Genomic DNA, 112,004 nt, shown 5'->3' with positions numbered 1-112,004 from the left:
GAACCGGGTGACCTTGAGCTCGGTGACCCACTTGGTGGCCGACACGTACCCGTACAGGCCGGGCACCACGAGGCGCGCGGGGAAGCCGTGCTCGGTGGGCAGGGGCTCGCCGTTCATGCCGACCGCCACGAGGCAGGCGCGGTCGGGCTCCTGCAGCACCTCCAGCGGCGTGCCCGCCGTGAAGCCGTCGGTGCTGCGCGAGAGCACCATGTCCGCGCCGGCCTGCGGCTTCGCCCGGGCCAGCAGCTCCCGCACGGGGTAGCCGAGCCACAGCGCGTTGCCGATGAGGCTCCCGCCCACCTCGTTGGAGACGCACGCCAGCGTGACGTGGTGCTCCTCGAGCGGCAGCGCGAGCAGGTCGTCCCACGTGATCGTGAACGGCTCGTCCACGAGGCCGGTCACGGTGAGCGACCAGTCGTCGGGGTCCACCTGCGGCACGACCAGGGCCGTGTCGATGCGGTAGAACTCCGGGTTCGGCGTGACGTACGGAGCGGCACCCTCGACGCCGAGGTCGGCGCCCGCGGGCACCGGCGGCGCCGACGTCGCGGGCCGGGGCAGCCGGATCGCCTCCCGCGCGGCCGTCACCGCGCGACCGCCGGCGGAGACCACGCGCGAGACGCCGAGCACGACCACGGCGCCCGCCGCCGTGACGCCGGTCCACTGCAGGAAGCGGCGCCGGTCGATCGCGGACCGCCAGTCGGCCCCGGGCCGCTCGTCCTCGGCGAACCACGTCTCGACCCGCCGCAGCAGGGCGCTGAGCAGGGCGATCGCGGCCACCACCCCGAGCAGGCTCGGCAGCGCCCAGGCGATGTTCGCCCCCGGACGTCCGGCGGCCACGACGGCCGCCACCGCGCCCACGGCGCCCAGCAGGACGGCGCCCCACGGCGGACGACGCCGCTCCAGGAACCCCACGAGCGCCGCCCCGGCGAGGGAGACGGCGCCCATCGTCGCGAGCAGCACGGCCTTGTCGGCCGTGCCGAACCACGACACCGCCAGGTCCTTCAGCCAGCCGGGGACGCCGTCCACCACCGCCCCGCCGACCGCCACGACCGGGCTCGACGACGGGTCGACGAACGCCGCGACCAGCTCCGCGACCGCCAGGCCCGCCGCCGTCGTCACCACGCCCGCGAGCGCCGCCCACCAGCCGTCGCGCCGCTTCGGCTCGGGCGGGACCCACGACTCGGCGTCCCAGCCCCCGGCGTCTCCCGGTGAGCTGCTCATGACCTCAGCGTCCCACCGCGGGGCTGCCGGGGGCACCGGGGTCCGGCCAGCCGGCGAGGTGCCCGAGCCACGCGAGGGCGAGCCACGACCCCTCGAGGTCCAGCTCCGTCCCCGGACCCGTGACGCGCGCGGAGCAGAGTGCGTCCAGCGTCCACGGTCCCTGCTCCGCCGGCGCGAGCGTCAGCGACCGGAGCGTGAGCGTCGTGCGGTCCAGCTCGACGTCGGCGGGCGCCGCACCGGACGTCGCCGGCAGCGCGGCCCAGGTCCGCCGGCGCGAGGTCCACAGGGTCGGGCGCTCGCCGTCGACCTCGGCGAGCCGGTCCGCGGTGCCGCCGACGACGGCGCACGGCAGCTCGGCGACGGGCTCTGCCGGGTCGCGCGGCACCCGCGGCGGCTCGTCCCCGAGGCTCGCCACGTCGCCCGTCGGCGCGTTCCCGTTCGCGATCGACAGCGCGAGGTCCACGGCGGCGCGCACGAGGCCCGACGCCGCGCCCGCGCTCTCGCGCACCCCGCGCCGCTGCCGGCGCGGGCGTCGCCACGAGATCACGTCCTGGACCCGGGGACTCGTCATGGCGTCGACCGTAACGCCACCACGGTCGACGCCACGCCCGGCGATGTCACGCCCCGGCGACCGCCGGGTCCGGCCGGGGCACGTGCGCGAAGACCGACTGCCCCAGCCAGCGGGGCACCTGGCGCCGTGCCACCTCGGGGCCCACGAGGTCCACCTCGCGCGAGCGCAGCGCGTTCGCCCAGGTCACGTCACCCCGCCACAGGCGGGTGAGGGCCCGCAGCGGCGTCGTCACGACCACCGCCGCGTCGTAGCCGGGGTCGTAGTCGCACACCTCGACCTGCCCGTCGCGCACGACGATCCACCACCGGGACACCCGGGGGGCCACGTCGGTGAGCACGATCCCGAGGACGGTCCGCTCCCGGGGCCAGGCGGCGACGTCGATCGTGCGGCGCATGTCCCACAGCAGCAGGTGCGGGTCGAGGTCCTCCTCACCGAGCCCGCCGACCCACCGCGTGCCCCAGGCGCCGAGCGCCTCGACCACCGGCCGCAGCTCCTCGCCCGCGGGCGTGAGCACGTAGCGGACGTGGCCCTCGTCACCGGCGCGTCGCACGACGCCCGCACGTTCCAGGGTCCGCAGCCGCTTCGACAGCAGCGTGGGCGACATCTTCGGGTTGCCGCGCCGCAGCTCGTTGAACCGCGAGCTGCCGAGCAGCAGCTCGCGCACGACGAGCAGCGTCCACCGCTCGTCGAGCACCTCCATCGCCTTGGCGACGGGGCAGAACTGCCCGTAGCCCGCCATCCCCCCAGTGAACGCCCGCGACGCGCGGCGGGCCAGTACAGATCCAGGACTTCGCCCGGTCCAGATCCGGCACTGGATCGCGGCCGGCGCCGGGCGCACCGTGAAGGGGTCGGCACGGTCCCGTGCCGGTCACCGTGGAGCGAAGGAGCCCCTCATGAGCGTCACCGATCCCCGGACCGTCCCCGCCGACCTGCTCGAGACGGTCCGCACCAAGCACCGCGCCGTCTGGGAGTCGGGCGACTATCCAGCCGTCGCGGACCAGGTCATCCCCTCGTTGGGGGCCGTCCTCGTGGAGGCGTGCGACGTCGGCCCGGGCGACCGGGTGCTCGACGTCGGCGCCGGCTCGGGCAACGCGTCGATCCCGGCCGCGCTGGCGGGGGCCGACGTCGTCGCCTCCGACCTGTCCCCCGAGCTCCTCGAGGCGGGCCGACGACGCGCCGAGGCCACGGGCGCCACCCTGCGCTGGGAGCCGGCCGACGCGCACGCGCTCCCGTTCGACGACGGCGCGTTCGACGTCACCCTGTCGTGCGTGGGCGTGATGTTCGCGCCGTTCCACCAGCTCGCGGCCACCGAGCTCGCACGGGTGACCCGCCCCGGCGGCACGATCGGGAACGTCGCGTGGACGCCGGACGGGTTCATCGGCCAGATGTTCGCGACCCTCAAGCCCTACGCGCCCCCGCCGCCGCCCGGGGCCCTCCCGCCGCCGCTGTGGGGCACCGAGGAGCACGTGCTCGCGCTCTTCGGCGACCGCGTCACCGACGTCCGGGCCGAGGTGCACGGGCTCGTCGTCGACCGCTTCTCCGACGGCGCCGCGTTCCGCGACTTCTTCAAGGCCACCTACGGGCCGACCATCGCGACGTACCGGCACCTCGGGGACGACGACGCCAGGGCGGCCGAGCTCGACGACACGCTGGCCGCGCTCGGCGACCGGCACCTGCGGGACGACGGCACGATGGTCTGGGACTACCTGCTGGTGCGCGCGACCCGGGCGTGAGCCCGCGCCCTCACCCCGCGGCGATGAGGCGGTGACGGACCCGGTCGAGCTCCGGGTCCGTCACGCCGTGCGCGCGCAGGTAGTCCGCCGGGTCCACGCCGTCGAGGAAGTCCCCGAGCGCCGCGGCGACGGTGTCGCACCAGGCCGCCAGCGCGTCGGGCGCGCGGTGCGGCTCGCTCCATCCCGGCTCGGTGACGGCCCGGTCGTTGTTCGCGCGCACGGCCCGCAGGTAGTCGTCGACGACGACCGGGCGGGGGACGCCGACGAGGGTCAGCAGCAGGGCGGTGACCATGCCGGTCCGGTCGCGCCCGCCTGCACAGTGGTAGACGACGGCGCCGTCGGGCGCGTCGGCGATCGTGCGGAACACGTCGGCGACGAGCCCGGGCCAGCGCTCCAGCACGGTCGCGTAGTAGCGCGGGGTGTCGAGGTGCGGCGCCCAGGCGCGCATGAACTCCTCGTCGTCCGGGTCCTCGACGGGGCGGTGGTGCCGCGTCACGGTCGGCGGCAGCTCCAGCGGCTCGATCTCGGCCGCGTTGCGCAGGTCGACGACGGTGCGCACGCCCGCGGCGGCCATCGCCGCGAGACCCTCGGGGCCGGCGTCGTCGAGCCGCGACGTCCGGTAGAGGCTCCCGGTCCGGGTGCGCCCGCCGTCGGCGGTGGGCAGCCCGCCCAGGTCGCGGGCGTTCGGCAGCGCGCCCCAGTGCACCTCGCGGGCGTCGGGGCCGGTCGAGGCGGGGGCCGCCCCCGCGGGCGAGGTGTCGGTCGGGATGCTCACGGGCGTCAGGCAACCACACGTCGTCGGCGGGGCGTACTAGGCTCGACGCCGGATCACGGGCACGACTCTGGCCCGTCGGCGCGACCCGGGCTGTGGGCCGCGGTTCCACCGGCGCGAGATGGCGCGCCGTCGGACGACACCACCGACGACGACCCCTGGAGCTTCCGCGTGCCCCGACTCCCCCGTACCGCCGTGCCCGGCGTTGCCCTGCTCGCCCTGTCCCTCGCCGCCCTCACCGGCTGCGGCCAGGACCCTGCCGACGCCGCGCCCTCGGCCGCCCCGACGGACGGGTCCGCCGGGGGGACCACCTACCCGCTGACGCTCGACAACTGCGGTGTCGAGACGACGGTCGACGGCGCACCGCAGCGCGTGGTGACGATCAAGTCGAGCACCACGGAGATGCTGCTCGCCCTCGGGCTCGGCGACCGCATCGTCGGGTCGGCGTTCCTCGACGGCCCCGTGCCGGACTCGCTGGCCGACGCCGCCGCCGACGTGCCCGCCGTCGCCGAGCCGATGGCGGAGCAGGTGCCCGGCGCGGAGGCCGTGCTCGGCCTGGAGCCCGACCTCGTCTACGCCGGCTGGGAGTCCAACCTCACCGCCGACGGCGCGGGCGACCGTGCCACGCTGGCGAAGCTCGGCGTGGCGACCTACGTCTCCCCCGCCGCCTGCAAGGCGCCGGAGTACATGCCGGACCCGCTGACCTTCGACGACGTCTTCGCCGAGATCGACGAGGTGGGCGAGGTCTTCGACGCCTCCGACGCCGCCGACGACCTCGTCGCGACGCAGCAGGACGCGCTCGCGTCCGTCGCCCCCGACGACCGAGGCCTCACCGCGCTCTGGTACTCCTCGGGCGACGACATCCCCTACGTCGGGGCGGGCATCGGCGCGCCGCAGATGATCATGGACGCCGTCGGCCTGGAGAACGTCGCGGGCGACGTGGACGACACCTGGACGTCGTTCTCCTGGGAGCAGGCGATCGAGGCGGACCCGGACGTCGTCGTGCTCGTCGACGCGACGTGGAACAGCGCGGAGCAGAAGATCGAGCGGCTCGAGTCGAACCCCGCCACCGCCCGGATGACGGCCGTGCGCGAGGGGCGCTACCTCATCGTGCCGTTCCCCGCGTCCGAGGCCGGCGTGCGCAACGTCGACGCCGTCGTCGACCTCGCCGACCAGCTGGCGGGCCTCGACCTGTGACCACCGTCGCCGAGCCGGTCCGCACCCCGCCGTCGACGTCGTCGACGGCGCGGCGGGGCGCGGCCTGGTGGCTGCCCGCGTCGGTGGTCGTGCTCGTCGCGACCGTCCTCGTGACCGTGACGGTCGGCCCGGCGGACCTGTCCGTCGCGGACGTGTGGCGTTCGATCGCGACGCACGTCGGCCTCGGCGGCGCGCTGAGCCTCGAGCCGCTCGACGCGCTGCCGGACGGCATGGTCTGGGAGCTGCGGCTGCCCCGTGTGCTCACCGCCGCGGCGGTGGGGGCGGGTCTCGCGGTGTGCGGCGTCGTCATGCAGTCCCTCACGCGCAACCCGCTCGCGGACCCCTACCTGCTGGGGCTGTCGTCCGGGGCGTCGCTGGGAGCGGTGCTCGTGCTGGTCGCCGGGCTGACGGTGCTGCTGCCGGTCGCCGCGTTCGGCGGCGCGGTCGCGGCGCTCGCCGCCGCCCTCGGGCTGGCCGGCGCGATCGGCACGATCACGCCGACCCGCACCGTGCTGGCCGGGCTGGCGGTGAGTCAGCTCGCCGCGGCCGCGACGAGCTTCGTCATCTTCTGGTCCGCCACCGGCGACTCGTACCGCGAGATCCTGTCGTGGCTCATGGGGTCGGTCGCGGGCGCGACCTGGACCTCGGTCGCGATCACCGGCGTGGCCGTGCTGGTGCTGGGCACCCTGCTCGCCTCGACCGGCTCGATCCTCGACGCGTTCACCTTCGGCGACACCGCGGCCGCCACGCTCGGCGTGCCCGTCGCGCGGGTGCGGTGGCTGCTGCTGGTGGGCGTCGCGCTGCTCACGGGCGCCCTGGTGTCCCAGAGCGGGTCGATCGGGTTCGTCGGCCTGATCCTGCCGCACGCCGTACGGCTGCTCACCGGTGCGCGGCACCGGCTGCTCCTGCCGCTGTCCGCGCTGTGCGGGGCGTCGTTCCTCGTCTGGGCCGACACGCTCGCCCGCACGGTCTTCGCCCCCCGCGAGGTGCCCGTGGGCATCGTGACCGCCGCGATCGGCGCGCCCGTGTTCGCCCTGCTGCTGTGGCGCGGCCGGAGGATCGCATGACCACCGAGACCCGCTCCCAGGCTCGCACCGAGACCCGCACCGGCGCCCCCGCCCGGGACGCCGCGGCTCCGGCCGCCGACGGCCTGGACGCCGCCCGGGTCTCGTGGTCGACGAGCGGCCGCCTGATCCTCGACGGCGTGGACGTCACCGCACCCGCGGGCGCGGTGACCGGGCTGCTCGGCCCGAACGGCTCGGGCAAGTCCACGCTGCTGCGCGTGCTCGCCGGAGTGCAGGCGCCGACGGACGACGGGCCCTCGGGCGGCGCACGCGTCGTCTTCGGTGGCGCCGACCTCCTCGCCCTGCCGCGGCGTCGTCGCGCACGGACGCTCGCGTTCGTCGAGCAGGAGGCGTCCACCGACCTGCCGGTGACGGTGCTCGACGCCGTCCTGCTCGGCCGCATCCCCCACCGCTCCCTGCTGGCCGGCGACTCCGCGGACGACCGCGCCGCCGCCCGGCGCGCCCTCGACGACGTCGGGGCGGCGCACCTTGCCGACCGCGAGGTCACGACCCTCTCCGGCGGCGAGCGCCAGCGCGTGCACATGGCGCGCGCCCTGGCGCAGGAGCCCGCGCTCGTCCTGCTGGACGAGCCGACCAACCACCTCGACATCGCCGCCCAGCTCGACGCGCTGCGCATCCTGCGCGACCTCGCCGACCGGGGCGTCACCGTGCTCGCCGCCCTGCACGACCTCCAGCTCGCCGCCCAGCACTGCGACCACGTGGTGCTGCTGTCCGGAGGCCGCGTCGTCGTCGCCGGCGACGTGCGCGACGTCCTCGTGCCCGACGTCCTCGACCCCGTCTACGGCGTGCGCACCGAGGTGCTCACCCACCCGCGCACCGGTCGCCCGGTGCTGACGTTCGAGCCGGCCGACTGATCCGCTGCATCAGGCCCGCGGACGCCGCCCCAGCTCGATGGCCGGGCAGCGGTCCATCACCATGTCGAGTCCGGCGGCGCGGACGCGGGCCGCGGCGGCCTCGTCGACGACGTCGAGCTGGAACCACACCGCCTTGGCGCCGATCGCGATCGCCTCGTCGGCGACGGCCCCGGCCAGCTCGGAGCGGACGAAGACGTCCACGACGTCGACCGGGAACGGGATGTCCGCCAGGCTCGCGTAGCCCTGCTCGCCGTGCACGGTCTCGGCGCGCGGGTGCACGGGCACGATCCGCTTGCCCGCGCGCTGCAGCACCCCCGCGACGCCGTACGCGGCGCGCTCCGTGTTCGTGGACAGCCCGACGACGGCCCAGGTGGTGGTCTCGTCGAGGACGCGGTCGATGGTCGCGTCGACGTCGGTGGTGGTCTCGCTGACCTCTGAGCTGCTCATGCCTCGTGCAACCGGCACCTCGATCGGCCTGTTCCAGTCGCGCGGGTCCCTGATCCTCATGCGTGCCCCCTCGTCGTCCGTTCCGTCCGAGCCCTCGTCCGAGCCGTCATGCGACCGCCAGCGCCACGCCCGCGAGCGCGCACGACGCGGCGCAGGCGACGGTCCGCACGTGGTTGAGCCGGCTCCAGGGCCGGTCGAACGCGGCCCACCCGGCGGCGTCCCGGTGCGCCATGACGTGGTTGTTCAGCGGCACGTTGCCCACCGCCGTCACCCCGAGCATGCCCACGACCACCAGCACGGCGCTCGCCACGACCAGCCACGCGCCGTCATACCCGCCGACGAGGCCGACCACCGCCGAGCCCGCGGGCACGACCACGGCCGCGCCGAACAGGGTCATGAACGGTGGCCGGACGGCATCCTCGTTGATCGCCGCGATCGCGGCGGCCGCCGCCGCGGGGTCGAGCCTGCGCAGCCCCGGCATGACGAAGGTCGAGAACGCCGCGAACACCCCGCCCGCCAGACCGGTGGTCAGCACGGTCAGCACGAGGAGCACGCCCCAGAGGTCCATGGGCCCATCCAACCAGCGGGACGGCCCCGGCCGCAGCAGGATGGACCGCATGCCCGTGCCTCCGGCCGTCTCCAAGGCCACCAAGCGCTTCAACCCGTACGCCCTCAAGGTGAGCTCGCGCGTGCCGCCGTGGGTCACGCTGCACCACACGGGCCGCAAGAGCGGCCGCGAGTACCGCACCCCCGTGGTGGCGTTCGCCGCCCGGGCGCCGATCGACACGCGGGTCGCTCGGCCCGGCGACCCGGTCGAGATCGGGGAGTACCGCGACATCCTCGTGCTGACACCGCTGCCCTGGGGCCCGGACGTGGACTGGTGCCGCAACGTGCGCGCCGCGGGCTCGTACCGGCTCACCCGCAAGGGGGTCGACTACCGCGCGGACCAGCTCCGCGTCGTGGACGCCGACGACGCCCGCGGGCTGCTCGGCGGGTTCGTCGGCGCGGCGTCGGGGCTGATCGGCATCGAGTCGTTCCTCGTCGGGCGGCTGCACCGCTGGCCGGTCGACGAGCCAGGGCAGGGCTGAGGACCCGACGGCGTCGGCGGCGCGGGGCGCTGGCGGACCGGGCGAGGGCAGCGGCCTAGGTGAACCCCCTGGGCGCCGGGCGCGGCACCAGGGCCGGTTTCAGGGACCTCCCGGTTCTGTGACGCCGGTCATCTTCCGTACGTTCGACGGCATGATCGAGGCACAGGGTCTGTCCAAGCACTACGGGAGCACGACCGCCGTCGACCGCGTCACCTTCGCGGTGCGGCCCGGCGTCGTCACCGGCTTCCTCGGCCCCAACGGGGCGGGCAAGTCCACCACCATGCGCATGATCATGGGGCTCGACCGGCCCTCCGCGGGCTCGGTCACCGTCAACGGCCGCGCGTACACGCGGCACCGGTCCCCGCTCACCGAGGTGGGCGCACTGCTCGAGGCCCGTGCCGTGCACCCCGGCCGGACGGCGCGGTCGCACCTGCGCGCGCTGGCCGCCACGCACGGCATCCCCGACCGGCGGGTCGACGAGGTCATCGACATGACCGGCCTGGCCTCCGTGGCCCGCAAGCGGGTCGGCGGGTTCTCGCTCGGCATGGGCCAGCGGCTCGGCATCGCGTCGGCGCTGCTGGGCGACCCGCGCACGCTCATCCTCGACGAGCCCGTCAACGGCCTCGACCCCGAGGGCGTGCTGTGGGTGCGCCGCCTCGCGCGGAGCCTCGCGGCCGACGGCCGCACCGTCTTCCTGTCCAGCCACCTCATGAGCGAGATGGCGCTCACCGCCGACCACGTCATCGTCATCGGGCGCGGCCGCATCCTCGCCGACGCTCCGGTCAGCGACGTCGTCGAGGCCGCGTCGCGGCGCGCGGTCACCGTCCGCACCCCCGGCCCGTCGACCCTGCGCACCGCGCTGGAGCGCGCGGGCGCCGCCGTCGTCGTGCCCGACGTCGCCCACGAGGGCTCGCTGGAGGTCACGGGCCTGGACGCCGCGGCGATCGGCGAGATCGCCCTCACCGCCGGCGTCGCGCTGCACGAGCTGACCCCGGTCGCCTCGACCCTCGAGGACGCCTACCTGGAGCTCACGGCGGACGCCGTCGAGTACCGCACCGACGACACCTCCGACCAGCTGGCGGCCGCCGGCACGACGAGCACGGGAGACCCGTCATGAGCGCCACCACCACCCTCGTCGCGGGCCGCGCGCCGGCCGCCGACGCCCACGTGACCTTCGCGCGCGTGCTGCGCTCGGAGCGGCTCAAGCTCTGGTCGCTGCGCTCCACCTGGTGGGGCGTGGCGCTGACGGTGCTGCTCATGGCGGGGCTCGCGGCGCTCATGGCCGCGACGCTCGGGTCGGCCGCGAGCTCGCCCGGCATCCAGGAGACCATGAGCGCCGACCCCCGGCTGGCGTCCCCGAGCGGTGCGGTCGCGGTCACGTTCGGGTACGGGTTCGCGCAGCTCACCGTGGCGGTGCTCGCCGTCCTGGCCATCACCGGCGAGCACTCGACCGGCATGATCCGCGCGACGTACGCCGCCGTGCCCCGGCGGCTGCCCGTCCTGTGGGCCAAGCTCCTGGTCGTCGCGGCGACGACGGCGCTGCTGGCCGTCGTCGGCCTGGCCGCGGCCTGGCTCGCGACGGCGTCCTCGCTGTCCGCCGACGGACTCGCGCTGGACCTCTCCGACAGCGAGCATCTCCGCGCCCTGGGCGGCACGGTCGCGTACCTGGTGACCGTCGCCGCGCTGTCGCTGGGCATCGGCGCCCTCTGGCGGAGCACCGCGGCCGGGATCGCCACCACCCTGGGCCTGCTGATGGTGCTGCCGCTGCTGTTCCAGGTGCTCGCCGGCTCGGCCGCCTGGGCGCAGGACGTCTACGCCTACCTCCCGACCGTGGCCGGCGAGCGCCTCGTCGCCACCGGGCCCACCCCGGACGGGCTCCTCTCCCCCGGTGCCGGGTTCGCGGTGCTGGCGGCCTACGCGACGGCGGTGCTCGCCGCGGCCGCCGTCGCCGTCCGGCGTCGCGACGCGTGACCGCGCTCGCGGCCGGGCTCAGTCGTCGCGCGCCTCCTTCACCTGGGCGACCAGCTGGGTCGGGTTCACGAACCTCAGGGCGGCGACGAGCATGACGAGCATCGTCGCCGTGTACATGACGGCCATGGCGGAGACGAGCTGGCGGGCCTCGCCGCCGCCCGCCGACGTCATGGCGCGGTAGATCGCCACGACGAGGGTGTCGGACTGCGGCCCGGACACGAGGAACGTCAGCTCGAACATGCCGACGGTGCGCACGAGCACGAGGATCGACGCCGCGAGGATGCCGGGCACGAGCAGCGGGGCCAGGATGCGCGTGAACACCTGCCGCATCCCGGCGCCGCACATGCGCGCCGCGGACTCGATCGCCGGGTTGATCTGCTCGATGAACGGCGTCATGGTCAGGATCACGAACGGCACCGAGGGCACCAGGTTGACGAGGATCACCGCGATCACCGACCGGCCCAGTCCGAACGCGTACATCACGGTGGCGAGCGGGATGCCGAACGTGATCGGCGGCATGAGGATCGGCAGCAGGAAGAGCAGGTTCACCAGACGCTTGCCGGGGAAGCTCCGCCGTGCCAGCAGGTACGCCGCCGGCACGCCGATCAGCACGGACAGCACGACGACGGCGAGCGCCACCCCGACCGTCACGCCCACCACGTGCGTGAGGTCGAACCGGTCCCACGAGCTCGCGTACCACTCGGTGGTCCACTCGGCCGGCAGCCACGTGTCGAACCACGACCGCCCGAACGAGTCCGCGACCACGGCCGTGATGATGCCGAGCAGGAACACCAGGAACGCGGCCATGCCCGCCCAGACGAACCACGTCGACGGCGACGCCGCCAACGACCGCTCGCCCGGGGGCCTGCCCGCCGCGCCCCGCGCGCGGGCCGGAGCGTCCTGCGGCGCGCCCGACGTCGTCGTCGGGCTCTCGAGCGTGCTCATCCCTTGCCTCCCGTCGATCCCTTGTAGAGCAACGACCGCCAGGCGAGCACGACCGCGATGACGATCAGCTCGACGACGCCCATCATGAGCGCGATGGTCGAGGCCATCGCGTAGTCGTTCTGCTCGCCGAAGGCGCGGAACGCCATGAGCGACATCACGCGCGTGGAGCCCATCGCGTCACCGACGAGGCGGGCGGACGGGAACACCGAGAACGCCAGCACGAACGTGAGGATGAACGTGGTAGCCAGCCCGGGCGCGAGCAGCGGCAGGGTGATCCGCCGGAACCGCTGCCACCAGCCTGCGCCGAGCGTGCGCGCCGCCGAGTCGAGCGACGAGTCGATGCCCGACAGGTAGCTCGACACCAGCAGGAACGCGAACGGGAACCCGGTGATGATCAGCGAGAACATCACGCCGGTGTAGTTGTTCACGAGCTGCACCGGCTCGTCGACGAGACCCGTCGCCAGCAGGAACCGGTTGAGCCACCCCTGGCGCCCGGCGAAGATGAGCAGCCCCTGCGCCGTGAGCACCGTGCCGAGCGTGATCGGCAGCACCAGCACCGACGTCATGAACCGCTTGAAGCGGAACTTGCGGCGCAGCACCATCGCCACGGGGATCGACGCGAGCACGTTGAACAGCGCCGCCGGCAGGGCGAGGCGCATCGTGATCCAGATCGAGTCGAAGACGAACGGGTCGCGGAAGAACGCCACGTAGTTCGCCAGGATCCCGCCGCCCCACTGCTCCTGGGTGGCGGCGCTCGGCTGGAAGGTGAGCCCGATCCCGTACGAGAACGGGTACACGAACAGCGCGAGCGCGAAGACCAGCGCGGGCACCATGAGCCACAGCGACGAGTCGATGCCGCGCTCTGCGAGCCGGTGCCGCAGGCTCGCGGTGCTGCGCGCGGGGTGGTCGGCGACGGCGGTCATGCCACCGTCACCGCCTCCGCCCGGTCGGCGGCCGCCGGCGCCGCCGAGAGCTCCGCCGGGAAGACGAGCACCCGGTCGGAGGCCGCGGTGAGGCGCACGGCGTCGCCCACCGCGGGCGCCGTCGGTGTGCGCACGTGCAGCGTGGCGCCGTCCGCCGTCTGCACCACCACGGCGAACTCCCGACCGTGGTACTCGACGACGGCGACCACGCCCTCGACGACGTTGCCGTCGCGCGGCGCGTGGCCGTCGGCCAGCACCGTGAGGTCGTCCGGCCGCACCGCCACCCGGACCTCGTCCCCCGCCGCGACGTCGCCCACCGTGCGTCCGTGCAGCGTCAGCCCGCCGACGCGGACGGTGCCCCCGCCGCCCAGGGTCCCGGCGAGGATGTTGCGGTAGCCCATGAAGTCCGCGACGTGCCAGTTGCGCGGGTGGTCGTAGAGGTCGTCCGGCGCACCGATCTGCTGCACCCTGCCCTCGCGCAGCACGACGAGGCGGTCGGCCAGGGACAGCGCCTCCTCCTGGTCGTGCGTCACGTAGATCGTCGTGAGCCCCAGCTCCTGGTGCAGCCGCCGGATCTCCGTGCGCATGTCGAGCCGCAGCTTCGCGTCGAGGTTCGACAGCGGCTCGTCCATGAGCACCAGCGACGGCTCCAGCACCACCGCGCGCGCGATCGCGACGCGCTGCTGCTGCCCGCCGGAGAGCTGGCCCGGCAGCTTCTTGGCGTGCTGCTCCAGCTTCACCAGCGCGATGGCCTCGGCGACCCGCCGCGTGACGTCCGCGCGCGGCAGGCCCCGCATCTGCAGCCCGAACGCGACGTTCTTCTCCACGGTGAGGTGCGGGAAGAGCGCGTAGCTCTGGAACACCATCCCGAAGCCGCGCTTCTCGCTGGGCACCGTGTCCACCCGTCGCCCGTCGAGCAGGATCTGTCCGTGGGTCAGCGGGAGCAGGCCCGCGAGGCAGTTGAGCGCCGTCGACTTGCCGCAGCCCGACGGGCCGAGCAGGGCGATGAACTCGCCCGCCCGGACCGTCAGGTCGAGGCCCGCCAGGGCCTGGTGGCCGCCGAAGCTGCGGCCGACGTCGCGCAGCTCCAACGACTCGAACGTGCCGGCCGTGATCGCCATGGAGACCTCACTCCTCCGTGTACTTGCCGGCGCCGACCTCGCGGTCCCAGATGTCGAAGGCCTTGACCATCGCGTCCGGGGCGAGCGGCGTCGTCGACGGGGCCGACTCGATGAGGTCGTCGTACCAGTCGCGGCCGTACTTCTCGATGGTCTCCTGCGACTCCTGCGGGGCCTTGTCGAGCGTGGCGCCCTCGACCGCGGGGCCGGGGTAGAAGTAGCCGTGGTCGTAGGCCTTGGCGTTCTGCTCGGGCGTGAGGACGTCCTGCAGCAGCAGGAGGATCGCCGAGATCTTGTCCGCCGACTGCCCCTTCGGGATCGCGGCGTAGTGCGCGTCGGTCACCCAGGTGAAGTCGTCGAACGGGGCCGCCTCTAGCGTGTTCGGCAGCCGACCGTCGGTGCGCGGCTCGATCTCCCAGCCCGTCGTCGTGGGGATCATGCTCCAGGTGCCGTCACCGACGTTGGTGACGACCTGCCCGGTGCCGGTCGGGTAGTTGTCGACGTACTGGCCCAGCTCCTTGAGGTAGGCCCACGTCTTGTCCCAGCCGTTCTCCGGGTCCTTCGGGTCCTTGTCGCCCAGGATGTACGGCAGGCCCATGAGGAACGTGCGGCCGGGGCCGGAGTTCGCGGGTCGCGCGTACCCGAACTTGCCCGGGTTGGCCTTCGCCCAGTCGAGCAGCTCCTGGGGTGTCGACGGCACGTCCGTCACGACCTCCGGGTCGTACTGGAGCAGCGGCCCGGACGGGTAGTACGTGACGACGACGCCGTACCCCTCGGCGAGGTCCTGCATGGCCGCCGCCGGCTCGAGGTAGTTCTCCTGGTTCGACAGGCGGTCGCCGAAGTCGTCGACGACGGGCACCCACAGGTCCTGCGCGATGCCGGCGGACAGGCCGTCGTTGCCGGTCAGCACGAGGTCCACCGAGAGGTTCCCGGAGTCCACCTGGGGCTTCACGATGCCCGTGACGTCCGGCGCGCCGCCGGTCTCCCAGGTGACGGACGAGACGACGTCGGGGTTCGCCTCGACGAACGCGTCGACCATCGGCTCGGTGAGCTTCTGGTTCCCCGCGACGTCGAGGATGTGCAGCTCGACGGGCTCCGACGGGGCGTCGGGGACGTCGGCCGCGTCGGTCACGGCGGGACCGCTGCCGTCGCCCTCGGCCGCCGGTGGGGCGCAGCCCGCCACGGTGACGACGCCGAGACCGGCGAGGCAGAGGAGTGCGGCAGTACGGGACACGCTGGATGACCGCATGACGGAGGTACGCATGAGACCTGCTTCCTTCTGATTCGGGGCGACGTTGGCCCGGGGACGTCAGGAGCCCTCGTCGACGTCGGCGAGGGGGTGGTGCTACTCGAGGGGTACAGGGGGGCCGGCGGACGTCCTCGTGGGGGCGCCCGTCCGGCGGTCCACGACCTCGTGGACGGCGCCCGTGGAGCCACGGACCACGAGCTCGACGGGCAGGCGGTCCACGGCCGGACCGGGACGCGCCCCGGCGTCGACCCGGGCCGGGGGGTCCTCGGAGCCGAGCTCCCCGACCAGCAGGTCCACCGCGCGGCGGCCCAGTCTCGTGCGGGGAACGCGGATGGTGGTCAGCGCGGGGGACACGAGCGTGGCGACCGCGACGTCGTCGAACCCGACCACCGACACGTCGTCCGGCACCTTCACCCCGCGTTCCCGGAAGCGGCCGAGCATCCCGAGCGCCATGAGGTCGTTGAAGGCGACGACGGCCGTCACGTCCTGCGCGAGCACGTGGTCCGCCGCGGCGAAGCCCCCCGAGAAGTAGGGGCTGAAGGCGCCGAGCTCGACGAGCGACAGACCGTCCAGGCTCTCGGCGGCGCGCCGCAGACCGTCCGAGCGGCGTTCGCTCGACCAGGAGCTGACCGGGCCCGCCGCCACCGCGACCCGGCGGTGGCCGAGGACGTAGAGGTGGCGCAGCGCCTGCGAGACGCCGTCACGGTCGTCGACGGCGACCGACGGCAGGGCACCGACCTCCCGGCTCACGAGCACCGTCGGGACGTCGCCCGCGAGGCCGAGCACGTCGTGGTCGCTCGAGCGGGGCGACGCGAGGAGCACGCCGTCGACCCGGCGCGCGAGCTCGCGGACGAGCGCGGTCTCCGAGGTCGCGTCCTCCTCCGAGTCGACGATGAAGACGGCGTAGCCGAGCGCCCTCGCGCGCGCCTGGACGCCCTTCGTCACCGAGGCGAAGTAGGGGTTCTCCAGGTCGGGGACCAGCAGCCCGATGGCGTGGGTCCGTCCCATCCGCAGCCCGCGGGCCGTCGGGTCGGGCTGGTACCCCAGTCGGGCTGCCGCGGCGACGACCCGGTCGCGCGTGGCAGGAGAGACCCGGCCCGTCGATGCCAGGGCACGGGAGACGGTCGACACGGAGACCCCCGCCGACTCGGCCACGTCACGCGCGCTCGCCATGACACCCCTTCAGGTCGGACCGGTGCGCCGTCGCACCCGCCGTGCCGCAACAGTGGCAAACGATTGCAGGCGGGTCAACCCCCTGGTCGTCCTCCTTGGGGTCGACGTGGGCCTGCGCGCAGCGCCGAGCGCAGCGCGTCGGTGCGCAATCGATCCCGCCCACGGGCGACCGTCGAGGGGCCACGGCGGACGGGGGCGCGGCACAATGGCCCCATGACGGCACAGCTCTGGATCACCGGCGACCCCGAGACGGACGCACTGCTGAGCGACGACATGTTCGCGCTGCTCGTGGGCATGCTCCTCGACCAGCAGTACCCGATGGAGCACGCGTTCGCGGGGCCGCGCAAGATCCGCGACCGGCTGGGCAGCATCGACCCGCACGCGGTGGCGGACGCCGACCCGGACGAGTTCGTCACCCTCGCCACCACTCCCCCGGCCATCCACCGGTACGGCCGGTCCATGGCGGGCCGCGTGCAGGCGCTGGCGCGGGTGATCGTGGACGACTACGACGGCGACGTCGCGAAGCTCTGGACGACGCCCGGGGCCGAGGGGCCGGCCACCGGCGCGGAGGTGCTGGCCCGCCTGCGCGCGCTACCGGGCTTCGGCGAGCAGAAGGCCAAGATCTTCCTCGCCATGCTCGGCAAGCAGCGCGACGTCCGGCCCGTGGGCTGGCAGGAGGCCGCCGGGCACTACGGCGACGACGGCGCGCGCCGCTCGATCGCCGACGTGACCAGCGCGGAGTCCCTCGCCGAGGTGCGGACCTTCAAGAAGGCGCAGAAGGCGGCGGCGAAGGCGGCCAAGCAGGGCTGAGGCCCCGCTCGGCCGCCGCGGGACGCCGGTTCAGCGGCCGTGGTGCCCGTGCGGGAGCGGCACCTTCCACACCTCGCCGTCGAGGGTGACGACGTAGGCCGTGCGCCCGACGATCTCGAACGACGTCGGCCGGTCGAGGCCGGTCGCCACGGCTCGCAGGACGCCGTGCCGCCCGGCCTTCATCACCTGGCCGGTGTCCGGGTCGGCGGGCGACCCCTCGGGGTTGCCCGGGGTGAAGTGGCCCTGTGCGAGCGCATACAGCCCGCCCCGTCCGCGCTCGACGTCGACGAGCAGGCGGCCGCCGGAGGCGACCTCGTGGACGCCGTGCCTCCAGGGGGTGAAGGCGACGACCCGGCCGTCGCGCGGCAGGTGGGGCACCGGACCCGCCTGGGCGACCAGGACGGTCCGGCCGATGGTCTCCAGGCCCGTCGGCACGACGTTGCCGAACGCGCGGACCTGCGTGATCGAGCCGTCGGGCGTCACGTACAGCACCCGGTTGTGGTGGCCGTCGGTGACGAGGAACCCCCTGCGGTACGGCTCCATGGCGTACTGCAGGCCGGAGGGCACGAAGAAGTCGGTCGTCGGCGGGTGGGCGATCGACCAGGCGCCGATGTCGGCGACGGGACGCGCGACGCCGTCCCGGCCGACCCGGTACAGACCGGAGACCTGCGGGTCCGCGAGCGACACGAGGACGTACGCGGTGCGGCCGCGGAACGCGACGTCGAGGGCGCCGCCGGGCGTCCCCGGCTGCTGCACGGGCAGCCCCGAGACGAAGGTCGAGGCGGCGCCGGTGCGGCGGTCGATCCGGGAGACCTCCCCGGACACCGGTTCGGTGACGTAGAGGGCCCCGTCGGGACCGACGGTGGAGCCGGCACCGCCGGACAGCCCGGTGGTCAAGAGCGACGGGTCGGCGTGATGGTGGCCGTGGTCGTGGCCGTGGTGCGACGGAGTCGCGGCAGCGGTCGCGACCGTGGTCGCGGCGAGCATGGTGGACAGCAGGACGGCGATGATGCGTGGGGTGCGCATGGGGACCCCTCCCGAGGTGCGTCGTTGCACGGACGGTGAGGCTCGGCGCGGTGGCCGGGTCGGGACGTGGCGCTCCCCTCGCCGTGATCGACGCTACGCCCGATGCCCCTCGCCGTCACGGGCCGTTCGCCCCGGCGACCACCCGGCGGCGCGCAGCCGTCCGAGCGCGCGGTCGTGGGGCAGCGCGTGCCGGGTCCCGCGGTGCCCGACGGTCGTCGTGGCGGTGAAGACCGACGCGAGCAGCGCCTCCTCGACGGCGTCCGTCGCGGCCGCGAACAGCGGGTCCAGCGCGTCGTCGGGCACGAGCGGCTCGGCGGGGTCCGCCGTCGTGAACGCGAGGCCGTAGTCACCGCTGCCGTGCGCGAAGTCGGAGCCCACCCGGCCCATGGCGAACACCGCACGGCGGGCGACCCGTTCGAGCCGCCTGGCGTCGAGCGGGGCGTCGGTGGCCACGACGATCATGCACGAGTTGCCCTCCGCCGGACCGGATCTCTTCGGCACCGCGTCGATCTCTTCGGCACGGGGAACTGCCGAAAAGATCGACTCCGTGCCGAGCAGATCTGCCGCGGGCAGCGGCACGCCCTGCACGGTGAGGGTGCCGGAGAAGTTGGACTGCACCAGCACGCCCACCGTGCGCGGCCGGCCCGCGACGTCGACCCGGCGCGACGACGTCCCGATCCCGCCCTTGTACCCGAGCGTGGCGGTCCCCGCCCCCGCACCGACGCAGCCCTGCTCCACCGGGCCGGACGTCGCGCCGTCGAGCGCGGCGAGCACGTGCGCCTCGGTGATCGGCCGGGCGCGGATGTCCGAGAGGTACCCGTCGTTCGTCTCCCCCACCACCGGGTTGAGGGTGCGCACGTCCTCGTAGCCGGGCCAGGCGAGCACGTGGGTGACGAGCGCGTCGGCGGCGCGGAACGCGGAGAGCGTCGCGGTGAGGAGGATCGGCGTCTCGATCGCGCCGAGCTGCTCGAGCTGCGTCGCGCCCACGAGCTTGCCGTACCCGTTGCCCACGAACAGCCCGCACGGCAGCGCTCGCCGCTGCCCGGGCCCGGCGCCGAGCGCGTCGGGGACGACGGCGGTGACGCCCGTGTGCAGGTGCTCGCCCTCGTGCAGGGTGGTGTGCCCGACGCGCACCCCCGGGACGTCGGTGATCGCGTTCGCCGGGCCCGTGGGCAGACCGCCGACGACGACGCCGAGCTCGCGGGGCCCCGGCCGCGCGCCGCTCATGCCCGCCCCGTGGGGACGAGCCGAGCCGGGTGGACGTCGCGCCAGGTGCGGGAGCCGTCGACCAGGTCCTGCACGTGCTCGCGGAACCGCGGGCACGTGGCGATGTCGTGCGCCCGGCACGACAGGGCGTGCTCCGTCATGTGCCGGGAGCGGTCGATCTCCTCCTGGCGCCGGTCGAGCTCGGCCAGGTGCGCGGTGAGCACCTCGTGGCGGTCACGGGCGCCGCGCCCCGTGGACCCGGCGTCGAGCAGCACCTGGATCTGCTCGAGGCTCATGCCCGCGACCTTGGAGCTGAGGATCGTCGCCACCCGCACGACGTCGTCGGGCCCGTAGCGCCGCCGCCCCGCGCCGTCGCGGACCGGGTCCAGCAGACCGACGTCCTCCCAGTAGCGCAGCACGTGCGTCTCCAGGCCGAAGCGCTCGGCCAGCTCCCCCACGCTCCACGTCTGCTGGGCCGCACCGCTCGACGCCATCCCGCTTGACTTCATGTCGACATGAAGTCACAGCCTGGGGTCAGCACGCAACCCGACCCGAAGGAGACGCCATGAGCGACACCACCCGCCACGACCTGCACGACGCCGTGATCATCGGCGGCGGACCGGCCGGCCTCGCGGCCGCTCTGATGCTCGGCCGCACCCACCGCGACGTCGTTGTGCTCGACTCCGGCACCTACCGCAACGACCCCACCGACGCGATGCACAACGTGCTCGGCTTCGACGGCGTGGCGCCGGCGGAGTTCCGCGGCGCCGCGCACCGCACGCTGGCCGCGTACGACACGGTCGAACTGCGCCGCGCCACCGCCCACGACGTCGCCCCGCTCGACCCCGCGTCGCCGGCCGACGGGTTCGTCGTGCGCACCGACGACGGCGACGTCGCCGCCCGCCGCCTGCTGCTCGCCACCGGCGTGCGCGACGAGCTGCCCCCGACGCCCGGGCTGGAGCGGCTGTTCGGCACCGTCGCCGCACACTGCCCGTACTGCCACGGTCACGAGTTCTCCGGCACCCCGGTCGCGATCCTCGGCGCCGGGCCGCACGCCCCGCGCGTCGCCGGCCTGGTCGAGCGGATCGCGACCCGCGTCGTCGTCCTGGCCGACGGCGGCGACGTCGACCCGCAGGTCCGCGCGGCGCTCGACGCCCGCGGCGTCGCCGTCCGGCCGGAGAAGGTGCTCCGCCTGGAGCCGCTGACGCTGCCCGGCGGGCACCCGGGCGCACGGGCCGTGCTGGACGGCGCCGCGGCGGAGGAGCTCGGCGGGATCATGGTCGCCCCGACGCTGCACCAGGCGGCGCCGTTCGCCGCCCGCCTCGGGCTCGAGCTGCGCGAGTCCGGCTGCGTGGCCGTCGACGCCATGGCCCGCACCAGCATGCCCGGGGTCCTCGCGGCCGGCGACCTCGCCCACACCGCCGACTTCCCCATGCCCGTGAGCTCCGTGACCGCGGCGATGGCGGCCGGACAGCTCGCCGCGGCGTCGATCGACGCCGACCTGCTGGCCGCCCCGCGCTGACCGTCTCGCACGCTCGGGACGACGGGCAGGATGGCGGCATGATCCGCCACCACCTGTTCGTCGTCGCCCATCCGCAGGCCGAGCACACCGCCGCCGACCTCGCCCGTGCGGCGGAGACCGCGGACGTCGTCGGCGCGGCGCTCGGGGTCGCGGTCGCGCGCGACCGGCGACTGCGGGAGATCAGCTTCGGCACCGCCGAGGGCCGACCGAACGCATGGCTCGCCGCGCGGCGGGTCCACGCGCCCGACGACGACAGGCTCGACCACCGCGGCCCCGTGCCCGGCGCGGAGACGCGACGCGAGGTGGCCGACCGGGTCCACGCGTGCGTCGCCGGGCTGATGCCGGACACGGACCACGACCACGTGGTGGTGACGCACGGTTTCGCGCACACGTTCGTCGTGACGGCGTGGCTGCACGTCCCCGTCGAGGCGGCGGGCTTCGCCGCCTTCGCCACGTCACCGGGCGCGATCACCCACCTCACCCACGACGACGGGTGGGGCAACCGGACGCTCGTGGAGCTCGGCGCGACGTCCCACCTCGCGGCCGCCCACTAGGCTCGCCGCATGACCTCAGCGCACCCCCTGCCGCTCGGCCCTGCCCCGCGACCCACCACGGGAGACGACCTCGCCGACCGGCTCCGCGCCCTCGCGACGCGGGCGGCCGGCGCCGGCGTCGCCGGCCTCGACCGGGCGCGCGTCACCGCCACCCTGGAGGGCGCGGACGTCGCGACGCTCGAGGCGGACCTCACCGGCGTGGCGTTCGGCGGCGCGCAGCAGAAGGCCCCGGGCGTCGGGTGGCAGCCCGGCACGATCACCGCGCGCGAGGACGGCACGGTGCGCCGCCTGCGCGTCGACGCCCACCCGCTCACCGCCGTCGACCTGCCCGTGGACGTCACCGCCGAGGCCGAGGGGCTGCGGTTCACGTGGGTCGAGGGCGCCGACGGCCAGGTCGGGTTCGAGCCGGTCGAGCCCGACGACACGCACCCGGTGACCGGTCACGCCCGCGTCGCGGTCTCCCGCGCCGGCCTGGTCGCGACCGTGCACGGCCTGCTCGCCGTCTCGCTGCAGTCCCAGGGCATCACGCTGAGCGACCTGGACGTGCAGCTCGACTCCCACGGCCCGCGCGCGGCAGGCCTGCGCATCGAGGCGAAGATCCGCAAGGGGTTCCTCTCCGCGGGCGTCTCCGCCACGGCGTCGGCCTCGGTCGACGCGGCGATGGTGCTGACCGTCGGCGACGTGCGCATCTCCAGCGGCAACCCGCTCGTCGCCGCGATGCTCGGCGCCGTCCGGGGCCGCGTCGAGGCCGCGGCGAACCGCCGCATCGACCTCGCGGCCGCGCTGCCGCCCGGGGTCCGGCTCGCGGACGTGCGCCTCGACGTCGGCGAGGAGCTCGTGCTCACGGCCCGGCTGGGCTGACCCCCGGGGCGCTTCCGCCCGTCGGAAGCGGTCTCTGGTCCTCGCACGGCTCGACCTGGCGCTGTCGGTGGGCCGTGCGAGATTCGGGGCATGCCCGACCGCCCCGCCGTCCCGCCCGCCCTCGTCGCGCGCCTGCGCGGGCTGCTCGAGTTCCCGGAGTGCGCCGAGGAGGACGCCTGGACCGGCGTCCGCTGGCGGGTGCGCAGGGCCACGGTGGCGCACGTCTTCGGTGGCGAGGACCAGCACTTCCGCGTGACGTTCCGCGCCGAGCCGCAGGAGGTCCGGGCGTTCGAGCACCTCGGCCACCCTTACTTCCGCGCCGGCTGGGGCGCCAACGTCGTCGGCGTCGTCCTCGACGACGCCACCGACTGGGGCGAGATGGCCGAGCTGCTCACCGACTCCTACTGCCTCCAGGCGCCGCGCGCGCTGGCCGACGCCGTCGACCGGCCCGCACAATCTGGCGTTAGCAACGCCGACGGAGGTACCGTCCCGACCTCATCGCGCGATTAAGACTATTCACCCCTGCCTCGCCTAGCCCGGGCAGCGCCAGATCAGTATATTCTCGAAGCGAGATTCGAAATCAACGATACGTCGAGTTCACCTGAGGGCCCATGAGCAGCCGACCAATTGTCAACATTCAACGCCTCAACGATACGGCGGCGACAAATCGGCTGATTCGCGCTTGGAAAAGCCGGGGCGACAGCACCGTTTTGGTCGATCTCCGCGAGGCTGAACAGATCTACCCAAACGGCACAGTCCCTTTGGCCGCGTCCATTGCGCTCTTCAATTCGATCTCACCCAGGTCAGTCAGGGTCGCACTACCTAATGGCCATAATTTGGCACATATTGCGGCACCGCAGACGCTGGGTACGTTCGACCGGAGCGCCGGGCACACCATCACAAATTCCGTCTGGCGATACGACAACGAGGAGGCAGCTCAGCGACTTGCCAGCATGTTCACCGAGTTCCTCTCGGATCACGTCGCATGCGAGGAAGGCGTCATCGACACTCTGAACTGGTGCCTGTACGAAGTTATGGACAACGTCTTCCAGCATAGCCAGGCAGCCAGCGGGTTTGTGATGATGCAACTCCACGTCCGGGCCCGGAGATGCGTGATCGGCGTGGCCGACACTGGCATCGGAATTCAGAAGTCTCTCTTTACTTCTGGCCACTTTGACCTCCCGACTATCGCAGACGCAGGTTCCGCCATCAACAAGGCCCTCCAGCAGGGGGTTACAAGCAAAATTCGGATCAATCAAGGAAACGGACTCTTTGGGCTTCGTCGGGCTGTCGAGGTTAACGGCGGATCACTCTCGGTGCGCTCCGGGCGAGGAAGTTGGCAGTTGGACGAGGGGGGAATCTCTTGGAATGCCGACCCGACCACGCCGATTCCCGATGCAATCAACCATCAAGCGACACTAGTCGACTGGCGCCTCGACTGCGCAAAGAAAGTTCGCATTGAGGAAGCGCTCGGCGGCGGCCACTCCCCCGTTAACGACTTTATCGAGAACATAGAGGACGAAGAGGGGGCCCACCGCGTTTCCGTTAGCGAGATCGAGGCGGCCCTTGGGTCGAGGAAGCTTGGCACCGAGATTCGCACTCGGCTTGAGAACTACCTACGTGCAGGTGCACGGCATGTAGTACTCGACTTTCGAGGCGTTGGCGTTATCTCCTCTAGCTTCGCGGACGAGGTCATGGCGAAACTTGCGGAGCAGATGGGTGAATTAGAGTTCCGTAGGAGAATCTTCGTTGACGGAGCATCGATGACGAATCGCAGGCTAATTGACCGAGCAATAGCGCTCCGACTTCAGGCGGAGGCTAATGGCTCCTTTGAGCCACAATGACGATACTGCGCTGTCAGAGGGAGACGGACGTCCCGACCAGCACCAGCTCGGACGTGTGCGACCCGGCCACGCCGACGTCGGCGGGCCGCGGGCGGAACCCGGGCAGATCCTCCAGCCCGCCGCCGGCGGCGACCACCCGCAGGTCCAGCGGCTGCCCGGCGGGCACGACGAGCCGCACCTCGAAGCCGTCGTCGCCGGGGGCGTAGAAGCGGGTGTCGAGGGCGCCGCCCTCGACCGGCACCGTCCGGCCGGCGACCTTCGCGCTCTCCACGCTCGAGGCGTTCAGCTGCACGTACCGCAGGGCTCCCGCGGTGCCGATCGGCGCCCCCGCACCGGGGGTCACGCGCAGGGTGAGGACGCGGGCGTCGCCCGCCGGCTCGGCGTCCAGCACGTCGACGACGGGGGCGGGCAGGTCGGCCGCCTCGGCGTCGCCGGCGTGCACCTCGCCCGCGAACATCGGGAACGGCTCGGACAGGTCGGTCTCGGTGTCCACGAACTGCGCGGTCCACCTGCTCGGGGTGCCCTCGTCGGAGACCCAGTGCGCCGAGCCGGTGTCGGCGTCCAGCGCGTACGCGAGGCGGGTGGGCTCGGGGTGCTCGGCGTCGAACGGGTCGGCGACGAAGCCGACGACGAGCGCGACGACGCCCACCGCGGCGCACGCGCCCACCAGGCCGAGCGCACGTCGTCGGCCGCGGGGCCACAGCGCGGCGAGGACGGGCGTGAGCGCCAGCCCGAGCAGCGCGGCGACGACCGCGGGCGCGGCGCCCGTCGCGAGACCCAGCGCCGGGAAGAACAGCAGCACGATCGGTACGAGGACCACGACCCCCACGGCCGCGCCCAGGGTCACGGCCACCCGCCGGCCGACGACGCCGCGCGCCACCCGCAGGGTCAGCAGCCCGGCGACGGCGCCCGCGAGCGCCGGCAGCGCGGCGAGGTACGAGCCGCCGGGGGTGACGGCGGCGAGGACGACGCCGAGGACGGCGAGCCAGCCGAGCGCCCCGAACGCGAGCGCGGCCCCGCCGAGCGACCGGCGCAGCCCGAGGAACCAGGCGGTCCACACGGTCGCCACGATGCCGAGCAGGGCGACGCGGAAGCCCCAGGGGCGCCACGGGTCGAGCATCTCGCCATAGCCGGGCCGCACCAGGCCCATGACCCACCACAGCGCGACCGACCCGGCGACGGCACCGGCGAGCGGGAGCAGCGCGGACGCGAAGCCCAGGGCGAGGGTGCCGGCCGTGGTCCGCTCGCCCCGCACCTCGCGCCGGCGGGCGAGGGCGACGGCCAGGGCACCGACCGCGACCACGGCGGCGACGGCGAGCGGCCACACCAGCCAGCCCGGGTAGCGCGCGAGCACCCCTCCCGGCAGCGGGAAGTAGGTGGCGTCGTCGGCCGACGGCGTGGCGAGCGCCGCCGCGTCGGCGTCCCCGAGCTCGCGCGCCAGCGCCAGCATGTTGGCGCCGTGGTGCTGCAGGCTCGCCGTCGACATCCGCTCGGGGGTGTCCTGCGGCGCGTGGTAGGTCGCCGAGCCGTCGATGTACGCGGAGTTGAGGCCGGTGAACCGGCCCTCCGGGTCGTCGAGGAACGGCGAGAAGTCGGTGTCGTTCGGCAGGATGCGGTACACCTCGACCGCCATCGAGCTGCCCACGGGGTACGGCACGTGGGAGTAGGCGTCGACGAGGGCCGCGTTGCCGTCCGACGTCTCGAACATGATCGCCGGGCCGGACGAGCCGCGGGCCTCGACGTTGACCACGACGCCCCCGTCGGCCGCGCGCGGGTCGGAGTCCGCGAACGCCTCCGCGCCGCACAGGCACGCCTCCTCCGCGTCGGTGAACACGAGCACGAGGTCGTTGCGCAGCGGTTCGCCGGCGCCGAGCGCGCGGGCGGTCTCCAGCAGGGTCGCGACGCCGGCGCCGTCGTCGTTGGCGCCGTGCGACACCTCGGCGGAGTCGTAGTGCGCGACGAGGAAGACCGGACCGGTCGGGTCGGTCCCCGGGATCGTGGCGACGACGTTCTTCGTGGCCGCGACGCGGCTCTGGTCGCCCAGCCGGCCGGACATGCCGACACCGTCGGTCACCTCCGGGTCGAGCCCGAGCCCCTCCAGGTCGGCCACGATCGCGTCGCGGACGGCGGCCGCGGCGGCTGTGCCGTGCGGGTGCACCTCGCCGCCGACCGCCTCGACCGTCGCGAACGCCCGCTCGGCGCTGAACTCGTCCGCGGCGCCGTCCGCCGACCGGGCGGACGGCGGCAGCACCGCCCAGACGGCGAGCGCCGTCAGGACGAGCAGGAAAAGGGAGCACGCGAGCGACGTCGCCCGCGACCGGGTCTGGGTCACCCGGGCACGCTAGCGGCGCCCGCGCGGTGTGGCCCAATCGTGATACGCGCCGTCTCAGGTGGACCGCCGCCTGGACCATCGCCGGACCGACAGGCGGACCCACCTGCGGATCGATGGTTGGATCGCCCCGTGCGCGCGATGACGTTCGACCGGTTCGGCGGGCCCGTCACGGTCCGCGAGGTGCCCGACCCCGCGGCGCCGCCCGGCGGCGTCGTGGTGCGTGTCCACGCGAGCGGCCTGTGCCTGAGCGACTGGCACGCCTGGGCGGGGCACGACACGGACATCACCTCCCTCCCCCACGTGCCCGGCCACGAGCTCGCCGGGGTGGTCGCCGCGGTGGGCGACGGCGTGCGGCGCTGGAGCGTGGGCGACCGCGTGACGTCGCCGTTCGTCTGCGGTTGCGGGCACTGCGACTGGTGCCGCTCCGGGCAGGCGCAGGTCTGCCCCGACCAGACGCAGCCCGGGTTCACGCACGCCGGGTCGTTCGCGGAGCTCGTGGTGCTGCACGCCGCCGACACCAACCTCGTCGGCCTGCCCGACGCCGTGGACGACGCCACCGCCGCGAGCCTCGGGTGCCGCTTCGCCACGGCCTACCGTGCCGTCGCGGGCCGGGCCCGGGTGCTCCCGGACGAGCGCGTCGTGGTGGTGGGCGCGGGCGGCGTGGGCCTCAGCGCCGTCATGGTCGCCGCGGCGCTCGGCGCCCAGGTGGTGGCCGTCGACCGGCACGACGCCGCGCTCGAGGCCGCGCGCCGGGCCGGGGCCGCGCACACGGTCCGCGCCGACGAGGACGTCGACGTCGCCGCGGTGGTGCAGGACCTCACCGGCGGCTGCCACGTGAGCGTCGACGCGGTCGGCAGCGAGCGCACCTGCGCCGACGCGATCGGCAGCCTGCGCCGCCGCGGGCGGCACGTGCAGGTCGGCCTGCTGCCGCCGGTCGACGGCCACCCCCGCGTGCCGATGTCCCGCGTGATCGGCTGGGAGCTGGACGTGCTGGGCAGCCACGGGATGGCCGCCGCCGACTACCCGGAGATGCTGGCGCGGGTCGCCGACGGCACGCTGCGCCCCGCCGACCTCGTCGACCGCGTCGTCGGCCTGGACGAGGGGGCGCGGCTCCTCCCCGACCTGCCCGGCACCCCGCGCTCCGGGATGGTCGTCGTCGACCCGCGCCGCTGAACCCGGGGCGGACAGAGCGGGGCGGACAGAGCGGGGCGGGCGGGGCGGGCGAGGCGGGGCGGCAGGGCACCGACGTCGACGTCACGGAGATCACCCCGCCGGCACCCTCCCGGTCATGGCCCGGCCACCCGGTCGGGGCTATGCTGGCCGACGGCCTGAGCAGCAGCGGCGACCGCCGCGACGACGACGAGGGAGGTGCGCGCCACATGACCCGTAGCGAGCCTCCCAGTAGTCCGAGCCGCGACTGACGGCTCCCCGCCCGGCCACGACGCCGGGCGGCCGTGGCGCACGCGCTCCTGACCGGCGCCACCGTTCTCCGAGCGCCCCGACGATCCGGGGCGCCCCCAGCCGCAGTCGCGGGACCGACGACCGTCCCTCGTCCCTGCACGCCCTCGGAGTCCGCCATGTCCGTCACCTCCCCCCGCGCCACCGGCTCCCGCACGGTCCGCACCCGTCCCCTGCTCGGCGCGCTGCGCCCCCGCCGCGCCACCCCGGCCTCCGGCGCGGGCGGCCACCTCGGCAGCGCCCGCACCGACGCGTCGGCGACGCGGCGCGACGTGCCCGGCCGCTCGTCGATCGTCGAGTCCGCCCTGTACGACGCCGACGGCCGCCGGGTCGCGAGCTTCACGCGCCTCGCGGACACGTTCCGCGAGCTGCGCGCCCACCCCGGCGGCATGGCGTGGATCGGGCTCGAACGACCCGACGAGACCGAGCTCGCCCAGCTGGCGCGGGAGTTCGACCTGCACCCCCTGGCCGTCGAGGACGCGATCGTCGCGCACCAGCGGCCCAAGATCGAGCGCTACGGCGACACGCTGTTCGTCGTCCTGCACGCGGCCCGCTACCTCGACCACGCGGAGGAGGTGGAGTTCTCCGAGCTGCACGTCTTCGTGGGCCCCGACTTCGTCGTCACGGTCCGGCACGGCGCGTGCCCCGACCTGGCGGCCGTGCGCACCCACCTCGAGGCGCACCCGGCCATGCTGGCCCGCGGCCCCGAGTCGGTGCTGTACGCGATCGTGGACCGCGTCGTCGACGACTACGCACCCGTCGTGGCCGGGCTCGACGGCGACATCGACGAGATCGAGTCCGAGGTGTTCGGCGGCGACGCGGCGGTGTCGCGCCGCATCTACGAGCTCTCCCGCGAGGTGGTCGAGTTCCAGCGGGCGGTGCGCCCCCTGCAGCGCGTGTGCGGCTCGCTCGCCAAGGGCGCGGAGAAGTACGGCGTCACCGAGGAGATGCAGGCGTACCTGCGCGACGTCGCCGACCACCTCACCGAGGTCGCGGACCGCGTCGAGTCGTTCCGCGCCGCCCTGCGCGACATCCTCACCGTGAACGCCACCCTCGTGGCTCAGCGGCAGAACGAGGAGATGACGCACCTCACGGAGGTGAGCATCCGCCAGGGCGAGGAGGTCAAGAAGATCTCCGGGTGGGCGGCCATCCTGTTCGCGCCGACCCTGGTCGGCACCGTGTACGGGATGAACTTCGACGACATGCCGGAGCTGCACTGGGCCTGGGGCTACCCGGCCGCGCTGGTGGCCATGCTCAGCGTGAGCGTGGCGCTCTTCGCCGTCTTCCGCTGGAAGCGCTGGATCTGAGCGGGGCCACGCCGGGCGGCTGCCGCCGCGTGGTCGCGCGCGCCGTCGCCGGGCGCGGTCGCTAGGGTCGCGGGGTGACCTCGACCGCGACGACCGCGCCCGGCAGCCCGACCACCGACCCCGGCGGTCTCAACCCCGCCACCCGCACGCTCCTGTCGCTCGGTGCGGCCGTCCTCGTCCTCGCGGGGGTGCACTGGGCCTCGGACGTCCTGGCGCCGGTGTTCCTCGCCGCCGTGATCGTCATCATCTGCCACCCCGTGCGCCGCCCGCTCGAGGCCCGGGGCTGGCCGCGCTGGGCGGCGACCACGGCCGTGATCGTCGTCGCGTACCTCATCCTCGCGGCCCTGCTCGCGATGCTCGTCTTCGCCGGCTTCCAGTTCGCCGACCTGGTCACCGAGTACTTCCGCGACCTCGAGCAGTCGGTGTCCCAGATCGCCGCGCAGCTCGCCGAGCTCGGCCTGGACACGCAGGTCACCGACGCCGCGACGTCGTTCCTGGAGCCCTCCCGGCTGCTGTCCCTCGCAGGCAGCGTGAGCGGCATGGTCCTGTCGATCGCGACGGCCTTCTTCTTCGTGCTCGCCTACGCGATCTTCATGGCGGCCGACGCCGCCCGGTACGCGACCGCGTCCCGCGTCTTCGGCGCCACGCACGCGGAGCAGATCGGTCGCGCGACGCGGTTCAGCACCGGGGTGCGCCGCTACTTCGTGGTCAACGCGACCTTCGGTGCGATCGTCGCGATCGTCGACGGCTTCGCGCTCGCGCTGCTCGGCGTCCCCGCCCCGGTCGTGTGGGCGATCCTCGCGTTCGTCACCAACTTCATCCCGAACATCGGGTTCGTGCTCGGCCTGGTCCCGCCGCTCGTCATGGCGTTCGTCGTCGGCGGCTGGCCCCTGGCCCTGGCCGTCGCGGCCGTCTACTGCGTCGTGAACGTGGTGCTCCAGGTGCTGGTGCAGCCCAAGTTCGTCTCCGACGCCGTCAGCCTCAGCCTCACGCTGAGCTTCATGTCCGTGGTCTTCTGGACCTTCGTCATCGGCCCGCTCGGCGCCATCCTCGCGATCCCGCTCACCCTGCTGGTGCGGGCGCTCGTCCTCGAGGGCGACCCGCGCACCGTGTGGCTCCGGTGGCTCTCGGGCGACGATGTCACGCCCCAGGACGAGCGCCCCGCCACCCCGATGCCCGCCGCCGTCGCCGACGTCCCCGCCGAACCCGCCCCCTCGCACCCCGCCGTGGACCGGGTCCGGCACGCGCTGGACGGCGCCGGCGCGGACGGCGACATCCGTTGGCTCGACGACCACGCCACCACCGCCGCACGGGCCGCCGAGGCCCTCGGTGTCCCCGTCGGCGCGATCGCGAACTCGCTGGTCTTCACGCTCGACGACGAGCCGTTGCTCGTCCTGACGAGCGGCGCCCACCGCGTCGACACCGAGTTCCTGGGCTCCCGCCTCGGCGGCCGGCTCGCGCGCGCGAGCAAGGAGACCGTGCGCGACGCCACCGGCCAGGTGATCGGCGGCGTCGCGCCCGTGGGCCATCCCGCCCCCGTGCGCACGCTCGTCGACGTCGACCTCCGGGGCCACGACGTCGTGTGGGCCGCGGCGGGGCACGCGCGGACCGTGTTCCCGACGTCCTACGACGAGCTGGTGCGGATCACGGGCGGCACGCCGACGCCGGTCGTGCCGCCCGCGGAGTGAATCCGGCTGTCCTCGGGCACGGGTCCGCTCAGTAGCCCAGCGCGTCCAGGGCGGCGTCCGCCATCGCGCTCTCGCCGCGCGCGTTCGGGTGCACGGGCACCACGTTCGTGCCGAACAGCAACGGTTCCACCCAGCGCTCGCCGGCCGGGGCGCAGGCGTCGCGGCCCTCGCTGCGCTCCGCGAGGTCGACGAACGTCGCCCCCGCCTCGTCGGCGGCCCGCTCGATGACGCCGTTGAGCGTGGCCTGCAGGTCGCGCAGGTAGGGCACGTCGCCCGCCGCGACGGGGAGCTTGGAGAAGCACCCCTTCTCCGCGGGCACGATCCACGGGTAGCCGAGGATCGCGACGTCGGCGTGCGGCGCCCGGGCCCTGATGTCCTCGAGCGCCCGCCGGACGGCCGGGTACGTGGACTCCTCGACCTGGTCGGTGAAGCGGTCGCCGTAGGTGCGCTCGCACGGGTTGCCGCGCCCGGCCGTGACAGCGCCGGCCGAGCCGCAGGCCAGCAGCGCGCCGATGAACGTGCTGTTGTCGTTGCCGCCGATGGTGAGCGTGACCAGGTCGGCGTCCTCGGTCACGGCGTCGAGCTGCGGCCCGACGCCCGGATACTGGGCCTTGCCGAGGTCCTTGGTCTGGGCCGCCCCGCAGGTGACGTCCACCAGGTCCGCGCCGAGACGGTCCGCGACGAAGTGCGGGTAGTTCAGCGTCGTGCGCAGGCAGGCGAGCGGGGCGTCGGGATCGGGCGGAAGGATGCCCGACCCGGCCGAGTACGAGTCGCCGAGGGCGACGTATCGCACCGGATCAGGCGCCGCTCCGGCGGGTGCCGCGACGGCGACGACGCCGGCGGCGGCGAGCGCGGCGGCGGAGGCCGCGGCGAGGGCGGTACGGCGAGTGCGACGTGCGAGGTGCATGACAACTCCCTTGTGTGTCCGCAGGCGCTCGACGGTGAACGCCGAGACCGAGTATCACGACGTGCGACGGCGTCTACCAGACGACGCGCCGACGATCCTTGCCCCCGGCACCCGCCCTGCCGGTCGCCGGGCCGCGGCTAGCGTGGTGAGAGCGCCCCGCTCCCCGAGCGGGACCGCACCCGACCACCCACGACCACGCGACCGAGGGGCACGACGATGGCTCACGGCGACATCACGCACATCGACATCCCGGTGACGGACAAGGAACGCGCCAGAGGCTTCTACTCCGGCCTGTTCGGCTGGCAGATCGAGGCACCGCCCGGGTTCGAGGACTACCCGATGTGGCGGGCACCCAACCAGATCAGCGGGGGCGGGCTGGCGCCGCGCGGCGACGGGTTCGACCAGCCCCGCAGCTACGTCGAGGTCGACTCCATCGACGAGACCCTCGCCCGGGTGCGCGAGCTGGGCGGCACGGTGCTCATGGAGAAGTCCGAGATCAGCCCCACCAGTTGGTGGGCCGTGCTGGAGGACCCGGACGGCAACCGGATCGGCCTCTACGAGGGCACGACGGACGCCGGCTGAGCCGACCGGGGCCGGCTTCTCGGCGCCTCAGCGGGCGAACAGGGCGCCTCCGTCGGGGTCGCCCTCCCGCCGCGGGCGCAGCGCCGACGGGGCCGGCCACGGCAGCGCGAACCGCTCGACGGCGACGTCGATCGCCCCGAGGTCGTCGGTCTGCACGACGACGCGGTCGGGCGTGACCTCGACGAGCTTCACGCGCAGCGGCTCGTCGTCGTCGCGCTCGAGCGTCCAGACGTCGGCCATCCACGACAACCCGGTCGACTCGAGCGCCTCCTCGGCATCCGTCCAGTCGAGCGGCCCGCTCACGTCCCGACCGAGCAGCGACACGGCGACCCAGCCGTCGCCCTCGGGGCGCAGCCAGCCCAGCGCCTCGCGGTCGTCGGGGCGGCGGTGCTCGATCCAGTCCGCGGGCAGGGGGTTCTCCGGCGCAGGCATGTCGGCACCGTAGGCGACGGCGCGCGGGCTCCGCGAGCGGATTCCCGTACTACCTCGCGGGTTCCGGTGCTACCTCGCGGGTTCCGGTGCTACCTCGCGGAGATCGGTGCTACCTCGCGAGGTCGGCGCGACCGTCGGCGAGCCCGCGGGCGTAGGCCTCCGCGCTGCCCTCACGGAACAGGTCGTCGGCGCTGGGGCGCACCAGCGTGCGGGCACCGGGGCCGTCGGCCTCCGGCCCCTCCCCCGCGCGGACGTGCCGCGCGAGGCCGCGCACCACCGCGACGGGTCGGCCGTCCGCCTTGCCGCGCACCAGCTCCGAGGCGGCTGCGACCTCGTCCGCGACGGCGGTCACCGTGGCCGACAGCGGGCGGCCGTGCGCGTCGACCCCCCCGCGCAGGTCGTCGACGACGTCCACGCCGGCCGCGCCGATCGCGATGTCGGTGAGGCCGTCCCGCCAGGTCCGCCCGGCGGTGTCGGTGACGACGACGCCGAGGCGGTCCAGGCCGAACCGCGCGCGCAGGGCGGCTCGCAACGCGCGCGCCGAGGCGTCCGGGTCCTCGGGCAGCAGCAGCACGGTGCCCTCGGGCGTGTTCGACGCGTCCACCCCGGCGGCGGCCATCACCAGCCCCAGCCGGTTCTCGACGATGCGCAGCGGCGGCTGGCCGTCGAGCCGCGCGCGGGTCGCGACCACGCGCACGGTCTCGTCGGTGATCGCCTGCTCGCGGTCGGCGGCGCGCACCACGCGCCCCTCGGCCTTCGAGACGACCTTGGACGTGACGACGACGACGTCGCCCTCGGCGAGCGGGTCCCCGGACGCCGCGCCGTCGGCGGCCAGGGCGTCGCCGACCAGGCCCGCGAGGTCGTCCCCGGGCCGGACCTCCGGGAACCCGCCGGGAGCCCAGGCGGTGAGCCGAGCGCTCACCGCACCAGCTTCGGGAGCACCTCGCGGCCGAAGACCTCGATCCACTCCTTCTGGTTGCGCCCCACGTTGTGCAGGTAGATCCGGTCGAAGCCGAGGTCGACGTACTTCTGGATGGCGGCGCGGTGCTCGTCCGGGTCGGCGCTGATGACCATGCGCCCCTCGAAGTCCTCGGGGCGGACCAGCTTCGCCATCTGCGCGAAGTCGTGCGGGGAGCGGATGTCGGCCTTGGGGAACTTCATGCCGCCGTTGGGCCACTCGGTCATCGCGTTCGCGAGCGCCTCCTCGTCGGTCTCCGCCCACGACATGTGCACCTGGAGCACCTTGGGCATCCCCTGCGGGTCGCGACCCGACTCGCGGACGCCGTCGTCGAACTTGCCGAACAGCATCTCGATCTTCTCCAGCGGCGCCCCGACGGTGATGAGGCCGTCGGCGTGCTTGCCGGCGCGCTTGGCGGTGATCGGGCCGGCCGTGGCGACGAGGATCTCGGGCGGCACCTCGGGCATGGTCCACAGCCGCGTGGACTCCATCTTGTAGTACTGCCCGGAGTGCTTGACGTCCTTGCCGTCGATGCCGGACGCGAAGAGCTTCTTGATGATGTCGATGGCCTCGAACATGCGGTTGATCCGCTCGGGGGCCTCCGGCCAGTACCCGGCCACGACGTGCTCGTTGAGCGCCTCGCCGGACCCCAGGCCGAGCCAGTGCCGGCCGGGGTACATCGCGGCGAGCGTGGCGGACGCCTGCGCGACCATCGCCGGGTGCCAGCGGAACGTCGGTGCCGTGACGCCGGGTCCGAGGTCGCCGCGGGTGCGCTCGCCGAGCGCCGTCAGCACGTTCCACACGAAGGCCGCCTCGCCCTGCTGCGGCACCCACGGCTGGAAGTGGTCGGCCGCCATGACGCCGGAGAAGCCGTGCTCCTCCGCGTAGGCCGAGAACTCGACCACGTCGGTGGGGTGGAACTGCTCGAGCATCGCGGCATAGCCGATGGTCAGGTCGGGGTTCGCAGCCATGCCTCCGACCCTATCCCCGGCCGACGACCAGGTACGTGGTACCGGGTCGGTCAGCAGGGTCGGTCAGCGGCGTCGGTCAGCAGGGTCGGTCAGCCCAGCCGCTTGGCGAAGAAGTGCTCGGCGTACGGGTTGTCGTTGTAGCGGGCGATGCGCCGGTAGCCGGCCCGCTCGTACATCGCGACGGCCTCCGTCAGCGTCCCGTTCGTGTCGAGGCGTACCTCGCGGTGGCCGAGGTCGCGGCTCACGCCCTCGAGGTGGCGCAGCAGCCGGGAGCCGAGCCCCGCGCCCCGCCATCCCGGGTGCACCCACATCCGCTTGATCTCCCCCACGCCGCCGGACACCTCGCTCGACAGGGTGCGCACGCCCCCGCAGGCGACGGGCTCGCCGTCGCTCGTCGCGACGACGAACGCACCCGACGGCGGCGCGAGACGCGCGTCCTCGGGGTCGGGTTCGCCCGCCGCGGGCCGGGGACCGGGGTCGAACCCGCCGGGGAAACGCTCGTCGAGCTCCGCCACGTACGCCGCGACCGCGCGCCTGGCGAGGTCCGACGCCGGGTCCGCGCGCTCGAGCGTCACGGTCGCGGCCCGCACGAGGAGGTCGGCCTCCGCGAGGGCCGCGGCGAGCCGAGCCCGCTGGCGGGCGGTGAGCGGCGCGACCAGGTCGCGCGCCCGGTCCACGGACCGCCGCTCCAGGTCGTCCCACGCGCGCCGGCCCGCGGGCGTGAGGTCGACGCGGCGGCGTCGCCGGTCGTCGTCGTCGGGCACGACGGCGACGAGCCCGTCGGACTCCAGCCGGCGCAGCAGGCGGCTGAGGTACCCCGAGTCCAGGCCGAGCCTGGCACGCAGGTCCCGCGTGGTGCCCGGCTCCGTGCCGATCTCGAACAGGAGGCGAGCGGTGCCCAGCGGCATCCCGGTCCCGAGGAACGAGTCCTCGAGCGCGCCCACGCGCTGCGTGTAGCCGCGGTTGAACCGCCGTACGACGTCGACCTGCCGCTCGACCTGCGCGGCCGTCTCCGCCCCCGTCCCACCCGTCGTCCCACCCGTCGAACTCTGCATACCTCTGACTCTAGTCAGAGGTTATGGGCCACGCTCCGGCGCCGTCCGCCGATCGAGACGCCCCTGCCCGGCGGGCCCCGTGCATCTGGGAGAATGACCGACCATGAGCGACTTCCCGACCCCCGAGGCGCCGACCGCGCCCGCGCAGACCCCCGCAGCGACCCCGAACGCCGGCAACCCTGTTGCTCAGGTAGCCGGCGACGTCGTCCGCGCGGAGGTCCGGGAGGTACCGGACAAGGTCAGCCTGGAGGGCCTGGAGCAGCGCTTCGACGAGCGCTGGTCGGCCGAGGGCACCTACGCGTTCGACCGCACGGCCACCCGCGAGCAGGTGTACTCGATCGACACCCCGCCGCCCACGGTCTCGGGCTCGCTGCACGTGGGCCACGTGTTCAGCTACACGCACACGGACACCGTCGCCCGCTTCCAGCGGATGCGCGGCAAGAAGGTCTTCTACCCGATGGGTTGGGACGACAACGGCCTGCCCACCGAGCGCCGCGTGCAGAACTACTACGGCGTGCGCTGCGACCCGTCCCTGCCCTACGTCGAGGGCTTCGAGCCGCCGCACCAGGGCACCGACGGCAAGAACGTCAAGCCGGGCGACCAGGTGCCGGTCAGCCGCCGCAACTTCATCGAGCTGTGCGAGCGGCTCACCGCCGACGACGAGCGCCAGTTCGAGGAGCTGTGGCGCCGCCTCGGCCTGTCCGTCGACTGGGCGCAGAACTACCAGACCATCGACGCCACCTCCCGCGCCGCGTCGCAGCGCGCCTTCCTGCGCAACCTCGCCCGCGGCGAGGCGTACCAGGCGGAGGCGCCGGGCCTGTGGGACGTGACGTTCCAGACCGCCGTCGCGCAGGCCGAGCTCGAGGCGCGCGAGTACCCGGGCTTCTACCACCGCGTCGCGTTCCACCGGCCCGACGGCAGCCCGCTGTACATCGAGACCACGCGCCCGGAGCTCATCCCCGCCGTGGTGGCGCTCATCGCCCACCCGGACGACGAGCGGTACCAGGGCCTGTTCGGCACCACCGTCACCTCCCCCCTGTTCGGCGTCGAGGTGCCGGTGCTCGCGCACCCGGCCGCCGCGATGGACAAGGGCGCCGGCATCGCCATGTGCTGCACCTTCGGCGACCTCACCGACGTGCAGTGGTGGCGCGAGCTGCAGCTCGCCACGCGCTCGGTCATCCAGCGCGATGGCCGCCTCTCCCGCGAGACGCCCGAGTGGGTCGCGGGCGGCCCGGGCGAGGCCCTGTACGCCGAGGAGCTCGCCGGCAAGACGACGTTCAGCGCCCGCAAGGCCGTCGTCGACGCCCTCCGCGAGTCGGGCGACCTCGACGGCGAGCCGTCGGCCACCCAGCGCATGACGAACTTCTACGAGAAGGGCGACAAGCCCCTCGAGATCGTCACCTCCCGCCAGTGGTACATCCGCAACGGCGGGCGCGACTGGGCGGCCCGTGACCTCAAGGCGGAGCTGCTCGCGCGCGGCAAGGAGCTCGACTTCCACCCGGACTTCATGCGCGTGCGCTACGAGAACTGGGTGAACGGCCTCAACGGCGACTGGCTCATCTCGCGCCAGCGCTTCTTCGGCGTGGCCGTGCCGCTGTGGTACCCGGTGACCGAGGCGGGCGACGTCGACCACGACCACCCGATCGTGCCGACCGAGGCGGAGCTGCCCGTCGACCCGACGTCGCAGGCCCCGGCCGGCTACGAGGAGTCGCAGCGCGGCGCGCCGGGCGGCTTCGTCGGCGACGCCGACGTGATGGACACCTGGGCGACGTCGTCCCTGTCCCCGCTGATCGTGTCCGGCTGGGAGCGTGACGCGGACCTCTTCGAGCGCGTCTACCCGATGGACCTGCGCCCGCAGGGCCAGGACATCATCCGCACCTGGCTGTTCTCCTCGGTGGTCCGCTCGCACCTCGAGTGCGGCGTCCTGCCCTGGAAGCACGCCGCCATCAGCGGCTGGATCCTCGACCCGGACCGCAAGAAGATGTCCAAGTCCAAGGGCAACGTCGTCACGCCGATGGGCCTGCTCGAGGAGCACGGCGCGGACGCGGTGCGGTACTGGGCCGCCGCCGCCCGCCTGGGCACGGACGCCGCGTTCGAGGTCGGCCAGATGAAGATCGGCCGCCGCCTCGCGATCAAGGTGCTCAACGCCTCGAAGTTCGCCCTGACGTTCGGCGTGGACCCGGAGACCGGCGCCGGCGAGATCGTGCTGGACCCGGCCCGCGTCACGGTCCCCCTGGACCGCGCGATGCTCGCCGGCCTGGCGGACGTCGTCGAGCAGGCCACCGCCGCGTTCGAGGCGTACGACCACACCCGCGCGCTGGAGGTCACGGAGACGTTCTTCTGGACCTTCTGCGACGACTACCTCGAGCTGGTCAAGGACCGCGCGTACGGCGCCGGCGCCGCGGCCACCGAGGTGACGGCCGAGACCGTGTCGGCACGCACGGCCCTCGCCCTCGCGGTGGACGCGCTGCTGCGCCTCCTGGCGCCGTTCCTGCCGTTCGCGACCGAGGAGGTCTGGTCGTGGTGGCGCACCGGCTCGGTGCACCACGCCGCCTGGCCGGTGGCCGCGCCGCTGCGCGCGGTGGCCGGCGACGCCGACCCGGTGCAGCTCACCGCCGCCGGGCACGCCCTCGCGGCGCTCCGCAAGATCAAGTCGGAGGCCAAGGTCTCCATGCGCACGCCGATCCTCACGGCGTCCATGGCCGTGCCGGCCGCGATGCTCGACGGCGTCCGGTCGGCGCTGGACGACGTCCGCGGCGCCGGCCGCGCCACCGGCACCCTCGACGTCGTCGAGGCGGCCGAGGGCCAGGGCAACCCGGACGTGCAGGGCGGCATCGTCGTCACGGCGTCCGAGCTGGGCGAGCCCCCGGCCCGCAAGCCCAAGGCCTGACCCGCGCGAGGTAGTTCCGAACCCGCCGAGGTAGTCCCCGACTTGCCGAGGTAGTTCGACAAGTGCCGAGGTAGTTCGTGGACGGCCGCAGTTCTGCGGCCCGCACGGACTACCTCGGCACTTGTCGAACTACCTCGGCAACTTCCGGACTACCTCGGCGTGGTGAACCGGTCGCCGTCGCCGCTCATCGTGGCGGCGACCTCCTTCGGCGTCCCGTCGTCGTGCCACCGCAGGGTCGCGCCGACGCCGTCCACCAGGTCCACGGACCCCTCGGGCGCGAACGTCAGGGCGGCGTCCTGCGCGATCGCCGCGCGCAGCAGGGCGGACGGCGCGGGCATCTCCTCCAGGCCGTCGGTGACGCCGAGGTCCTCCAGGTCGGCGCGCGAGGTCGCGACGTGCATCGGGTCCGGCCCGATCCACAGCGTGCGGCCGCCGAGCAGCCCCGTGAGGTCCGGTCCCCCGACGCCGTTGCCCGGGGCCGTGAGCACCGCCGCGGCGTCGAGGGCGAGCTGCTCCGACAGCACGAGCGCCTTCACCTGCCCGCGGGAGAGCACCGCGACCACGTCGTCGACCGACGAGACCGCACCCTCCTCCCGGCCCTGGTCCTGGCGGTACTCGGCGAGGACCACCTCGCGCCGGCGCTCCCGGTAGGAGTCGAGGGCGTCCTCGACGTTGGCCTCGAACGTGTCCGCGCGGACGCCCGGGCCCCGCCCGCCGCCCGAGACCTCGACGGTCCGCCGCGCGGCGTCCTGCCCGAGCTCGGCACGCACGAGGTTCACCGCCCGGACGTCGCCGGTGAGCAGCACGACCTCCGGGCGGCCCTCGGCCACGCGGCGGTCGATCTCCGCCGCCACCGCCGCGGCGTTGCGCTTCCAGGAGTCCTCGGCGCGCGACTCGATGATGGCGCGCTTGGTGCCGGTGCTGGAGGTCTTGCTGACCTCGTCGTTCGGGCCCTCGAACGTCTCGCGCGCTCCGCCGGGCCGGCCGACCGCGTCGCAGGGCCAGAAGTCCGCGCCGCTGCGGTCGACGGCGACGCACAGCGCGTCGACGGTCTCGTCGGCCGCCAGGGCGGCCTGCAGCAGCGCCGGGACGGGCAGCCAGACCCCCGTGGCCACGGCGGGCGGGTTGCGCAGCACGCGGTCCACCGCGACACCGCCGTCCCCGGCGATGAGCACCCGGCCGTGCGCGCCGGCCACGCGCGTGGGCCGCAGCACCGCGGCCTCGAGGTCGTCCAGCACCCGGGTGGGTGCGGACTGTCGCTCGAGGGAACGTCGCACCGCCCGCCACCGGTTCGCGACGTCCCTGTCGCCCGCCTCGGCCGAGGGCGTCGCGTCCAGGTAGACGGTCGCGAACGGTCCGGGGCGGCCGACGAGGGGCTTGAGCCAGTCGATCTTCATCCGTGGATCCCCCTGATGTCGTCGTCGGCTGTGTCCTCCAGCGTGCGACGGAAACGCGGCGGACGCCACCCCTCGGCCCGGCGGTCCCGACCTCGCGCGCGAGGTCAGATCTCACCTCTTCAAGCGTAGGTGTCCAGGGGCGGCAGCTCGCCCTTGAGGCGCCCGGCGGCGTGCTCCTCGGCGATGCGCTCGTGGTGCCGGATCACCTCGGAGACGATGAAGTTGCGGAACTGCTCCGTGAACTCCGGGTCCAGGCCGGCGCCCGCCGCGAGGTCCTTGAGGCGGTCGACCTGCTGACGGTCGCGAGACGGGTCGGCGGGCGGCAGCCCGCCCACCGCCTTGAGCTCGCCGACGCGTCGCGTCATCTTGAAGCGCTCGGCCAGCAGGTGCACGAGCGCGGCGTCGATGTTGTCGATGCTGGCGCGCAGGTCCAGGATCTCCTGGGGCATCCCGTCCGACGCGGGGCGCGGGGCGGGGTCCTGGGGGACGTCGTGAGGGGTGTCGGGCATGACTCGATCCTACGAGGCGCGCCGAGCGTGTAAGGTCCCACGTCGGCCCGAACGCCGACCGGAGACTGGTCGGGAACCGCCGGCCACCAGCACGCGGCACGACGCCAGGGACGCACACCGCCCGCCCACGCCGCCCACCCGGAGAGAGAGCAGATGACGGTCGCGACGACGCCGAGCCTCGTGGACGTGCCCGAGGGCACGAGCATCAGCACGCTGCTGGCCGACCGGGTCGCCCGGACGGGCGACCGCACCCTCATCGAGCGGCGCACCGCGTCGGACGGCTCCTGGGTACCGGTGTCCGCCGGCGAGTTCCAGGCCGACGTCATGACCGTGGCACGCGGGCTCGTCGCGCACGGCATCGAGCCCGGCGACCGCGTCGCGATCATGTCGCGCACCCGCTACGAGTGGACGCTCCTCGACTTCGCCGCCTGGGCGACCGGCGCCGTGGTCGTGCCCGTCTACGAGACGTCCTCCCCCGACCAGGTGCGCTGGATCCTCGAGGACTCCGGAGCCCGCCTGGTCGTGGTGGAGACTCCCGCGCACGCGGACGCCGTGCGCCAGGTGGACGACGAGCTGCCCGACCTCGAGGAGGTGCTCGTCATCGCGACCGGTGCCGTCGACGAGCTGCGCGAGGCCGGTGCGTCGGTCCCCGCGCGGGACGTCGCGGCCCGCCGCGACGCCGTGCGCCGCGACGACCTCGCCACGATCGTCTACACCTCCGGCTCCACGGGACGCCCCAAGGGCGCCGAGCTCACGCACGGCAACTTCGCGCACCTCGCGATGAACGCCCGCCTCGCCCTGCCCGAGCTTCTCGACTCGGACGGCGCGCGCACGGTGCTCTTCCTTCCCCTGGCGCACGTCTTCGCCCGCCTCATCCAGGTCGCGGTGATCGCCAGCGGCTCGGTGCTCGGCCACCTGCCCGACGTGAAGACGCTCACCGACGACCTCAGGACGTTCCGCCCCACGTTCCTGCTCGCCGTCCCCCGCGTGTTCGAGAAGGTCTACAACTCGGCCGAGCAGCGGGCCGCGTCGCGCACCCAGCGGCAGGTCTTCGGCTGGGCCGCGCGCGTGTCGGGCCAGTACTCGCGTGCGCTCGACACCGGACGCGTCCCGGTGACGCTGCGGGCCCGCCACGCGCTGGCCGACCGGCTGGTGCTGTCCCGGCTGCGCACCGCGATGGGCGGGAACCTGCGGTACGCGATCTCGGGCGGCGCGCCGCTCGGAGACCGCCTCGGACACTTCTTCCGCGGGGCCGGACTCACCGTGCTCGAGGGCTACGGGCTCACCGAGACGACGGCCCCGACCGCGGTGAACCTGCCTTCCGACCTGCGCATCGGCACGGTCGGCCCGCCGTTCCCCGGCACCTCGGTGCGGATCGACGACGACGGCGCGGTCTTCGTGGCGGGCCCGCACCTGTTCCGGGGCTACCGCGGACGCCCCGACCTGACCGCCGACGCGATGACGGACGGCTGGTTCCGCACCGGGGACCTGGGCGCCCTGGACCAGGGTCACCTGCGCATCACAGGGCGTACCAAGGAGATCATCGTCACCGCGGGCGGCAAGAACGTGGCCCCGGCGCCGCTGGAGGACCGGGTGCGCGCCCACCCCCTCGTGTCGCAGGTCGTGGTCGTGGGCGACAAGCGTCCGTTCATCGGCGCGCTCGTCACGCTGGACGCCGAGATGCTGCCCGGCTGGCTGGCCACGCAGGGCATGGCGCCGATGTCGGTGGGCGCCGCGCGGACCGACCCCCGGGTGCTGGCGGCGCTCGACGCGGCGGTCGAGGAGGCGAACACGGCCGTCTCCCGGGCGGAGTCGATCCGCAAGTTCCGGGTGCTCGAGGGCGACTTCACCGAGGCGAACGAGTACCTGACGCCCTCGCTGAAGGTGAAGCGCGACCTCGTGCTGCGCGACTTCGCGGACGAGGTCGACGCGCTCTACGCCGGGTAGTGCTCAGGCGCTCTTCTCGCGGGGCGCACGACGGCGGACGGGCGAGGTGCGCGGCACGAGCGTCGGGTTGACGTTCTCCAGCACGACCTCGCGGCTCACGACCACCCGCTCGACGTCGTCCCGGCTGGGCACGTCGAACATCACCTGCTGGAGGACCTCCTCCATGATGGCGCGCAGCCCGCGCGCCCCGGTGCCCCGCAGCAGCGCCTGCTCGGCGATCGCGTGGACGGCGTCCTGCTCGAACTCGAGCTCTACGCCGTCGATCTCGAACATGCGCTGGAACTGCTTGACGAGCGCGTTGCGCGGCTCGGTGAGGATCCGCACCAGCGCGTCGCGGTCCAGCGGGGACACGGACGCGATGACGGGCAGCCGCCCGATGAACTCGGGGATGAGCCCGTACTTCTGCAGGTCCTCGGGTCGCACCTCGGCGAACAGGTCGTCGTCGGCCGCGGTCTCCATGGGGGCGCTGAAGCCGATGCCGCGCTTGCGCGCGCGGGACGCCACGATGTCGTCGAGGCCGGCGAACGCGCCCGCCACGATGAACAGCACGTTCGTGGTGTCGATCTGGATGAACTCCTGGTGCGGGTGCTTGCGCCCGCCCTGCGGGGGCACCGACGCCGTCGTGCCCTCGATGATCTTCAGGAGCGCCTGCTGCACGCCCTCGCCGGAGACGTCGCGCGTGATCGACGGGTTCTCCGCCTTGCGGGCCACCTTGTCGACCTCGTCGATGTAGATGATGCCCGTCTCGGCCTTCTTGACGTCGTAGTCCGCGGCCTGGATGAGCTTGAGGAGGATGTTCTCGACGTCCTCGCCCACGTACCCGGCCTCCGTGAGGGCCGTGGCGTCCGCGATGGCGAACGGCACGTTGAGCATCTTCGCCAGCGTCTGCGCCAGGTAGGTCTTGCCGGTGCCGGTGGGCCCGATGAGCAGGATGTTGGACTTCGCGATCTCGACCGCGTCGTCGCCGTCGCGCTGGGCCTCGCCCGCCTGGACCCGCTTGTAGTGGTTGTAGACCGCCACCGCGAGGGCCCGCTTGGCCGGCTCCTGCCCGATCACGTACTGCTCGAGGAAGTCGAAGATCTCGCGCGGCTTCGGCAGCTCGGTGAGCCCCAGCTCCGCCGCCTCGCCGAGCTCCTCCTCGATGATCTCGTTGCACAGGTCGATGCACTCGTCGCAGATGTACACGCCGGGGCCGGCGATCAGCTTCTTGACCTGCTTCTGCGACTTCCCGCAGAACGAGCACTTCAGCAGGTCTGCGCCGTCACCGATCCGAGCCACCGGGAGCCTCCATCTCGTGAGTGCACGTCCTGAGTGCTTGGTCCTGCGTCCATTCCACACCACGGGGGCGTCGTTGTCAGCCGAGCAGCCCGGTGCGTCGTGTCGCGGGGCCCGCGATGTCTCCCTCGGGAGGTCGCGGGCCCCGTGAACGTGCAGGTCAGCGCGGCGCGAGAGCGGCGGGCTTGCGGCTCTCGAGCACCTGGTCCACCAGGCCGTAGTCCTTGGCCTGCGCGGCCGTGAGGATCTTGTCGCGCTCGATGTCCTCGCGCACCTGCTCCTCGGACTTGCCCGTGTGCGCCGCCAGCGTCGACTCCAGCCACTCGCGCATGCGGATGAGCTCGTTGGCGTGGATCTCGATGTCGGACGCCTGGGCGTAGCCGCCGCCCTCCATCGCGGGCTGGTGGATCAGCACACGGGCGTTCGGCAGCGCGAGGCGCTTGCCCGGCTGGCCGGCGGCGAGCAGCACGGCCGCGGCGGAGGCCGCCTGGCCGAGGCACACCGTCTGGATCTGCGGCTTGATGAACTGCATCGTGTCGTACAGCGCCGTCATGGCCGTGAACGACCCCCCGGGCGAGTTGATGTAGATCATGATGTCGCGGTCGGGGTCCTGGCTCTCCAGGACCAGCAGCTGCGCCATGATGTCGTCCGCCGACGCGTCGTCGACCTGGACGCCCATGAAGATGATGCGGTCCTCGAACAGCTTGGTGTACGGGTCCTGGCGCTTGAAGCCGTACGCGGTGCGCTCCTCGAACTGGGGCAGCACGTAGCGCGACGTCGGAGCGCCGTGCGGGAGCGCGACGCCGCCGGGGCGCGCCGCGGCGCCCGCCAGGTTCTGGGCCCGCATAGCGAACTGGTACTCGTCTGAGTAGCTCACGGTGTTCTCCTCGGGTGGGAAGTCGGTGGGTTCCGGGGGCGGGTGGTCGGCGTCAGGAGCCCGACGCGCCGCCACCGCCCGAGACCGAGGCGGCGCTGGTGACCACGTGGTCGACGAAGCCGTACTCGAGGGCCTCGTCCGCGGTGAACCACTTGTCGCGGTCGTTGTCCTTGAGGATCGTCTCCAGCGACTGCCCGGTCTGCTCGGCCGTCAGCTCGGAGAGCACCTTCTTCATGTGCATGATCAGCTGGGCGCCGATCCGCACGTCCGTCGCGGTGCCGCCCACGCCGCCGGAGGGCTGGTGCATGAGCACGCGGGCGTGCGGGGTGATGTAGCGCTTGCCCTTGGTGCCCGACGAGAGCAGGAACTGCCCCATCGACGCGGCCATGCCCATCGCGATGGTCGCGACGTCCGGCTTGATGTACTGCATCGTGTCGTAGATCGCCATGCCGGCCGTGATGGATCCGCCGGGGCTGTTGATGTACAGCCAGATGTCCTTGTCCGGGTCCTCAGCGGCGAGCAGCAGCATCTGCGCGCAGATGGCGTTCGCGTTCTCGTCGCGCACCTCCGAGCCCAGCCAGATGATGCGCTCCTTGAGGAGCCGGTTGTAGATGGAGTCGTTGAGCCCGAGGCCCTGGCCGTCGGCGCGCGCCACCGGCGTCGCACCGTCCATCCGCAGCAAGTCGTTCACGTCCGTCTCCTTCGTCATCGCCGTCGATCGACCCTAACGTGCGGCAGCCACGCGAAACGTCCCGGTGGAGGGGCTTTTCGCTGCGGGCGCACACGACGACGCCGGCGGCGGTCTCGGCTCACGCCCCGTGCGCCTCGCACAGCGCCCGGGCGGCGCGCCGAGCGGTCGGGAACGGGTCCTTCGGCACGCCCGTCCCCGCCCCCGCCAGCGCCCCGTCGTGGAGCAGCAGCAGCGCGTCCGCCAGCTCGCCGGGACGTTCGAGCCCGGCTGCGCGGCACTCGGTCTCGAGGAGCTCCCGGACCCACGACTTCTGCCGGGCGACCTCGACGGCGACGGGCCGGTCGGCGTCGTCCACCTCGGCGCGCGCGTTGATCGCGGCGCAGCCACGGCCGCCCTCGGCCGCCGACCACCCCTCGGCGGCGCCGAAGACCGCGAGCACCCGGCCGACGCCCGGCTCGGGGTGCGCCGCGAGGGCCCGGACCAGGTGTGCCTGCCACCGGGAGTCGCGGTCGCGCAGGTACGCCACCACGAGCCCCTCCTTCGAGCCGAAGCGGTCGTAGAGCGTCTTCTTCGTGACGCCCGCCTCCGCCGCGACGGTGTCGACGCCGACGGCGTGCAGCCCGCGGGCGTAGAACAGGCGCGACGCGGCCTCGAGGATCCGGCGCGCCGCCGGGGTGAGGGACGCCTGCCGCGGGGTCTGCTCGGTCACCCGACCCACGATACGGACCGGTCCACCCCCACGGACGATGCCGGCCCGCACCGTCCGGGGGGACGGTGCGGGCCGGCGTGGGTGTCCGGGCGGTCCGGGGTCAGGCCTTGGCCGTCTCCTCGGAGGTCTCCTCCGTCGACTCCTCGGACGTGGCGTCGTCGGCGGCCCCCTCGACCTCGGCGGCCGCGGCGTCCTCCTCCTCGGTGCCGATGAACTCGGCCAGGTCGACGACGTTGCCGTCGGAGTCCTTGACCTCGATGTCGCGCAGCGCGACCGCGAGGGCCTTGGAGCGCGCGACCTCACCGACCATGGCGGGGATCTGGCCGCCCTGGTCCAGGGTCGAGATGAACTGGTTCGGGTCCATGCCGTACTGCTGCGACGCCTGGACCAGGTACTCGACGAGCTCGCCCTGGCCGACCTGAACCTCGAGCTTCTCGGCCAGCGTGTCCAGCAGGATCTGGTTCTTGAGGGCCTTGGTGGCGTCCTCGGTGACCTCGGCGCGGTGCTCGTCGTCCTCGAGACGGTTCTCCGACTCCAGGTGGCGGTGCACCTCGGCCTCGACGGCACCGGACGGCACCGGGACCTCGACGGCCTCGAGCAGCTTCTCCAGCAGCAGGTCGCGGGCGGCGACGGCCTGGTTCGACGTCTTGATCGACGCGACCTGCTCGCGCAGGTCCGCCGTCAGCTCCTCGAGCGTGTCGAACTCCGAGGCGAGCTGGGCGAAGTCGTCGTCCGGCGTCGGCAGGTCGCGCTCCTTGACGGCCGTGGCCGTGACGGTGACCTGCGCCTCCTCGCCCTCGTGCTCGCCGCCGGCGAGCTTCGTGGCGAAGGTCGTGGTCTCGTCCGTCGACAGGCCGGTGAGGGCCTCGTCCAGGCCGTCCAGCATGTTGCCGGCGCCGATCTGGTAGGAGACGCCGGAGACCGAGTCGATCTCCTCGTCGCCGATGACGGCCTTGAGGTCGATGACGACGTAGTCGCCCTCGACGGCGGGACGGTCGACGCCCACGAGGGTGCCGAAGCGCTCGCGCAGCGCGTCGAGGCGCTCGGTGACGTCCTCGTCGGTCACCTCGGTGGAGTCCACCGTGATGTCGATGCCGGACAGCTCCGGGAGGGTGATCTCGGGCCGGACCTCGACCTCGGCGGTGAACGCGAGCTGGCCCTCGCCGGCCTTGGCGGGGACCTCGGTCACCTCGACCTCGGGCTGGCCCAGGGGGCGCAGCGACTCGGCCGTGACGGCGTCGCGGTAGAAGTTCGACAGAGCGTCGTTCACGGCGTGCTCGACGACCGCACCCCAACCGACGCGCTGGTCGATGATGCGCGGGGGAACCTTGCCCTTGCGGAACCCGGGGATGTTCACCTGCTCGGCGATGTGCTTGTACGCGTGGTCGATGCTCGGCTTGAGCTCGTCGTACTCCACCTCGACGGTCAGCTTGACCTTGGTGGGCTCCAGGGTCTCGACGGCGCTCTTCACTTCGATGGTCTCCAACGGTTCGGGTGCTGCGCGCGCGTCTCACCGGCGCGAGCCGGCCTGGTTGCTGCGGCGCGGGGTGCGGGGACCGTACGACGGGCGTACGGGCAACCCGTCCATCCTACGCCACGGCGAGGGCCGCCCGGGGACGCCCGCGTCACGACGACGCGCGTCCCGGGCGACCCTCGCCGGGTACGTCCTGGCAGAGGATCGGGCGCGGACGATCAGGAGCAGGTGTAGGTGATGCCGTTGACGTCGTGCACGCCCGGCCCGAGGTCGCCGCAGACCTCGATCAGGTGGCTCGCCGCCACGCCCAGCACCACGGCCAGGATGATCGTCCCGAGGAGCACGAGGGCGCTCACGATGATGCCGGCGATGGCGACGCCGTTCGGCTGGCCCACCTTGCGCGACTTCACGAGGCCGACGATCGACAGGATCAGGCCGACGATCGACAGGGGCCCGAAGAAGCCGAGCACCAGGCCGACGATGCCCAGCGTCTTGCCCGGGTTCTGCGGCGGCTGGCCGTAGGCCGGCGCGTACTGCCCCGCCGGCGGCGCGGCGGGGTACGCCTGGCCGGGCGCCTGCGGAGCGGCGGGGTACGCCTGCCCGCCGGCCGGCTGGGCAGGGTAGGCCTGGCCCGGCGCCGGCTGACCCGGGGCGGGCTGCTGCGGCTCGGCGCCGCCGGGGGGCGTCGCACCCGGCTCGGGCGTGCCTGGCGTGTAGGGGTCCGGGGTGGTCATCAGGTTCTCCTCGCACGTCGGTCGCCGTCCGTCGGCGATCGGGGGCCGATCCTTCCAGATCGGCACGCCGAGCGCGGGCCGATCCACGGGCGAGCCGCGACGAACCACGACGTCCGCCCTGTGCCGCTGTCGGGGTGACTGGATTCGAACCAGCGACCCTCTGCTCCCAAAGCAGATGCGCTACCAAGCTGCGCCACACCCCGTGGCCCGCCGTCGGGCGGGGCCTCGGTCAGTGTAGTGCCGCCGTCCGGCGGCGAGCCCCCGACGTGCGTCGACGGGTCCGTGCGCCCCCGCGGCTTTGCTAGGGTTGGCCCGCGTTCCCACCCGGCGACGATGTCGCGGGGTGGCCGTGCGGGCGTAGCTCAATGGTAGAGCCCCAGTCTTCCAAACTGGCTACGCGGGTTCGATTCCCGTCGCCCGCTCCCCTGCTTCCTCTCCCCTCCTTCCCCTTTGCGGCCCGTCCGCGACCCAGGGGACAGGTGTCTCCCGACCGATCGACGACGCCGATGGATGAGATGCTCCTTGTCGATCGGTCGCGTCCTGGTTAGGCTCGGCGCCGCAGCCTGCGACAGGCGCGACCACACGGCAGCAGCACCCCGAAGCACCCCGAAGCACCCCGAAGCAACACGAAGCATCACGAGGAGGGCCGGCATGACGAACGTCCGCCGCGTCGCCCCCTCGACCGCCCTCTCGTCCCACCGGAGGACGGTGCCGGCGTCGGCGCTCCGCACCCCGGCGTGCGCCGCGGCGACGACGCCGCGATGCTGTCGATAGAGCGTCCACGTCACGTCCGACCCGCCCGACGGCGGGTCCCCGACGACCGTGCGGCGCTCGCACCGACCTCGCCGACGCCCCTGCGCCGCGCCCTCCGAGCACCTGCTCGGGGGCCCGCACCGCACGCGACGGCGCACCCGCACCACCTCGCCCGCACGCACTCCTCGAGAAGGAACACCCCATGGCACGCATCTACGACGACGCGACGAAGCTCATCGGCCGCACCCCGCTCGTCCGGCTGAACCGTCTCGCCGCCGGCCTCGACGCGACGGTCGTCGCGAAGCTCGAGTTCTACAACCCCGCCAACTCCGTGAAGGACCGCATCGGCGTCTCGATCATCGACGCCGCGGAGGCCTCCGGCGACCTGCAGCCGGGCGGCACCATCGTCGAGGGCACCTCAGGCAACACCGGCATCGCGCTCGCCTGGGTCGGCGCCGCACGCGGCTACAAGGTCGTGCTCGCGATGCCGGAGACGATGTCGAAGGAGCGTCGCGCCCTGCTGCGCGCGTACGGCGCGGAGCTCGTGCTCACGCCGGGCGCGGAGGGCATGAAGGGCGCCGTCGCCGCGGCGGAGAAGATCGCCGCCGAGCGGCCGGGCGCGATCCTCGCCCGCCAGTTCGCCAACGAGGCCAACCCGAAGGTGCACCGCGAGACCACGGCCGAGGAGATCTGGGCCGACACCGACGGCGAGGTCGACGTGGTCGTCTCCGGCATCGGTACCGGCGGCACCATCACGGGCGTCGGCCAGGTCCTCAAGGAGCGCAAGCCCGAGATCCGGATCGTCGCGGTCGAGCCCGCCGAGTCGCCCATCCTCAACGGCGGGACCCCCGGCCCGCACAAGATCCAGGGCCTGGGCGCCAACTTCGTCCCGGAGATCCTCGACACCTCCGTCTACGACGAGGTGCTCGACGTCGACGCCGAGACGTCGGTCGAGCTCGCCCGCCGCGCCGCGAAGGAGGAGGGCCTCCTGGTCGGCATCTCCTCGGGCGCCGCGATCGCCGGGGCGCTCGAGGTCGCGAAGCGGCCCGAGAACGCCGGGAAGCTGATCGTGGTCGTCATCCCCGACTTCGGCGAGCGGTACCTGTCCACCATCCTGTACTCGGACCTGCTGGACTGACGTGACGAGCCGCCGCACCGCTCCGACCGCCGCCGCCGGGGCCGCCCACGAGGACCTCGACGGCGACGTCGACCACCCGATGCCGGCCGGGCACCGCCCGGGCCTGCGCCACCTGGTCGAGATCCTCGCCGAGGACCTCGAGGCGGCGCACGCGCACGACCCGGCGGCGCGCTCCCGGTTCGAGGTCGCGCTGGGCTACCCGGGAGTGCACGCCGTGTGGGCGCACCGGGTGTCCCACCGCATGTGGCACCGGCCCGGCCTGCGCCTTCCGGCGCGCCTGCTGTCGCAGGCCGCCCGGTGGGTGACCGGGATCGAGATCCACCCCGGCGCGCGGATCGGGCGGCGGCTCTTCATCGACCACGGCATGGGCGTGGTGATCGGGCAGACGGCGGTCGTCGGCAACGACTGCGTGCTGTTCCACGGCTCCACCCTGGGCGGCCGCTCGATGACCCGGGGCAAGCGGCACCCCACCCTGGGCGACCGGGTCATGGTGGGCGCCGGCGCCAAGATCCTCGGCCCGCTGTGGATCGGCGACGACGCGCAGATCGGCGCGAACGCGGTCGTGACCCGCGACGTGCCGAACGGCATGGTGGCCGTCGGGGTGCCCGCGCACGCGCGCACGCCCGGTCACCGGCCCGACCACGGCCAGCACGTCGAGGACGCCTCGGAGCTGCTCGAGTACGTCATCTGAGCGGCCCGCAGCCGCGGCCCGTGCGCCCACCGCTCCCGCGGCGGGCGCACGGGCCGTCGTCGTCCCGTCGCGTGTTTGTTCTGGTAGTCGTAGAACAAGTAGTCTGACGCCCGTGATGTGGCGCATCGATCCGACGAGCGACGAGCCGCTGTACGCGCAGCTGGTCGCCCAGGTGCGCCTCGGCGTCGCGCACGGCACGCTCCGCCCGGGCGAACGGCTTCCCTCGGCCCGGGAGCTCGCGGCCTCCCTCGACCTCAACATGCACACCGTGCTGCGGGCCTACCAGGTGCTGCGCGACGACGGCACGCTCGAGCTGCGGCGCGGGCGCGGCGCCCTCGTCGCGTCCACCGCACCCGACCTGGCCGACGTCGAGCGGGCGGTGGCCGACCTGGCCGCCGCGGCCCGTCGTGCCGGGCTGTCCGTCCAGACCACCACCACCCTCGTCACGGAGGCGATGCACCGATGACCACCGCTCCCCCGCCCGGCAGCCCCCGAGCACGCTCCGGCACGGAGGTGTGGCGCCCTCTCGCGCGCCGCGCGATGGCCTGGTCGTCACTCGTGGGCGTCGTGCTCGCGCTCGGCACGGCCGCGGTGGTCTGGGCATGGCGGGACGAGCTGCCCGCGCAGGTCGCGACGCACTGGAGCGGGAGCGGGGCGCCCGACGGCTTCATGTCGCCGACGGCCCTGGCGCTCGTCGGGGTCGTGACCACCGTCGCGCTCTGCGGGCTCTTCGCGGCGATCGGGCTGACGCAGGGCGCCGCCGCCTCGACCCGGCGGATCACCGCCGCGGGCTGCGTGTGGTCGGGCGCGTTCCTGGCCGCGATCGTCGTCGGCACGCTCGCGCCCCAGCGCGGCCTCACCGACCCGTCCCAGGTCGAGCTGTCCGGCACCGCGCTGCTGACGGCCTTCCTCCTGCCGCTCGTCCCGGCGGGGATCGCGGCCGCGCTCGTCCCGGGCGACTCCGCGATGCCCGCCGTCGAGGCCGTCCCCGAGGACGCGCCCCGGGCCACGCTCCGCGACGGCGAGCGCGCGGTCTGGCTGCGTCGCGCGACGGGCGGGCCGGGCCTCGCCGTCGGGGCCGTCGCCGTCGCCCTGACGACGCTCGCCGCGGCGCTGACCGCCGAGTGGTCGATGCTGGTCGTCCCGGTGGTCCTCGCCGCGCTGTTCGTCACGATGTTCGCCTTCACCGTCCGGGTGGACCCCGCCGGCCTCACGGTGCGTTCCGCCGCCCGCTGGCCGGGCACCCACGTCCCGGCGGGCGAGGTGGTCCGGGCGTCGGTGACCCAGGTGCGCCCGCTGCGCGACTACGGCGGCTGGGGCTGGCGCACCGCCCGCGACGGGCGCGTGGGCGTGGTCCTGCGCTCGGGCGAGGCGCTGCTGGTGGAGCGCACCGGGGGGCGGTCGTTCGCCGTCACGGTCGACGACGCCGCCGAGGCCGCCGCGCTGCTGAACACGATGGCCGACCGCGCCCGGAGCCGCTGACCGCCCGCGGCCTCAGGCGAGCAGCTCCGGGTGCGCGGCCGCCACGCGGCGCGGCGCCTTGGCGAGCCAGGCGTCCACGAGAAGCTCGCGGAGCGCGTCGCCGTCGACCGCCTCGAGCCGGACGAGGACGACGGGCACGCCGTCGAGGTGCGGGATCGTCAGCGTCTCCGGGCGGGCGGCGAGCACGGCCTCCTTCTCGCCCAGGTCGTCCACGACCACGGCGAGGATCGGCCCGGTCGGCACCGGCTCGTCCCCGAACCTCCGCACGTCGGCCTTGCTGAAGGGCCGCAGCCAGGAGAACACGCGACCGGACACCGCCCACGCCCGATTCCGGAACGTCGTCGTCTCGGTGACCTCGGGCAGCCCCGCGGCGGCGCGGGCCGCGTCGTCGATCGTCGCCATCCCCCGAACCTAGCGGCGGTCCCGCCGCACGCACGGCGTCGGCTAGGGTGTGACGGGCATTACCCCGTACTCCCGGTACCGGACACATCGGCACGACCGCATCATCTCGACGAGGAGCACCCCGCCCCATGAGCACCCTGCGCATCGGCATCCAGACCGGCTACTGGTCCCGCAAGCCCCCGAAGGGCATCGTGCCCGCGCTCGTCGCGGCCGAGGCGCTGGGCCTCGACTCGGTCTGGACGGCGGAGGCGTACGGCTCCGACGCGTTCACCCCCCTCGCCTGGTGGGGCTCCCGCACCCGCCGCCTGCGGCTCGGCACCGGCATCGCGCAGATGGCGGCCCGCACCCCGACCGCCACCGCCATGCAGGCCATCACCCTCGACCACCTCTCGGGCGGGCGCTTCGTGCTGGGGCTGGGGGCGTCCGGCCCGCAGGTCGTCGAGGGCTGGTACGGCCAGCCCTACCGTCGGCCGTTGGCGCGCACCCGCGAGTACGTCGACGTCGTGCGCCAGGTCTTCGCCCGCGAGCGCCCCGTCACCGCGGACGGCGAGTTCTTCCGCCTCCCGCTGCCCGCGGACGCCCCTGGCGCCACCGGCCTCGGCAAGGCCCTCAAGCCGACCGTGCACCCCCGCCGCGCGGACATCCCGATCGTGCTGGCGGCCCAGGGACCGAAGAACGTCACGCTCGCCGCCGAGATCGCCGACGGCTGGATGGCGGGCTTCTACGCGCCGCGGGCCGACGCCGAGCACCGCGAGCTGCTCGCGTCCGGGTTCGCGCAGCGCTCCGACGCGCGCAGGCCGTCGTCCGACTTCGAGGTGCTCGCGACGGTGCCCGTGGTCGTGCGCGACGACGTCGAGGCCGCGGCGGACGTCATCCGCCCGCACATCGCGCTGTACGCCGGCGGCATGGGCTCGAAGGAGGCCAACTTCCACAAGGCGTCGCTGGACCGCCTCGGCTACGCGGCGGAGCTCGACGAGGTCCAGGCGCTGTTCCTCGCGGGCCGCCGGGAGGACGCCGCGCGCGCCGTGCCGACCGAGCTCGTCGAGGAGGTCGCGCTGGTCGGCCCCGCGGACAAGGTCGCGCGCGACCTGGCCCGCTGGGACGGCACGGCGCTGACCACGATGCTGCTGCAGGGCGACCCGTCGTCGATGCTCACGGTGCTCGCCGCGGCACAGGCGGCCCGCAAGGACGCGGACGGCGGCACGCCCCTGGGGGCCCGCGTGCGCGCCGCCGCCGGTGCGGCCGCCGCCCGCGTGGCACCCAAGAAGGCCTGACCGCCGGGGCGACGTCCTCCGGCCGTCAGCCCTCCTCCGGGAACCAGACGGCGCGGCGCAGGTCCACGCGCCGGCCGTCGCGCGAGAGCGGGCAGCCCTCGGCGCGCAGCGCGTCGAGGGCCGCCGTGAGGTGCCGAGCCGGCGGGGCACCCGACGCGTTCACCACGCGCCACCAGGGCACGAGGTGGTCGTCCTGCACGGGACCGATCACCGCGGCGCCGTCCGGCACGAGGTGCGCATAGCGGTCCCCCGAGCCCGCCATGACGTTCCCGACCTGTCGTGGCCCGCCCCGCCCCAGCCGCTCGCCGACGATCTCGGCGATCAGGCCGTAGGTCATCGCGCGGCCGGACGGGATGCGGCGCACCAGGGCGAGCACCTCCGCGGCGTACTCGTCGGGGGCGTCGAGGGGCTCGTCGGACGTCGAGGCGCGGGCTGGCACACCGCGACCCTACGGCCCGTCGCCGACCCCGGCGGCGGACCGAACCGCGGGTCGCCGGAGGACCGTCCGGCGGGTCCGGAAATCCGCTGGCCCCGAGCCCCGGACCGCGCCACGATCGGCAGGTGACCTCCGACCGCTCCCGCACCGCCCTGCCCGCCGGCTACCGCAGCCGCACGCTCACCGCCGACGACCGCGGCGCGCTGCTCGACCTGGACACCTGGGCGTTCCCCGACCCGCACTCGGTGGCGGAGTTCGACGATCTGCCGCTGCCGCTGACGTGGGAGCGGGCTGTCGGCGTCGAGGTCGAGGGCGCGCCCGACGACGGGCTCGCCGCGATCCGTGCGTCCTACCCGTTCTCCCGCTTCCCCGTGCCGGGCGCCACGCTGCCCACGGCCGGCCTGACGTGGGTGGGCGTGCACCCGCAGCACCGCCGCCGGGGGCTGCTCACCGCCATGATCGACGACCACCTCGACGCGTGCCGGCGGAGGGGCGAGCCGCTGTCCGCGCTGTTCGCCGCCGAGACCGCCATCTACGGACGGTTCGGGTACGGCAAGGCGGCCGACGACCTGCGTATCGCCGTCCCGCGGGGAGCGGCGCTGCGCGACGTCCCCGGCGCCGCGGACCACACCGTGCGCGTGGAGCACGCCGACCGCGCACGCCACGGCGACCTCGTCGCCCGCCTGCACCGTGCTCCGGGCCTGCCCGCGGGCCCGGCGGGGATCAACCGGCCCGGCTGGGCCACGCGGGAGACCGACGCGCTGTGGGAGAGCTACTGGGCGGACCCGAAGTCGTTCCGGGCGGGCGGGCGCGAGTCGCTGCGCATCGTCGTCGTAGAGCGCGACGGCGAGGCGCGCGGCTACGCGACGTTCCGCCGCAGCCTGGACTGGCAGGTCACCGGTCCGCGCGGCACCGTGCACCTGGGTGACGTCGTGGCCCTCGACGCCGCCGCGGCGCGCGCCCTGTGGGGCGTGCTGCTCGACCTCGACCTCATGAGCAGCACGGACCCGTTCCTGCTGCCGGTCGACGACGCGGTCATGAGCCTGCTCGTCGACCCGCGGGCCGCGGGCGCCCGCGTCGCCGACAACGTGTGGGTGCGCGTCGTCGACGTGCCCGCCGCGCTCGCGGGCCGTCGCTACCAGGCCGACGTCGACGTCGTGCTCGGGGTCGACGACGCCCGGCTGCCCGACAACGCGGGGTCGTGGCGCCTGCGGGCGACGGCGTTCGGGGCGGCGACGTGCGAGCGCACCGACGCGGAACCCGACCTGCGGCTCGACGTGCGCGAGCTCGGCGCCGTCTACCTGGGCGGCACGTCCCTCGCGACGCTCGCCGGCGCCGGGCTCGTCGACGAGCGGTCGGCAGGCGCGCTCGGCCGCACGAGCGCGGCGTTCGGCTGGCCGCTCGCCCCCGCCTGCGGCTGGGTGTTCTGACCGTGGTGGCGGCGTTCTCGGACACCGTCACGTCGGCGGCGTGGCGCGCCGAGGCCACCGCCTGGATCACCGCCGCCCTCGCCCGGGACGGCGTGCGCGTGGTCGCCCCGCCCGAGCAGCCGCGGGTGCGGCCGTGGTCCACGCAGCTCGTCGTCGCCACGGACGCGGGCCGCTACTGGTTCAAGGCCACCTGCCGCTCGTCGTCCTTCGAGCCCGCCCTGCAGGCGCTGCTCGCCGAGGTCGCCCCCGACGCGGCGGACGCCCCGGCGGCGGTCGACGCCGACCGCGGGTGGATGCTCACGGCCGACCGGGGCGCCACGCTGCGCGAACGCCGGGAGCCCACGGCGGCCGACTGGGGCGCGCTGCTGTCGCGGTGCGCGCACCTGCAGCAGACCCTCCTCGGGCGCGGGGACGCGCTGCGCGGCACCGGGCTGCCCGACTGCTCCCCCGGCACGGTGGCGGCGCGGCTCGACACCGTGCTCGACCTGCTGGAGGGCTTCCCGCCCGGCCACCCCGCCCGGCCGGACGACGGCACGGTCGCGCGCCTCCGCGAGGCCCGCGACGCCGTGGCGGCCGCGGCCGCCACCCTGGCGGCGAGCCCGCTGCCGAGCAGCCTGCAGCACGGGGACCTGCACCCGGGCAACGTCTTCGAGGTCGACGGCGCCCTGCGCGTGTTCGACCTCGGCGACGCCCAGTGGGCGCACCCGCTCGAGGTGCTCGAGGTGTCGTCCGCGGTCGCCCGCGACGCGGGCACCGACTGGGCGCCGGTCGAGCGGGCGTACCGCCGCGCGTGGGACGGCTGGTGCGCCGCCCAGGGTCTCCCGCCGGTGGGAGCGGCCGACGACGCGCCGACGTGGGACGACCTGCGGCGCGCGGCCGGCGTCACCCACGCAGTCAACCGGGCCTGGACGTGGTGCGGCGCGCTCGCCGAGGCCACCGAGGCCGAGTGGGCGGACTGGGGCGAGGCGCCCGGCCGGCACCTGGCGGCGCTGCTGGACCTGGTGCCGGGCCCTCAGACCTGACAGACGCCGCACCAGAAGAGGTTGCGGCCCGCGAGCTCCTTGGTGAGCACCGGGGCACCGCAGACGCGGCACGGCAGCCCGTCGCGGTGGTACACGTAGAACGACGCGTCCCGGGGCACCGCGTCGGCGTCGCCGTCGGTGTTCTGTCGCGTGACCCGGCCGCCGCCGCCGTCCGCCACCCGGTGCTCGGGCCGGGTGGTGACGATCGCCCCGCGGTCGGCGCCGTCGCGCATGAGCACGACCAGGTCGTCCCAGACCTGGGCGAGCACCGCCGCCGGCACGTCGCAACCCGGGCGCAACGGGTCCACGCCGGCCCGGAACAGGGCCTCGGCCCGGTAGATGTTGCCGACGCCGGCGATCACCGCCTGGTCCATGAGCTGCTGGCCGACCGTCACGCGCGAGCGCCGCACGCGCTCGACGAACGCCGTGCGGGCCGCGTCACCCCCGTCGCGGATGGGATCCGGCCCGAGCCTCGACTCGACGGCGGCCTTCTCCGCGCCGGTGAGCACCTCGCACGCCGTCGGCCCGGTGAGGTCGGCGACGGCGTGCGCGCCGAGCAGCCGCAGCCGGACGGCGCCGCGCGGGGCGGGCGCGACCCACTCCCCCGCGGCGTCGACGTCGGGGTCGCCTCCGTCGTCCGGCGTCGACTCGCGCTCCCCGATGCGACGGCGCGGCGCGCCGATGGCGTGCACCACGTCGGCGCTGCCGTCGCCGGCGAACGACCACGCCCCGTACAGGCCGAGGTGCACCCGCAGCCAGCGCACGTCGTCGGGCGTCCCGTCGTCGTCGGCGGGCGCGAAGGCGCAGAAGAGCTGCTTGCCCCACGCCTCGGCGGACGCCATCCGGCGGCCGTCGAGCAGCGCGGCACCGCCCGCGAACCGGCCCTGCGGGCTGGACACGGCGAGCGCCTCGCCGCCGAACAGCCCGTCCAGGGCACGCGCGAGGCGGTGGACGGTGTGACCCTCGGGCACGTCAGGCGATCGCGTCAGGCGATGGCGGAGACGTCGTGGGACGCCTCGTACGCGACCAGCTTGTCGATGCGGCGCTGGTGGCGGGCGTCGCCGCTGAACGGCTCCGCGACGAACGCCTCGACGAACGACGTCGCCTCCTCGAGCGTGTGCATCCGGCCGCCCACGGCGACGACGTTGGCGTCGTTGTGCTGACGGCCGAGCGTCGCCGTCTCCAGCGACCAGGCCAGCACGGCGCGCACCCCGACGACCTTGTTCGCCGCGATCTGCTCGCCGTTGCCCGAGCCCCCGATGACGACGCCCAGCGAACCCGGCTCCGCGACCACGGCCTCGCCCGCGGCGATGCAGAAGGCAGGGTAGTCGTCCTGAGGGTCGTACTCGTGGGCGCCGTGGTCGACGACGTCGTGGCCCGCGGCGCGCAGGTGGTCCACGAGGTGGGTCTTGAGCTCGTATCCGGCGTGATCGGCGGCGATGTGCAGACGCATGCCCACATTCTCCCTCAGGTCGTCCGCAGGGTTCGACCCGCGCCGCACGTGGGCGGCGCGCCGTAGGGTGACGCCATGACTGCCGACGCCACCGGGCTGCGGTCCGGCATCGACCTCAGCGCCCTCGACCAGGCCGTCCGCCCGCAGGACGACCTGTACCGCCACGTCAACGGGCGCTGGATCGCCCAGCACGAGATCCCCGCCGACCGCGCCATGGACGGCGCGTTCCGCGCGCTGCACGACCTGTCCGAGGAGCGCGTCCGCGAGATCATCACCGACCTCGCCGCCACGGACGACCTCGACCCCGCGTCCACCCCCGCGAAGATCGGCGCGCTGTACGCGAGCTTCCTCGACGCCGACCGCGTCCAGCAGCTCGGCACGGAGCCGATCGCCGCCGAGCTGGGGCAGATCGCCGGGGCGACGTCGCCCGCCGAGCTCGTCGACGTGCTCGGCGCCCTGCAGCGCACCGGCGGGGGCGGCGCCGTCGCGTTCTACGTCGACAACGACGCCAAGGACCCTGAGACCTACGTGACCTACCTCGTGCAGGGCGGCCTGGGCCTGCCCGACGAGGCGTACTACCGCGAGGACCAGTACGCGCCCGTCCGCGACAAGTACGCGCCGCACCTGGCGCGCATGCTGCGCCTCGCCGGCGTCACCGCCACGTCCGGGTGGGGCGCCGACCCCGAGGACGCCGCGCAGCGCGTGCTCGCCCTCGAGACGAAGCTCGCCACCCACCACTGGGACGTGGTGCGCGACCGCGACGCCGACCTCACCTACAACCCGATGACGCTCGCCGAACTCGTCGAGCGGGCGCCCGGCTTCGACTGGCGCGCGTGGGCCGCGGCGCTCGGCGCGCCCGCCGGGTCGCTGGACGCCCTGGTCGTGCGGGAGCCGTCGTTCGCGACCGGGTTCGCCGAGCTCTGGCGGACGGAGCCGCTCGCCGACTGGAAGCTCTGGGCCGCCTACCACCTCGTCACCGCCCGCGCGGCCTACCTCGACGACGCCACCGTCGAGGCCAACTTCGACTTCTACGGCCGCACGCTGTCGGGCGCGCAGGAGGTGCGCGACCGCTGGAAGCGCGGCGTCGCGCTCGTCGAGCGGGCGCTGGGCGAGGCCGTCGGCGAGCAGTACGTGGCCCGCCACTTCCCGCCGGAGCACAAGGAGCGGATGGACACGCTGGTGGCGAACCTCGTGGCCGCCTACCGCGAGTCCATCGAGGCGCTCGACTGGATGACGCCCGAGACGAAGGTGAAGGCGCTCGCCAAGCTGGAGAGGTTCACGCCCAAGGTGGGCTACCCGGTGAAGTGGCGCGACTACTCCGCCCTCGAGGTCGACGCCGCCGACCTGGTCGGGAACGTGCGCCGCGCGCACGGGTTCGAGCAGGACCACGAGCTCGGCAAGATCGGGCGTCCGATCGACCGCGACGAGTGGTTCATGACGCCGCAGACCGTCAACGCCTACTACAACCCGGGCATGAACGAGATCGTCTTCCCGGCCGCGATCCTTCAGCCGCCGTTCTTCGACCCCGACGCCGACGACGCCGTGAACTACGGCGGCATCGGCGGCGTCATCGGGCACGAGATCGGCCACGGCTTCGACGACCAGGGCTCCAAGTACGACGGCGACGGCCGCCTCGAGGACTGGTGGACCGAGTCGGACCGCACCGAGTTCGAGAAGCGCACCCAGGCCCTCATCGCGCAGTACGACGCCTTCCGCCCGGCACAGCTGCCCACCGACGGCCCGCACGTCAACGGCGCGCTGACCATCGGCGAGAACATCGGCGACCTCGGCGGGCTGTCCATCGCGATCAAGGCGTACCGCATCGCGCTCGGCACGACGCTGGACGACGCGCCCGTCGTCGACGGCCTCACCGGGCTGGAGCGCGTCTTCCTCGGATGGGCGCAGGTGTGGCAGTCCAAGGGCCGCGACGAGGAGGTGGTGCGGCGCATCGCCACCGACCCGCACTCCCCCAACGAGTTCCGATGCAACGGCGTGATCCGCAACATCGACGAGTTCCACGCGACCTACGGCGTGGGCCCCGACGACGCGCTGTGGCTCGCCCCCGACGAGCGCGTGCGCATCTGGTGACCCGTCCGGGGAGCTGACGCGACGAAGCCGCCGGCCGTGGTCACGGTCGGCGGCTTCGTCGCGTCGGGGCGGGACGCCTCAGCTCGTGCCGATGCCCGCCCGGGCGAGGGAGAAGCCCTTGCCCGAGGGGTCGTGCGTGCACGACATGCCGGTGTCCTCGCTGCGGCACGTGAAGTCGCCCTCGGTGATCGAGTCGCCGTAGTCCAGGTCGTCGAGGTCGTCACCCGCCTTCTTCGGCTGCTGGTCCTGGGGGACGCACGGCTGGGCGACCGTGCCCTCGCCGTCGATGGTCACCACGTACCCCGTCGTGCCGTCGCAGCCCTCCGTCGGGGCGGGCTGCTGGTTGAGCTGGGCGATCCCGCAGGACACGCCGTCGGCGTAGATCGAGCACGTGATGTTCTTCGACGGCGCCGCGAACCGCGCCAGCACCTCGCCCTGCATCGGCGCCTCCTCGGACGCGGACGCCGACGGCTCCTGCGAGGCCGCGGGGGCGCCGCCCGCCTCCGGGACCGTGGGCGACGGCGCGCCGAACATCTGCACGGCGAGCACCACCATCGTCACGATGAGCACCACGTCGACCGCGATGAACGCGATCCACCCGGCCGAGAGCCGACGGCGCCGACGCGGCGGGGCGGGCGGGGGCGGCGGCGCGCCGACCGGCGCCGGCGCGGCGTACCCGGCGGGAGCCTGCGGCGCCGGCTGCGCGTAGACCGGCTGGTGCACCTGGGTCGCCGCAGCGGCCGGGGCCGGCGCGTACGCGGGCTGGGGCGCGTACGCGGGCTGGGGCTGGTACGCCGGCTGGGCCGCGTACGCGGGCGGGTAGGGCGCGGGCTGCTGTCCGGACGGCACGGCCGGCGGCAGCTGCTGGGTGTGCTGGGCGGCCGGCTGGTACGCGGGCTGCGGCGGCGACACCTGCGGCGCCGTGGCCCCGGCGTCCGGTGGCGGGGGCACGGGGGCGTGCACCGTCGCCGCCCCCGCGGGGGGCGTGACGGGCGCCGGCGCCGTGACCTGCTGCAGCGGCACCTCGGCCATCGGGTCGGCGGCGGGGCGCTGGTACGCGGACGCGACGCGGCGCACGCCGGCGGCCGGCGACGACGGCGACACGGTCGGTTGCACTCCCGGCGGCACGGTCGACGGCCTGCCGTCGGACCCCGGTGGGGGCGGCGGAACGGTGCCGGACATCTGGACTCCCTCCAGTCACTCCTCGGGCGTCGCGCGGCGGGTGACCGGCACCCGCACGGCGGCGACGCACCGGGCAGGATGTCACGATCGGGTCTCGACGGTCGAACCCGCCCCCGTGCGTCCCCAGCGGGAGGCCGGGAATCCCGTGCGTCACAGCAGGCCCGAGGTGGCATCATCGTGCGCGAGCCTGCGCGCCCATCACGCGCCGCACCATCTTGAGACGAGGGAGAACCCGTGCCCGGAGAGAACCTGACCCGCGCCGAGGCGATCGAGCGCGCCGACGTCGTCACCGACGTCGAGTCGTACGCCGTCGACCTCGACCTGACCACCGGACCGACGACGTTCGCGTCCACGACCGTCATCCGGTTCTCCGCCACCCCCGGCGCGAGCACGTTCGTCGACCTGGTCGCGCCGTCCGTGCGCGAGGTGGTGCTCAACGGCGTCGCCCTGGACCCGGCCGAGGTGTTCGCCGACTCGCGCATCGCGCTGACCGGCCTGGCCGCCACCAACGAGCTGCGCGTCGTCGCCGACTGCGCCTACATGAACACCGGCGAGGGCCTGCACCGCTTCGTCGACCCGGTCGACGGCGAGGTCTACCTCTACACGCAGTTCGAGGTGCCCGACGCGCGCCGCGTCTTCGCGACGTTCGAGCAGCCCGACCTCAAGGCCCCCTACCGGGTGACCGTGACCGCACCGGCCGCGTGGCAGGTCGTGTCGAACCAGCCCACCCCGGAGCCGACCCCGGCCGCGCACGCGACGGACGCCGACGTCCCGACCGCGACGTGGGCGTTCGAGCCGACGCCGCGCATCTCGTCCTACCTCGTGGCCCTCGTCGCCGGCCCGTACGCCGTGCAGCGCGGCGAGCTCACGTCGTCCGACGGCCGCACCATCCCCCTCGGCGTCTTCTGCCGCTCCTCGCTCGCCGAGCACCTGGACGCGGACTACATCATGGAGACCACCCGCAAGGGCTTCGCGTTCTACGAGTCGACGTTCGGCGTGCCGTACCCGTTCGACAAGTACGACCAGCTGTTCGTGCCCGAGTACAACATGGGGGCGATGGAGAACCCGGGCTGCGTCACGTTCACCGAGTCGTACGTCTTCCGCTCCCAGGTGACCGACGCCGTCCGCGAGCGCCGCGTCGTGACGATCCTGCACGAGCTGGCCCACATGTGGTTCGGCGACCTCGTGACCATGAAGTGGTGGAACGACCTCTGGCTGAACGAGTCGTTCGCGGAGTACGCGTCCACGCTCGCCACCGCCGAGGCCACCGAGTGGGAGGCGGCCTGGACCACGTTCTCCGCGATGGAGAAGACGTGGGCGTACCGCCAGGACCAGCTGCCCTCCACGCACCCGATCGTCGCCGAGATCCGCGACCTCGAGGACGTGCAGGTCAACTTCGACGGCATCACCTACGCCAAGGGCGCGTCCGTGCTCAAGCAGCTCGCGGCGTGGGTCGGCCGGGACGAGTTCCTCTCCGGCGTCTCCGCGTACTTCCGCAAGCACGCCTGGTCCAACACGGAGCTGCGCGACCTGCTCGTCGAGCTCGAGGCGACCAGCGGCCGCGACCTCACCGCGTGGTCGAAGGCGTGGCTGGAGACGGCGGGCGTGAACACGCTGCGCCCCGAGATCGCCGTCGACGCCGAGGGCCGCATCACCGGGTTCGCCGTGCTGCAGTCGGCCCCCGCCGACTACCCGACGATCCGCCCGCACCGCCTCGGCATCGGCTTCTACGACCTCGTCGACGGGGCGCTGACGCGCACGCACCAGGTCGTCATCGACGTCGACGGCGAGCGCACCGAGGTCGCGGACCTCGTGGGCCGCGAGCGCCCCGCGCTCGTGCTGCTCAACGACGAGGACCTGGCGTACGCGAAGATCCGCCTCGACGAGGAGTCGCTCGCCGCGGCCGTCGAGCACCTGTCGCGCATCACCGACCCGCTGGCCCGCTCCCTCGTGTGGGGCTCCGTGTGGGACGCGGTGCGCGACGGCGAGACGCCGGCGTCGGCGTACGTGGACCTCGTGCTCGGCAACATCGCCGCCGAGACGGAGTCGACGACCGTGCGCACCACGCTGAACCAGCTCGGCCTGGCCGCCCGGTCGTACGTGGCGCCCGAGCGTCGCGCCGCCACCCTGGCGCGCATCGGCGACCGGCTGTGGGACCTCGCGCAGGAGGCGGACGCGGGCTCCGACCTGCAGCTGCAGCTCGTGAAGTTCGTCGCGCAGCTCGCGTCGACGCCCGACCACGTCGCCCCGCTGCGCGGCCTGCTCGACGGCTCGGTCGCGCTCGACGGCCTCACCGTGGACACCGACCTGCGGTGGGAGCTGCTGGAGAGCCTCGTGCTGCTCGGCGCGGCCGACGGCGCCGAGATCGACGCGGCGCTCGCGCAGGACGACACGGCCACCGGCCGGCAGGCGGCCGCCCGCGCCCGCGCGGCGACGCCGACCGTCGCGGGCAAGGAGGCCGCGTTCGCCTCCGTCGTCGACCGGACGGACGTCCCGAACGCGATCATCCGCTCCACCGCCGCCGGCTTCGTGCACGTGACCGACCCGGCCGTGCTGGAGCCGTTCGCCGCCCGCTACGTCGACGCGCTGCTGCCGATCTGGACCACGCGCAGCTACCACATCGCGGAGGAGCTCATCGAGGGGCTCTACCCGGCACCCCTCGCCTCGGCAGCGCTGCGCGACGCCGTCCGCGGCTGGCTGGACGCGCACGCGGACGCCCCCGCGGCCCTCCGCCGCATGGTCGTCGAGCAGCTCGCCGGCACCGAGCGCGCGCTCGCCGCGCAGGCCGTCGACGCCTGAGTCCCGGCACGGAACGCGGAACCCCGCCCGGTCACGTCGACCGGGCGGGGTTCCGTCGTCTTCGGGACGGCGGGTCAGCGCGCCGTGCGCACCGCCTGGACGAGGGAGCGCAGGCGCGCGTTGTCGAAGAGGTCGTCGACCAGGACGACGTTCCCCGACCCGTCGGCCAGCGGCACCTTCCAGTTCGGGTACTCCTGGTCCGTGCCGGGCTGGTTCTGCGTGCGCCGCTCGCCGACGGCGTCCGTGAGCTGCACGCCCACGAGGGCGGCCGGCGTCCTGCGCAGGTACCGGTGCAGCCCCTCGACGATCTCGCGCTCGGACGGGTGGTCGGAGACCAGCCCGCGCATGGCGAGGGCCAGCACCGTCTGGTCCCGCTCGGTGCGGGCGGCGGCGCGCAGCTCCTGCGCGTCGCCGGCGAGCAGCCCGAGGCGCTCGCGCAGGTCCACGTGCTCCCCGGCGAGGTAGCCGGCGGCCGGCGGCATGTCGTGGGTGCCGACGGTCGCGAGCGACGCCCGGCGGTACTTCTCCGGCTCCAGGGGGCGGCCGTCCTCCTTCTCGAACCAGAGCACGGAGGTGCCGAGCACGCCGCGGTCGGCGAGCTCGTCGCGCACCCACGGCTCGAAGACGCCGAGGTCCTCCCCCACGACGACGGCCCCCGCGCGGTGCGCCTCCAGGCACAGGATGCCGAGCAGCGCCTCGTGGTCGTACCGCACGTAGGCGCCGACGGCCGGCGAGGCCCCCTCGGGCACCCACCACTGGCGGAAGAGCCCGAGCACGTGGTCGACCCGCAGCGCGCCCGCGTGCCGCAGCGCGGTGCGCAGCATGTCGCGGTACGGCGCGTAGCCGGCACGCGCCAGCGCGCGCGGGTTCCACGGCGGCTGCGACCAGGCCTGGCCCTGCTGGTTGTACATGTCCGGGGGCGCGCCGACCGAGACGTCGCGGGCCAGCACGTCGCGGTGCGCCCAGGCGTCCGCGCCCTCGGGGTGCGCGCCGACCGCCAGGTCGTGCATGATGCCGATCCGCATCCCCGCCTCGCGCGCCACGCGCTGCGCGGTCTGCTTCTGCTCGTCGGCCACCCACTGCAGCCACACGTAGAACTCCACGCGCTCGGCGAGCTGCTCGCGCAGCGCGGCGACGGCGGGGGACGCCGGGTCACCGAGCTCGTCCGGCCGCGGGCGGGAGCCGAGGTGCTCGACGATCGCGCACCAGGTCGCGAAGTCGCGCAGCCCGACGCCCTCCTCGGCGACGAACTCCTGGTAGGCAGCCTCCCGCGCGGCGCGCCGGGGCGCGGTGAACACCACCTCGAGGGCCGCCTTCTTCGCCTCCCACACGGCGTCGCGGTCGAGCGCGCCGGGGTCGGCCACGAGGTCGCGCACCGGGTCGGCCGCCCACTCCACCAGGGAGCGGTCCGCCGCCGACAGGTACGCCGTCTCCGGGATGTCCTCCACCCGCACGTACAGCGGACTGAGGAAGCGCCGGCTTGTCGGCAGGTACGGCGACGGGGTCAGCGGCGTGACGGGCTCCGTCGCGGACAGCGGGTTGACCCCGACGAAGTCCGCGCCGGCGCGGTGCGCCGTGAGCCAGGCCAGGTCGGCGAGGTCCGCCAGGTCGCCCACGCCCCACGACGTGCGCGAGCGCACCGAGTAGAGCTGGACGAGGAAGCCCCACCACTGGTCGTCCTCCAGGCCCGCGGGCAGCTCCAGCCGGCGGGGCGTGACGACGACGGTGGCGCGCGTCTCGTGCCCCTCGGTGAGCGCATGCAGCGAGTGCCAGCCGAGCGGCAGGTCCTGCGGCAGGGCGAACGTCGCCCGCCCCACCCGACGTCCGTCCACCGCGCGCGGCTCGACCAGGACGTCGAGCTGGTCCAGGTCGCGACGACGGCGCACCGCGTGCTCGCGCGCCGCGGGCTCCGCGCCGTCCAGCTCCAGCCACACGTGCACCGCCGCGCCGTCCGTGACGTGCACCGGGACCTGCGTGCCGGCGCCCTCGCGCACCACGACCGTGGGCGGCAGGACGGCGCGCCACTCGTCGTCGTGGGCGCGCTGCAGGCTGTGCGTCACCTGCTGCGACGTCCCCGCGGGCACGCCCAGCGCACCCAGCACCGCGACGAGGGTCGACGCCGGCGCGACCACCACCTCGCCGCCGAAGCCGTGGTGCTCGCCGAGCACGCCGTACGCCTCGGCGAGCTCGCGCAGCTCCGCGCTCGGCCCGTCGGTGCTCGGCTCGTCGGTGTCGCCGCCCTCCAGGGCGGGTCCGTCGTCCGTCGTCGTCGCCGGAGCGTCAGCCACCGACCCGGGCTCGTCGGCACGCGCGTCGTCGACCGTGCCGCCCGTATCGTCCCGGGAGTCGTCCGGGATGTCGTCGCGGGCGTCGTCCGAGGTGGTCGGCTGGTCCTTGCTCACGGAGACGATCCTGCCATCCCCCGTCCCACCAGGCCGTCCGCCCACGCGGCACGACCTCACGCCCGCGGACGTTTCGTCGAGGCCCGCCCGCTCGCTACCGTGGGCGGGTGACCCCCGTGATCTCCACGCTCCGGACCGCTGCCCCGACGGCGGTGACGCCTGCGCCCACACCCAGCCCGAGCGCGACGAACACCGAGTCCGCCGTCGAGGACACCATCAAGGCCGCCGCGGACGCCGGTTCGTCGTTCTGGGAGTGGTTCACCGGCTGGCCGCTGCAGATCCTCATCATCCTGGCGATCGGCATCGTCGTGCTGGTGCTGCTGCGCCGCGTGATCGCGCACGTCGCGGAGCGCATCGCGACCGGCGCGGGCACGACCACGACCGAGACGTCCCCGGCCTGGCGCCGCTACCTGCAGCGCACGCCGTTCGTCGAGGACGCGATCGCGATGGCGAACCCGCTGGCCAGCCAGCGGCGCGCGCAGCGGGCCCGCACGGTCGGGTCGGTGCTGCGCTCGACGGCGAACATCTTCATCGGCACGATCATGGCGCTGATGATCCTGCAGGCGCTCGGTCAGCCCGTCGGCCCGCTGGTCGCCTCCGCCGGCGTCGTCGGTGTCGCGCTGGGCTTCGGTGCGCAGAGCCTGGTGAAGGACTTCATCTCCGGCGTCCTGCTGCTGGTGGAGGACCAGTTCGGCGTCGGCGACGTCGTCGACCTCGGCTCCGGCGCGACGGGCACGGTCGAGGAGGTGCAGCTGCGGGTGACTCAGGTGCGCGCCTTCGACGGCACGCTCTGGTACGTGCGCAACGGCGAGATCCTGCGCGCCGGCAACATGACGCAGCAGTGGTCGCGCGCCGTCGCGGAGGTGCGGGTGCCGCTGGAGGCCGACGTCGACACGGTGCGGGTCGCGCTCGGCCGCGCGGCCGACGACGTGCAGGCCGACCCCGAGCTGTCGCCGCTGCTCCTCGAGGCGCCCTCGGTGCGGGGCGTGGACGCCGTCAACGACATCACCATGTCGTTCACGCTGCACGCGCAGACCCGGCCGGGCGACCAGTGGGAGGTCTCGCGCGAGCTGCGCCGCCGCGCCCAGGAGGAGCTGCGCGCGGCGGGGGTGCTCGTGCCGTCCGCCGACGCCGAGCCGGCCGTCCTCGAGCAGGAGACCGAGGCCTGACCAGGCGCGGGTGGGCGGGACGGGACGGTCAGGAGACGAGCAGGGGGTCCATCTGAGCGGCCAGGTCGTCGGCCTCCGGGCCCACGATGACCTGCACCACGCGACCGGAGCGCACCACGCCGAACGCGCCCGACGCCTTGAGCCCCTGGTCGTCCACGAGGGCCGGGTCGCTCACCTCGACCCGCAGCCGCGTGATGCAGGGCTCGAGCTCGACGACGTTCCGGCTGCCGCCGAGCGCCGCGAGGATGTCGTCAGCCTTGTTCGGGGCGATGGTCATGGGGGCCTCCCGTGGAATGCGTCGTTGCAGGTCCGTGACCAGCCTAACGCTCCCGGGGCCCGAGCGGGAGGAGCAGCACCGCGGGTGTCTGGGAGGATGGCCCGGTGACGGACCAGACTTCACCCGCGTCGCCTCTCGAGCCATCGCCCGAGTCGTTCTACGACGCCGTCGGCGGGCACGCCACGTTCGAGCGACTCGTCGACGTGTTCTACGAGGGTGTCGCCGCGGACGAGGTGCTGCGCCCCATGTACCCGGAGGAGGACCTCGGGCCCGCGAAGGTGCGGCTCACACTCTTCCTCGAGCAGTACTGGGGCGGCCCGACGACGTACAGCCAGCAGCGCGGCCACCCGCGCCTGCGGATGCGGCACGCGCCCTTCAAGGTCAACCCCGACGCCCGCGACCGCTGGCTGGCGCACATGCGCGTCGCCGTCGACGCGCTGGACCTGGCGCCGATCCACGAGTCCCAGCTGTGGGACTACCTGGAGCGCGCGGCGTACAGCATGATCAACACCTTCGACGAGTGACACCTGGACCCGTCCGGTGACCCACCCTGCGACTCGACCTGGAGTGCGTGTGAGCGAGACGTCCACCACCACGCCCGCCCCCGCGGGCATCCCCGACGCCCTGGACCGCCTGCTGTCGGCGCTCGACCTGCGCGAGGTCGACGGCTGGGGCCCCCGCGGCGAGGACGACCTGTGGCGCGGCGACAGCGTGCCCGGCCCCGGCCGCCGCGTGTACGGCGGCCAGGTGCTGGCCCAGGCCCTGCTCGCGTGCGGCCGCACGGTGGACGACGACCGCCTGCCCCACTCGCTGCACGCCTACTTCCTGCGCGAGGGCGCGCTGGACACCCCGATCGACTTCGCCGTGGAGCGGTTGCGCGACGGGCGGTCGTTCAGCGCCCGGCGCACGCACGCCATCCAGCACGGCAAGCCGATCCTGTCGCTGACGGTGTCGTTCCAGACCGACCAGCCCGGGTACGAGGCCGCGGAGCCCGCGCCGGCCGGCGTCCCGGCACCGGAGGACGTCCCGTCGGCGATCGAGGTGCTCCACGGCATCGACCACCCGGCCGCGAAGTTCTGGTCGCACGAGTCGGCGTTCGACCTGCGGCACGTGGGCGGCTCGTTGTACCTGGGCCCCGACCCGGAGCCGAAGCCCACCCAGCAGGTGTGGGTGCGGGCCCGGCACGCGATCGCGTCGGACGACCCGCTGCTGCACCGCGCGCTGCTCGCCTTCGCGTGCGACCAGGTGATGCTCGAGCCGGTGCTGCGCCAGGCGGGGCGCTCGTGGATCGACGTCGGCGGCGCCGTGCCGATGGCGAGCCTCGACCACGCCATGTGGTTCCACCGCGACGCGCGCGCCGACGACTGGCTGCTGTACGTCCAGGAGTCGCCCGGCGCCCAGGGCGGGCGCGGCCTCGGCCTGGCCCGCGTGTACGACCGCGAGGGCCGGCTGGTGGCGAGCATCGCGCAGGAGGGCATGATCCGGCTCCCCGGCTGACGTCCGCGCGCCTCCCCGCGGCGCTGCGGGGAGCGCGCCGTCGCCGCACACTGTGCGCGTGCGACTGCGCCGCGTCTCCGCCTCCTCCCCCGGCTACTCGCGCCGCGCGAAGGGCGACGGCTGGGCGTTCCTCGACGTCGACGGGGCCCTGCTCGACGACGAGGCGGAGGTGGCGCGGTGCACCCGGCTGGCGGTCCCGCCGGCCTGGACCGACGTGTGGATCTGCCGGTACCCCGACGGTCACCTCCAGGCCTTCGGCCGCGACGACGCCGGGCGCGGCCAGTACCTGTACCACGAGCAGTGGCAGGCGAGGCGTTCGCGCCGCAAGCACGACCACGTGCTCGACGTCGGCCGGCGGTTGCCCGCCGCCCGCGCCGGGGTGACGCGCGACCTGGGCCGCGACGGCGTCGGGCGCCGTCGGGTGCTGGCCCTCGCGTTCCGGCTGCTCGACGACGCGTACTTCCGCGCCGGCGGGGAGGTCTATGCGGCGAAGCACCGCAGCTACGGCCTCGCGACGATCCGCAAGGAGCACGCCACCGTGCGGCGCGACGGGAGCGTGCACTTCCGGTACCCCGCCAAGTCCGGGCAGCTGCGCGACGTCCTCGTCGAGGACCCGCTGGTGGCTTCGCTCGTCACGACCCTCAAGCGTCGGCGCGGCGGCGTCGACCTGCTCGCGTGGCGGGACGACGACGGGGCGGGCTGGCACGACGTCACCAGCGCGGACGTGCAGGCCGCCGTCAAGGAGCGCCTCGGCGAGGACGCGACGCCGAAGGACTTCCGCACCTGGCACGCCACCGTGCTCGCGGCGCGCGCCTTGGCCGACGCCGGCGCGCCGCCGCGCTCGCAGCGGGCGCGACGGCGGGTGGTCGCCCAGGTCGTCCGTGACGTGGCCGACGAGCTCGGCAACACGCCGGCCGTCGCCCGCGCGTCGTACGTCGACCCGCGGCTGGTCGACCTGTGGGAGCACGGCGAGACGATCGGCCCCACCCGGACGCGCTCCGCCGCCGAGCGCGCGGTGCTGGACCTGCTGGGCTGACCGCGAGGGAGTACCCCCTCGGCGAGGAGGTACTCCCTCGGCGGGGTCAGCTGCAGGGCAGCGGGCCGTCAGCCGGCGAGGTGCCGTTGGCGACGAAGCCCACCGTGGCCTGCGCCCCGGCGGCGAGGTCGGCGTTCCACGCCGCCCCCGTGATCGTCCCGCCGGACAGCACGCCGCCCCACAGGTTCGTGGTGGACAGCCCCGCCGGAGCGGTCACCGCCCACCCCGGGGCGCCGTCGTCACCCGCGGTGACCACGATCTGGCCCTGGTACCCGCCCGACCACGAGTTCGTCGTCGAGTACACCGCCGTGCACGCCCCGTCCGTCGGGTCCGGGCCGCCGTCGTCCGGACCCGTCGTCACGCTCACCGGCGCCGACGCCGCCGACACGTTCCCCGCCGCGTCCCGCGCCGTCACCGTGTACGAGTACGCGGTCTCCGGCTCGAGCCCTTCGTCGACGAACGACGTCGCCGCGGCGCCCACGGAACCGACGACCTCGCCGTCCCGGCTGACCTGGTACCCGGTGACCCGGGTGTCGTCCGTCGACGCCGACCAGGTCACCTGCACACTCGTGCCGTCCGCGGTGGCGGTCACGCCCTGCGGCACGCTCGGCGCGGTGGTGTCGTCCGTCGGGACGTCCTCGCCGAACAACCGGTCGTAGTCCGCGAGCGCGGTCGCGACCGCCGTCTGCGCCCAGAACCGGTGGTAGGTGAACTCGGGCGCGGGCCCGCCGTCGAGGTGGTCCTGCACCTTCTGCCACTGCGGGTCGTCGGTGTAGAACGACCGCAGGTCGAGGAACGAGGCGCCCGCCCCGATCTCGTCGCCGTTCGGCATGGTGCCGGTCCAGCCCTCCGGCACGTACACGCCGTCGCCGTCCGCGGAGGTGAGCACGTCGTCGAACCGGGAGTAGTCGGCGCGCGTCTCCGTCGTGGCGACGCCGAGCGGGTCGCTGTTCTGGGTCCAGATCGCGTCCAGCAGGTCGTGCGCGACCTGCTGGGCCTGCGCGTGCTGCTCCCCCTCGCCACCGGCCGCGTAGTACATGAGCGACCGGGCGAGCGCGCCGGCGACGCCGACGTCCTGCCCGTAGCCGGTGACCTCGACGGAGAGGCCGGCGTTGTCGCCGGGGTCCGCGGCGTCCCAGTCGTCGGGCTGACCCGACCAGGCGAGGTTCGACGGGATCTGCCACGAGTCGTCGGTGATGGTGATGTGGTCGATCACCCACGGCACCCACTTGTCGAGAACGGCCCCGGCGCGCGCGTCGCCCGTCTCCTCGTACAGCTGCGCGATGCGCTCCACGCCCCAGCCCTGCATGCCCATCCACTGGTTGGAGGGCGGGTCGTGGTAGACCGGCGCCTCCTGGTAGGCCATGCCGTAGAAGGTCGCGACGTCGTCGGGCCGGTCGGCGTAGTGCCCCTCCCAGCTGTTGGTCGCGCCGCCGGCGATGCCGCCCTCGGGCGCCTGGAGCCACTGGAACAGCTCGAGCTGGCGGTCGAGGCTGGCGGCCCAGTCGTCGGACGCCGTCGGCGACGCGGGCTCGAGGTCCGGGTCGTTCGACAGCGCCCACGCCGCCATCGGGTTCTGGTACCCGAAGTGCGCGTGGCTGGAGCCGATGCGCCACGCCCACGGCGAGGCCGTGTCGAGCGCGCCGCCCCAGGCGTAGTACCAGGACAGCAGGTAGTGCGCGCTGTCGCGGCCGGTGCCCGCGGGGCACGACGTGGACTCGCAGCCCGGCGTCTTGAAGTACTTGTCGAACAGGGCGTAGCGCAGGTAGTCGCCCATCTTGGACGCCTTGCCCACCGTGTCGGCCACGGCCTCGGGCTGCCCCTGCTCGGCGGCGAACTTGTTGGCCCAGTAGGCGGCCTCGACGGCGCGCGCGTCGGCGTCGGGCGCGTTGGTGTACTTCCACTGCTCCGCATACGACGCGTCGCCGGTGAACAGGTCGAGGTAGCCGTTCTCGCCGCCGTAGGAGAAGTCGTCGATCGACGGCTGCGGCACCGTCTCCCACACCGACTCCTGCGGCCCGCGCTGGAAGGTGTTGATGTACGACGTGCCCTCGTGGTCCGGCCCCAGCAGCTCGGACGAGCCGGGCGCCGCACCGAAGCCGTACACGTTGTCGACGTCGGCGAGCCAGTGCATCCCGTACACCTCGGGGGTGCCGTAGGTGGACTCGAGCTCCGCGCCGATCGGGTCGCGCCCGACCGACACGCCCGTGTCGAGCGGGGAGGGGTACCGGCTCGGGTGGTCGAACTCCGGGGCGTAGGTCGCGGGCTTGGCCGGGTCGTACGCCGCGTTGGTCGGCTGGTTCTCCGTGGTCGGGATCATGTACTGCTCGAGCGTGTCCCAGGCGTGGTTGAACGGTTCCCAGTCGCCGGTCACCTGCCCGTAGGACGTCTCCAGCCACAACCAGAACGAGTACGCCTCGCTCGTGGTCTCGTGCCCGTAGTCGGGGGCCTCGACCATGAGCGTCTCGACCGCGTGGTACGGGATGCCCTGCGGCGAGAAGTAGCCGTTGGCCGGGTCGTGGATCTTGTCGTAGAGCTCCAGGAACCGCTGCGTGTACTCGCCGTCGACGAGCAGGGTGCGCTCGGCCGGGGCAGCCGCCGCGGCGGCCGGCCCGGAGGCACCGGGCGCGCCGAGCGCCGCCGCGGTCGGGCCGGCGGCGGCGAGCGCGGCCAGCGCCGCGAGCGCGGCGCCCGCGGCCACGACGCGTCGCGGCCGCCCGCCGGGGCGTGATCGGGCCGGACGTGATCGGGCGGCGCGTGGCTGTGGTGCGGGTGTGCGTGACGTGCGTGACGTGCGTGACGTGCGTGACGTGCGTGACATCGTGCGTGCACCTCTCATCGTCGGGAGGCTCGCCCCGCCCCGCGGTCCGCCGGCGGCGACGGGGGCGTCGAGCACCCCCGAGGCTCGTCGCGGCTCCACGGCCCCGGCAACGCACGGAAACGTTTCAGGTGACGCTCAGGCGCGCCGGGCGGTCGGGGCCGCGCGACGGCGCGCCAGCCGGTCGCCCGCCCGCCGCAGCACCTCGATGGCGTCGCCGCCGCCCGCGGACCCGTCGTCGTGGGCGGGCTCGGGGTGGCTCGTGCCCGCGGCGTGCTCGACGACGGCCTGCGCCCCGAGCACCGCCCGCAGCCGGGCGAGGCGATCCCGGGCCGCGACGGCGTCCGCGCCGTCGAGCAGCACGACGACGTCGCGCGGCGCCGGCCCGTACGCGCAGTCGTCGGGCTCCAGCTCGCCGTGCAGGCGGCGCAGCGCCAGGGCGGTCGGCGGTGCGGGGAACCCGACGCCGAGGACCTGCCAGCCGTACGCCCCGACCCGGCGGGCGCGGGAGATCGCCCGCTCGAGCCGGTCGACGAACAGCTCGCGGGCCACGAGCCCGGTGCCGGGGTCGACCAGCACCCGCTCGCGCAGCTCGCTGCGGAACAGGGTCACCTCCGAGACCACGGCCATCGCCCCGACCATGCGCGCGGCGCGGCCCCCGGCGTCGTGCACCGTGACAGCGCGGCAGCGCACCGTGACGTGGCGACCGTCGGCGACGCGGATCCGGTGCTCGACGTCCAGCGGCTGGTGCGACCCGGACAGCTGCGCGGCCACCGCGGACTGCACGCGGCGGACGTCGTCGGGGTGCACGCGACCCAGCCACTCCTGCGGGTCGTCGCCGACGCCGGCCGGGTCGCACCCCACGATGCGGGCCCACGCGTCGGAGTAGCGCACGCGGCCCGCCTCGACGTCCCAGTCCCAGGTGCCGTCGTGGGACGCGATGGACACCAGCGCGGTCCGCTCGTGCCCGGCGGCGACCTCGAGCGCCAGCACCCGCTCGCGCTCCGCGGCCTCTGCCAGCTCCCGGCGCTGGGCCTGCAGGGCGCTGAGGGTGTCCTCCGCGTCGAGGGCCACGCCGAGCATGGCCGCCCAGTGGTTGTATCTCGCCCGCGTGCTCGTGGCACGGGTGTCGACGAGCCCGCTCACCACGAGCACGCCCCGGTCCGAGCTGCCGAAGCCCACGGGCACGACGACGGTCGGCGACGCCGGGTCCACGAGCTCGGGCGGAGGGAACTCCTGGGGCGGGTACGTCGCACCGACCAGCCGTCGCGGACCGGTCGCGCCCCCGCGCGCGCCCACCACCTGCAGCGCCCGCCCGCCCGGGACGTCGGCGTCGTCGACCCAGAGCGCGAGCGCCGCCACCCCGCCGTGGCCGCGCGGCAGCCAGTCGAGGCTGCGCAGGGCGTCGCCGTCCGCCCGCATCATCTCGAGGTCCACCTCGTACTGCTCGGCGAGCTCGCGCTCGAGCCGCCCGGCCCGGCCCAGGGTGCCCGCGACCGTCCCGCGCGCCAGCGCGACCACGACGTCGCGCACGGTCGTCTCCAGCGCCGTCCGGCGGGCGGCCGGCCCGAGCGCCGTCCCGCTCCGCGCGGCCTCCGCCCCGCCCTGACCCGAGAGGCGGCGCGCGGCCGCGCGCCGGTGGCTCCGGACGGTCCTCGCCGCCTCGACGTGCAGCGCGGGCACCAGCTGCTCGAGCGCGTCGGGCGACGGGCGCAGCCGGGCCGTCGCGTCGGCGAGCGCGCGCAGCGCCGGCGCCGGGGCACGCAGCCCGCGGTCCGCCGCGGCGGCCAGCACCTGCCGCACGGCGGCGACCCACACGTCCCGGCCGTGCTCGCGCGCGAGCACCACGGGCGCCACGTCGTCCAGGCCGGGGTCCGCGCCCGTCGTCGGGCCGGACGACGTGCCGGGCGCGGAGACGGACGCGCCGTCGAAGGTGCCGGACGGCAGGTCCGCACGCCCGTCGGGCTCCGGGCAGCCGCTCCGCCCCGTCACGACGACGTGCCCCCGCGCGCCCGCCTCGCAGCCGCAGGACTCGCGCAGCACCAGCGCCGAACGCCCGAGGCGGTGCTCCCCCGTCACCCGCTCGCCGGCGATCATCGCCAGCACGAGCTGGGCGGCGCGCTCACCGACCGCGTCGTGCAGCAGGTCCACGGTCGACAGCCGCGGGCGGATCCGCGCCCCGAGGTCGGAGTGGTCGATCCCGACCACGGCCTGCGCCTCCGGGAGCGGCAGGCCCTGGGCGCGCAGCCCGCGCATGAAGCCGACGGCGTTCCGGTCGGTGGCGGCGAGGGTGGCCGTCGTCGGCAGCGTCCCGTCGCCCGCCTCCACCAGGCGCCGCGCGACGACCTGCGCCCCGGCCTCCTGGTTGTCGCGGGTGCGGTAGAGCCACTCGGCCCGGGGTTCGATGCCGTGCGCCAGGAGCGCGTCCCGGTACGCGTCGTACCGCTCGCGCGTGTCGGTCTGGTCCGCGGCGCCGAGGAAGCCGATGCGCCGGTGGCCGTGCGCGACGAGGTGGTCGACGACGGCCCGCGCCGCGCCGGAGTTGTCCGGACCGAGGCTCGGGGCCGAGACCCCCTCCACCGGGCCGACCCCGACGAGCACCAGGGGCGTGCCGGCGTCGTGGATGTCGCGCAGCGTGTCGTCCTCGAGCGCGCTCGTCACGACGATGAGTCCGTCGCACCGCGACCCGCCGACCAGCGTGCGCCGGCGCGGCACCGCCGGGAACTCGGCCCGGTCCAGGTCCGCCGGGTAGGTCTGCAGCGCCACCACCCGGTGCCGCCCGGCGCGCAGCACCCGGGCCGCACCCGCCAGCGCCCGCCCGAAGTAGTACCCCCCGAGCACGGGGCTGACCACCCCGATCGTCCGCGGGCCGCCGACGGGGCCCCTTCCCTGAGCACCGACCGTCGTCATCCGTACCACCGTCCTCGCCGTCGAGTACCGCGCACGTTCCCGGGTGCATTCTGCACCGATTCCCGGCACAGTGTGGGAGCGTGACCACGCCAAGCCGCACCGGGCCCGTGCCCGCCGTCGGCGCCCGACGCATCACCATCACCGACGTCGCGCGCGCCGCGGGCGTCTCGATCGCCGTCGTCTCCTACGCCCTCAACGGGCGCCCGGGGGTGTCCGACCGCACCCGGCGCCACGTGCTGCGCACCGCCGCGGACCTGGGCTGGCGCCCGAGCGCCGCCGCGCGCTCGCTGCGCTCCGCGCCCCACAGCGTCTCCGTCCAGGCGGTCGGCCCGGCGGACGCCGCGCGGGCCACCGCCGTCGCCCTCGGCCTGCGGTCGGCGCTCCAGGTGGGTGACGACGCGCCCGCCACCGACGTGGTCGTCGACGTGGCGCCCGACCGGGACGCCGCGGCCCGGGACCTCGAGCACGCGTGGACGGAGCGGCGCCACGCCGCGTTCGTCGTCGCGGGGCTCACGCGCGACGACCCGCGTGCCCGCGCCGCCCGTCACGGCGGCGTCCCCCTCGTGCCGCTCGCGCCGTCGCGCGCGGCGGGACCGGGTGCCGCGGCGGGCGCGGTCTGGTTCGCCGGGGACGCCGACGAGCGGGCCGCGCGCTACCTGCGCGAGCTCGGGCACGCCCGGCTCGCGCTCCTCGCACGGGACGCCCACGAGGACCGGTCGGCCGCCCTGCTCGACGCGCTCGACGCCCTCGACGAGGCGCAGGCGGGCCTCCGCTCGCGCGTCGCGGCCACGGTCGAGCGGGTCGAGTACCGCACCGTCGAGGACGCCGCGGCCGGCGCCGCGCGGCTTCTCGCCACCGAGGACCGCCCCACGGCAGTCGTCGCCGACGGCGACGTCGCGCTGCTCGCCGTGCTCGAGACGGCCAGGCAGCGCGGCCTGAGCGTGCCGTGGGACCTGTCCGTGCTGGTGCTCGAGGACTCCGCGGTCTGTCGCCTGGTGCATCCCGCCGCGACCGCGGTCGCCCGCCCGTGGGAGGAGCTCGGTGCCGCGGCCGCCGCCGCCGTGCGGCCCCTGCTGGGTGGCGGGGAGCCGACGACCACCGACGACCACGACGGACGAGCCGGTACCACGGTCCCCGTCGCCCGGCTCGTCATGCGGGGCTCCACGGCGCCCGCCCCCGCCTAAACGTTTCGCGCCCTGTCCCGTGGCGCCGGCCGTTGCCAGGTTGGGGTCGTCGGCGCCGACGGCCCGACGTCCGGTGTCCCGGGGCGGTTGCGCCCGCCACGACGGCCCGGGCACCTGACGATCCAGGAGGCTCCTGTGCGATCAGCTTGGGAACGGCGCAAGGGCGCGCCGCAACGGGGACGGCAACGGAGACTGCCACACGGCCGTGCCACCGCCACGACGGCCGCCGTCGCCGCGCTCGTGGCAGCGCCGCTGACGGCCGCCACCTCGGCGGGCGCGGCCGAACCCCGCGTCGACAACCCCTTCGCGGGCGCGGACCAGTACGTCAACGCGTACTGGTCCGACAACGTCACGGCCGCCGCGGAGCGTGCCGGCGGAGCCCTCGGCGACTCGATGCGCGCCATCGCGAACGAGCCGACGTCCGTCTGGATGGACCGGATCAGCGCCATCGAGGGCAACGCCGACGGCCCCGGCCTGCGGACGCACCTCGACGCGGCGCTCGCGCAGAAGCAGGGCGACACCCCGCTGGTCTTCAACGTCGTCATCTACGACCTGCCCGGGCGCGACTGCTACGCCCTGGCCTCGAACGGCGAGCTGCCCGCGACGGACGAGGGCATGGAGCGCTACGAGACCGAGTACATCGACGCCATCGTCGACGTCCTCGACGACCCGGCGTACGAGGACCTGCGGATCGTGGCGACCGTCGAGCCCGACTCGCTGCCGAACCTCGTCACCAACAGCAGCGAGCCGCTGTGCCAGCAGGCCGCGCCGTACTACCGCGAGGGCGTCGCCTACGCGCTCGACCGCCTGCACGACGTGGGCAACGTGTACAGCTACATCGACGCCGCGCACGCCGGTTGGCTCGGCTGGCCGAACAACGCGCAGCCCGCGGCCCAGCTCTTCGCCGACGTCGTGGGCAGCACCGAGGCGGGCTTCGACTCCGTGGCCGGATTCGTCACCAACACGGCGAACTCGACGCCCCTGGCGGAGCCGTTCCTCGAGGACGGGAACTTCGGCAGCGGCGGGTTCGTGCGCCAGGCCGAGTTCTACGAGTGGAACGCCGACTTCGACGAGACGGACTGGACCGCCCACCTGTACGACCTGCTCGTCGCCGAGGGCTTCCCCGCCTCGATCGGCATGCTCATCGACACCTCCCGCAACGGCTGGGGCGGCCCCGACCGGCCCGCCGCCGAGAGCACGTCGAGCGACCTCAACACCTACGTCGACGAGTCCCGCGTCGACCGCCGCAACCACCGCGGCGCCTGGTGCAACCCGTCCGGCGCGGGCATCGGCGAGCGGCCCCAGGCCACGCCCGCCGGCTACCCCGAGTCGCACCTCGACGCCTTCGTGTGGGTGAAGCCCCCGGGCGAGTCGGACGGGTCCTCGGAGGAGATCCCGAACGACGAGGGCAAGCACTTCGACCGGATGTGCGACCCGACGTTCAACTCGCCCAAGCTGGGCGGCCTCCTCACCGGCGCGCTCCCGGACGCGCCGCTGTCCGGCAAGTGGTTCGAGAGCCAGTTCCAGATGCTCGTGACCAACGCCTACCCGGCGATCGGCGACGGCGGCACCGACCCCGGCCCGGACCCCGACACCACCGCGCCGAGCGTGCCGCAGGGCGTGACCGCCACCGCGGACGGCACGAGCGTGCAGGTGACCTGGTCGGCGTCGACCGACGACACGCGGGTCACGAGCTACGGCGTGCTGGTCGACGGCGCGGCCGCGACGACCTCCACGTCGACGTCGGCCACGCTCACCGGCCTGGAGCCGGAGACGTCGTACGAGATCACGGTGACGGCGCGGGACGCGGCGGGGAACGTGTCGGCGGCGTCGGCGCCGGTGAGCGTGACGACGGGTCCGGACGACGGCGGCCCGGACCCGACGGACGGGGCGTGCACGGCGGTGTACTCGACGACGAGCTCGTGGTCGGGCGGGTACCAGGGCCAGATCGTGGTCACCGCGGGTGACGACGGCGCGCCGGGGTGGGCGGTGACCGCTCCGGCGGGACTGTCCACCACGAACCTGTGGGGCGGCGTGCTGTCCGGCGGGACGATCACGGGGGCGGCGTGGAACGCCGACCTCGCCGCCGGCGCGCAGGCCACGGTGGGCTTCGTCGCCAACGGCACCTCGCCGGCCGACGGCCCGCTGCCCTGCAGCTGACCGCGAGGTAGCACCGGAATCGCCGAGGTAGGACGCGTCTCGCCGAGCTAGTGGACTGGGCCACGACCTCGGCGAGACTCGTCCTACCTCGGCCTGCTGAGCACGACCTCGTGCGTCAGCCGCGGCGCCGGAAGGCCACGGGGTCCTCGAGGTAGGCCTCCCAGGCCGCGCGCTCGACGTCGGCGATGCGCCGCGGCGCGCCCATCGCGGCGTCGACGACGACGATCGTCGTGGCCGCCTTGACGTACGCCTTGCCGCCCGACGCCGGGCCCGTGCGGTCGAAGCCGCCGGGGACGCCGTCGTGCACCTCGTAGCAGACCTCGAGGCTCGCGCCCCCGATCGCGCCGATCCACATCTCCACCCGGACCGGGGTGCGGGAGAAGGCGAGCGGGCGCAGGTACTCGATCTGCTGCCCGGCGACGAGCGTGTGCGACGTGGCGTGCGGGCCCGTGTCGAGGACGGCGGTGGGCCACTCCTCGCCGTCCACGGCCTCCGGGTGCCGCCAGAACGCCGTGATGCGCGCGTCCTCCAGGAGGCGGAGCATCGCGACGTTGTTGACGTGCTGGTAGGCGTCGAGGTCCGACCAGCGCAGGGGGACGGGCACGTGCAGACGGGTCATGGCTCGCATCGTCGCACGCCGTCGGCCCCGGACCGGCATCGTCCCGGGACCGGCGTCAGCCGGCCGCGATCGCCGCCGCGGCGCGGCAGCGCGCGAGCGCGGCGAGCTCGTCCCCCACCGGCACGCGCACCAACCGGTCCGCCACGCCCGAGACGGACTCACGCAGGCGACGGCGCACCCGCGCCGCCCGGCGGCGCGCGCCCCACGCCGTGAAGACCCGCGCGACGAGCGCGAGCAGCAGGCCTGCCACCAGCCCCCCGATCGCCAGCAGGGTGGGCCACGGCACCTCGAGCACCCCGCCGCCGGAGCCCGTGAGGTCCACGGTGAGCACCGGCAGGATCAGCGGCGGCAGCCGGAAGTACTCCACCGCCGCCGCGGCGGCGAGCCACAGCAGCCCCACCACGGCCGCCGCCAGCAGCACCCACTGCACGGCACCCACCGCAGCCCACCAGCGCGGCCGCCGCGCCGCCTCCAGCCGGGTCCCGACGACCGCCTGGTCGAGGTCCCCGGGCAGCCGGTCGATCGCGTCCTGCGCCCGGCCGCGCGCCACCAGCACCCACGGGTCGGGCGCGCCCTCGGTGACCTCGTCGACGTACCGGCGGACCGCCGACGCCGACGCCGCACGCACGGCGGGGCGCGTCGTCGGCAGGGAGCTGCGCACCAGGTCGGGGCGCTCGGGTGCGCCGCCGCCCCCCGACCCACCGGTGGGCGACCCGCCCGCCCCGGGCCCTCCTGCGCCCCGCCGGAGCCCCAGCCGCCGCAGTGGGTCGCGCCGGAGCCGCGACACCCACCGGGTGACCGGCCAGCCCGTGGCCAGGTGCGCGTCCCGCCGGTGCGTGGCCGCCACCGCGTCCGCGACCGTGGGCACCCCCGCGGCGGCCACGAGGGCATCCACCAGCGCGTCCGCGGCCCGCTCCCCCGCGTGCGACGCCGGGCTGGAACCGCACGCGTCCGCGATGCGCTGCGCGGCGGCGCGGGCGTCCGCGGCGAGCCGCGCGGTCGCCGCCTCGCGGCGCGCCGCCGCCTCGGCGAGCAGCCCCTTGAGCTGGTCCATCCCCCGCCCGGTCGCGGCCGACACGGCGAGCACCCGGGCGCCACCGAGCCCGTCGGCGGCGACCAGCCGGCGCAGGTCGGCGAGCATCGCGTCCGTCTCGGCGTCGGACAGCCGGTCGGTCTGGTTGAGCACCACGACCACGACCTCCGACCGGCCCGCCAAGGGGCGCAGGTACCGCTCGTGCAACGCCGCGTCGGCGTACTTCTGCGGATCCACCACCCACACCAGCAGGTCGGCCCGCTCCACCAGCCGCTCGGCCCGCACCCGGTGCTCCACGACCACCGAGTCGTGGTCGGGCAGGTCGAGCAGCACCAGCCCGGTCGAGATCCCCGCCGGGACGCGCCTCCCCCGCAGGCGGGCGAGCCCGCGCCGGGGGCGAGCCGCACCGGGGCCCTCACCGGGGTCGTCGTCCGTCGGCGTCGGCATCTCCTGACGCCGACGGACCTCCAGCCAGTCGAGCAGCGGCCCGGCGCCGTCGCCCCAGACCGCCGCCACCGCGTGGGACGTCGTGGGGCGGCGGACCCCGACGGTCGCGATCTCCGAGCCCGCGACGGCGTTGAGCACGCTCGACTTGCCGGAGCCGGTGGCGCCCGCGAGTGCCACGACGGTGTGCTCCGCGGAGAGGCCGCCGCGTTCGCGGGCGCGCTTCACGACGCCCCGGGCGTCGTCGAGCAGCTCGCGGTCGAGGCGGCCGCTCGCCGCCACGATCGCCGTCTCCAGCGCCCCGGTCCGGTCCGCGAGGTCGATCCGGCTCACCGGTCCCCCTCCTCGCCCCGGGAGCGGGACCGGCGGCGCGACCACCAGCCGCCCCGGCGGGCGGGGACGCCCTCCTCGGGGACCGGCGCGTCGTCGGTGCCGGGCGGCGCCTCGGGCGGGCGGAAGGTGCCCGCGCCGCGCAGCAGGCCGCCGCTCCACGGGCGGGTGACGCCCTCCTGCGGCACGGCCCGGGCCGCCCGCTCGGCGCGGGCGGCCGCGGCGACCCGGTGGGCGGCGTCCCGGACGCCGTCGGCCCCGGTCTGCTGCGTGCCCAGCGCGTCGAGCTGCGCCGTGTACCGGGCCGCCTGCCCGCGCAGCACCGCGTCGACGCGGCCGTTGAGCCGCTCCTTGGCCTGGGCGGCCAGCCGGCGCACGGCCTCGTCGCCGAACACGGCCTCGAGCAGCTTCTGCGCGACGATCGCCGTGCCGCCGGCGATGCCGATCTCGGCACCCGTGAGCCCGGCCGTCGAGGCGAAGACGATGACCATGAGGCTGACGCCGAGCGCGTTCACGCCGAAGGACACCGCGCGGGCGGTGCCGCGGCGCGACGCGCCCTGCTCGCGCACGAGCCCGAGCACGTCCTCCTGCCAGCCGCGGATCTGCTCCGCCACCTCGGTGCGCAGGGCCGCCGGGACGCGGGCCAGGTCGAGGCCGTCCAGGAGCGCCGCGCCCGCGCCGTCGCCCCGCCAGGCGGCGAACGTGCGCTCGGCGGCCTGTTCCGCCGCGTCGAGGATCACCGACTCCAGCCCGTGCGCGATGGCCTGCTCCACCTGCGGCGCCTCCTTCGGGCGGCCGCGGAAGAACCGGGCGACGGCGTCCCGCACGCGCCCCACGCCCGCCTCGACGGACCGGAAGAACTCCCCCGTCCCGACGAAGTCCTGCCAGCGGGCCAGCACCTCGCCGCGCAGCAGCGCGCCGTCCGACGTCGCCGTCTCCACCTGCTCCAGCGCCTCCGCGTGGTACCGCCGGACGGCGTCGCGCAGCCGGGCGTCGGCCACCTCCTGGCCGTCCGCGGTCTCCGCGAGGGCGACGGCGCGCCGCACGAGGTCGTCCACCACGCCGTCCCGGGTGGCGGCGATCACCCGCGCCCGCGCCTCCGGGTCGCCGCCCAGCCCGGACAGCCACGTCGCGACCTCCGCGACCGCGGCCTCCGGCAGGAGACCGTCCACCAGGGCCCCGGGCCCCTGCTCGGCGGCCTCGCCGAGCACGAAGACGCGAGCGTCGCCCAGGCCGTGCTCCACCGTCATGCGGCGCAGGTCGTCGGCCACGACCTCCGCACCCGGGTCCACGCGGTCGAGCACGATGGCGACCTGCGCGCGGCGTCGCGCCGCCTGGCCCAGCAGGTCCCACGGCACGGCGTCGGCGTACCGGGCCGCCGTCGTGACGAAGAGCCACAGGTCGGCCGCGCCCAGGAGCTGCGCGGACAGCTCGCGGTTGGCGGTCTCCACGGAGTCGATGTCGGGGGCGTCGAGCAGGGCGAGACCCTGCGGCAGCGCCTCGCTCGCGACCAGCCGCAGCGCCGCGGCTCCCTCCGCCGTCGGCGCCCTGTCGGAGCCCTGGTGCTCCCCGGCCGTCCCGGCGTCCGGAACCTGGCCCGAGGACGACACGCGCGCCAGCCCGGGCAGCACGCGGTCGGTGGTGAACCACCGCGCGTCGAGGGGGTGGTGCACCAGGACGGGCGCGCGCGTGGTGGGGCGCAGCACCCCCGGCGCGGACACCGGCTCCCCGAGCAGCGAGTTGACCAGGGTGGACTTCCCCGCGCCCGTCGACCCGCCGACCACGACCAGCAGCGGCGCCCGCTCGGCCCGCAGCCTCGGCAGCAGGTAGTCGTCGAGCTGGTCGACGGCCTGGTGCAGGTCGGCCCGCGCCGCACCCACGCCGGGAGTCTCCAGCGGCAGGCGCAGGGCGCCCAGCCGGGAGCGCAGCGTCTCGAGCGCGTCGACCAGCTCCCGGGCCGCCGCGTCGTCCCTCGGGTCGGGGGCGGCGGTCGTGTCCGGGTCGGTCATGTGCCCAGTCTGCCCATCAGGGACGATCCGTGCAGAGCCGACCTGTGAGATGGCGCACCCGACCGACCCGGACCACGCGATCCGCGGTGCCATGGGAGGGCACGACGGCGTGCCGCGCGCCGGCCCACGGACCCGCCGCCAGGAGGCACCGGGGCTCGACCCGACCAAGGTCAGCCAGGTGCCGCGCTGGCGCGAGACCGAGGGCGTCTACACCGAGCTGGAGCGCGACGTCATGGCGTACGCCGAGGCCATGACCGCGACACCGCCCACCGTCACCGACGACATGGTCGCCGCGCTCGTGGCCCGCCTCGGCTCCGCCGCGACGGTGGAGCTCACCGAGATGGTCGCCGTCGAGAACCTGCGGTCGCGCTCGTTCTCCGCGGCGGGCGTGCGGAGCCAGGGGTACTCCGACGTCTGCGAGCTGCCGCTCGCGTCGTCCTGACGCGCGCTCGCGACGTCAGGCCCGTCAGGCCAGACGACGGCGCAGCCACGCGACGCACGCCTCGCCCTGGGCGCGCTGGAACGCCCGCAGGTGCGGGATGCCCGGGACCGGCGGCTGCAGCGACGAGTGCACGAAGTACCCGGTGAGCGCGACGAGGTAGGCCGTCACCGCGTCCTCGTCGGTCCCCGACGGCAGCGGGCGCAGCCGCAGCGCCCCCTCCGGCGTCGGCCCGCCCTCGACCTGCACGGCCGGCAGCATGCCCACCAGGTCGCAGAACGCCGCGCCCCGCCCCGGGTACGCCCAGTCGACGGCGACCGCGCGCAGCCCGCTCGCGCCACCGGGCCCGCGCTCGACGAGCACCGCGTTGTCGCCGCGCAGGTCGCCGTGGACGAGCCGGTCGCCGGCGACGGCCGCCGGCGCCTCGAGCTCGAGCGCCGCGAGCCGGTCCAGGTGCTCCGCGAGCCACGGGTCGTACGACGCGAGGCCCGCCGGCCGCTCCGCCGCGAGCCGCCCGGTGAGCTGCGCGGGCAGCTCGGCGGCGAACTCCGGCAGCACGCCCGCCGCGGCCTCCTGCTCCCCCACCTCCGCGGCGAGGTCGAGCACGGCACGCAGCTCGTCCTCCCGCCACGGCTGCGCGGGCGCGCGGCCCTCGACGGCGTCGAAGGCCAGCGCCACCCACTCGTGCCCGTCGGCGACCTCGGTCGTCCAGCGCAGGCGTGGTGCGGGCACGGCCTCGCCGAGCGCCGCCGCACGCTCCGCCTCCTGGCGGTACAGCCGGACCGTGAACTCGTGCTCCGTCGACACCGCCTTGACGAACACCGTGCCGCGGTCGGTGCGCAGCGTGGACGCCAGTCCCTGGGAGTAGCCGCCGTCGTGGCTGGTCCACCCCGTCACGGCCGCCCCCAGCCGCGCCTCGATCCCCGCGCGCACGGCGGCGGGCAGGTCGGGCCAGGTGGGGCGGGTGCGGGTGGTCGTCGCGGTCATCGCAGGAGTATCGCCGACGAGCGATCCCGCGCCCCAGGCATTTCCCTGACGCGCGACGCCCCCGGCACCACGGGGTGCCGGGGGCGTCGCGCTGGTCGTGCGGGCGCGGAGCCCGCGCGCTCAGTCGCGCGTGAGCTTGCGGTACGTCACGCGGTGCGGGCGCGCGGCGTCCGCGCCCAGGCGCTCGACCTTGTTCTCCTCGTACGAGGCGAAGTTGCCCTCGAACCAGTACCAGTTCGCCGGGTCCTCCTCCGTGCCCTCGTACGCGAGGATGTGCGTCGCGACGCGGTCGAGGAACCACCGGTCGTGGGAGACCACGACGGCGCAGCCCGGGAACTCGAGCAGCGCGTTCTCCAGCGAGCCGAGGGTCTCGACGTCGAGGTCGTTGGTGGGCTCGTCGAGCAGCAGCAGGTTGCCGCCCTGCTTGAGGGTCAGCGCCAGGTTGAGGCGGTTGCGCTCACCACCGGACAGCACGCCCGCGGGCTTCTGCTGGTCCGGCCCCTTGAAGCCGAACGACGCCACGTAGGCGCGCGACGGGATCTCGACGTTGCCGACCTTGATGAAGTCGAGCCCGTCGGAGACGACCTCCCACAGCGTCTTCTTCGGGTCGATGCCGCCGCGCGACTGGTCGACGTAGGAGATCTTGACGGTCTCGCCGACCTTGAGGTCGCCGCCGTCGAGCGGCTCCAGGCCGACGATCGTCTTGAACAGCGTGGTCTTGCCGACGCCGTTCGGGCCGATGACGCCGACGATGCCGTTGCGCGGCAGCGTGAAGCTCAGGCCGTCGATGAGCTGGCGGCCGTCGAAGCCCTTCTGCAGGTTGCTGGCCTCGAGGACGACGCTGCCCAGGCGCGGGCCCGCGGGGATCTGGATCTCCTCGAAGTCGAGCTTCCGCGTCCGCTCCGCCTCCGCGGCCATCTCCTCGTAGCGGGCCAGGCGCGCCTTCGACTTCGTCTGACGGCCCTTCGCGTTGGAGCGCACCCAGTCCAGCTCGTCCTTGAGGCGCTTGGCGAGCTTGGCGTCCTTCTTGCCCTGCACCTCCAGGCGCGCCTGCTTCTTCTCCAGGTAGGTGGAGTAGTTGCCCTCGTACGGGTAGAGGCGGCCGCGGTCGACCTCGCAGATCCACTCCGCGACGTGGTCGAGGAAGTACCGGTCGTGCGTGACGGCGAGGACGGCGCCCGGGTAGGAGGCCAGGTGCTGCTCGAGCCACAGCACCGACTCGGCGTCGAGGTGGTTGGTGGGCTCGTCGAGCAGCAGCAGGTCCGGCTTCTCCAGCAGCAGCTTGCACAGCGCCACGCGGCGTCGCTCACCACCGGAGAGCACCTTCACGTCGGCGTCCGGCGGCGGGCAGCGCAGGGCGTCCATCGCCTGCTCGAGCTGGGAGTCGAGGTCCCACGCGTCGGCGGCGTCGATGTCCTCCTGGAGCGTGCCCATCTCGGCCAGCAGGGTGTCGAAGTCGGCGTCGGGCTCCGCCATGAGGGCGGAGATCTCGTTGAACCGGTCGATCTTCGCCTTGAGCGGGCCGACCGCCTCCTCGACGTTCCCGAGCACGGTCTTGTCCTCGTTGAGCGGCGGCTCCTGCATGAGGATGCCGACCGTGTACCCCGGGGAGAGGCGCGCCTCACCGTTCGACGGCTGCTCGAGGCCCGCCATGATCTTGAGGATCGTCGACTTCCCGGCGCCGTTGGGGCCGACGACGCCGATCTTGGCGCCGGGCAGGAAGTTCAGCGAGACGTCGTCGAGGATGACCTTGTCGCCGTGCGCCTTGCGCGCCTTGTACATGGAGTAGATGAACTCAGCCACTGGCTCTGCTTCCACCGTTCGATCGCGCGGCGAACCCGAGGGATCGGGTCCGAGAGGTTCGAGGCTCCAGCGGGCAGGCTGGAGGACCGGCATGGCGGCCGGTCCACCAGCCTACGCGACCTCGGGCCTCACACGCCGACCGGCACCGGCTCGGGCTGCCGATCGGGCTCCGGCACGTCCTCGGGATCCGTCCGGTCGACCACGCGCGTGAACCGCGCCAGCCCGCGGGTGACGTCGGGGCCCACACCGTGCGCGTCGAGGACCAGCTGCCAGCGGTCCTTGCCGTCCTTGTCCGTCCACTCCTCGGTGGACAGCCGGCCCGTGACGACCACGGGGTCGCCCTGCGCCAGCGACTCCGCCACGTTGCGGGCCCCGGCGCGGAAGGACTTCACCGTGAACCACAGCGTCTGGCCGTCGGACCACTCACCGCTGCGCGGGTCGCGCACACGCCGCGTGCTCGCCACGCGGAAGGTGGTCCACTCGACGCCGCCGTCGGACCGGTGCAGCGTCGGCTTCGTCCCGACGAACCCGTTCACCGTGATGCTGACCTCGTTCATGCGCTCCTCCTGGGTCCGCCGCCGGCAGGCGCCGACGGGCCCCCAGGATCAGTCGCCCGAGGCCCGGTGCGCCCCCGCCTTCGGCGTGGCTGTGGACGACGGCGCCAGCTCGGAACCTGTGGGCAGCTTCAGGGACCCGGTGAGCGGCTGCGACGTCGGCAGCTCGGTGGCCGCCTGCGCGAGCTCGCGCACCCGGCGGTGCTCGTGGAGCAGCTTCTGCGTCGGCTCACCGAGCCCCTCGGCCAGCACGCGCTCGAGGGCCGCCCGGCCCGCGGACGCCACGGCCTGCTCGCGCTTGCGCGCCAGCGTACGCCGCGATGCCGTGCCCGCGAACGCCACCACCACGGCGGCCACGGCCAGGACGCCGGCCACCGCGAGCACCACGGCCGGCCAGGGCGAGGCGAGGTCGAGCACGCCCGTGAGTGCGAGGGCTCCCACGACCGCCGCGACCACCGCGACGGCGCCGAGCACCCACGCCGTGCGGCGCAGCGCGCGGGCCGCCGACGGGCCCCGCGTGTCGAGCGCGACGCCGCGCAGCGCGCCCGCCACCGACGTGCGCAGCTGGTCCGCCCCCGCCACCGAGGAGGCGAGCGACCGCTGCCACCCCGGCCGCAGCGACGCGCCCGCCCGGGTCAGCCAGCGGGCCCGCGAGAGCGCGACGGCGTCCCGGTCCGGTGGCGGCACCTCGGGCCGGCCGTAGCCGTTGCGCACCGCGTTGCCGACCTGGCTCGCGACCGCGGCCAGCCCCGTCGCGGCCACCAGCGCGTCCAGCTCGCGCTCGACGGCGGGGCCCATCTGCCACGGCACCTCCGCCGGGGTCTGGGCCAGCAGCAGCCGCGCCGCGACGTCCAGCTCGGCGGCCGCGCGACCCGCCGCGACCGACCGCCGCGCGCACGCCTCCTCCAGCAGGCCCCGGACGCGGTCGATCCCCTCGCCCGTCCTCGCGGACACCCCCTGCACGTACACGCCGGTCAGGCCGTCGTCCTCGAGCAGTCGCGCCAGGTCGGCCAGCAGGTTCTCCCGCTGCGCGTCCGGCACCGTGTCCACCTGGTTGAGCAGCACCACCATCGACGACTCGGAGCCCACGGAGTCCCGCAGGTACCCCGAGTGCAGCGCGTCGTCCGCGTACTTCTGCGGGTCCACGACCCAGACCAGCAGGTCCACGAGCGGCAGCACGCGGTCCACGACCTCGCGGTGCGCGGGCTCGACGGAGTCGTGGTCGGGCAGGTCGAGCAGCACCAGCCCGGCGAGCTTCTCCTCGTCCCCGCCGTCGAGCTCCCCGCCCTGGGTGATGCGCCGCTCGCGGTCCACGCCCACCCAGTCCAGCAGCGCCTCCGCGCCGTCCGACCAGGAGCACGCCGTGACGCGCGCCGTCGTCGGCCGCTTCACGCCCACGTCGGCGAAGCTCAGCCGCGACACCTTGTTGAACAGGCTGGACTTGCCCGAGCCCGTGCCTCCGGCGAACGCCACGACCGTGTGGTCGACGCCGAGCGCGAGCCGCTCCCGCACGCCCTCGACCGCGGCGGACACGCGCCGCGACGTGGCGTCGTCCAGCCGCGGCCCGGCGATCTCGAGCGCCTGCGCGAGGTCCTCGGTGCGGGCGCGCAGCGTCGCGTCGTGGGACGGGCTCTCGGTCATGTCAGCCTCCTGAGCTCGGCGAGCCGCACGCGCAGCCCCGCGGCCGCGTCGTCGGCGGGTTCGGACGGACCGAGGTCGTCCAGCACGGCCTGCACCTCGGCGTCGACGACGGCGGCCGCGCGGTCGCCGAGGTCGTCGCGCAGGGTGGCGACGGGCTGGGCGGCCAGGTCCCCCAGGACGCGCTCCAGCAGGCGGTCGGCGTCGCCGCTGCCCGCGGCGGAGGCGAGGAACAGGGTGGCGAGCCCGCGCGCCCCGAACGCCTTGACGGCGGCCTCGACCCGGGCGCCCGACGCGGCGTCGCCGGTGAGCTCCCCGACCAGCTCGGAGACCACGGCGTCGGCCCGGTCGGCCCACTGCGCGACCCGACCCGGCACGTCGGCCTCGCGGGCCGCCGTGCGGGCCGCGCCGTCGGGGGCGACGGCCTCGCCGCCGGCGGGAGCGCCCGGGCCGGCGAGCACCGCACGCAGCCGCTCCTCGACCCGGGCGCCGGACGCCGCCAGGGTGCGCGCCGCGGCGTCGACGACGTCGGACCGGAGGTCCTCGAGAGCGGCCTCGCGCGCGCGGCCGGCGCGGCGCGTGCTGCGCGCCCGGTCGCCGCGGACCTTCACGCGGTCGACGCCGACGGTGCCGGACAGCTCTCGCCAGCGCGCCTCGACCGACGCCCCGGCGACGACACCGGCCGCCACCGCGTCGCGGGCGAGCTGCTCCGCCGCGGGGATCTCCTCCGTGACCCGGCGGCGCAGCACGTGCACGGCCTCCTGCTGCGCGTCGATCGCGTCCGCGAGCGACGTCACCCAGCCGGGCAGCGCGCCCAGCGCGCCCTTGAGGGTGCGCACGACGACGGCGCGCGAGCGGTCCGGTCCGGCGAGCATGGTGAGCCAGCGCCGCACCGGCTGCACGACGGACGGGTCGAGCAGCCCCTCGTGCGGGCCGACGTCGGGGACGACGAACAGCGGGACGTCGGTCATGCCGTGCTCGCGCAGGCGCTGCAGCAGGTCGCCGCGCACCGTGGTCAGCGTCTCCTTCGGCACCCGGTTGAGCACCATCGCCACCGACGCCCCGCGCTCCGTGGCGCGGGCCAGCGCCTGCCACGGCAGCGCGTCGCCGTAGCGCGCGGCCGTGGTGACGAAGAGCCACAGGTCGGCGGCCTCGAGCAGCTGCTGCGCCGTCGAGCGGTTCTGCTGCACGAACGAGTCCAGGTCGGGCGCGTCCAGCAGGGCCGTCCCGCGCGGCACGCCCTCGTGCTGCACCACGCGCGACAGCTCCGTGACGGGTCCGGCCGACATGACGTCGGCGTCCGCGGGGTGGTGGGCGAGGACCGGCTCGCGCGTCGTGGGGCGCAGCACGCCGGCCTCGGAGACGGCCTCCCCCAGCAGCGAGTTGTACAGCGTGGACTTGCCCGCACCGGTCGACCCGGCGACGACGACGACCGCCGGCGACGACAGCTCCTTGAGGCGCGGCAGCAGGTGCTCGTCGAGCTGGGCGAGCAGCCGGTCGCGGGAGGCCGCCGCCTCCTGCGCCCCGTCGATCGGGAGGGGGAGCTCGACCGCCGCGACGTCACGACGCAGGTCGCGGGCGACGTCGTGGACGGTGACGCCGATCTCCTCGCCAGCCCCGGCGTCCTTCCTGCTCGCGGCACGGCGCGAGGCACGGGTCTCCAGGGAAGGTGTCACGGGCACATCCTTCCCGCTGGCGCGTTCCGTGCCAAACGCGCGCGCCGGTCGCCGGCGGGTTCAGCGGCGGCGCAGGCTCTCGTAGATGCGCGCGAAGTCCTCCGCGCCGTGCCCCGCGTCGACCTGGCGCCGGCGCAGCTCCTCCACCATCGCGATCGGCGCGGGGTCCACGCCCTGCTCCTCGCTCGCGCGCACCAGGTGCCCGAGGTCGGACCAGTCCAGGCTCTGCACGGGCGCGGAGTAGTCGCCGCCGTCGATCACCGCCGCGTCGAGCGCGAACGCCTCGGTCATCGCGGCGAGGAAGGGCGCCGCACGCCGCGCGAAGCCGGTGGCGTCCACACCGTCGGCACCGACCATCGCGGCGCCGTGCAGGAACCCCGCGAACATCGTGTACATCCCGGACAGCATCGCGAGGTCCAGCAGCGACGCCCGCCCTGGGTCCGCGCCCTCGAAGGTGCTCGTCGCCCAGCGGTCCAGGACGCCGCGCGTCTCGCGGAACACGCCCTCGTCGCCGCTGTACAGGATCTCCGCGCCGGGGCGGCCGATCATCGGCGGGGTCGCCATGATCGCGCCGTCGAGGTAGCGCACCCCGTGGTCGGACGCCCAGGAGGCGACCGCACGGGCCTCGTTCGGGGTGGTCGTGGTCAGGTTGACCACGACGCGACCACGCAGCTGCTCGGCGAGCGGCTCGAGCGTCTCGTGCACCGACGCGTGGTCGTAGAGGCAGACGACGACGGTCGACGCCGCGAGGACGGCGTCCCGGGCGTCGGGGGCGCGGCGGGCGCCGCGCCCCACGAGCTCCGCGTCCCGGCCGGGCGACCGGTTCCACACCGTCACCTCGCGACCGGCGTCCAGCAGCGCCGCGGCGAGCTCGCGTCCCATGACGCCGAGCCCGAGCAGCGCGACCGGCTCCGTCCCGCGGCTCATCGCGGGTCCCGGATGCCGTCGACGATGCGGGTCCAGCCGTCGGCCCCGTGCCCCGCGTCGATCGCGCGGCGGTAGTGCTCCTGCACCGCCCGCGGCAGGCCGACGTCGATCCCGGCCGCCGCGCTGGCGGCGACCAGGTGGTCGGCGGTGGCGCCCATCATGGTCGCCGTGCTCAGGTCGCCCGGGTGCCGCCCGGCGTCGATCTGCGCACCGGTGCTCTCCCGCCCGCCCTCCCCTGCCGCGAGCATCGCCGGGATGTCGGTCAGCGTCGTCAGCGCCTCGGGGAGGAAGTCCCGTGCCGGGATGCCGGCGCTGCCCACCAGGGCGGTGGCGTGCATGAGGGCGGACAGCGCCGTGAGGAAGACGTCGAGCTGCGCCTGGTACATGAGCTGCGCCAGCCCGGGGTCCGCGCCGACGTACCGCGGCGCCGCGAGCTCCGCCAGCACCTCGCGATGACGGTCGAACACGTCCCGGGGGCCCGAGTAGTACGCGTACGCGTCGTCGGTGCCGACCGTCGGAGCGGGGCTCATCACTCCCCCGGTGAGGAACGCCGCACCGTGCGCGGACGCCCACGCCGCGGCCTCGCGGGTGCGCTCCGGGGTGTCCGAGCTCAGGTTCACCAGCGTGCGGCCGTCGAGCGCGTCGGTCGCGCCGTCGAGGATCGCGTCCATCGCCGCGTAGTCGGTGAGGCTGAGCAGGACGAGCTCCGCCGCCTCCAGCGCCGCACGCGGCGTGGGGGCGAGGAGCGCGCCGTCGGCGACCACGTGGTCGGCGCGGGAGGCCGTGCGGTTCCAGACGGTGACGGGGTGGCCGGCGGTCAGGAGGCTGCGGACCATCGCCTGCCCCATCGGGCCGAGGCCGATGACCGTGACCGGTGCGTGCTGTGCAGTCATGCGCGGTGCTCCTCTGGTGCGTCGTGCCTTGTGGTGATGCCGCTGTGCCTCCATGCTCTGGGGGTACGGAGACGCTGAGAAGTACGCACTAATTACTGCGGTACTTACCTCGAGGGAAGTACCCCGGCCGAGGAGCACCCATGACCGTCAGCACCCGTCGCGGCCCCTACGTCTGCGGCATCGACGCCGCGCTCGACGTCGTGAGCGGCAAGTGGAAGGGCCTCATCCTCTGGGAGCTCGAGGAGCACGGCGTGCGCCGCTTCGCCGAGCTCCGCCGCGGCCTGCCCGGCGTGAGCGAGAAGATGCTCACCCAGCACCTGCGCGAGATGGAGGCCGACGACCTCGTGGTGCGCACCGTCTACGCCGAGGTGCCGCCCCGCGTCGAGTACGCGCTGACCGAGCACGGCCGGGCGCTCAACGACGCGCTCGCCCCGCTCGGCACCTGGGGCTCCGAACGCATCCGGCGCGAGGGTCGCGAGCTGGTCGACCACGCCGACGCGGCGGCGATGCCCCGGCCCTGACCTTTCACGGGCGCCGTTGCGCGAGGACGGCAAGGTCTCGGAACGTGGCGGCGTCGAGCACACCGTTGCGCTGACCCGTAGCAGCACTCGGCGGTCTCGGGACAGGAGATGCGGACGACGTCGATCGCGGTCTTGTCCGTCGGCGTGGCGTGGGTGCCCTGGCGGTCGTTCCAGACGGATCGGAAGTGGACGGTGATCGCGCCGGCATCGGCCTTCGCCACGCCAAGATCGCCCTTGTCCTTGTCGATGGGTCTTCCCATGCTCCGCGACCAGGGGCGCACCCAGCACGGTCGTGACCAGCACCGACTGGGCTAAACTCTGGTCGCTTGCCTCCGTAGCTCAGCTGGATAGAGCGGGTCACTTCTAATGACCGGGTCGCGGGTTCGAATCCTGCCGGAGGCACCGATACGCAACGGCGGCATGTGGCCGACACCGACGTCGCGCCACCCCGCCGGCGTGATGACCTGGGAAAAAGCCGTGCGCCCGACGACGACGTCCCGGCAGACTCTTACCTGCACCGCGGTGACGCGCGGCCGGTCAGACACCGGTCGCACGGGTGGTCCCTGGCCCGGACCGACGACCCCACGTCACGAAGGACACCATCACCATGTTTCCCCCGGAGAACCTGCTTCTCGTGCAGGTCATCCAGCGCGAGCGCCTCGAAGAGGCCGAACGCGAACGCACCGTCCGCCGACTGCAGGAGCAGCGCAAGCAGCGCCGGCAGCCGCACGCCCGTCGCCCGCGCACCGGTCTCTCCCGGTCGCTGTTCGACCGGCTGACCGCATGACACCCGCCGGGCGAGCGCCCGCCGGGTACCGACCCGGCGGTGACACCGCCACGAGGGCCCCGCGGCCCGGACCGTTCCCCGAACGTTCCGGAGCAGCGGGGCCCTCGTCATGTCCCCCACCTTCCCCCCGGCGCGCGGACCGTAGGCTGGCCCCGTGAGCCCCGCGAACCCGAACGAACGCATCGTGTGGATCGACTGCGAGATGACCGGCCTGGACCTGCGCGCTGACGCGCTGGTCGAGGTCGCCGCCGTGGTCACGGACTCCGAGCTGAACGTGCTCGGCGAGGGGGTGGACGTCGTCGTCGCGCCTCCCGCGGAAGCCGTCGAGCAGATGAACGACTTCGTGCGTGACATGCACACCTCGTCCGGCCTCATCGAGGAGTTCTCCGGCGGCATGACCCTCGCCGACGCCGAGCAGGCGGTGCTCGACTACGTGCGCGAGTGGGTGCCCGAGCCGGGCAAGGCGCCGCTGGCCGGCAACTCCGTCGGCACGGACAAGATGTTCCTCGACCGGGACATGCCCGAGCTGGTGGGGCACCTGCACTACCGGATCGTCGACGTGTCGTCGATCAAGGAGCTCGCCCGCCGCTGGTACCCGCGCGTGTACTTCGCCGCCCCCAAGAAGGACGGCGGCCACCGCGCGCTCGCGGACATCCTGGAGAGCATCGACGAGCTCCGGTACTACCGCGAGGCGCTGTTCGTGCCCCAGCCGGGGCCGGACACCAAGACGGCACGCGCGGTCGCCGAGCGCGTCAGCGAGACGTCCGTCACCCGGCACCGCACGGAGGCCTGAACCGCCCCGCGGAGCATGTACACTTTTCGACGGCCCGGTGCTTCGGCTTCGGTCGCAGTCACAGGGCCATGGTGGCTATAGCTCAGTCGGTAGAGCGCCTGGTTGTGGTCCAGGAGGTCGCCGGTTCAAGCCCGGTTAGCCACCCCGATGCGGCGGGGTCCGAGAGCGGCCAGAGAGATTTCTCTGGTCCCCCTCGGACCCCGCCGTTCGTCATTCCCGGACCTTGTCCGCCACGACCGCGTCAGAGGTTCTCGGCGACGTGCTGGAGCGCGGCGAGACGGCGGTCCCATGCGGCGCCGATGGCGTCGAGACGCCGGGCGGTGGCGCTGAGCCGCGTCCCGATGACCCGGTACCGCACCTCGCGCCCGACCTGGACCGTCTCCACGAGGCCGACCTCGTGCAGCACCGCGAGATGCTTCGCGATGGCCTGCCGGGTGACAGGCAGGCGCCGGGCGAGGGCGGACGCCGAGGCGTCGCCCTCGCCGAGGGCGGCCAGGATGCTCCACCGCGTCTCGTCGCCGAGCGCGCTGCACATCGCGACCACCGTCCCGTCCGCCGGCGACCCGCCGCTCATGCGCGGCCCTCGACCAGGTCGACGAGCTTGTCGAGCTCCCCGTCCCAGCCGTCACGGTGGTCGGCCATGAGTCCCACCGGGTCACCGGTGCGCTCGAACCCTGTCTCGACCACGGTGAGCCGGGTGCCGCCGACGGCCTCCTCGAGCGTGAACGTGAACACCGTCGCCCGCGGGTCGTCGACGGTCCTCGGCAGCGGGCCGTCCTCGTTGCACCACCGGTAGGACACCTCCGACGGCGGGTCGAACGTCTCGACCCGGATGGGGACCCGGCGCTCTCCCGGCCAGCCCACGGTGCCGGCGGCGCCGGCACCGCCGCCGTCGAGGACGAGCCGGCCGAACCACTGCGAGATCAGCTCGGGCTCGGTGACGGTGCGCCAGACCTTGTCGCGAGACGCCTGGATGTGGATCGTGCGTCGCACGCTGAAGGTGTCGGCGTCGACCACGGCCTGAGGGTTCCGCGCGCTCTCCATCTGCTTCTCCTTCTCTTGTCGCGCTGTCGTCGCGCTGTCGTCGTGCTCTCGTCGCGCTCGGCGGTCAGTGGACGGTCGCAGGCTCGGGCTCCCGCGGCAAGGGCGCGGGCCGCAGGGCGCGGCTGGCGATCGCGGCAACGATGGACAGCGCGGCGAGGGCCGCGGCGGTGAGCACCGCCGCCGGGACGCCGCCCACGTCGATCATCCGCCCTCCGAGGAAGGCGCCGACGGCATCGCCGAGGTTGCCGGCCGACGCGGGCAGCGAGGCCGCGAGGATCGCGCCGGGCCCGGCGAGGTCCTCGACGCGGTGCTGCCACGGGCTCGTGACGCCGGCGCCGCACACGGCCAGACCGGCCGTCGCGGCGACCGCGATCACCGGGCTGACGCCCGCGACGCCCATGGCGACGAGCGACGCCGTCACGCCGACCGTGCCGAGCGTCAGGGCGCGCGCGGCACCGGCGTCGGCGAACCTGCCGCCGCCGAAGGAGCCGACCGCGGCAGCGATCCCGAAGCCCATCAGGCAGACCCCGATCCACGGCCCGGAGACCCCGGCCATCTCGTCCAGGAACGGGACGAGGTAGGTCTGCGCCGCCGAGGCGCCCGCGAACAGGAGGACGCCCACGGCGAGCACCGCCAGCACGCGCGGGGCCAACGCGGACCTCAGCTGGCCCAGCAGCCCGACCTCCGTCCCGGCGTGCACCCGGGGCACCACGACCAGGGCGACCAGGAGGACCGCGGCGGCCGCGAGGACGACGGCGAGGAACGACGCACGCCAGCCCACGGCCTCGCCGAGCAACCGGCCCAGCGGCATCCCCACCGCGCCGGAGACGGCGAACCCGGAGATCACCACGGCCATCGCCCGACCGACCCGCTCGCGGGGCACGATCGAGGTCGCCGTGGTGATCGCTGCCGCGATGAAGAGCCCTTCCACGGCACCGATCGCGACCCTGGCGGCGACGAAGGCGTCCAGGCCGGCTCCCAGGGCGGGCAGCGCGTTCAGCCCGGTGAACACGGCGAGCGCGGTCAGCAGCACCGGCCGCCGGTCGAGCCGGGCGGTCAGGAAGGTCAGCGTCGGACCGCCGACCGCGATGCCGAGCGCGTTCGCCGACACCAGCACGCCCACGGCCGACAGCGGTACGGCCTGGTCCACGGCGATCAGATCGAGCATGCCCATCACGAGCATCTCGGCACACCCCGTCACGAACGTCCCCGCGAACAGCACGCCCAGGGCGAGCGTCACCCGTGAGCGGCCGACCTGCGGACGACGACTCTGTCGATCACTCATCGGAACCCCTCCTCATCATGCAACTCTACGGTTGCATAACACGGTGACACGACCTTCGGTCACTATGCAACCCCTCGGTTGCAGATTTCTCACCACGCTCGGTCGCCCCGGGCGGCGAGCGACGACCGCACCCCCGTCCGGCACGGAGCGAGCGGCGCCGCTAGCGTCGTCACCATGGGCGACGACCGGCGGGACGACGTGGCCGCGGTGCTGGAGGGCCTCGCTCCCCCGGTGCTCGCCGTCACCGCACGGCTGCGCTCCCTCGTGGCGGAGGCGCTGCCCGACGCCGTCGAGGAACCGGACCCGTCGGCCCGCCTCCTCGGGTACACCTACCGGCCCGGCACGTACGTGGGGCTGATCGCGGCGGTGGCGCCGTACCGCGCGCACGTGAACCTCCTGCTCGCGCGCGGTGCCGAGCTGGCGGACGACGACCCGCACGGGCTCCTGGAGGGCACCGGCAGGCGGGCGCGACACGTCACGTTCCGCACCGAGGAGGACGTCGACCGGCCGGGCGTCCGCGAGCTCCTGCTCGCCGCGGCGCGGCGCACCCCGCGCCCCTGATCTCGACCCCGGCGCCCTGGTATACCATCGTCCCGGCCGCGGGACGCGGTCCCCCGACCCGAAGGAGACCCCGCCGCCGTGGCACGACAGTCCGTTCCCGCCCGACCGAGCGGACCCTCCGGCGCGTTCTCCTCCCTCCGGGGCAACCGCCCCTTCCAGCTCCTGTGGGCCTCGAACCTGTTCTTCTTCGGCGGCGTCTGGACGCAGACGCTGGTGCTCGGGTGGCTCGCCTACGAGCTCACCGGGTCCGAGCTCCTCGTCGCCGTCTACACGGCGGCTCGGCTGGCGCCCATGCTGCTCGGACCGGTCGCGGGGGCGCTCGCCGACCGCTACGACCGCGTCCGCCTCCTGCTCGTCGCCTGCACCTGGGCCACCGGCGCCGTGGCCGTGGTCGCCGCCCTCGCGACCGCCGACCTGCTGCCGTACTGGGCGCTCGTCGCGGGCGGCTTCGCCATCGGCATCGCCCAGTCCCCCTCCCAGCCGGCCCGGATGTCGCTGGTCCTCGACCTCGTGGGCCGCGAGAACCTCTCGAACGCGAACGCGCTGAACTCGATGGCGATGAACATGACGCAGGTGATCGGGCCCGCGCTGGGCGGCGCCATGATCGCGGCGATCGGCGCGCCCGCGGCCCTGTGGGTCTCCACCGCCTGGTACGTGGCGTCGCTGCTGCTCATGCTGCCGCTGCGACGCCTGCGCACCCGCACCGGCCCGGGCGGCCACGCCTCGACGTCGGTGCTCGCCATGGTCGCGGGCGGCTTCCGCGCCGTCGCCGGGAACCGCCTCGCCGTCGCCGTCCTGCTGGTCACCCTGGCCGCGAACATCTTCCTGTGGCCCGTGTTCCAGTCGTTCATGCCCGTCTTCGCGGCCGAGTCGTTCGGGCTCGACGCCGCGGGCCTGGGCGCGCTGCTGACGTGCGCAGGCGTGGGAGGCCTCGTGGGCTCGCTGGTCATCGCGGCGCTCGGCGACTTCCGGTTCAAGGGCGCGCTGTTCGTGCTCGGCACGACCGTGTGGGGGCTGGCCTGGGCCGCCTTCTCGCTGGCCACGTCTCCCGCCCCCGCGTTCGTCCTCATGGCCGTCATCGGGCTGGCCAGCGCGGCGTTCGGCGTGCTGCAGACCACGCTGCTGCTCATGGTCACCGAGCCCGCCGTGCACGGTCGCGCGCTCGGCCTGCAGGAGCTCGTGATCGGCGTCATGCCCGCCGCGACGCTCGCGATCGGTGCCGTCGCCGAGCGGGTCGGGGTGCCGCACACCGCGCTCGGCGCCAGCCTCGCGCTGGTCGCGTGCCTGGTCGTCCTCATGCTCGCCGTCCCCGCCCTGCTGCGGATCGGCCGCACCGACGACGCCGAGGCGGGCGCGTGAGGCGCCTCGCGGCCGCCGCGGTGCTCGGCGTCTCCCTCGCGGCCGCGCCGGGCGGCTGCACGACGCCCGAACCCGACCCGTCCGACCCGTCCGACCAGGAGGCCCGCGTGTCCTCGACCCCCGGGGCCCCGACCGGCGCCGCCCTGCACCGCGCCGTCGCGGACGACGACGCCGCCGCCGTCGCCACGGCGCTGCACGAGGGCGCCGCCGTCGACGCCCGCGACGCCGACGGGCGCACCCCGCTCCTCGCCGCCACGCGGCAGGGCTCCGCCGGGCTCGCCCGCCTGCTGCTGGAGGCCGGCGCCGACCCCGACGCGCAGGACCGCCTCCAGGACTCGGCGTTCCTCTACGCGGGCGCGGAGGGCCTGGACGACATCCTGCGGCTCACCCTCGAGCACGGCGCCGACGTGACGAGCACCAACCGGTTCGGCGGCACCGCGCTCATCCCCGCGAGCGAGCACGGGCACGTGTCGACGGTCCGCATCCTGCTGGACGCCGGCGTGCCGGTGGACCACGTCAACGACCTGTCGTGGACGGCGCTGCACGAGGCGATCGTCCTCGGCGACGGGTCGGCCGACCAGGTCGAGGTGGTGCGCCTCCTGCTCGACGCGGGCGCCGACCCCACGGTCCGCGACGGGCAGGGCGTGCTCCCCCGCGACCTGGCGGCCTCCCGCGGCTACGACGCGATCGTCGCCGAGCTCGACCGCGGGCGCTGACGCCCCGCCCGGGGCACGGGCTCAGGCCCGCGCGACGATCGCGTCCGCGAACGCGTCGAGGGTGGCGGCCGTGCCGGCGTGCTGCATCCACAGCGACGGCTCGGTGAGCTCGAGCTCGATGACCATCGGCGTGCCGTCGTCTCCGGTCACGAGGTCCACGCGGGCGTAGAGGAACGGCTGCTCGCCGCCGACCTGCTCCCGCGCGACGGCGAGCGCCTTCTCCGCGACGTCGACCTGCTCGGGCGTGGCGGTCGCGGGCTCCATCCGCTCGGCGGCGTAGAGCGCCTCGCTGGCCTCGGCCGGACCGGTGAGCAGCGCGTGCTTGCGCACCGCGTGCCGCAGCTCGCCGTCCACGAAGACGAGCCCGGTCTCGCCCGTGGTGTCCACCGACGTCACGTACGGCTGGATCATCACCGCGCGCCCCTGGTCGAGCAGGTCCACCGCGTGCTTGATCGCCAGCGCCCGCGACTGCGCCGACACCGGCTGGTAGCGGCCCGCGTCCTGGGCGCCGGCGCTGACCACCGGCTTCACGACGAAGTCGCCGAAGGCGGGCATCCGCGTGTGCACCGCGCGCTTCGACAGGTGCCGGTCGGGGTCGAGCCAGATCGTGGGGATGACGGGCACGCCCGCCTCCTCGAGGGTGCGCAGGTAGCCCTTGTCGGTGTTCCAGGCCAGCACGGCGGCCGAGTTCTCCAGGCGCGGCACGCGGCGCGCCCAGGCGAGGAACTCGTCGCGCCGGGGCGAGTAGTCCCAGGTGGAGCGCACGACGACGAGGTCGTACACCGACCAGTCGACGTCGGGGTCGTCCCACACGACGGCCTCGGCCACCACGCCGCGCTCGGTGAGCGCCGCGAGCAGCGGGCGGTCGTCGCTGTCGAGGCGGGGCAGGGCGGAGCAGGTGGCGAGGCCGATGCGCGTCGTGGTCACGCGCCGAGCCTAGTCGGCGGCGGCCGCTGCGCCCGCTGCGGGGGCGGCGGCGTCCGCGGCGCGGCGCAGGCCGCCGAGGATGCCGGCCGCGGTGAGCGACCCGACGACGGCGCCGTCGTCGTCGACCACCGGAACCCGCCCCTGGGACGACGTCGGCAGCGCGGCCACGGCCTCGAAGGCCTCGGCGAGGCTGGCGCCCAGGGGCACGGCCGGCGGCGCGGGCTGCACGACCAGGGACGCGTCCTCCAGGTCCGCCCGCTCCACGGCCGCGAGCGCGAGCATCCGCTGGTGCGCGCCGGCGCCGACGAAGTCCCGCACGCGGTCGGTCGCGGGGTGCGCGAGGACGGTGAGCGGCGAGGCGACCTGCTCCAGGTGGCCGCCGCGGGAGAGCACCGCCACCCGGTCGCCCAGGCGCACCGCCTCGTCGACGTCGTGCGTCACCAGCACCACCGTGGAGCCGACCTCCGCGAGGATGCGCGACACCTGGTTCTGCAGGTCCCGGCGCCGCTCGGGGTCGACGGCGCCGAACGGCTCGTCCATGAGGAGCACGGGCGGGTCGGTGGCCAGGGCGCGGGCGACGCCGACGCGCTGGCGCTCCCCGCCCGAGAGCTGGTGGGGGTAGCGACGGCCGTACTGCGCCGCGGGGAGGCCGACGAGGTCGAGCACCTCGTCGACCCGGTCGCGCACCCGCTGCCGGTCCCAGCCGAGCAGCCGGGGCACGGTCCCGACGTTCGCGGCGACCGTGCGGTGCGGCAGCAGCCCGACGTCCTGGATGACGTAGCCCGTGCGGCGGCGCAGCGCCACGGGGTCCATCTGCGTGACGTCCTCGCCGTCCACGAGGACACGGCCCGACGTGAGCTCCACGAGGCGGTTGATCATCCGCAGCGTGGTGGACTTGCCGCAGCCGGAGGGGCCCACCAGGGCCAGCACCTCCCCGGGCTCCACGGTGAGGCTCAGGCCGTCGACCGCGACCGTCCCGTCCGGGTAGGCCTTGCGGACGGCGTCGAGCTCGATGCCGGCGGACAGCCGGGCGGGGGCGGGGGTCGGCATGGTTGCGAGGCTATCGAGGCGGTCCCACACGCCGGCCCGCGGCACGCCGGTGCGCCGCCCGGGCCCGCGTCGGGGGCTGCGGCTACGGTCGAGCCCATGGTCACCGCCGTCGCCACCGCCGCGGACAACCCGTGGTTCTCCTGGTCGTACGTGACCGACAACGCCGACGTGCTGTGGGCGCGCACCACCGAGCACGCGCTGCTGACGATCGAGGCGGTCGCCATCGCCGCGCTCGTCGCGATCCCCCTGGGGCTGCTGGCCTCGCGGGTGCGCTGGCTCGCCGGGCCCCTGCTCGGCACGGCCGCGATCCTCTACACGGTGCCGTCGCTCGCGCTCTTCGCGATCCTCGCGCCGATCATGGGCATCGGCCGCCAGCCCGTGCTGCTCGGCCTCGTGCTGTACGCGCTGCTCGTCATCCTGCGCAACACGGTCACCGGGCTCGACGGCGTGGACCCGGCCGCCGTGGACGCCGCCCGCGGCGTGGGGCACGGCCCGCTGCAGGTGCTGGCCCGGGTGCGGCTGCCGAACGCGCTGCCCAGCATCGTCGCCGGGCTCCGGCTCGCGACCGTCACGACCGTCGCCCTCGTCACGGTCGGGGTCGTGGTGGGCTACGGCGGCCTGGGACAGCTGATGTTCCAGGGCTTCCGCAACAACTTCTACCGGGCGGAGATCCTCACGGCGACCCTCGCCTGCGTGCTGCTCGCCCTCGTCCTCGACCTCGTGCTGTGGGCCGCCGGACGCGCGCTCACCCCCTGGCTGCGTGGGGGGTCCGCATGAGCGTCGCGGCAGCACCCGTCGCCGCTGCCGAGGGCACCGGCGTCGTCGGCGAGGCGATCGCCTACCTCAACGACCCCCTGAGCTGGACGGGGCCGGGCGGCATCCTCGAGCTCGGCCGCGAGCACCTGGCCCTCACCGGGGCGGCCGTGCTCGTCGCGGCGGTCGTGGCGCTGCCGGTGGGCGCGTGGCTGGGCCACGGCCGCCGGGGCGGCGGCGTCACCGTGTGGCTCACCAACGCCAGCCGCGCCGTCCCGACGCTCGGCATCATCCTGCTGCTCGCCACGGCGGGCCTGTTCGGCGACGGCGCCACCGTCGTCGCGGCGGCGCTCTTCGCCGTCCCGGTGCTGCTCGTCAACACGTACGAGGGCGTGCGCGGCGCGGACCCGTCGGCGCGGGACGCCGCGGTCGGCCTCGGCATGCCCGGCAGGCAGGTGCTCACCCGGGTCGAGCTGCCGCTCGCCACGGCCCTGGTGGCCGCGGGGGTGCGCACCGCCGTCGTGCAGGTCAGCGCCACCGTGCCCCTCGCCGCGCTCGCCGGAGGCGGCGGCCTCGGGCAGATCATCGCGCTCGGGATGGGCACCCAGCGCTACGGCCAGGTCCTCGCCGGCGGCGTCCTCGTCGCGGCCCTGGCCCTGGTGCTCGACGGCGTGTTCGCCGTCGTGCAACGCCTCGTCACCCCCGCACCCCTGCGCGCCGCCGCCCGGCGGTGACCCTCGATCCGCCACAAACCGGTTGCCACCACCGGACCCCCGCGGTCGAATGGGGCGGTTCCCCCTCATCTCCACCCGCACCACCCACGCCGGTCCCCCTCCCACGGACGGAGAGCACGATGACCCTCCATCGCACGACCCCCCTGCGCCGCACGACGGCCGCCCTGGCCGCCGTCGTCGGCGCCACCGGGCTGCTCGCCGCCTGCGGCGACCCCGGCTCGGCCGGTGGCGGCGGATCCACGTCCACCGCCTCGGCCGCCGCGGCGACCTGCGAGGCCGTCCCGGGCGACGCGCTCGTGGTGCTCGAGGACGACAAGAAGCTGCAGACGGTCGACAACATCATCCCGGCCGTCAACGCCGACCTCGCGTCCCAGGCGCCCGACCTGATCCCGCTGCTCGACACCGTGTCGGCCGCGCTCGACACCGACACCCTCATCGGCCTCAACAAGGCGGTCGACATCGAGCGCCAGACGTCGGAGGACGTCGCCGCGAAGTTCGTCGAGGACGCCGGGCTCGCCGCCGACGACGCGTCGCAGGGCGAGGGCGTCACGGTCGCGATCGGCGCCGCGGACTTCGCCGAGAGCGCCACGCTCGGCAACGTGTACGCCGACGTGCTCAAGAGCGCGGGCTACGACGCGACCGTCACCACGATCGGCAACCGCGAGACGTACCTGCCGGCCCTGCTCGAGGGCAAGCAGGTGCAGATGGTGCCGGAGTACGTCGGCACCCTCACGGAGTTCCTCAACAAGGACGCCAACGGGGCCGACGCCGAGCCGGTGGCGAGCGGCGACCTCGACGCGACCGTGGCCGCGCTCACCGAGCTCGGCGACGCGGCGGGCCTGACGTTCGGCGCCCCGTCCCCCGCGCAGGACCAGAACGCGTTCGCCGTGACGCAGGCGTTCGCCGACGAGCACTCGCTCACCACCCTCACCGACCTCGCCGAGGCGTGCGGCGGGCTGGTGCTCGGCGCCGGCCCGGAGTGCACGGAGCGGCCGTTCTGCCAGCCGGGCCTCGAGGAGACGTACGGCCTGACGTTCTCCGAGTTCCGCTCGCTGGACGCGGGCGGCCCGCTCACCAAGGCGGCGCTGCAGAAGGGTGAGATCACCCTGGGCCTGGTGTTCAGCTCCGACGGCTCGCTCTCGACGTCGGCGGGCTGACCCGCTCCCGGACGGACGAAGGGCCCCGAGCGAGCTCGGGGCCCTTCGTCGTGCCGGGGGTGCCGTCAGTGCTTGGCCACGGCCTTCTCGGCGCCGGCGCCGGTGAGGGAGCGGACCTCCATCTCGGCGAACTTCTCCGGGTGCGGCTTCTCCTTCGACAGGAAGGTGCCGACGATCCCGAGCAGGAAGCCCAGCGGGATGGACACGAGACCCGGGTTCGTCAGCGGGAAGACGTCGAAGTCCGCCGACGGGAACATCGCCTTCTCGTTGCCGGACACCGTGGGCGACAGGACGATCAGCACGATGCACGAGACCAGCCCGCCGTAGATGCTCCACAGCGCGCCCGAGGTGTTGAACCGCTTCCAGAACAGCGAGAACACGATCGTCGGCAGGTTGGCCGACGCCGCCACCGCGAACGCGAGGGCCACGAGGAACGCGACGTTCTGGTTCTGGGCGAAGATCCCGCCCACGATGGCGATGACGCCGATCACGACGACGGTCCAACGCGCGATCCGCACCTCGGAGTCGGGGTTGACCTTCCCCTTCTTGATGACGTTGGCGTAGATGTCGTGCGAGAAGCTCGCCGCCGCGGTGATCGTCAGCCCGGCCACCACGGCCAGGATGGTCGCGAAGGCGACCGCGGAGATGAGCCCGAGCAGGATCTCCCCGCCCAGGGCGAAGGCGAGCAGCGGAGCCGCCGAGTTCACGCCGCCGGGGGCGTTGTTGATCGCCTCCGGCCCCACCAGCGCGCCCGCGCCGTAGCCGAGCACCAGGGTGAACAGGTAGAAGATGCCGATCAGCCAGATCGCCCAGACCACCGAGCGCCGCGCCTCCTTGGCCGTCGGCACGGTGTAGAAGCGCATGAGCACGTGCGGCAGGCCCGCCGTGCCGAGCACCAGGGCGAGCGCGAGCGACAGGAAGCTCAGCTTGGACGTGCCGTCCACGCCGTACTGCTTGCCGGGCTCGAGCAGCGCCTCGCCGCCCTCGCCCGCCGCGTCGACCGCGCCGCCGAGCAGGCTCGAGAGGTCGAACCCGAACTTGGCCAGCACCCAGACGCTCATGATGGCGGCGCCCGCGATGAGGAGCACGGCCTTGATGATCTGCACCCAGGTGGTGCCCTTCATCCCGCCCACCAGCACGTAGAGGATCATCAGCGCACCGACCACGGCGATGACGAGGCTCTGACCGGCGCGGCTGTCGACGCCGAGCAGCAGGGCCACGAGGCCGCCGGCGCCGGCCATCTGGGCGAGCAGGTAGAAGAAGACCACGAGCAGCGTCGCGAGGGCGGCCGCCATCCGCACCGGCCGCTGGCGCAGCCGGAACGACAGCACGTCCGCCATCGTGAACTTGCCGGTGTTGCGCAGCAGCTCCGCCACCAGCAGGAGCGCCACCAGCCACGCGACGAGGAACCCGATCGAGTAGAGGAAGCCGTCGTACCCGTTGAGCGCGATGGCGCCGCAGATGCCGAGGAAGGACGCCGCCGACAGGTAGTCGCCCGCGATGGCGGTCCCGTTCTGCGGGCCGGTGAAGTTGCGGCCGCCGGCGTAGAAGTCGGCGGCGGACTTGTTCTGCCGGGACGCCCGGAACACGATCACCAGGGTGACCAGGACGAACGCCCCGAAGATGCCGATGTTCACCCAGGGGTTGCCGATGTCCGTGGCCTCGGCGGCGGAGACGACGGGGGTCCCCGCGAGGGACTCGGTCAGGATGCCGCTCACAGCTCGCCCTCCTCGATCTCACGGCGCAGCGCGTCGGCCCGCGCGTCGAACCTCTTGTTCGCCCAGCGGGCGTAGAGCATGGTGATCACGAACGTGGAGACGAACTGGCCGAGGCCGAACAGCAGCCCCACCGTGATGTTGCTGTCGCCCAGCCGGATGCTCATGAAGTCGTGGGCGTAGTTGGCGAGCAGGACGTAGACGAAGTACCAGACGAGGAACAGCGCCGTCATCGGGAACACGAAGTTCCGGAAGGCGCGTCGCAGCCCCTGGAACTCGTCCGACCGCTGCACCCGTTGGTACTCGGTCTCTCCCGGTGGTGGCTCCGCGGTGGACAGGTCGCTCATGATGCCTCCGTTGGCTCAGGCGTCCGACGGGGCCACGCTGCCCCGCTCGATAACGATTCGCGTGGCACACCTTGCTAGAGCCGGGCCGTGTGGCGCAAGTCACTTCGCGGGCGCGTCCCCAGGTCGGGGGCGCGTCCGTCCCGGCGCAGGGCTCAGCGGCGCACGTACTCCAGGTCGGTCGCGCCCCGGCCCGCGGCGGAGCCCTTCTTCTCGAAGCTCGTGAGCACGCGCCCCTCGAACCGCGGCGCGCGCTCCCCCGGGCCGTGGGCGTTGCGGAAGTCGTCGGAGGCCTCGAGCACCTCGCGCATCTGGTCGGCGTAGTGCGACCAGTCGGTGGCGAGCCGCCACACGCCACCGGGCCGCAGCACGCGGGCGACGACCTCGGCGAACGCCGGCGTGACGAGCCGCCGCTTCTGGTGACGGGACTTGTGCCACGGGTCCGGGAAGAAGACCCACAGCTCGTCGACCGACGCCTCCGGCAGCGCCGTGGCCAGCAGCTCCGCGGCGTCCGCCTGGACCAGGCGCAGGTTGTCGAGCTCGTTGCCCGGCGCGCCGCCGTCCCGGCCCGGGTCGGCGCCGGCGTGGCCCGCGCGCACGATGGTCTGCGCCAGGCCGGGCGTGTACACCTCGACGGCCAGGTGGTCGCGCTCGGGGTGCGCGGCCGCGGCGGCGACGATCGCCTCGCCCTGGCCCGACCCGATCTCCACCACCAGCGGGGCGGTGCGACCGAAGACCTGCACCGGGTCGAACGTCCAGGACGGGTCGACCGAGGTCACCGCGGCGCCGCGCGGCACGTCGACGAGGTACCGGTCTCGGCGGGTGTCCCACGCCTTGCCCTGCGCGGTCGTGAGACGCGCGCTGCGGCGCACGAAGCTCACGGGCTGGCGGCGGTAGCGCGGGTCGACGGGCTCGGACGTCACGGGATCGGGCACGCCCCCAGGGTAAGCGGGCGGCCGGGCACCGGAGCTCAGACGCTGAGCTCCACGAGGGCGAGCAACGCCGCGCCGTACGCCTCGGCGGGATCCGTGGCCGTGAAGGTCCGCGGCTCGCCGAGCAGCTCCACCTCGACCTCGTAGCCCTCCGCCTCCCCCTCGCCCGTGCGGGTCAGCCCGCGGAAGGTGGAGCGCAGCAGCTCGCGCAGCTGGTCCTCGCGCGGCAGCCACAGCGCGTCCTCGATGGCCACGGAGTCGAGCGCCCACTCGGTGGTGCCGTTGAACCCGAGGATGGTGCCGGTCGGGTAGTCGTGCGCCTCGATCGTCATCGTGCTGACGGTGAAGACGTCGGCGGACAGGTCGGCGGCGTCGATGCGGAACCGGTCGCCGTCGGCGGGCCGCCACACCAGCCCGGCGTCGCGCAGCCGGGCCGCGAGCTCGGTGGAGATCATCGCCCCATCCTGGACCCTCACCCGAGCCCGAGCACCCGCTGCACGAACCAGACGAGCCCGACGACGGCGACCCCGGCCGCCGCGACGCCGGTCGCCCACCGCGCGGCGCGGGGCGCGCGCCGTCGCAGCAGCACGAGCAGCGGGAAGAGCGCGGCGATGATGCCGAGCTGCACGGCCTCGATCCCCACGTTGAAGACCAGCAGCGACCCGAGCAGCCCCCACGACCAGGGCTCGTCGAGCCCCAGGGCCCCGGCGAACCCCAGCCCGTGCACGAGGCCGAAGGCGAACACGACGGCGAGCCGGGTGACGTCGGACCGCGACAGGTCGTGCCAGCGCCGCCGGACCTGGTGACGTGGCTCGGTCGCGACGTCGACCAGCGCGCCGAGCCGCGGCGGCGCGCCCGGCCGCACGGCCCAGAGGTGCCCCGCGGCCACGGCGGCGATCGAGAGCGCGATGACCGGCTCGACCACCGCCCCGGGCGCGCTCACGGCACCGGTCGCCGCGAGGAGGAACGTCACGGAGTGCGCCACGGTGAACGACGTCGCCACCAGGACGACGTCGCGCAGGCGCCGGGAACCGACGATGAGGGCCAGCAGGAAGAGCAGGTGGTCGGGGCCGAGCAGCAGGTGCTCCGCGCCCAGCACGAAGAACTCCCCCAGCCGGTGCCACGTGCCCTGCCCGCCCGTCGTGACGGTCGGGTCGGACGGCGTGAGCACCGCAGAGCCCTCCTCGCCGTCGAGGTCGTAGGTCACCATCGTCTCGGTGGTGTGCACGAACGACTCGGTGTCCGGGAACAGGGCGCTGAACAGCGCGTGCGTCCCTGTCCCCTCCTCGTCCCGGGTGGGGCACGCGTAGTCGAGCGCGACCGTGGCGAAGGCCTTCCCGCCCCGGTCGACGACCGTGGGGTCCGCCGCGAGCGCCGGGGTGCAGAGGTCGTCGCCCGCCGCCACCTGGAAGCGCTCGGTGACGTAGGCGGCGACCTCGTCGGCGTGCTCGGCGAGCTGGGCCTCCTGCGCGGCCTCGCCGCGGGCGTCGTACGCCTCGGCCGTGAGCCACGCGGACTTCATGAGCAGGTCGTACTCGAGGTCGAGCTCGACGTGCACGTCGGCGGCGGCGCCCGCCGTGACCCGCGCGTAGGCGTCGGTCGTGGCGTCGTGCGCCGCGGCCGGACCGGCCGTGCCGACCATGCCGACCATGCCGACCACCGTGCCGACGGCCGTGCCGACCACGGTGAGCCCGAGGGCCGCCAGGACGGCGCCGCGACGCGACGCCGTCCTGGCCGGGGTGGTGGACGTCACCGCTTGCCGCCCCGGGTGGTGAAGAAGGCCGGCTCGGCGGCGGTGACGCCGCCGCCGCGCGTGGTGGCCGTGACGATCCACGCGTACTGCGTGTCCCGCTTCAGCCGGTCCCAGCGGACGGACGCGACGTCCCCCGAGGTCACGGCCTTCGTCCCGATCACCCGGGTCGGCACGTAGACGGCCAGCGAGTCCGTGGCCAGCGACGTCGTGCGGGTGGTGAGGTCCACCGGGAGCACGGCGTTGTCGGCCGTCGAGTCGTAGCGGGCGTCCGGGTCCCACTCGTCGGCCCCGAAGTCGTCGAGGAGGGGCGAGTAGGTGTCGACGCTCATCTCGGCCCGGTCGACGTCGAACTGCAGGAGCCGGAAGTACGAGGCGCCGAACCGCAGCCGCTCGGACGGGTCGTAGCCCCCGATCGAGCCGAGGCCCACCCGCTGCGCCGGCACGGTGAACGCCTGGTAGTCCGCGAGGAGCTCCACGACGCCGTCCGCGATCTCGCCGACCTTCGGCTTGACGTTGGTCGTGACGCCGTGCACGTGCCCGGCGAGCACGAGGAACACGTTGTCGTTCGGCTCGACCACGTACTTGTACAGCGGCGAGCCGTCCGGGGCGGCGAAGCCCGCGTTCCGGCCGTCCTTCTGCGTGCTGGCGGCGAGGTACGCGTGGGTCATGAGGATGCCGTTGCGGTCGGAGTACCGCTCGAAGACCCCGTCGGCCCACTCGGCCTCCTCGCGGGTGACGCCGTACCCCATGCCGACGGCGACGAAGTCCAGCCCGCCCGCGGAGAACAGGACGTAGTGGTTGGAGTTGTCGCCCTCGCGCCAGGAGCGGTACTCGGCGTTCTCCCAGGACGCGGCCGCGGCCTCGTACCGGTCGGGGCCGAAGTACCGGTTGTACAGGTCTGCGCCGCCGTCCGCCCCGGACCAGTTGTCGTGGTTGCCCGCGACGGCGGAGTTGGGGATGCCGTCGATCGTCGCCTGCTGACGGGACGAGACCTCGAACTCGCCCGTGACCTGGTCACGCATGGCGTCGTCCTGCGGCTCGCGGATGTTGTTCTCGATGAGGTCACCGGTGTGCGAGACGAACGAGATCTTGCGCTCGTCGGCGTTCTCGGCGATCCACCCGGTCACCCCCGCGTACGCGGACTCCCAGATCTCCCGCTCCTCGGCGGTCTCCTGCTCCACCGCGCCCTCGGACAGGTACTGCGTGTCCGTCAGGTGCGCGATGGAGAAGTCGTAGTCCGCCGGGTCGGCGAAGCCCTCGGCCCCGGCGTCGAGGTCGTCCGCGAACGGGTCCGTGGCCGTCACCATGACGTGCACGACGCCGCGGTCGCGGTGCTCCGGCCCGGCCGGCGCCACCAGCACGGTGTCGCCGTCGGCGGAGCCGCGCGACGCCGCGAGCGCGTCCCAGGCCTTCGCCTTCGTGTCCCACACCAGCAGCGAGACCTCGCGCGCCGGGTCGGCGGTGCCGCTCCAGCGCACCACCGGGCGCTCCTCGCGGGACTTCACCCGGACGTCGAAGCGCTGGTAGGCGACGGCGTCGGCCTGCGGGGAGGCGAGGGTCTTCCCGTCGCCCGCGGCCAGGCCCTTCGCCGAGACCTTCTTCGCGCCGCGGGGGTCGAGCTCCGTCGGGACGGCGTCGGCCGTGCCCTGCCGGACCTCACCGGGCAGCAGCACGTCCGCCTGCGCGAACGTCGCCGTGACGGTGCCGTCGTCCGGGCCGGCGAGGCGGGCCGACAGCGTCACCGGCGAGTCGACGTCCGTCGTCCCGCGGGCGGGGGCGAGGTCGGTCGGCACGTCGGGCACGCCGGCGCTGGTGAAGGTGATCTCCCGCGTCGCCGCGTTGCCCAGCGAGTCCGCGACCGCCACCTCGAGGATGTGCTCACCCGCGGGCAGCCCCGGGCCGACCGGGGCACCGAGCGCGACGGCCTCGCCGTCGAGCGTGACCTGCGCGTCCCCGACCACCCCGTGCGCGTCGTCGAGCCCCACCGCGAGCGGCACGGCGGACGTGATCCGTGCGCCGTCGGCCGGGACCGAGGACGCGACGCGCGGCGCGGAGTTGTCCGTCTCCAGGACGCGCGTGGCGGTCTCGCCCGTGGTGGACGCCGCCGCGAGCTCGTGCTCCCCGTCCGTCAGGTCCGCGGTGTCCACGTCCGCGCGCAGGCCGCGCGCCGGGGCGTCCACCAGGAAGTGCAGGTCGACCTGGCGGAAGGAGTTGAGGTTCGAGCCGCAGGTGCCGTCGCCGAGCCCGTACGACGC

102 protein-coding genes, 4 tRNA genes and 1 pseudogene (2 of these 107 cut by a window edge) are annotated in these 112,004 nt (G+C 74.5%); 48 read left to right on the top strand and 59 right to left on the bottom strand.

Translation table 11 applies throughout. The features are described 5' to 3' along the window. The 3 genes in view from ACFQ8E_RS07065 to ACFQ8E_RS07055 are tightly spaced (at most 46 nt apart) and all read right to left on the bottom strand, a layout consistent with a single transcriptional unit that may run on beyond the window. Positions 1-1,221: the 5' portion of a molybdopterin-dependent oxidoreductase gene (locus ACFQ8E_RS07065; RefSeq protein ID WP_430549859.1), read on the bottom strand. It extends 387 nt beyond the left edge of the window; the window shows 1,221 of its 1,608 coding nt (coding positions 1-1,221); it begins with the start codon at positions 1,219-1,221; the stop codon falls past the left edge of the window. Positions 1,222-1,225: 4 nt separating this feature from the next. After that, positions 1,226-1,792 (bottom strand): hypothetical protein, encoded by a 567-nt coding sequence (locus ACFQ8E_RS07060; protein WP_430549858.1) that lies wholly within the window; start codon positions 1,790-1,792, stop codon positions 1,226-1,228. Positions 1,793-1,838: 46 nt separating this feature from the next. Then, a complete protein-coding gene (locus ACFQ8E_RS07055) occupies positions 1,839-2,531 on the bottom strand; it encodes a winged helix-turn-helix transcriptional regulator (RefSeq protein WP_430549857.1) in 693 nt (230 codons plus the stop codon). A 154-nt stretch (positions 2,532-2,685) separates the two neighbouring features. Between ACFQ8E_RS07055 and ACFQ8E_RS07050 the strand changes: the two genes are divergently transcribed. After that, on the top strand, positions 2,686-3,525 hold the full coding sequence (locus ACFQ8E_RS07050; protein WP_430549856.1) for a class I SAM-dependent methyltransferase: 840 nt from the start codon (positions 2,686-2,688) through the stop codon (positions 3,523-3,525). Positions 3,526-3,535: 10 nt separating this feature from the next. On the opposite strand, the gene ACFQ8E_RS07045 is transcribed toward ACFQ8E_RS07050, so the two are convergent. Beyond that, positions 3,536-4,300, bottom strand: a complete 765-nt coding sequence (locus ACFQ8E_RS07045; RefSeq protein ID WP_430549855.1) for a tyrosine-protein phosphatase — start codon at positions 4,298-4,300, stop codon at positions 3,536-3,538. A gap of 168 nt (positions 4,301-4,468) precedes the next feature. Here ACFQ8E_RS07045 and ACFQ8E_RS07040 point away from each other — a divergent pair, with 168 nt between their 5' ends. From ACFQ8E_RS07040 to ACFQ8E_RS07030, 3 genes are read left to right on the top strand one after another with little or no spacing between them, the layout of a single operon-like run. Continuing rightward, entirely contained in the window at positions 4,469-5,494 is a 1,026-nt protein-coding gene (locus ACFQ8E_RS07040; protein WP_430549854.1) for a putative F420-0 ABC transporter substrate-binding protein, read from the top strand. Further along, on the top strand, positions 5,491-6,561 hold the full coding sequence (locus ACFQ8E_RS07035) for a putative F420-0 ABC transporter permease subunit (RefSeq protein WP_430549853.1): 1,071 nt from the start codon (positions 5,491-5,493) through the stop codon (positions 6,559-6,561). Before ACFQ8E_RS07040 ends, ACFQ8E_RS07035 begins: the two co-directional genes overlap by 4 nt. Next, complete coding sequence (locus ACFQ8E_RS07030) at positions 6,558-7,433, top strand: putative F420-0 ABC transporter ATP-binding protein (RefSeq protein WP_430549852.1); 876 nt, start codon at positions 6,558-6,560, stop codon at positions 7,431-7,433. The genes ACFQ8E_RS07035 and ACFQ8E_RS07030 overlap by 4 nt, the downstream gene beginning before the upstream one ends. 9 nt (positions 7,434-7,442) lie before the next feature. Here the strand turns inward: ACFQ8E_RS07030 and ACFQ8E_RS07025 are convergent, their stop codons facing one another. Continuing rightward, positions 7,443-7,880, bottom strand: a complete 438-nt coding sequence (locus ACFQ8E_RS07025) for a CoA-binding protein (protein WP_430549851.1) — start codon at positions 7,878-7,880, stop codon at positions 7,443-7,445. A gap of 106 nt (positions 7,881-7,986) precedes the next feature. Then, positions 7,987-8,448, bottom strand: a complete 462-nt coding sequence (locus ACFQ8E_RS07020) for an anthrone oxygenase family protein (RefSeq protein ID WP_430549850.1) — start codon at positions 8,446-8,448, stop codon at positions 7,987-7,989. A gap of 49 nt (positions 8,449-8,497) precedes the next feature. Here ACFQ8E_RS07020 and ACFQ8E_RS07015 point away from each other — a divergent pair, with 49 nt between their 5' ends. From ACFQ8E_RS07015 to ACFQ8E_RS07005, 3 genes are all read left to right on the top strand, one after another. Then, positions 8,498-8,968: a hypothetical protein gene (locus ACFQ8E_RS07015; protein ID WP_430549849.1), complete on the top strand. Its 471-nt coding sequence runs from the start codon at positions 8,498-8,500 to the stop codon at positions 8,966-8,968. A gap of 151 nt (positions 8,969-9,119) precedes the next feature. Then, positions 9,120-10,085: an ABC transporter ATP-binding protein gene (locus tag ACFQ8E_RS07010; RefSeq protein WP_430549848.1), complete on the top strand. Its 966-nt coding sequence runs from the start codon at positions 9,120-9,122 to the stop codon at positions 10,083-10,085. Further along, entirely contained in the window at positions 10,082-10,939 is an 858-nt protein-coding gene (locus tag ACFQ8E_RS07005) for an ABC transporter permease subunit (protein WP_430549847.1), read from the top strand. Before ACFQ8E_RS07010 ends, ACFQ8E_RS07005 begins: the two co-directional genes overlap by 4 nt. Before the next feature lie 18 nt (positions 10,940-10,957). On the opposite strand, the gene ACFQ8E_RS07000 is transcribed toward ACFQ8E_RS07005, so the two are convergent. The 5 genes from ACFQ8E_RS07000 to ACFQ8E_RS06980 form a co-directional block, all read right to left on the bottom strand. Then, positions 10,958-11,884: an ABC transporter permease gene (locus ACFQ8E_RS07000; protein WP_430549846.1), complete on the bottom strand. Its 927-nt coding sequence runs from the start codon at positions 11,882-11,884 to the stop codon at positions 10,958-10,960. After that, positions 11,881-12,807, bottom strand: a complete 927-nt coding sequence (locus tag ACFQ8E_RS06995; RefSeq protein WP_430549845.1) for an ABC transporter permease — start codon at positions 12,805-12,807, stop codon at positions 11,881-11,883. The genes ACFQ8E_RS07000 and ACFQ8E_RS06995 overlap by 4 nt, the downstream gene beginning before the upstream one ends. Next, entirely contained in the window at positions 12,804-13,928 is a 1,125-nt protein-coding gene (locus ACFQ8E_RS06990) for an ABC transporter ATP-binding protein (protein WP_430549844.1), read from the bottom strand. The genes ACFQ8E_RS06995 and ACFQ8E_RS06990 overlap by 4 nt, the downstream gene beginning before the upstream one ends. A gap of 7 nt (positions 13,929-13,935) precedes the next feature. Next, the gene (locus tag ACFQ8E_RS06985; protein WP_430549843.1) at positions 13,936-15,159 is read right to left on the bottom strand and encodes an extracellular solute-binding protein; all 1,224 of its coding nucleotides are present in this window, start codon (positions 15,157-15,159) and stop codon (positions 13,936-13,938) included. A gap of 111 nt (positions 15,160-15,270) precedes the next feature. Further along, positions 15,271-16,347, bottom strand: coding sequence for a LacI family DNA-binding transcriptional regulator (locus tag ACFQ8E_RS06980; protein ID WP_430549842.1), 1,077 nt, complete (start codon positions 16,345-16,347; stop codon positions 15,271-15,273). 213 nt (positions 16,348-16,560) lie between these two features. On the opposite strand from ACFQ8E_RS06980, the gene ACFQ8E_RS06975 reads away from it, so the two are divergent. Next, complete coding sequence (locus ACFQ8E_RS06975; RefSeq protein ID WP_430549841.1) at positions 16,561-17,157, top strand: HhH-GPD-type base excision DNA repair protein; 597 nt, start codon at positions 16,561-16,563, stop codon at positions 17,155-17,157. Between the two features lie 30 nt (positions 17,158-17,187). Here ACFQ8E_RS06975 and ACFQ8E_RS06970 read toward each other — a convergent pair whose 3' ends face one another. The 3 genes from ACFQ8E_RS06970 to ACFQ8E_RS06960 all read right to left on the bottom strand — a co-directional run bounded on the left by ACFQ8E_RS06970 (position 17,188) and on the right by ACFQ8E_RS06960 (position 19,898). After that, a complete protein-coding gene (locus ACFQ8E_RS06970) occupies positions 17,188-18,183 on the bottom strand; it encodes a ScyD/ScyE family protein (protein WP_430549840.1) in 996 nt (331 codons plus the stop codon). A gap of 93 nt (positions 18,184-18,276) precedes the next feature. Then, the gene (locus ACFQ8E_RS06965) at positions 18,277-19,410 is read right to left on the bottom strand and encodes a P1 family peptidase (protein ID WP_430549839.1); all 1,134 of its coding nucleotides are present in this window, start codon (positions 19,408-19,410) and stop codon (positions 18,277-18,279) included. Then, positions 19,407-19,898 carry a MerR family transcriptional regulator gene (locus ACFQ8E_RS06960; protein WP_430549838.1) on the bottom strand — a complete coding sequence of 164 codons (492 nt, stop codon included), beginning with the start codon at positions 19,896-19,898 and terminating at the stop codon, positions 19,407-19,409. Before ACFQ8E_RS06960 ends, ACFQ8E_RS06965 begins: the two co-directional genes overlap by 4 nt. A 56-nt stretch (positions 19,899-19,954) precedes the next feature. Here ACFQ8E_RS06960 and ACFQ8E_RS06955 point away from each other — a divergent pair, with 56 nt between their 5' ends. From ACFQ8E_RS06955 to ACFQ8E_RS06935, 5 genes are all read left to right on the top strand, one after another. Further along, the gene (locus ACFQ8E_RS06955) at positions 19,955-20,911 is read left to right on the top strand and encodes an NAD(P)/FAD-dependent oxidoreductase (protein WP_430549837.1); all 957 of its coding nucleotides are present in this window, start codon (positions 19,955-19,957) and stop codon (positions 20,909-20,911) included. A 38-nt stretch (positions 20,912-20,949) separates the two neighbouring features. Continuing rightward, the gene (locus ACFQ8E_RS06950) at positions 20,950-21,465 is read left to right on the top strand and encodes a histidine phosphatase family protein (RefSeq protein ID WP_430549836.1); all 516 of its coding nucleotides are present in this window, start codon (positions 20,950-20,952) and stop codon (positions 21,463-21,465) included. A gap of 9 nt (positions 21,466-21,474) precedes the next feature. Continuing rightward, positions 21,475-22,326 (top strand): hypothetical protein, encoded by an 852-nt coding sequence (locus ACFQ8E_RS06945; protein WP_430549835.1) that lies wholly within the window; start codon positions 21,475-21,477, stop codon positions 22,324-22,326. 90 nt (positions 22,327-22,416) lie between these two features. Next, positions 22,417-22,836, top strand: a complete 420-nt coding sequence (locus ACFQ8E_RS06940) for an MmcQ/YjbR family DNA-binding protein (protein WP_430549834.1) — start codon at positions 22,417-22,419, stop codon at positions 22,834-22,836. Between the two features lie 443 nt (positions 22,837-23,279). Beyond that, positions 23,280-24,170, top strand: a complete 891-nt coding sequence (locus ACFQ8E_RS06935; protein WP_430549833.1) for an STAS-like domain-containing protein — start codon at positions 23,280-23,282, stop codon at positions 24,168-24,170. A gap of 13 nt (positions 24,171-24,183) precedes the next feature. Here ACFQ8E_RS06935 and ACFQ8E_RS06930 read toward each other — a convergent pair whose 3' ends face one another. Next, complete coding sequence (locus ACFQ8E_RS06930; RefSeq protein ID WP_430549832.1) at positions 24,184-26,502, bottom strand: M28 family peptidase; 2,319 nt, start codon at positions 26,500-26,502, stop codon at positions 24,184-24,186. A 129-nt stretch (positions 26,503-26,631) separates the two neighbouring features. On the opposite strand from ACFQ8E_RS06930, the gene ACFQ8E_RS06925 reads away from it, so the two are divergent. The 4 genes and pseudogenes from ACFQ8E_RS06925 to ACFQ8E_RS06910 all read left to right on the top strand — a co-directional run bounded on the left by ACFQ8E_RS06925 (position 26,632) and on the right by ACFQ8E_RS06910 (position 30,955). Further along, positions 26,632-27,675 carry an alcohol dehydrogenase catalytic domain-containing protein gene (locus ACFQ8E_RS06925; RefSeq protein ID WP_430549831.1) on the top strand — a complete coding sequence of 348 codons (1,044 nt, stop codon included), beginning with the start codon at positions 26,632-26,634 and terminating at the stop codon, positions 27,673-27,675. A 404-nt stretch (positions 27,676-28,079) separates the two neighbouring features. Further along, positions 28,080-29,267: a magnesium/cobalt transporter CorA gene (gene corA, locus ACFQ8E_RS06920; RefSeq protein WP_430549830.1), complete on the top strand. Its 1,188-nt coding sequence runs from the start codon at positions 28,080-28,082 to the stop codon at positions 29,265-29,267. Positions 29,268-29,341: 74 nt separating this feature from the next. Further along, positions 29,342-30,343: pseudogene (locus ACFQ8E_RS06915) on the top strand (AI-2E family transporter); the annotation flags it as partial. Between the two features lie 96 nt (positions 30,344-30,439). Beyond that, on the top strand, positions 30,440-30,955 hold the full coding sequence (locus ACFQ8E_RS06910; protein WP_430549948.1) for a YbaK/EbsC family protein: 516 nt from the start codon (positions 30,440-30,442) through the stop codon (positions 30,953-30,955). A gap of 28 nt (positions 30,956-30,983) precedes the next feature. Here the strand turns inward: ACFQ8E_RS06910 and ACFQ8E_RS06905 are convergent, their stop codons facing one another. After that, positions 30,984-31,862, bottom strand: coding sequence for an SGNH/GDSL hydrolase family protein (locus ACFQ8E_RS06905; RefSeq protein ID WP_430549829.1), 879 nt, complete (start codon positions 31,860-31,862; stop codon positions 30,984-30,986). 216 nt (positions 31,863-32,078) lie between these two features. On the opposite strand from ACFQ8E_RS06905, the gene ACFQ8E_RS06900 reads away from it, so the two are divergent. Next, positions 32,079-32,444, top strand: coding sequence for a VOC family protein (locus tag ACFQ8E_RS06900; protein ID WP_430549828.1), 366 nt, complete (start codon positions 32,079-32,081; stop codon positions 32,442-32,444). A gap of 27 nt (positions 32,445-32,471) precedes the next feature. Here the strand turns inward: ACFQ8E_RS06900 and ACFQ8E_RS06895 are convergent, their stop codons facing one another. The 4 genes from ACFQ8E_RS06895 to ACFQ8E_RS06880 all read right to left on the bottom strand — a co-directional run bounded on the left by ACFQ8E_RS06895 (position 32,472) and on the right by ACFQ8E_RS06880 (position 35,860). Further along, the gene (locus ACFQ8E_RS06895; protein ID WP_430549827.1) at positions 32,472-32,876 is read right to left on the bottom strand and encodes a hypothetical protein; all 405 of its coding nucleotides are present in this window, start codon (positions 32,874-32,876) and stop codon (positions 32,472-32,474) included. A 109-nt stretch (positions 32,877-32,985) separates the two neighbouring features. Beyond that, positions 32,986-33,798 (bottom strand): coenzyme F420-0:L-glutamate ligase, encoded by an 813-nt coding sequence (gene cofE, locus ACFQ8E_RS06890; protein ID WP_430549826.1) that lies wholly within the window; start codon positions 33,796-33,798, stop codon positions 32,986-32,988. After that, positions 33,795-34,805 (bottom strand): TIGR03557 family F420-dependent LLM class oxidoreductase, encoded by a 1,011-nt coding sequence (locus ACFQ8E_RS06885; RefSeq protein ID WP_430549825.1) that lies wholly within the window; start codon positions 34,803-34,805, stop codon positions 33,795-33,797. Before ACFQ8E_RS06885 ends, cofE begins: the two co-directional genes overlap by 4 nt. An 89-nt stretch (positions 34,806-34,894) precedes the next feature. Then, complete coding sequence (locus ACFQ8E_RS06880) at positions 34,895-35,860, bottom strand: GNAT family N-acetyltransferase (protein ID WP_430549824.1); 966 nt, start codon at positions 35,858-35,860, stop codon at positions 34,895-34,897. 103 nt (positions 35,861-35,963) lie between these two features. Here ACFQ8E_RS06880 and valS point away from each other — a divergent pair, with 103 nt between their 5' ends. Continuing rightward, positions 35,964-38,750 (top strand): valine--tRNA ligase, encoded by a 2,787-nt coding sequence (valS, locus tag ACFQ8E_RS06875; protein ID WP_430549823.1) that lies wholly within the window; start codon positions 35,964-35,966, stop codon positions 38,748-38,750. Between the two features lie 149 nt (positions 38,751-38,899). On the opposite strand, the gene ACFQ8E_RS06870 is transcribed toward valS, so the two are convergent. Together ACFQ8E_RS06870 and ACFQ8E_RS06865 are read right to left on the bottom strand one after the other, a co-directional pair. After that, positions 38,900-40,147 carry a hypothetical protein gene (locus ACFQ8E_RS06870; protein WP_430549822.1) on the bottom strand — a complete coding sequence of 416 codons (1,248 nt, stop codon included), beginning with the start codon at positions 40,145-40,147 and terminating at the stop codon, positions 38,900-38,902. A gap of 119 nt (positions 40,148-40,266) precedes the next feature. Then, complete coding sequence (locus ACFQ8E_RS06865) at positions 40,267-40,656, bottom strand: chorismate mutase (RefSeq protein ID WP_430549821.1); 390 nt, start codon at positions 40,654-40,656, stop codon at positions 40,267-40,269. A 153-nt stretch (positions 40,657-40,809) separates the two neighbouring features. On the opposite strand from ACFQ8E_RS06865, the gene ACFQ8E_RS06860 reads away from it, so the two are divergent. Then, on the top strand, positions 40,810-42,603 hold the full coding sequence (locus tag ACFQ8E_RS06860; RefSeq protein WP_430549820.1) for an AMP-dependent synthetase/ligase: 1,794 nt from the start codon (positions 40,810-40,812) through the stop codon (positions 42,601-42,603). Positions 42,604-42,606: 3 nt separating this feature from the next. Here ACFQ8E_RS06860 and clpX read toward each other — a convergent pair whose 3' ends face one another. From clpX to ACFQ8E_RS06825, 7 genes are all read right to left on the bottom strand, one after another. Further along, positions 42,607-43,881 carry an ATP-dependent Clp protease ATP-binding subunit ClpX gene (gene clpX, locus ACFQ8E_RS06855; RefSeq protein ID WP_430549819.1) on the bottom strand — a complete coding sequence of 425 codons (1,275 nt, stop codon included), beginning with the start codon at positions 43,879-43,881 and terminating at the stop codon, positions 42,607-42,609. Between the two features lie 157 nt (positions 43,882-44,038). Next, positions 44,039-44,725 carry an ATP-dependent Clp protease proteolytic subunit gene (locus ACFQ8E_RS06850; RefSeq protein ID WP_430549947.1) on the bottom strand — a complete coding sequence of 229 codons (687 nt, stop codon included), beginning with the start codon at positions 44,723-44,725 and terminating at the stop codon, positions 44,039-44,041. 82 nt (positions 44,726-44,807) lie between these two features. Beyond that, positions 44,808-45,428 carry an ATP-dependent Clp protease proteolytic subunit gene (locus tag ACFQ8E_RS06845; RefSeq protein WP_430549946.1) on the bottom strand — a complete coding sequence of 207 codons (621 nt, stop codon included), beginning with the start codon at positions 45,426-45,428 and terminating at the stop codon, positions 44,808-44,810. A gap of 136 nt (positions 45,429-45,564) precedes the next feature. Continuing rightward, positions 45,565-46,155 carry a TetR/AcrR family transcriptional regulator gene (locus tag ACFQ8E_RS06840; protein WP_430549818.1) on the bottom strand — a complete coding sequence of 197 codons (591 nt, stop codon included), beginning with the start codon at positions 46,153-46,155 and terminating at the stop codon, positions 45,565-45,567. A 100-nt stretch (positions 46,156-46,255) separates the two neighbouring features. Next, on the bottom strand, positions 46,256-47,626 hold the full coding sequence (gene tig / locus ACFQ8E_RS06835) for a trigger factor (protein WP_430549945.1): 1,371 nt from the start codon (positions 47,624-47,626) through the stop codon (positions 46,256-46,258). Between the two features lie 221 nt (positions 47,627-47,847). Further along, on the bottom strand, positions 47,848-48,363 hold the full coding sequence (locus ACFQ8E_RS06830) for a DUF4190 domain-containing protein (RefSeq protein ID WP_430549817.1): 516 nt from the start codon (positions 48,361-48,363) through the stop codon (positions 47,848-47,850). Positions 48,364-48,492: 129 nt separating this feature from the next. Further along, positions 48,493-48,566 (bottom strand) — tRNA-Pro (locus tag ACFQ8E_RS06825). A gap of 148 nt (positions 48,567-48,714) precedes the next feature. On the opposite strand from ACFQ8E_RS06825, the gene ACFQ8E_RS06820 reads away from it, so the two are divergent. From ACFQ8E_RS06820 to ACFQ8E_RS06800, 5 genes are all read left to right on the top strand, one after another. Further along, a tRNA-Gly gene (locus ACFQ8E_RS06820) sits at positions 48,715-48,785 on the top strand. A 533-nt stretch (positions 48,786-49,318) separates the two neighbouring features. Continuing rightward, complete coding sequence (gene cysK, locus ACFQ8E_RS06815) at positions 49,319-50,254, top strand: cysteine synthase A (protein WP_430549816.1); 936 nt, start codon at positions 49,319-49,321, stop codon at positions 50,252-50,254. 79 nt (positions 50,255-50,333) lie between these two features. Next, positions 50,334-50,945 carry a serine O-acetyltransferase EpsC gene (gene epsC, locus ACFQ8E_RS06810; protein WP_430549944.1) on the top strand — a complete coding sequence of 204 codons (612 nt, stop codon included), beginning with the start codon at positions 50,334-50,336 and terminating at the stop codon, positions 50,943-50,945. Positions 50,946-51,060: 115 nt separating this feature from the next. After that, the gene (locus ACFQ8E_RS06805) at positions 51,061-51,411 is read left to right on the top strand and encodes a GntR family transcriptional regulator (protein ID WP_430549815.1); all 351 of its coding nucleotides are present in this window, start codon (positions 51,061-51,063) and stop codon (positions 51,409-51,411) included. After that, positions 51,408-52,427, top strand: coding sequence for a DUF1648 domain-containing protein (locus tag ACFQ8E_RS06800; RefSeq protein ID WP_430549814.1), 1,020 nt, complete (start codon positions 51,408-51,410; stop codon positions 52,425-52,427). The genes ACFQ8E_RS06805 and ACFQ8E_RS06800 overlap by 4 nt, the downstream gene beginning before the upstream one ends. A 12-nt stretch (positions 52,428-52,439) precedes the next feature. On the opposite strand, the gene ACFQ8E_RS06795 is transcribed toward ACFQ8E_RS06800, so the two are convergent. After that, positions 52,440-52,829 (bottom strand): MmcQ/YjbR family DNA-binding protein, encoded by a 390-nt coding sequence (locus tag ACFQ8E_RS06795; RefSeq protein WP_430549813.1) that lies wholly within the window; start codon positions 52,827-52,829, stop codon positions 52,440-52,442. Between the two features lie 137 nt (positions 52,830-52,966). Between ACFQ8E_RS06795 and ACFQ8E_RS06790 the strand changes: the two genes are divergently transcribed. After that, positions 52,967-54,103: an LLM class F420-dependent oxidoreductase gene (locus tag ACFQ8E_RS06790; protein ID WP_430549943.1), complete on the top strand. Its 1,137-nt coding sequence runs from the start codon at positions 52,967-52,969 to the stop codon at positions 54,101-54,103. Positions 54,104-54,128: 25 nt separating this feature from the next. Here the strand turns inward: ACFQ8E_RS06790 and ACFQ8E_RS06785 are convergent, their stop codons facing one another. Then, on the bottom strand, positions 54,129-54,542 hold the full coding sequence (locus ACFQ8E_RS06785) for an MGMT family protein (protein WP_430549812.1): 414 nt from the start codon (positions 54,540-54,542) through the stop codon (positions 54,129-54,131). A 122-nt stretch (positions 54,543-54,664) separates the two neighbouring features. Between ACFQ8E_RS06785 and eis the strand changes: the two genes are divergently transcribed. After that, on the top strand, positions 54,665-55,969 hold the full coding sequence (eis, locus tag ACFQ8E_RS06780; protein ID WP_430549811.1) for an enhanced intracellular survival protein Eis: 1,305 nt from the start codon (positions 54,665-54,667) through the stop codon (positions 55,967-55,969). A gap of 2 nt (positions 55,970-55,971) precedes the next feature. Next, complete coding sequence (locus ACFQ8E_RS06775; RefSeq protein ID WP_430549810.1) at positions 55,972-56,991, top strand: phosphotransferase; 1,020 nt, start codon at positions 55,972-55,974, stop codon at positions 56,989-56,991. Here ACFQ8E_RS06775 and ACFQ8E_RS06770 read toward each other — a convergent pair. Both ACFQ8E_RS06770 and ACFQ8E_RS06765 read right to left on the bottom strand, forming a co-directional pair. Then, the gene (locus tag ACFQ8E_RS06770) at positions 56,982-57,962 is read right to left on the bottom strand and encodes an Fpg/Nei family DNA glycosylase (RefSeq protein ID WP_430549809.1); all 981 of its coding nucleotides are present in this window, start codon (positions 57,960-57,962) and stop codon (positions 56,982-56,984) included. The genes ACFQ8E_RS06775 and ACFQ8E_RS06770 overlap by 10 nt on opposite strands. 14 nt (positions 57,963-57,976) lie before the next feature. Next, the gene (locus ACFQ8E_RS06765; protein WP_430549808.1) at positions 57,977-58,444 is read right to left on the bottom strand and encodes a ribose-5-phosphate isomerase; all 468 of its coding nucleotides are present in this window, start codon (positions 58,442-58,444) and stop codon (positions 57,977-57,979) included. 75 nt (positions 58,445-58,519) lie between these two features. On the opposite strand from ACFQ8E_RS06765, the gene ACFQ8E_RS06760 reads away from it, so the two are divergent. Beyond that, positions 58,520-60,532, top strand: coding sequence for a M13 family metallopeptidase (locus ACFQ8E_RS06760; protein WP_430549807.1), 2,013 nt, complete (start codon positions 58,520-58,522; stop codon positions 60,530-60,532). Positions 60,533-60,610: 78 nt separating this feature from the next. On the opposite strand, the gene ACFQ8E_RS06755 is transcribed toward ACFQ8E_RS06760, so the two are convergent. Beyond that, entirely contained in the window at positions 60,611-61,648 is a 1,038-nt protein-coding gene (locus ACFQ8E_RS06755; RefSeq protein WP_430549806.1) for a hypothetical protein, read from the bottom strand. Between the two features lie 300 nt (positions 61,649-61,948). Between ACFQ8E_RS06755 and pepN the strand changes: the two genes are divergently transcribed. Beyond that, the gene (gene pepN / locus ACFQ8E_RS06750) at positions 61,949-64,513 is read left to right on the top strand and encodes an aminopeptidase N (protein ID WP_430549805.1); all 2,565 of its coding nucleotides are present in this window, start codon (positions 61,949-61,951) and stop codon (positions 64,511-64,513) included. A gap of 74 nt (positions 64,514-64,587) precedes the next feature. Here pepN and malQ read toward each other — a convergent pair whose 3' ends face one another. Beyond that, complete coding sequence (gene malQ / locus ACFQ8E_RS06745) at positions 64,588-66,759, bottom strand: 4-alpha-glucanotransferase (protein ID WP_430549942.1); 2,172 nt, start codon at positions 66,757-66,759, stop codon at positions 64,588-64,590. Positions 66,760-67,022: 263 nt separating this feature from the next. Here malQ and ACFQ8E_RS06740 point away from each other — a divergent pair, with 263 nt between their 5' ends. Further along, the gene (locus tag ACFQ8E_RS06740; RefSeq protein ID WP_430549804.1) at positions 67,023-68,084 is read left to right on the top strand and encodes a mechanosensitive ion channel family protein; all 1,062 of its coding nucleotides are present in this window, start codon (positions 67,023-67,025) and stop codon (positions 68,082-68,084) included. A 28-nt stretch (positions 68,085-68,112) separates the two neighbouring features. Here the strand turns inward: ACFQ8E_RS06740 and ACFQ8E_RS06735 are convergent, their stop codons facing one another. Further along, positions 68,113-68,361: a glucose PTS transporter subunit EIIB gene (locus tag ACFQ8E_RS06735; RefSeq protein ID WP_429728304.1), complete on the bottom strand. Its 249-nt coding sequence runs from the start codon at positions 68,359-68,361 to the stop codon at positions 68,113-68,115. Positions 68,362-68,465: 104 nt separating this feature from the next. Between ACFQ8E_RS06735 and ACFQ8E_RS06730 the strand changes: the two genes are divergently transcribed. The 3 genes from ACFQ8E_RS06730 to ACFQ8E_RS06720 are packed head-to-tail and all read left to right on the top strand — an operon-like array spanning position 68,466 to position 70,894. Further along, the gene (locus ACFQ8E_RS06730; RefSeq protein WP_430549803.1) at positions 68,466-68,885 is read left to right on the top strand and encodes a globin; all 420 of its coding nucleotides are present in this window, start codon (positions 68,466-68,468) and stop codon (positions 68,883-68,885) included. 49 nt (positions 68,886-68,934) lie between these two features. Continuing rightward, positions 68,935-69,858, top strand: a complete 924-nt coding sequence (locus ACFQ8E_RS06725; RefSeq protein WP_430549802.1) for an acyl-CoA thioesterase — start codon at positions 68,935-68,937, stop codon at positions 69,856-69,858. A gap of 58 nt (positions 69,859-69,916) precedes the next feature. Next, entirely contained in the window at positions 69,917-70,894 is a 978-nt protein-coding gene (locus tag ACFQ8E_RS06720; RefSeq protein WP_430549801.1) for a DNA topoisomerase IB, read from the top strand. 46 nt (positions 70,895-70,940) lie between these two features. Here ACFQ8E_RS06720 and ACFQ8E_RS06715 read toward each other — a convergent pair whose 3' ends face one another. Further along, positions 70,941-73,595: a glycoside hydrolase family 48 protein gene (locus tag ACFQ8E_RS06715; RefSeq protein WP_430549800.1), complete on the bottom strand. Its 2,655-nt coding sequence runs from the start codon at positions 73,593-73,595 to the stop codon at positions 70,941-70,943. A gap of 255 nt (positions 73,596-73,850) precedes the next feature. Next, a complete protein-coding gene (locus ACFQ8E_RS06710; protein ID WP_430549799.1) occupies positions 73,851-76,622 on the bottom strand; it encodes a substrate-binding domain-containing protein in 2,772 nt (923 codons plus the stop codon). 80 nt (positions 76,623-76,702) lie between these two features. On the opposite strand from ACFQ8E_RS06710, the gene ACFQ8E_RS06705 reads away from it, so the two are divergent. Together ACFQ8E_RS06705 and ACFQ8E_RS06700 are read left to right on the top strand one after the other, a co-directional pair. Next, positions 76,703-77,806 carry a LacI family DNA-binding transcriptional regulator gene (locus ACFQ8E_RS06705; RefSeq protein WP_430549798.1) on the top strand — a complete coding sequence of 368 codons (1,104 nt, stop codon included), beginning with the start codon at positions 76,703-76,705 and terminating at the stop codon, positions 77,804-77,806. 240 nt (positions 77,807-78,046) lie between these two features. Beyond that, entirely contained in the window at positions 78,047-79,966 is a 1,920-nt protein-coding gene (locus ACFQ8E_RS06700; RefSeq protein WP_430549797.1) for a glycoside hydrolase family 6 protein, read from the top strand. Positions 79,967-80,081: 115 nt separating this feature from the next. Here the strand turns inward: ACFQ8E_RS06700 and ACFQ8E_RS06695 are convergent, their stop codons facing one another. Genes ACFQ8E_RS06695 through ACFQ8E_RS06685 form a run of 3 tightly spaced genes read right to left on the bottom strand, consistent with a single transcriptional unit; the run spans position 80,082 to position 84,401 of the window. Further along, positions 80,082-80,585 carry an acyl-CoA thioesterase gene (locus tag ACFQ8E_RS06695; protein ID WP_430549796.1) on the bottom strand — a complete coding sequence of 168 codons (504 nt, stop codon included), beginning with the start codon at positions 80,583-80,585 and terminating at the stop codon, positions 80,082-80,084. Between the two features lie 55 nt (positions 80,586-80,640). Next, the gene (locus ACFQ8E_RS06690) at positions 80,641-82,395 is read right to left on the bottom strand and encodes a GTPase (protein ID WP_430549795.1); all 1,755 of its coding nucleotides are present in this window, start codon (positions 82,393-82,395) and stop codon (positions 80,641-80,643) included. Further along, a complete protein-coding gene (locus ACFQ8E_RS06685) occupies positions 82,392-84,401 on the bottom strand; it encodes a dynamin family protein (protein WP_430549794.1) in 2,010 nt (669 codons plus the stop codon). Before ACFQ8E_RS06685 ends, ACFQ8E_RS06690 begins: the two co-directional genes overlap by 4 nt. 49 nt (positions 84,402-84,450) lie before the next feature. On the opposite strand from ACFQ8E_RS06685, the gene ACFQ8E_RS06680 reads away from it, so the two are divergent. Next, entirely contained in the window at positions 84,451-84,843 is a 393-nt protein-coding gene (locus ACFQ8E_RS06680) for a carboxymuconolactone decarboxylase family protein (RefSeq protein ID WP_430549793.1), read from the top strand. A gap of 24 nt (positions 84,844-84,867) precedes the next feature. Here the strand turns inward: ACFQ8E_RS06680 and ACFQ8E_RS06675 are convergent, their stop codons facing one another. The 7 genes from ACFQ8E_RS06675 to ACFQ8E_RS06645 form a co-directional block, all read right to left on the bottom strand. Continuing rightward, the gene (locus ACFQ8E_RS06675; RefSeq protein WP_430549792.1) at positions 84,868-85,827 is read right to left on the bottom strand and encodes an aminoglycoside phosphotransferase family protein; all 960 of its coding nucleotides are present in this window, start codon (positions 85,825-85,827) and stop codon (positions 84,868-84,870) included. 120 nt (positions 85,828-85,947) lie between these two features. After that, positions 85,948-87,630, bottom strand: a complete 1,683-nt coding sequence (ettA, locus tag ACFQ8E_RS06670; protein ID WP_430549791.1) for an energy-dependent translational throttle protein EttA — start codon at positions 87,628-87,630, stop codon at positions 85,948-85,950. Between the two features lie 128 nt (positions 87,631-87,758). Continuing rightward, the gene (locus tag ACFQ8E_RS06665) at positions 87,759-88,187 is read right to left on the bottom strand and encodes a single-stranded DNA-binding protein (RefSeq protein ID WP_430549790.1); all 429 of its coding nucleotides are present in this window, start codon (positions 88,185-88,187) and stop codon (positions 87,759-87,761) included. Between the two features lie 48 nt (positions 88,188-88,235). Beyond that, the gene (locus ACFQ8E_RS06660; protein ID WP_430549789.1) at positions 88,236-89,825 is read right to left on the bottom strand and encodes a GTPase; all 1,590 of its coding nucleotides are present in this window, start codon (positions 89,823-89,825) and stop codon (positions 88,236-88,238) included. Then, complete coding sequence (locus ACFQ8E_RS06655; RefSeq protein WP_430549788.1) at positions 89,822-91,498, bottom strand: GTPase; 1,677 nt, start codon at positions 91,496-91,498, stop codon at positions 89,822-89,824. The genes ACFQ8E_RS06660 and ACFQ8E_RS06655 overlap by 4 nt, the downstream gene beginning before the upstream one ends. A gap of 60 nt (positions 91,499-91,558) precedes the next feature. Beyond that, the gene (locus ACFQ8E_RS06650; protein ID WP_430549787.1) at positions 91,559-92,425 is read right to left on the bottom strand and encodes an NAD(P)-dependent oxidoreductase; all 867 of its coding nucleotides are present in this window, start codon (positions 92,423-92,425) and stop codon (positions 91,559-91,561) included. After that, complete coding sequence (locus ACFQ8E_RS06645; protein ID WP_430549786.1) at positions 92,422-93,318, bottom strand: NAD(P)-dependent oxidoreductase; 897 nt, start codon at positions 93,316-93,318, stop codon at positions 92,422-92,424. Before ACFQ8E_RS06645 ends, ACFQ8E_RS06650 begins: the two co-directional genes overlap by 4 nt. 140 nt (positions 93,319-93,458) lie before the next feature. Between ACFQ8E_RS06645 and ACFQ8E_RS06640 the strand changes: the two genes are divergently transcribed. The 5 genes from ACFQ8E_RS06640 (at position 93,459) to ACFQ8E_RS06620 (ending at position 95,563) form a co-directional block, all read left to right on the top strand. Next, positions 93,459-93,839 (top strand): winged helix-turn-helix transcriptional regulator, encoded by a 381-nt coding sequence (locus ACFQ8E_RS06640; RefSeq protein ID WP_430549785.1) that lies wholly within the window; start codon positions 93,459-93,461, stop codon positions 93,837-93,839. A 328-nt stretch (positions 93,840-94,167) separates the two neighbouring features. After that, positions 94,168-94,241: transfer RNA gene (locus ACFQ8E_RS06635), tRNA-Arg, on the top strand. Between the two features lie 205 nt (positions 94,242-94,446). Further along, complete coding sequence (locus ACFQ8E_RS06630; RefSeq protein WP_430549784.1) at positions 94,447-94,626, top strand: hypothetical protein; 180 nt, start codon at positions 94,447-94,449, stop codon at positions 94,624-94,626. A gap of 154 nt (positions 94,627-94,780) precedes the next feature. Further along, positions 94,781-95,419: an oligoribonuclease gene (orn, locus tag ACFQ8E_RS06625; RefSeq protein ID WP_430549783.1), complete on the top strand. Its 639-nt coding sequence runs from the start codon at positions 94,781-94,783 to the stop codon at positions 95,417-95,419. A gap of 71 nt (positions 95,420-95,490) precedes the next feature. Further along, a tRNA-His gene (locus ACFQ8E_RS06620) sits at positions 95,491-95,563 on the top strand. 97 nt (positions 95,564-95,660) lie between these two features. Here the strand turns inward: ACFQ8E_RS06620 and ACFQ8E_RS06615 are convergent. The 3 genes from ACFQ8E_RS06615 to ACFQ8E_RS06605 all read right to left on the bottom strand — a co-directional run bounded on the left by ACFQ8E_RS06615 (position 95,661) and on the right by ACFQ8E_RS06605 (position 97,748). Beyond that, positions 95,661-95,993 carry an ArsR/SmtB family transcription factor gene (locus tag ACFQ8E_RS06615; protein WP_430549782.1) on the bottom strand — a complete coding sequence of 111 codons (333 nt, stop codon included), beginning with the start codon at positions 95,991-95,993 and terminating at the stop codon, positions 95,661-95,663. Then, the gene (locus ACFQ8E_RS06610; protein WP_430549781.1) at positions 95,990-96,463 is read right to left on the bottom strand and encodes an SRPBCC domain-containing protein; all 474 of its coding nucleotides are present in this window, start codon (positions 96,461-96,463) and stop codon (positions 95,990-95,992) included. Before ACFQ8E_RS06610 ends, ACFQ8E_RS06615 begins: the two co-directional genes overlap by 4 nt. Before the next feature lie 64 nt (positions 96,464-96,527). Next, positions 96,528-97,748 carry an MFS transporter gene (locus tag ACFQ8E_RS06605; protein ID WP_430549780.1) on the bottom strand — a complete coding sequence of 407 codons (1,221 nt, stop codon included), beginning with the start codon at positions 97,746-97,748 and terminating at the stop codon, positions 96,528-96,530. 174 nt (positions 97,749-97,922) lie between these two features. Between ACFQ8E_RS06605 and ACFQ8E_RS06600 the strand changes: the two genes are divergently transcribed. The 3 genes from ACFQ8E_RS06600 (at position 97,923) to ACFQ8E_RS06590 (ending at position 100,384) form a co-directional block, all read left to right on the top strand. Continuing rightward, positions 97,923-98,309 carry a DUF1801 domain-containing protein gene (locus tag ACFQ8E_RS06600; protein ID WP_430549779.1) on the top strand — a complete coding sequence of 129 codons (387 nt, stop codon included), beginning with the start codon at positions 97,923-97,925 and terminating at the stop codon, positions 98,307-98,309. Between the two features lie 78 nt (positions 98,310-98,387). Beyond that, a complete protein-coding gene (locus ACFQ8E_RS06595; protein ID WP_430549778.1) occupies positions 98,388-99,668 on the top strand; it encodes an MFS transporter in 1,281 nt (426 codons plus the stop codon). After that, positions 99,665-100,384: an ankyrin repeat domain-containing protein gene (locus ACFQ8E_RS06590; protein ID WP_430549777.1), complete on the top strand. Its 720-nt coding sequence runs from the start codon at positions 99,665-99,667 to the stop codon at positions 100,382-100,384. The genes ACFQ8E_RS06595 and ACFQ8E_RS06590 overlap by 4 nt, the downstream gene beginning before the upstream one ends. A gap of 21 nt (positions 100,385-100,405) precedes the next feature. Here the strand turns inward: ACFQ8E_RS06590 and ACFQ8E_RS06585 are convergent, their stop codons facing one another. Both ACFQ8E_RS06585 and ACFQ8E_RS06580 read right to left on the bottom strand, forming a co-directional pair. Next, positions 100,406-101,311 (bottom strand): RimK family alpha-L-glutamate ligase, encoded by a 906-nt coding sequence (locus ACFQ8E_RS06585; protein ID WP_430549776.1) that lies wholly within the window; start codon positions 101,309-101,311, stop codon positions 100,406-100,408. Between the two features lie 9 nt (positions 101,312-101,320). Continuing rightward, entirely contained in the window at positions 101,321-102,361 is a 1,041-nt protein-coding gene (locus ACFQ8E_RS06580; protein WP_430549775.1) for an ABC transporter ATP-binding protein, read from the bottom strand. A gap of 96 nt (positions 102,362-102,457) precedes the next feature. On the opposite strand from ACFQ8E_RS06580, the gene ACFQ8E_RS06575 reads away from it, so the two are divergent. From ACFQ8E_RS06575 to ACFQ8E_RS06565, 3 genes are all read left to right on the top strand, one after another. Next, a complete protein-coding gene (locus ACFQ8E_RS06575; protein WP_430549774.1) occupies positions 102,458-103,138 on the top strand; it encodes an ABC transporter permease in 681 nt (226 codons plus the stop codon). Continuing rightward, on the top strand, positions 103,135-103,848 hold the full coding sequence (locus ACFQ8E_RS06570) for an ABC transporter permease (protein WP_430549773.1): 714 nt from the start codon (positions 103,135-103,137) through the stop codon (positions 103,846-103,848). Before ACFQ8E_RS06575 ends, ACFQ8E_RS06570 begins: the two co-directional genes overlap by 4 nt. 119 nt (positions 103,849-103,967) lie before the next feature. Next, a complete protein-coding gene (locus ACFQ8E_RS06565) occupies positions 103,968-105,005 on the top strand; it encodes a glycine betaine ABC transporter substrate-binding protein (protein ID WP_430549772.1) in 1,038 nt (345 codons plus the stop codon). Between the two features lie 65 nt (positions 105,006-105,070). Here ACFQ8E_RS06565 and ACFQ8E_RS06560 read toward each other — a convergent pair whose 3' ends face one another. The 6 genes from ACFQ8E_RS06560 to ACFQ8E_RS06535 all read right to left on the bottom strand — a co-directional run. Continuing rightward, the gene (locus ACFQ8E_RS06560) at positions 105,071-106,714 is read right to left on the bottom strand and encodes a cation acetate symporter (RefSeq protein WP_430549941.1); all 1,644 of its coding nucleotides are present in this window, start codon (positions 106,712-106,714) and stop codon (positions 105,071-105,073) included. 5 nt (positions 106,715-106,719) lie between these two features. Beyond that, complete coding sequence (locus ACFQ8E_RS06555) at positions 106,720-107,067, bottom strand: DUF485 domain-containing protein (protein ID WP_430549771.1); 348 nt, start codon at positions 107,065-107,067, stop codon at positions 106,720-106,722. Between the two features lie 152 nt (positions 107,068-107,219). After that, positions 107,220-107,999, bottom strand: a complete 780-nt coding sequence (gene trmB / locus ACFQ8E_RS06550) for a tRNA (guanosine(46)-N7)-methyltransferase TrmB (RefSeq protein WP_430549770.1) — start codon at positions 107,997-107,999, stop codon at positions 107,220-107,222. A 35-nt stretch (positions 108,000-108,034) separates the two neighbouring features. Beyond that, a complete protein-coding gene (locus ACFQ8E_RS06545; RefSeq protein WP_430549769.1) occupies positions 108,035-108,451 on the bottom strand; it encodes a pilus assembly protein CpaE in 417 nt (138 codons plus the stop codon). A 17-nt stretch (positions 108,452-108,468) separates the two neighbouring features. Continuing rightward, positions 108,469-109,749, bottom strand: a complete 1,281-nt coding sequence (locus ACFQ8E_RS06540; protein ID WP_430549768.1) for a HupE/UreJ family protein — start codon at positions 109,747-109,749, stop codon at positions 108,469-108,471. After that, a protein-coding gene (locus ACFQ8E_RS06535) for a metallophosphoesterase (RefSeq protein WP_430549767.1) crosses the window boundary here: on the bottom strand, positions 109,746-112,004 show its 3' portion. 1,719 nt of this gene lie beyond the right edge of the window; only the last 2,259 of its 3,978 coding nucleotides appear in the window; its start codon lies off the right edge, out of view; its stop codon occupies positions 109,746-109,748. The genes ACFQ8E_RS06540 and ACFQ8E_RS06535 overlap by 4 nt, the downstream gene beginning before the upstream one ends.

The sequence above is a fragment of the Isoptericola sp. NPDC056573 genome, from assembly GCF_042793335.1.
Classification (GTDB): domain Bacteria; phylum Actinomycetota; class Actinomycetes; order Actinomycetales; family Cellulomonadaceae; genus Isoptericola.
This window is presented reverse-complemented; position numbering and strand designations above follow the sequence as displayed.

Coding starts and splice junctions, on each gene's coding strand:
- ACFQ8E_RS06845 (WP_430549946.1), bottom strand. CDS start 45,428: ATGGACGGTGCGACGCCGGTGGCGCGCGCCGACGGCCAGGGCCTCGGG.
- ACFQ8E_RS06880 (WP_430549824.1), bottom strand. CDS start 35,860: ATGCAGAGTTCGACGGGTGGGACGACGGGTGGGACGGGGGCGGAGACG.
- ACFQ8E_RS06800 (WP_430549814.1), top strand. CDS start 51,408: ATGACCACCGCTCCCCCGCCCGGCAGCCCCCGAGCACGCTCCGGCACG.
- ACFQ8E_RS06610 (WP_430549781.1), bottom strand. CDS start 96,463: ATGGAGAGCGCGCGGAACCCTCAGGCCGTGGTCGACGCCGACACCTTC.
- ACFQ8E_RS06830 (WP_430549817.1), bottom strand. CDS start 48,363: ATGACCACCCCGGACCCCTACACGCCAGGCACGCCCGAGCCGGGTGCG.
- ACFQ8E_RS06680 (WP_430549793.1), top strand. CDS start 84,451: ATGGCGCACCCGACCGACCCGGACCACGCGATCCGCGGTGCCATGGGA.
- ACFQ8E_RS06600 (WP_430549779.1), top strand. CDS start 97,923: ATGGGCGACGACCGGCGGGACGACGTGGCCGCGGTGCTGGAGGGCCTC.
- ACFQ8E_RS06865 (WP_430549821.1), bottom strand. CDS start 40,656: ATGCCCGACACCCCTCACGACGTCCCCCAGGACCCCGCCCCGCGCCCC.
- ACFQ8E_RS06975 (WP_430549841.1), top strand. CDS start 16,561: ATGACGGCACAGCTCTGGATCACCGGCGACCCCGAGACGGACGCACTG.
- ACFQ8E_RS06935 (WP_430549833.1), top strand. CDS start 23,280: ATGTTCACCGAGTTCCTCTCGGATCACGTCGCATGCGAGGAAGGCGTC.
- ACFQ8E_RS07025 (WP_430549851.1), bottom strand. CDS start 7,880: ATGAGCAGCTCAGAGGTCAGCGAGACCACCACCGACGTCGACGCGACC.
- ACFQ8E_RS06665 (WP_430549790.1), bottom strand. CDS start 88,187: ATGAACGAGGTCAGCATCACGGTGAACGGGTTCGTCGGGACGAAGCCG.
- ACFQ8E_RS06905 (WP_430549829.1), bottom strand. CDS start 31,862: ATGCACCTCGCACGTCGCACTCGCCGTACCGCCCTCGCCGCGGCCTCC.
- ACFQ8E_RS07005 (WP_430549847.1), top strand. CDS start 10,082: ATGAGCGCCACCACCACCCTCGTCGCGGGCCGCGCGCCGGCCGCCGAC.
- ACFQ8E_RS06980 (WP_430549842.1), bottom strand. CDS start 16,347: ATGGCGAGCGCGCGTGACGTGGCCGAGTCGGCGGGGGTCTCCGTGTCG.
- ACFQ8E_RS07050 (WP_430549856.1), top strand. CDS start 2,686: ATGAGCGTCACCGATCCCCGGACCGTCCCCGCCGACCTGCTCGAGACG.
- cysK (WP_430549816.1), top strand. CDS start 49,319: ATGGCACGCATCTACGACGACGCGACGAAGCTCATCGGCCGCACCCCG.
- ACFQ8E_RS06960 (WP_430549838.1), bottom strand. CDS start 19,898: ATGAAGTCAAGCGGGATGGCGTCGAGCGGTGCGGCCCAGCAGACGTGG.
- ACFQ8E_RS06990 (WP_430549844.1), bottom strand. CDS start 13,928: ATGGCGATCACGGCCGGCACGTTCGAGTCGTTGGAGCTGCGCGACGTC.
- ACFQ8E_RS06760 (WP_430549807.1), top strand. CDS start 58,520: ATGACTGCCGACGCCACCGGGCTGCGGTCCGGCATCGACCTCAGCGCC.
- ACFQ8E_RS06805 (WP_430549815.1), top strand. CDS start 51,061: ATGTGGCGCATCGATCCGACGAGCGACGAGCCGCTGTACGCGCAGCTG.
- ACFQ8E_RS06940 (WP_430549834.1), top strand. CDS start 22,417: ATGCCCGACCGCCCCGCCGTCCCGCCCGCCCTCGTCGCGCGCCTGCGC.
- ACFQ8E_RS06580 (WP_430549775.1), bottom strand. CDS start 102,361: ATGCCGACCCCCGCCCCCGCCCGGCTGTCCGCCGGCATCGAGCTCGAC.
- ACFQ8E_RS06640 (WP_430549785.1), top strand. CDS start 93,459: ATGACCGTCAGCACCCGTCGCGGCCCCTACGTCTGCGGCATCGACGCC.
- ACFQ8E_RS07015 (WP_430549849.1), top strand. CDS start 8,498: ATGCCCGTGCCTCCGGCCGTCTCCAAGGCCACCAAGCGCTTCAACCCG.
- ACFQ8E_RS06685 (WP_430549794.1), bottom strand. CDS start 84,401: ATGACCGACCCGGACACGACCGCCGCCCCCGACCCGAGGGACGACGCG.
- ACFQ8E_RS07055 (WP_430549857.1), bottom strand. CDS start 2,531: ATGGCGGGCTACGGGCAGTTCTGCCCCGTCGCCAAGGCGATGGAGGTG.
- ACFQ8E_RS06995 (WP_430549845.1), bottom strand. CDS start 12,807: ATGACCGCCGTCGCCGACCACCCCGCGCGCAGCACCGCGAGCCTGCGG.
- ACFQ8E_RS06605 (WP_430549780.1), bottom strand. CDS start 97,748: ATGAGTGATCGACAGAGTCGTCGTCCGCAGGTCGGCCGCTCACGGGTG.
- ACFQ8E_RS06910 (WP_430549948.1), top strand. CDS start 30,440: ATGCCCGCCGCCGTCGCCGACGTCCCCGCCGAACCCGCCCCCTCGCAC.
- ACFQ8E_RS06970 (WP_430549840.1), bottom strand. CDS start 18,183: ATGCGCACCCCACGCATCATCGCCGTCCTGCTGTCCACCATGCTCGCC.
- ACFQ8E_RS06795 (WP_430549813.1), bottom strand. CDS start 52,829: ATGGCGACGATCGACGACGCGGCCCGCGCCGCCGCGGGGCTGCCCGAG.
- ACFQ8E_RS06570 (WP_430549773.1), top strand. CDS start 103,135: ATGAGCGTCGCGGCAGCACCCGTCGCCGCTGCCGAGGGCACCGGCGTC.
- ACFQ8E_RS06945 (WP_430549835.1), top strand. CDS start 21,475: ATGACCTCAGCGCACCCCCTGCCGCTCGGCCCTGCCCCGCGACCCACC.
- ACFQ8E_RS06630 (WP_430549784.1), top strand. CDS start 94,447: ATGTTTCCCCCGGAGAACCTGCTTCTCGTGCAGGTCATCCAGCGCGAG.
- ACFQ8E_RS06710 (WP_430549799.1), bottom strand. CDS start 76,622: ATGACGACGGTCGGTGCTCAGGGAAGGGGCCCCGTCGGCGGCCCGCGG.
- ACFQ8E_RS07000 (WP_430549846.1), bottom strand. CDS start 11,884: ATGAGCACGCTCGAGAGCCCGACGACGACGTCGGGCGCGCCGCAGGAC.
- ACFQ8E_RS06695 (WP_430549796.1), bottom strand. CDS start 80,585: ATGACCCGTCTGCACGTGCCCGTCCCCCTGCGCTGGTCGGACCTCGAC.
- ACFQ8E_RS06965 (WP_430549839.1), bottom strand. CDS start 19,410: ATGAGCGGCGCGCGGCCGGGGCCCCGCGAGCTCGGCGTCGTCGTCGGC.
- ACFQ8E_RS06860 (WP_430549820.1), top strand. CDS start 40,810: ATGACGGTCGCGACGACGCCGAGCCTCGTGGACGTGCCCGAGGGCACG.
- corA (WP_430549830.1), top strand. CDS start 28,080: ATGTCCGTCACCTCCCCCCGCGCCACCGGCTCCCGCACGGTCCGCACC.
- ACFQ8E_RS07020 (WP_430549850.1), bottom strand. CDS start 8,448: ATGGACCTCTGGGGCGTGCTCCTCGTGCTGACCGTGCTGACCACCGGT.
- ACFQ8E_RS07010 (WP_430549848.1), top strand. CDS start 9,120: ATGATCGAGGCACAGGGTCTGTCCAAGCACTACGGGAGCACGACCGCC.
- ACFQ8E_RS06950 (WP_430549836.1), top strand. CDS start 20,950: ATGATCCGCCACCACCTGTTCGTCGTCGCCCATCCGCAGGCCGAGCAC.
- ACFQ8E_RS06575 (WP_430549774.1), top strand. CDS start 102,458: ATGGTCACCGCCGTCGCCACCGCCGCGGACAACCCGTGGTTCTCCTGG.
- ACFQ8E_RS07060 (WP_430549858.1), bottom strand. CDS start 1,792: ATGACGAGTCCCCGGGTCCAGGACGTGATCTCGTGGCGACGCCCGCGC.
- ACFQ8E_RS06545 (WP_430549769.1), bottom strand. CDS start 108,451: ATGATCTCCACCGAGCTCGCGGCCCGGCTGCGCGACGCCGGGCTGGTG.
- ACFQ8E_RS06955 (WP_430549837.1), top strand. CDS start 19,955: ATGAGCGACACCACCCGCCACGACCTGCACGACGCCGTGATCATCGGC.
- valS (WP_430549823.1), top strand. CDS start 35,964: ATGAGCGACTTCCCGACCCCCGAGGCGCCGACCGCGCCCGCGCAGACC.
- ACFQ8E_RS06675 (WP_430549792.1), bottom strand. CDS start 85,827: ATGACCGCGACGACCACCCGCACCCGCCCCACCTGGCCCGACCTGCCC.
- ACFQ8E_RS06885 (WP_430549825.1), bottom strand. CDS start 34,805: ATGGCTGCGAACCCCGACCTGACCATCGGCTATGCCGCGATGCTCGAG.
- ACFQ8E_RS06615 (WP_430549782.1), bottom strand. CDS start 95,993: ATGAGCGGCGGGTCGCCGGCGGACGGGACGGTGGTCGCGATGTGCAGC.
- epsC (WP_430549944.1), top strand. CDS start 50,334: ATGCCGGCCGGGCACCGCCCGGGCCTGCGCCACCTGGTCGAGATCCTC.
- ACFQ8E_RS06735 (WP_429728304.1), bottom strand. CDS start 68,361: ATGACCATCGCCCCGAACAAGGCTGACGACATCCTCGCGGCGCTCGGC.
- ACFQ8E_RS06765 (WP_430549808.1), bottom strand. CDS start 58,444: ATGCGTCTGCACATCGCCGCCGATCACGCCGGATACGAGCTCAAGACC.
- ACFQ8E_RS06555 (WP_430549771.1), bottom strand. CDS start 107,067: ATGAGCGACCTGTCCACCGCGGAGCCACCACCGGGAGAGACCGAGTAC.
- ACFQ8E_RS06900 (WP_430549828.1), top strand. CDS start 32,079: ATGGCTCACGGCGACATCACGCACATCGACATCCCGGTGACGGACAAG.
- ACFQ8E_RS06870 (WP_430549822.1), bottom strand. CDS start 40,147: ATGAAGATCGACTGGCTCAAGCCCCTCGTCGGCCGCCCCGGACCGTTC.
- ACFQ8E_RS06895 (WP_430549827.1), bottom strand. CDS start 32,876: ATGCCTGCGCCGGAGAACCCCCTGCCCGCGGACTGGATCGAGCACCGC.
- ACFQ8E_RS06645 (WP_430549786.1), bottom strand. CDS start 93,318: ATGACTGCACAGCACGCACCGGTCACGGTCATCGGCCTCGGCCCGATG.
- ACFQ8E_RS06850 (WP_430549947.1), bottom strand. CDS start 44,725: ATGCGGGCCCAGAACCTGGCGGGCGCCGCGGCGCGCCCCGGCGGCGTC.
- ACFQ8E_RS06565 (WP_430549772.1), top strand. CDS start 103,968: ATGACCCTCCATCGCACGACCCCCCTGCGCCGCACGACGGCCGCCCTG.
- ACFQ8E_RS06650 (WP_430549787.1), bottom strand. CDS start 92,425: ATGAGCCGCGGGACGGAGCCGGTCGCGCTGCTCGGGCTCGGCGTCATG.
- ACFQ8E_RS06660 (WP_430549789.1), bottom strand. CDS start 89,825: ATGACCGAGAGCCCGTCCCACGACGCGACGCTGCGCGCCCGCACCGAG.
- ACFQ8E_RS07030 (WP_430549852.1), top strand. CDS start 6,558: ATGACCACCGAGACCCGCTCCCAGGCTCGCACCGAGACCCGCACCGGC.